This window comes from Leifsonia xyli subsp. cynodontis DSM 46306, from assembly GCF_000470775.1.
Classification (GTDB): Bacteria; Actinomycetota; Actinomycetes; order Actinomycetales; family Microbacteriaceae; genus Leifsonia; species Leifsonia cynodontis.
Genome location: NC_022438.1, coordinates 570,113 through 683,481 on the forward strand (window position 1 = coordinate 570,113; position 113,369 = coordinate 683,481).

Sequence of the window (113,369 nt, forward strand, 5' to 3'; positions counted from 1 at the left end):
GATCGCTCCGAGCGAAGCCTCGTCGAGCAGGTCGGCGTCGTCGATGAGAATCACACTGCGTCCGCCCCCGACCGATGCGCTGAGCGCGTCGATCGCGTTCTGCAGCGGCGACGCGGAGCGGCGGTCGCCAGTGAGCTGAGAGCCGATGCCCGCGGCGTGGACCGCGGCCAGCGGATTGCCGCGCAGCGAACGGATGCCGTTGATCCGCACGACGCTCGCCTGGCTGTCGGCGGCCGCGAGCGCGAGCGCGTCGAGCACGCTGGTGCGGCCGCTTCCGCCGATGTCGATATCGGCGCCCACGGAGAGCAGATCGCGCGCCAATCTGAGCACAGACTCCCTGCCTACCAGGGCGGGAGTGGGACGGGAGACGAATGATTCGAGCATAAGGATATTTTCGGATCAGGATAAGAGATTTCGGGTTGCGCAATCTAGAATCTCAGATTATGATTGAATACGCAAGATAGGAATTTCCTATACGCAATACCCTTTGCGTACCTCGCTAAGCCCGCTTGGCGGCACGTGCTTCCCTGAAGCGCTCGGTACGAGGCCCCGACCCGCGGGAACAATCGGTCCGAGCGGAGGTGAGACCCGAATCCATGACGAAACCCCTGATCGAATCAATGCCCGACATCGCGAACCTCGGCCCGGCCAGCCGATCCGCCGCGCCCCTGGAACTCATCTCCCGGCGCGTTCTGGACGATGCGCTGGCCGCCGCCCGCCCCGGAGCCGTCCTCCTTCTGGAAGGGCCCTCCGGCTCCGGTAAGGCGCTCGGCTGTCCTGGCCTCCGACGGCAAGCGGGACGCGATCGTCGCCACGGCCGACGGTCTCGCCGCCCCCGAACTCGAGGCGATCGCCGCTGCGGCCGGCGTTCCGGCGCTCCTGATCGCGGCGGACGACAGCGCGCGTGTCCGGCTGCTCGCCCGCGGCATCACCCCTGTCGTCATCGGTTCGGACGAACTCCGCTTTGACCTCGCCGAGGTCGCCCGCGCCGCCGGTCTCGCCGCCGTGCGCCTCAGCCGCCGGCAGCTCGCCGCGCTCGCGGCCCGGACACAGGGCCGTCCCGTCCTGGTCGCTCGCCTGCTCGCCACGCTTCCCCGCCACGTCACGCTCTCCGACGGCGCTCTGCACGCCGCGTGGACGACGCTCGCCCGCGTCACCGCCGACGACCTCGCCGAGCGCTTCGGCGCAGCTTGGACCGCGATCGCCTCCCGCATCGCCGATGTGCCCGTTCTGACGGCGCCGCTGCGTTCGCGGCTCGCGTCTCTCGAACCGGCGGCCGAGGAGATCCTCTCCGTCCTGGCGGAGCGCGGTCTCGCCGCCGAGACGCTCACCCTCGGGGAGCCCGCACTCCGCGTCTGCGGTGTGGACGCCGATCCGGCCTCCACCGTCAGCGACGACGCCTGGCTCGCCCTCGCCCTCTCCGAGTACCGTCGAGTCGGCGCCGACCTGGAGCTCGCCACGTTCTACGCCGACCGCGGCGACTGGGCGGAGCTCAGCGGCCTGGTCCGTCGCCGGTGCGCCGAACTGCTGCGCTCGCCGGAGCGCGCGGCGGAGATCGTCTCCCGCATCCCGGCCTCCGTCTTCGCCCAGGACGCCTGGCTCGTCGTCGTCGAGCGGATGCTCGGCGCCGAAGCGGGCATCGCTGTCCCGCCCCGCCGGCTCAAGAAGCCCGCTGGCACCATGCCCGCCGCTGAGCGCGCCTGGCTCCAGGCGGGCAAGCTGCGGATGGAGATCGCGGACGGATCGTTCACCAAGGCGGTCGCCGAGGCCACCTACCTCAACACGTCTCCTCGGCCAGGCCGACCTTCCCGAGGACGAGACGGCCGAGCTCTGGCTGCAGAGCGCCCTTCCCCCGTTCCACACGGGAAACTACGCGGAGGCGGCTCAGCGGCTGGAGGCGGCGCTCGGCCTGGCCGAGCGTGCGGACCGCCGGCACGTCGAGCTGGCTGCCAACGGCCTGCTGGCGCTTTGCCACGCTCTGCGCGGGCGCCTTCCCGCGGCGGAGACGGTCATCGAGCGCATCCTCCCGTCCGAGCTGTCCGGGAGCGAGGTGACGGCGTGGAGCATCCCGGCGTTCATCGCGTCCGCTTTGATCAGCGCGGAGAGCGGCGACGCGGCCGGCGCGAGTCAGGCCCTGGGCCGGGTGCGCTTCGATCGCCTCGGCCCCTTCTGGGCGCTCTTCGCCGCGGTCTCCGGTCGCGCCGCGCTCGCCGACGATCTTCCCGAGCTGACCGTCGACCGCCTGCGCGTGATCGAGCAGTTCGCGGGCGACACCCCGGCGAGCAACCACGATCGTGGGCTGTTCGCTGCGGCCCTGGTCCTCATCCAGCTCGCCGCCGGCCGGCCCGCGGCCGCGATCCAGACCCTGACCGGGTTCGACGACGGCCGTGAGAGCACCCTGCTCGTGTGCGCCCTCGCCGGACACGCCTCTGGCGGTGCGGACGCCGTCGTCCAGCTGATCGAGCGCGTCGAGGCGCGTCGTGTGTCGGCCGTGACCCGTGTGGGTGCGGCGGCCGCCCGGATCGCGCTGGTCGCGCCGGAGCGCCGCCAGGACGCGCGGGCGCGGCTGGACGAGCTGTCCAGGAACTGCGGACTCGAGAACTACGCCGCCCTCATCGCGGAGGTGGCGAGCCGATGAACCGCAAGAACAAGAGCAGACGGGGTCGCAGAAGCGCGAACGTCCGTCGGAGCCGCCGCCTGGTCCTGGTCTGGATGGGCGTTCTTCTCGCCGGCGTCGTCGGCTGCGCGGCCTGGGTCGGCATTCGGATGTTCCTCTCCTATACGGAGCTGAGTCAGGCCCAGACCGAGGCGTCCGCCGTGGTCGCGGCTGTGTCGGCCGATCCCGCTCAGGCAGCCGAGTACGAGTCCGCCCGGCTGGACGCGCTCGCCGCCCGGCTGGATTCGGCGAGCGCCCTCACGGCGACCCGATCTGGCGGGTCGCGGAGGCCATCCCGTTCGCGGGCGACAACCTGCGCGCCTACTGGCTCACAGTCGACGGCCTCTCCACCGCGGTCGGTGACGGTCTGCGCCCCGCTTGTCCCCGCGTTCGCCCGGATGGGAGCCGCGATCTCGCTGACCGACGGCCGCGTCGACCTCGCGCAGGTCGCGGAGAGCGCCCAGGAGCTGGGCCGGGCGTCCAGCGTGCTCGAGGAGAGTCGCAAGACGCTCGCCGGCGCTGACGGGGGAGCCGTCGTGACTCCGCTGGCGGACGGCGTCCGCAAAGCGGGTTCGATGGTGGACGACCTCTCGCACACCGTGTCGGCGCTGTCGACCGCAGCGAAGGTGATCCCGGCCGCGCTCGGCGCTGATGGCGAGAAACGCTATGGGCTCCTCATGAACAACAATGCGGAGCTGCGCACGACCGGCGGCATCGCCGGTGCCATCTCGCCCGTGACGGCGACCGACGGAGCCATCGCGCTCGGTGACCAGCTCGTCCCCGACGACCTCAACCCTGCGACAGCCGCCGCCCCGGCGGTGACCCGCGAAGAGGCGACCCTCTTCGGCCCCACGCTCTCGTCGTACATCCAGAACGTCAATGCCACCCCGGACTTCTCCCGGACGGCCGCTTTCGCCTCCGAGCTGTGGGCCGATGCGCGCGGCGAGAAGCTCGACGGTGTCGTGTCGGTGGACACGGTCACCCTCAGCCGGCTGCTCGCGGTGACGGGCCCGGTCACGGCCGAGGGCCGTGAGCTGACCTCCGAGAACGCGACGAAGGTTCTGCTCAACGACATCTATCTGCAGGTGACCGATCGCGCGGAGCACGACCGTTTCTTCGGTGCGGTGACCCGTGCGGTCTTCGACAAGCTTCTGCACGGTGGCGCCTCGGCGCTCGGCATGGCGAAAGCGCTCGATGCCGCGGCGGAGGAGGGCCGGATCTCGATCTGGTTCGCCGACCCGGCACTGCAGAGCGCGATCGCGGGCACGAACCTCGCCGGACCGACGGCGCGGCTGAGCGACGACGGGGCGCCTGTCGGCGTGTTCCTCATCGACGGCACCGCCGGAAAGATGGACTACTACCTCGACGGCTCGCTCGCCGCCTCCTGCACGAACGGCGGCAAGAGCGGCGTCTCGGTGACGACCACCCTGCGCTCGACCGCACCCGCGGAGATCGCGAACGCGCCCTGGTATGTGACCGGAGCCGGACAGTCCACCACATCGGTCGGCAGCATCCGCACCATGCTCCAGTTCGCCTCCACAGACAGCCTGCGACCCGAGCGGGTGACGGTCGACGGCAAGCCGGTCACGCTCAAGTGGGCGACGATCGACGGCCGCAATGTCGCCGTCGCCGTCGTCGACCTCGCTCCCGGAGCCACGGCGACCGTCGGCGCGGACTTCGCGCTGCTGCCCGCGAAATCCGTCACCCTCGACCGGATCGTCGGCACGCCCACCGCGACCGCCTTCGCCACGAAGGTCGACGCCGGCCGCTGCGGCTGAACGTCCTCTTGCCCGCCTGAAATACGAACCACCCCCCGAAAGGAAACACACATGCGTAACAAACTAATGGGCGGCCTCCTCGCCCTCGCACTCGTCCTCGCGCCCGCGTCCGCCGCGAACGCGATCTACGAGGGCAACGAACTGCATGGCACGCTCAGCAGGGCCACGGTCAAACCGTTGGAGGTCGTCACCTACACCGCTGACCCGGGAACGTACGACGCCAACGAGGAGGTGTCCTTCACGATCGGCGGCATCGCCGCCAGCACCATCACGACCGTGTCGACCGTCTCCGAGCTGAGCGTCAAGTCCCCCGCCGAGGCGGACGGCTCGCTCGTCTTCTCGTTCTACCCCGAGGCCGGCGACAAGGACTACACCTTCACCACCTACCGCGCCGACGGCCGGGTCTGGGATGAGCTCGGCTTCACCGTGCTCGGCAATGCCGCTGTCGTCGACGGTGTGGCAGCAACGGCAATGGCAATGGCGGTGGAAACGGCACGGCCGTCTCCTCGGGCGCCAACGGCGGTCTCGCCAGCACCGGTTCCGACATCGCGATCTTCACGATCAGCGGCGTCGTGGTGCTGCTGCTCGCTGCCGGTGTCGTCCTCCTCGTCGTCCGTCGTCGCCGCTCCGGCGCCGACTCGGCGGCGTGACGGACGGACTTCGTCCCCGCCGACGTGCGAACAGCGGGGGCGGAGCGGGGGACCCGTTCGCGGTCTTCGGCTCTGCCCCCCGCGTCTCGCGCGTGCTCGCCGTCTGCACCGGCAACGTCTGCCGGTCGCCCGTGATGGAGCGCCTCCTGGCGCAGAGGTCACGGGCGGCCGGACTGGACCTCGCGGTCGCCAGCACCGGAACCCGGGCGCTCGTCGGCCAGGACATGGAACCGGGGTCGCGTGAGATCCTCACCCGCCACGACGCCGACGCTGACGGATTCGTCAGCACGAGCATCAGGGCGGTCGATCTCGAATCCTACGACCTGATCCTGACCGCCTCCGAAGCCCACCGCCTGCGCGTCGTGGAGCGTGATCCCGTGCTCCTCGCCCGAACGCGCACCCTGCTCGGGTTCCTCGACCCCGTCGAAGACGAGATTGTCGACCCCTACCGCAAGTCCCCCGAAACCTACCGTGCGATGGAGCGGCAGATCGTCCCCGCGATCGAGGCCGTCGTCGCCTACCTCTTGCGACAAAGGCTATGACTCACCTCACCGAACGACTGCCCATCGACCTCCTGCCGTCGCGACGCACCCGAAGCGCCGCGGCCCGTATCCTGCGGCTCCTCCCGCTCATCGACACGCTGGCCGTCACCGTGTGCCTCGCGATCGCTCATCTGATGCGCTTCGGGTTCAACACCGGCGGCGTCTTCGCCGTCACCGGGCACGCGGTGGACTACACGGTTGTCACCGTGATGACCGCCGTGTTCTGGTCTGCGGCCCTCTACGTGTTCCGCCCGCGCGAGCCGCTGGCGTTCGGCCGCAGCGACGAGGACTACCGTTCGGTCATCCGCGCGACCGGGCTGGTGTTCACCGCCTTCGCCTTCCTCAGCCTGGTCTTTCAGGCAGAGCCGTCGCGGGTGTTCCTTCTCTATGCCTTCCCGGTGGGAACCATCGTGCTGCTCGCGACCCGGTGGGCCCTCCGCCGTCGTGTCCGCGGGCTGCGCACGGAGGCCGAGTACCACAAGAACACCCTCGTCATCGGAACGGGTGTCGAGCTGAGCTGGATCACGGAGAGCCTGGGCGACTCCGACACGAGCGGGATGCGTCTCGTGGGCAGCGTCGTGACCGACGACGGCTCGACGGAGCCCGACGAGGAGTGGCTGGCCGACATCCGCAGCCGCGTCGAGCGCGAGGGGATCGCTGCCGTCATCGTCGGCTCGCTCCCGCCCGGCCGCACGGTCGGTCTCCGTCAGCTCTCGTGGGAGCTCGAGCAGTCCGGCGCGCAGGTGCTGCTGGCTCCGGACCTCGAAAGCGTCACCTCGTCCCGCATTAACGTGCTGAGCTTCGAGGGGACCTCGATGATCCTGGTCCAGCAGCCGCTGTACACCGGCGAGAAGTACGCCTACAAGCGCATCCTGGATGTGCTGGGCTCCGGCATCGGCCTCCTGGTCGCCGCGCCGATCATCGCGATCGCCGCGATCGCGATCTGGCTGGAGGACGGCGCGAACCCGTTCTTCAAGCAGCAGCGAGTCGGAGTCGACGGCAAGCCCTTCACCATGCTCAAGCTCCGCTCGATGAAGGTCGGCGCCGACGCCGCGGTCGCGGCCCTCGCCGCGTCCAACGAGGCCGAAGGGCCGCTGTTCAAGATGCGCGAGGACCCGCGGATCACCCCGATCGGCGGTTTCCTCCGCCGTTACTCCATCGACGAGCTGCCCCGGCTGTGGAACGTCTTCCGCGGCGACATGAGTCTGGTGGGACCGCGGCCGCCGCTCCCGCGCGAGACCGTGCAGTACGAGAGCTGGGCGCACCGCCGCCTGCTCGTCAAGCTCGGGCTGACCGGTCTCTGGCAGGTCAGCGGCCGCTCCGACCTCGGCTGGGAGGAGGGGCTGCTGATCGACCTCTCCTATGTCGAGAACTGGTCGGTGATCGGGGACCTGGAGATCATCGCCAAGACGGTGCGCGCCGTGTTCGCCAAGCACGGTGCGTACTGATGACCACCCAGCCGATCCGCGTGCTGCACGCGCTCGATTCGATGGCCGGTGGCGGCGCTCAGCAGGTCGTGCTCGACCTCGTCGCGTGGTCGGCGTCCGCGGGGATCGCGACGGCCATCGTCGCGGCCGACGGGCCGCGCCGCGGCGACATCCCGGAAGGCGTGGAGTTCCTCCCGGCGGCGGACGGGTCGTTCCTCGCCTACACTCGCACGCTGTTCTCAGCATGCCGCCGGTTCCGCCCGACGGTCCTGCACGCGCACCAGCGCCGGGAAGCGCTCGCCTCGCTGCTGGTCGGACGAGCGCTCGGCATCCCGGTCGTGGAGCACGCGCACACCGTTCTCCCCGACACCCGGCTGAAGGGTCTCTCCTTCCGCACGCGCCGTATCTTCTCGGTCGGCCCGGCGGTGACGCGGATGCTCACCTGTACGTTCCGGGTCTCCGCCGACCGCATCGACACGATCGGCAATCTGGTTCCGGGCGCGGCGCTCGCGCCCGCGGCGGATCGGAAGCCTGCACCCGGCGCGGTCATCGGTATCGGGCGTCTGGAGGAGCAGAAGGACCCGCTTCGCTTCAGCGACATCGTGCGCTCCGGCGTGGGCCGCTTCGAGGGCGTCTGGTACGGTGACGGGCCGCTTCGCCCGGACGTGCTCGCTCACGCGGCGCGCACCGGTTCGCCCGTGCGGTTCGCCGGACGCAGCACCTCGATCATCGCTGAGATGGACCGGGCTGCCGCGCTGCTCCTGACCTCCCGCTGGGAGGGGACCCCCTCGTCGTCCTCGAGGCGTTCGCTCGCGGCCTGCTCGTCGTCGCCATCGACGCGCCCGGGGTGACCGAACTCGTCGAAGGGCGCGGTGTGCTGCTGCCGGCGGAGACCTCGCCCGAGGCCGCCGCGGACGCGGTGGCCGCCGCGCTGGCCGCCGACACCTCCGAACTCCGCACCGCCGCCCGGCGCTATGCGGACGAGCACGCGGACCCCGCCGCCGTGTTCGCCCCCGTCCTCGCCTCGTACCGCAGACTCACATCCGCCTGAGCCCGATCTCCCCGCTCGACCCGACCAACCCGACCCCGCTCGACTCCGAAGGACACCCGTGCTTTCGAAACACTCCCCCCTCCTTTTCCCTCCCGCGCCGCGCGGGCAGCCCCCTCCTCACCCGGTTCCGTCCCGATGTGGAAGGACTGCGTGCTGTCGCCATCTTGCTCGTCGTCGCCAATCACGCCTGGGGCTGGCCGGCCGGCGGGTATGTCGGTGTGGATGTGTTCTTCGTCGTCTCGGGCTACCTGATCACCCGCGGCCTGATCCGCGACCGCATCCAGCACGGCTCCGTGCGGCTGGCGGCGTTCTACGTCAAGCGCGTCGCCCGCCTCGTGCCCGCTGCGGCGCTCGTCATCGCCGTGACATCCGCCCTGATCGCGCTCGTCTATTTCCCGCTGACGTCCGAGGTTCTCGCCACCCAGCCATTCTCCTCGCTGTTCGGCGTGCAGAACTGGAGCATGGTGCGCTCCGGAGCGGACTATCTCAACCCCTCGGGCGCACCGAGCCCGTTCCAGCACTTCTGGTCCCTCTCGCTCGAAGAGCAGTTCTACGCGATCTGGCCGTGGACGCTCGCGGCGGTCTGGTTCCTGGCCGTCCGGGTCCGCCGGGGGAGCGCCGAGCGCTCTGTGCGCACGGCGACGTTCGGCGTCGTCATCGTCATGATCGCGCTTTCCCTCGCCGCATCCGTCCTGATCACCGCTGTCAACCCCGGGGCGGCGTACTTCCTGCCGGTCACGCGGTTCTGGGAGCTCGGCGTGGGGGCGGCGATCGCCGCGGCCGGCCTCGGGCTGCGCGGCGTCGGCGTCCCGGCCGTCGCGATGCGCTGGGCGGGTCTTGCGATGATCGCGCTCAGCGCCGTCCTCTACACGCCGGCGACCCCGTTCCCCGGCATCGCCGCGCTGCTGCCCGTCGCCGGGACCGCCCTGGTCGTCCTCGCCGCCGAGCGCGCTGACGAGCCGTCGCCGCGAGTTCAGCGACGCCGCAGATCTCGTCGGACGCCGAACTGCAGGCCGCTCTGCGCACCACCGTCGAAGCCTCCGGCTGGTCCGCCTTCTCCGATCAGCTGAATGCGGGTTCCGTCGCGGGCGCGCCACAGCTCGACTGCCTGCGCGACCCGGTCACCGGCTCCTCCGACTCCTCGGCCGCCCTGGTACCCTGCACCGATGGTCCCGCCGACGGCCCTCTCGCGATCGTCATCGGGGACTCGATCGCCATGAGCTGGACGCCCGCGGTCGAACGAGCCCTCCCCGACGGCTGGAGAGTCGCGGCGCTCGGCGTCAGCAGCTGCCCGTTCGCGCTCGTCTCGGTGGACGAGAAGCACGGGCGCTCCGCTTTCCCGACCGCGTGCGAGGAAGCCAGGAACCGCGATATCGACGCCGCGCTCGGCGCGCAGCCGGAGCTGGTCGTCGTGGCGAGCGCAGAAGGCTCCTTCACCCGCCTCACCAGCGGTGCGACGGGGCAGAGCGCCGTCGCCGAGTGGCAGGCCGGCCTTGAGAAGGCTCTGGATCGGTTCCGTGAGGCGGAGGTCCCCGTCGTCGTTCTCGGCAATCCGCCGGAGACGACCGCCGCGGCCGACTGCGCTGTCCGGTCCGGGCGACCCGCCGACTGCGTCCGGCCGCCGTCCAGCGCCTACGAGTTCAAGGCGCGAGCCGAGAAAGCCGCGGTGGAGAGCGCGCGGGACACCGGTATGACGGTCGACTACATCGACCCAACCGGCTGGTTCTGCGTCCCCGGTCTCGGCTGCCCGCCCGGCGTCGACGGGGTTCTCGCCAAGCTCGACCACGGGCACCTGACGGAGACCTACTCGGCCATGCTCGGCCCGTTGCTGCGGGCGGAGCTGTCCGTGGCGGTGACCGGCCGTGGGTAGCTCGGCCCTCGCGGCCGCGCTCGCCGCCGCAGCCGTCGGTATCCTCCTGGTCCTGCTGGTCCCGGCGCGTCTGGCCCGTGCCACTGCCCTGTCTCTCGCGCTGGTGGTCGCGGTCGTCGGCGCGACCCTGACCGCGGGCTCGAACGTCTCGATGGCCTCGATGGCCTTCGGGTCCGTCCTCCTCGGCATCTCCATCGTCCGGGTGCGCTCGTCGTCCTCGGGGGAGAGACTGCTCCAGGGGGTCCTGTGTGCCTGGTGGGTCCTCGCGATGCTGAGCACGCTGATCATGCACGGTCGCAGTGTGGCCGGGATGCTGGTCTTCGGGACGTTCGCGCTGCTCGTGAGCCACGTCGCGCTGCATCTGGATCGCGCATCGGTGCGGTTCTTCGTGCGCGTCGCGCTCGCGGTCATGGTCGTCGAGGTCGCGCTGGCCGCCCTCGAGTTCGGCGTCGGGATGCAGCCGCTGTGGGGCTACCTGGGAGACGCACGCGCGAACCCGCTCATCGAGGGCTTCGATCGCGCACAGGGCACCTTCGGCCACCCGATCGTCTTCGGCTGGTTCCTGGCCGTGTGCGCGACCCTCGTCTGGGTCGACGCCGGGCGGCTCAGCCGCCGGTTGTGCTTGACGTTCCTGGTCGTCGTTGCCGCCGGCCTGGTGCTGAGCGGCACCCGGAGCGCGATGGTCTCCTTCGCCGTGGGCGTCATCCTGCACCTGGTGATGCGCCCCGGGCTGGCGACGTGGATGCGCAACCTGCTGATCGCCGGGGGAGCCGTCTTCGTCGTTCTCGCGATCGGCGTCGGTTCCCGCATCAGCGAGCTGACCGCCGACCTCCTCGATTCCGGTTCGTGGACGCAGCGCATCGGCAACATGGCCCGCGTTCCCGACCTGCTCGCGCGACCGCCGATGGAGTCGCTGTTCGGGGTCGGCTGGGGCCGGGACGACCAGCTCTTCGTCGAGGGCGATCTGGTCAGCCCGTTCAACTTCCGCGTCGTCGACAACATGCTGGTCGAGGCGCTCGGCACGGTGGGGATCCTCGGCCTGCTCGTGCTGATCGTCATGGTCGTGATCGCGTTCGTTCGCGGCGATCGGGCCAGCCGTGCCGTCACGGCGACCATCGCGGCGATGATGTTCTCCTTCGACACGATGGTGTGGCCGTTCACCGCCATCGCCCTGATGCTGTTCTTCTCGCTGCCGCGGCTGAACCGGAACGCACCCCCGGAACGGCCGGAGGCGGTCAGCGGAACGGAGCAACCGGTGACACGGCGTGCGCTGAACGGACGACGGACCCGCTGAGCTTCTGGACACCGCCGGGGAACCGCGCCGAGTCCGCTGAGGCTTTCGAGAACGGGCCGCAGCCGCCTGTCAGTGTCGCAACGCCGTGAGGACCCGGGACAGACTGGTCGTAAGAGAGGCCACGACCAGGACGCCGCTCGCTTTCGCGCCGACATCCCCGACCACTCGTTCCGAGCGCTGAGGCCACTCCGGCCCGGGGCTCTCCACCTATCCTGGCGACGGAGAATCGACTCCGCCGTCAGCTGAGAGGGAACGCCGATGTCCATTCGCCGAACCAACAGGACCGTGAACGATCTGCTCGTCGCCGATCTCGATACGCACTCGAGTGCCGTTGTCGCGGAGTCGCGACACGAGGTCACCTGTCTCATAACAGCCGCTTTCGCCGCTATCGCATCGACGGTGGAGATGGCGGCCATCGACATCGCCGTCGACGCGGCGGCCGAAGCGGCGACCGCGCTCGCCCTCTGAGCGCGGAGCGCCTGGAGCTGCGGGAAGCGCAATGCCGGGAAGCGCCGACAGTCGCTAACCGTCGTGCCGCACCGAGGCGCGGAATCCTCCTGACCGGTGGCGGAGCGTTCCGCTGAACCCGGTTCCTATCCGTGCCGGGCGGCCCGGCGGTCGCGGTTCGCGGGCTCGGCGGCAACCGGCTCCGGGATGCTGTCGGCTGTGCTGTGCCGGTCGGCTGCTTCCGGCTCGGCTGTCGTCGGCACGGGGGCAGTGGCCGGCATCGGGGCTGCCTCGGGCCCGGCCGTGAGGGACGCATCGTGGTAATAGCCGTACCCGTACTCGGCACCGTAGTAGCCGTAGTTGACGGCGTCGGCGCGGGACGCGGTTGAGGACGACGCCGGTGAGCTTCCCGGCGGCCTGGTCGAGGGTGCGGAGGGCCTTGCCGAGCTGGTCGATCTTCGTGCGCTTGGCGTTGACGACCAGCAGCACACCATCGACCGATTTGGAGAGCACGGCGGCGTCGGTCACCGGGAGCAGCGGTGGGGCGTCCACGATGACCACGGCGAGTTCGGAGAGGGCGCCGAGGAGTTCGCGCATCGTCCGAGAGCCGAGCAGCTCGCTCGGGTTCGGCGGTGTGCGACCCGCGGTGAGGACACGGATGTTGGGGGAGAAGCCCGGGTCTTGCAGCACTTCGCGCAGAGAGACCCGGCCGGCGAGGACATCCGAGAGCCCGGTGCCGTTGGGGATGCCGAAAAGTCTTTCCCTGCGAGGGGTGGCGCATGTCGGCGTCGACGACGACGACCGGCTGGCCGCCGCGGGCGATCGTCACCGCCAGGTTGGCCGAGAGGGTCGACTTGCCCTCGGAGGGCATGGAGGAGGTGACGAGCAGGATGCGCGGGGGGTTGTCCACATCCACGTACGAGAGGTTTGTGCGGAGTTCGCGCAGAGCCTCCATCGCGCTCACGGAGTCGGAGGTGTTTTTCCCGCTCGTGCCGATGATGTGCGAGTTCTCGGCCAGCTCGTCCGTGATGGGGACGGTGCCGATGACCGAGACGCCGAAAGTGTTCTCGACCATCTCGGCTGACCGGACGCTGCGGTCCAGCTGGTTCCGGATCAGCGCGTAGAGGGCGGAGAGGAAGAGCCCGACGATGAAGGCGATGCTGAGGGTGATCGGGACGTTCGGCGACGAGGGCAGCGAAGGAAGCGGGGCGCTGGCCGTCGGGGTGAACTGGGTCGCTGCGCCGGAGGCGTCGTCGGCGCCCTGCAGCTGGGCGATGCGGGTGACGAGCGCCTTGATCCACGCGTTGGCGATCTGCTGGGCTTCCTGTGGGGTGCGCGCTGTGGCGGTGACGCTGATGATCGCCGTGTCCTGCGGCTGGGTGGCCCGGACCTGGCCCGTGAGGGCGCCGGGGCTGGTCTCGATCCCCAGATCGTCGATGACGAGCTTCGCGACTTCCAGTGAGGTCGCCTGCTGAACGTAGGTCTGAGCCCGTGATTTGGCGAGGCTGTCCCCGGCGTACTGCAGGCCCAGATCGTCGCCCGTCGTCGCCTGCATCATCCCGGACGCGGTGGAGCTGTACACCCGCGTCTGGGCGATTGTCCACACGGCTGCGGCAGAGACGCTGACCAGGATCAGGACGAGCATCCCCGCCCAGTACGTGCGGAGAATACGCAGGTACTCGCGGAGATTCGTCGTACGGACTTGATCGGACTCGCGGTGCTGCATCGGATCGGGACTCCTCAGGGCGGAAGTGTCTGTGTTCGACAGGAGGTTCTTCGTGTATGAAATATCTAACTATAACATATTACAAGAGTGCCCCTCTTCAGAGGGGCCTCCGTCCCGAAGAAACAGCGAATCAGACGGTGGCTCTCTCCGGCCATGGGACCCCGGCCACGCTCCGGTACTGGGTGCCGTGGGCGTCCCAGTGCTCCGCGAGCCGGCCCAGGCGTGCGGCGAAATCCTCGAAGTCGCGCGCGGAGTCCGTGCCGGAGGGCGTGGCCGACCAGCCGATCTCGGCGACGGCCGCCATCCGGGGGAACACCATCTCTTCGGCGTCCTCGATGGTCGGGACGGTCTCGGTCCAGAGCGGACCCTCCACGCCCAGGATGTGCGATTCGTCCAGACCGGGCACGATGCGCGCCGGCTCCCACCCGTAAGCGCTGGCGAGATCGGTCGGCCCGTCGGCCCAGTCCTGGCCGATCGCGTCGCCCTTTTCGTAGACCATGTCGAGGTAGGCCACGTCGGCGGGCGACATGATGACCGAGCCGCCCTGCCGCACGAAAGAGAGGGTCTCCTCGCCGGTCTTGTCGCGGGGAGTGCGGAACGACCAGTATTGCCCGATGGTGCCCTGCGGCAGCCGGTCGCTCCGGCCCATCTCGTGCCAGCCCACCGGGGTCTTGCCGGTCTCGGCCACGAGGCCGGCGGCGCGCTCGATGAAGGCGCGGAAGTCTTCGGCGGGGGTGCTCAGGCACTCGTCGCCGCCGATGTGGAAGTACGGGCCCGGCGTCAGCGCGGCGACCTCGCGCACCACATCCCGCAGGAATCGGTCGGTCGTGGCGTCGCCGGTCATCAGACTGCTGAAGCCGACCTTCCTCCCCGTGTACAGCTCTTTGGCGACGCCGTCCGGGTTCAGCTCCGGATAGGACGCCAGTGCCGCGTTCGTGTGGCCGGGCACATCGATCTCGGGCACGATCGTGATGTGACGCTCGGCTGCGTAGTCGACCAGCGCCCGGTACTCGTCCTGGGTGTAGTACCCGCCGGGGCTGCCGTCGCTGCCCGTGGAGCCGCCGATCCGGGTCAGCTCCGGCCAGGACTCGATCTCGATGCGCCAGCCCTGGTCGTCGGTCAGGTGCAGGTGGAGGTGGTTGATCTTCAGCAGCACGATCGCGTCGATGAAACGGCGGATGTCGGCGGGCGGGAAGAAATGCCGTGCGACATCCAGCATCGCGCCCCGGTAGGCGAAGCGCGGGTAGTCCTGGATGCGGACCGCCTCGATCGTGAGCGGGTCGTCCGCGCCGGCCGTCGGCACCAGCTGGCGGAGCGTCTGCGCGCCCCAGAACGCCCCGGTCGCGGTGGCCGCGCCGATGCGCACGCCCTCTGCCGAAACCTCCAGGGTGTACACTTCCTCGCCCTGCCCCTCCGGACCCTCGTGCTCCGCGATGACGATCGCGATGTCCCCGAACGCGGGCGGCTCGTGTACCACCTCGAGCTCGCGGCGGCCGTCGCTCACCAGCCCGTCGCGCAGGTGCCGGGCCACGGCGTCCGCGCCCGGACCGGCGACGCTGATGCGCGCGCTGTCCCCGAGGACGAACGGGGCCTCACTGCTTTTCTCGGACCGGACGGGGAGGGGGACGACCACAGCTGCTCCTCATACAAGTGTTTTTCGGGGGAGGCCGACGCTGCCCGCCCGCTGGTCGGCCACTGCGAGTATTGCAGGAGCCCTCACTCTGAGCAAGGTTTCGGCCGGCGCTGCCTTTGCTATGCTGGCTTTCGTCGCGACTGGCGCTCAGATGGTCACCATCGGGAAGCGACGACGGTACCTCGAACGAACGGGTGGATTCGGCCGCGCGCCTGGGTCGATAGCAACAGAAATGTCCACGCCTTTTTTGAAGGAGCCGATTGTGACCGACACCCTCCCATCCACCTTCACTGCGCCGCTCGCGGAGGTCGATCCGGAGATCGCCGAGGTGCTCCAGTTGGAGCTCGCCCGCCAGCGCGACTACCTGGAGATGATCGCGTCCGAGAACTTCGTGCCGCGCGCCGTCCTGGAGTCCGTCGGTTCGGTGCTGACGAACAAGTACGCCGAAGGGTATCCGGGGCGTCGCTACTACGGCGGCTGCGAGTACGTGGACATCGCCGAGCAGCTGGCGATTGACCGGGCGAAGAGCCTGTTCGGCGCGGAGTACGCGAACGTCCAGCCGCACTCGGGCGCCTCGGCCAACGCGGCCGTGCTCTCCGCCATCGCGACCCCGGGCGACACCATCCTGGGCCTCGAACTCGCCCACGGCGGGCACCTGACGCACGGGATGAAGCTGAACTTCTCCGGCAAGCTCTACAACGCGGTCGCCTACGGCGTGGACCCGGAGACCTTCCTCGTCGACATGGACGTTGTGCGCGACAGGGCGCTCGAGCACAGACCGCAGGTCATCATCGCCGGCTGGTCGGCCTATCCGCGCCAGCTCGATTTCGCTGCGTTCCGGGCGATCGCAGACGAGGTGGGCGCCAAGCTGTGGGTGGATATGGCCCACTTCGCGGGCCTCGTCGCGGCAGGTCTCCATCCCTCGCCCGTCCCCTACGCGGACGTCGTCTCCTCGACCGTCCACAAGACGATCGGCGGCCCCCGCTCCGGTTTCATCGTCAGCCGGGACACGGAGCTGGCGAAGAAGCTCAACTCGAATGTGTTCCCCGGTCAGCAGGGCGGCCCGCTCATGCATGTGATCGCCGCGAAGGCGACTGCGTTCAAGCTGGCGGCGACCGACGAGTTCAAGGACCGTCAGGCCCGCACCATCCGTGGCGCGCAGCTCCTCGCCGAGCGGCTCACCGCCGCCGACTCCCGCGCATCCGGTGTGGATGTGCTCACCGGCGGCACCGATGTCCACCTGGTGCTCGCCGATCTGCGCACATCGGAGCTCGACGGACAGCAAGCGGAGGATGTGCTGCACGAGGTCGGCATCACGGTCAACCGCAATGCGGTGCCGTTCGACCCGCGCCCGCCGATGGTCACCTCGGGCCTCCGGATCGGCACCCCGGCGCTGGCGACCCGCGGCTTCGGCGACACCGAGTTTGCCGAGGTCGCCGACATCATCGCGCTGGCGCTCCGTCCCGGCGCCGACACCCGTGCGCTCCGCGCGCACGTCGACGCCCTGACCGCGGCCTTTCCGCTCTACCCCGGCCTCACTCCCTCCTCCAACTGACCCCTCGCCGCCATCGTTTCCTCACTTCTTCCGGGGATTCGGGCCGAAAACGCGGAAGAACTGAGGAAGAGACGGTGAGAGGACGGGGATGAACGCGAGGACACTGGACGGGAAGGCGACAGCGGCTGCGATCAAGGCGGAGCTGCGGGAGCGGGTGAGCGCCCTGCGCGAGCGGGGGGTGGTGCCCGGGCTCGGCACCGTTCTCGTCGGCGACGACCCGGGATCGCAGTGGTACGTCGTGGGAAAGCACCGCGATTGCGCGGAGGTGGGAATCGCGTCCCTCCGCCGCGACCTGCCCGCGGACATCTCGCAGGCGGAGCTCGAGGCCGTCGTGCAGGAGCTGAACGCCGACCCCGGCTGCACCGGGTTCATCGTGCAGCTCCCCCTGCCGAGCCATCTCGACACGGACGCCGTTCTGGAACAGGTGGACCCGGCGAAGGACGCCGACGGACTGCACCCCACGAACCTCGGACGGCTCGTGCTGAATGTCAACCGGCCGATCACGACCCCGCTGCCGTGTACCCCGCGCGGCGTGATCGAGCTGATGCTGCGCCACGGTATCGACCTGGCGGGCAAAGATGTCGTGGTCGTCGGCCGCGGTGTCACCGTCGGCCGGTCGATCGGCGCGCTGCTGACCCGCCGGGAGGTCAACGCCACGGTCACCCTGACACACACGGGAACGAAGAATCTGGACGAGCATCTGCGCCGCGCCGATGTGATCGTGGCGGCGACGGGTGTGGCCGGGCTGGTTTCGGCGCACAACGTCAAACCGGGCGCGGTCGTGCTGGATGTCGGCGTGAGCCGCGTCGAGGACCCGGAGACGGGCAAGAGCCGTGTCGCGGGGGACGTTGCGGCGGATGTCGCCGGGGTCGCCTCCTGGATCTCGCCCAACCCCGGCGGCGTCGGGCCGATGACCCGGGCGCTGCTGTTGCAGAACGTGGTGGAGGCCGCCGAGCGGGCGCTGATGTGAGCGAGGCGGACGCGCGTTCCGTTCGCACCCGCCCCGGTCGGACCCGGGGGACCGGCGGGTGACCATCAGACTGGAGAACATCGGCATCGCTGTCCGCGATCTGGAGGCGGCGATCGCCTTCTTCACGGACCTCGGCCTCACGCTCCTCGGCCGTGACACGGTCAGCGGCGAGTGGGCGGACACCGCGGTGGGACTCGACGGCAATCGCGCCCGGATCGCACTGTTGCAGAGTCCGGACGGCCACGGTCGCCTGGAGCTCTTCGAAATACCTCCACCCCGACGCCGTCGAGACGGAGCCCACGCTGCCGAACGAGATCGGCATGCAACGCGTCGCTTTCTCGGTCGACGACATCGACGCGGCGCTCGCGATCGCCGCCCAACACGGGTGCTATCCGCTCCGGGGCGTGGCGACATACGGGGACCTCTACAAGCTGACGTACCTCCGCGGCCCGAGCGGCATCCTCATGATGTTCGCCCAGGAGCTGAAGCCGGCCTAAACCGCGGCAGGGTGCTCGCTGATGTGCGTCAGATACGCAGCGGCGTTCTGCCGGATCGCCGCGCGCTCGTCCTCGGTCAGCTCCCGGCGCACCTTCCCCGGAACGCCCGCGACCAGGGAGCCCGGCGGGATGACAGCCCCCTCCAGCATGACGGTCCCGGCGGCCAGCAGCGAGCCCGCGCCGACGACGGCCCCGTTGAGGACGGTCGCGTGCATCCCGACCAGCACACCGTCCTCGATGGTGCAGCCGTGCAGCACGGCGTTGTGGCCCACGCTCACCTCCGCGCCGATGGTGAGCGGGTAGCCGCGATCGACGTGGCAGAGACATTGTCCTGGATGTTGCTCCGCGGACCGAGCACGATCTCCTCCGCCTCCGCCCGGAGCACTGCATTGTACCAGACGCTGGAGCCGGCCTCGAGTCGCACGCGCCCGCTGAGGACGGCTCCGGCGGCGACGAAGGCGTCGGCGGCGAGGGTCGGTGTGGAGCCGTCGGCGAGGGTCACGATGGTCATGGTTCACACCCTAAACGCTCAGGCGGGGTCTCTTAGAGGTGGTTTCAGTAGTCGGCGTGGCGGTGGTTGTTGTGGCTGGTTAGCGGGGATGCTGGTCGAGTGTCGACGCTTGCTGAGGATCGGTTCATTACGGATATGTTGTGGGAGCGGCTGGAGCCGTTGATTCCGCCTCGGCCGCCTGTGGTCAATGGGCGGGCTGGGCAGCCTCGGGTTCCTGACCGGAAGGTGTTCGCTGGGATCGTGTTCGTGCTGCTGACGGGGATCCCGTGGAGAAGCTCCCGCCCGAGTTGGGGTATGGGTCCGGGGTCACTTGTTGGCGGCGTCTGCGTGAATGGTCCGAAGCGGGCGCGTGGGATGCACTGCGGAAGATCATGCTCGACGAACTCGGCCAGGCTGGCATGATCGACTGGTCAAGAACCTGCCTGGACTCCGTAAGTGTCCGGGCGAAAAGGGGGGGCGATCTCACTGGACCTAACCCCACGGATCGTGGGAAACGGGGCACCAAGTACCATGTCCTGACCGACCGCAACGGACTCCCGCTGCATGTGGAGATCTCCGGCGCCAACCGACACGACTCCATGCTCGTGGAACCTGTGTTAGACAACATCACCGCGATCAAGGGCGTCGGCCGCGGTCGGCCCAGACGCCGCCCGGTTATCTTCCACGCCGATAAGGCTTACGACAACCGCCGCGTCCGCTGTTACCTGCGTTGTCGTGGGATCAAGGCACGCATCGCACGAATCGGAGTCGACTCCAAACAGTGACTGGGTAAACACTGTTGGGTAGTCGAACGCACCATGGCCTGGATCCTCGCCTTCCGGAAACTCGCCACTCGCTACGACCGCACCGCCTCAACGATCACGGCGCTCGTCGCTCTAGCAATCGCGATCACCAGCGCCCGCAAACTCACCAAAAACGACTACTGAAACCATCTCTAAGTGTGGGATGCATGTGTGGTGTCCGGTGGGTGATGGCGGCTTTGGTCGTGATGGCGGCCGGCGCGTTGCTCGTAGGATGCGCCAGTGTCAAGCCGATGCCGCAGGCGGGCACACCGGTCCGCTCGGCGGCGCCCGTCTCGCCGTCCCCCGCGACGGTGGACCCGGAGGCTTCCGCTCGGCTCCTCGCTGCCGTGAGCGCGGGCGACCACGATGCCGTGCGCCATGCGATCGCTGCTGGTGCGGATATCGAGATCCGGGGCGACCACGGCCGCACGCCCCTCTTGGTCGCGACGAGGGCGGGCGACACCGCGATCGCGCGGGAGCTGATTCTCGCCGGAGCCGATGTGAACGCCACAGACGAGCTGCAAGACAGCGCCTTTCTCTACGCGGGCGCCGAGGGGCTGGAAGACATCTTGCGGCTCACGCTCGACCACGGCGCCGATGTGGACGCCAAGAACCGGTATGGCGGCACCGCCCTCATCCCGGCTTCCGAACACGCGCACCTCCGCGTCGTCGCGATGCTCATCGAGGCCGGTGTGGAGTTCGACCATGTCAACCGCCTCGGCTGGACCGCGCTTCAGGAGGCCATCGTGCTGGGCGACGGCGGACGGGGAGCGCAGGATGTCGTCCGGCAGCTCCTCACCGCCGGGGCCGATCCGGACATCAGGCACGCCGACGGCCGCACTCCGCTCTGCAACGCGGAGCGGAAAGGGTTCCGCGCCATCGCCGGCCAGCTGAGGACCGTCGGCGCTGTCGGCTGCTGATGTCCGGGCCGGCGAGCGTGCCGGTCGCGCTCCCGGCGTCTTCGCTCCACCTCCTTCGCGGGGAATGGCCCGGGGCTCAGCTCTCCCGGCGCGCGCCCGCGGAGGCCCGCACCGTGAACAGATCCGGTTGGCCGAAGCCGTGCTCCGCGAACGCGCCGTCGAGAGCGATGAGCACGCGGCTCCCGGCGTCGGCCGGCACCAGGGCGAGGGCCGAGCCGCCGAAGCCGCCCCCGGTCATCCGGGCCCCGAGCGCGCCGTTGGCCTGGGCGGTCTCGACAGCGAGGTCGAGCTCGGGCGCCGAGACCTCGAAGTCGTCGCGCAGGGAGGCGTGGGAGGCGTCCAGCAGGCCGCCGATCGCGGCCGGACCGTGTTCGCGCAGCGCGCGGACGGTGTCGAGCACACGCTGGTCCTCGGTGACGACGTGGCGGACGCGGCGGAAGGTCACCTCGTCGAGCAGCCCGCGGGCGCGGTCGAGATCGGCGGCCGACACCTCCCGCAGGGACTCCACGCCGAGCGCGCGGGCGCCGGTTTCGCAGGACGCGCGGCGTTCGGCGTACCCGCCGGTCGCATGGGCGTGGGCGATGCCGGTGTCCACGATGAGGATCTCAAGGCCCGCCTCGTCCAGTCCCAGGGGGGATGACCTCCGACGCCAGCGAGCGGCAGTCCAGGAAGACCGCGGCATCCTCTTCGCCCAGGAGCGAGGCGGACTGATCCATGATGCCGGTGGGCGCGCCGACGGCGACGTTCTCGGCGCGCTGACCGGTACGGGCGAGCGCGCGGCGGTCGAGGCCGAGCCGCCAGGCGTCGTTCAGGGCGAGCGCGGTCGCCCCCTCGATCGCGGCCGACGAGGAGAGACCGGCCCCGACTGGGACGTTCGAGTCGAGCAGCAGGTCGAAGCCGGGAACGGCTGTCAGGTCGGCGACTCCCCGAGCGCCCACGCGACGCCGAGCGGATAGGCCGAACAGCCGCTGAGCGCGTCCGGGGCCAGCCGGTCGAGGTCGATTTCGACGAGTTCGTCGGCATAGGCGCTGCCGACGCGGACGGTGCGGTCCTCGCGGAGACTGAGCGAGGCGACCGTGCGGCGGTTGATCGCGAATGGCACAGCACGAAGCCGAGGTTGTAGTCGGTGTGCTCGCCGATGAGTTTCACGCGGCCGGGGCTCGACCACACCCCGTCCGGTTCACGGCCGAACACCTCGGCGAAGTCGTCGCGGACACCGGTGCGCAGGTCGGTCATCGGGTCGCCTCTCGGTCGGGGGAGTCGGAAGCGGCCACGGTCACGAGCCCGGAGACGCCGGCGGGCAGCGGACCGACGGGATTCTCCCGGTCGGCGCGGACCATGGCGTCGCGGAGCGCGGCGGCCGCCTGCTCCGGCGGGATGTCGCCCACCCAGGCGCCCATCGCGGCCTCGGAGCCCGCCAGGAACTTCAGCTTATCCGCGCTGCGGCGCGGCGAGGTGATCTGCAGCATGAGACGCACATCCTCGCGTCGCACCGCCACCGGCGCCTGGTGCCAGGCGGCGATGTACGGGGTGGGGGAGTCGTAGAGCGCGTCCACACCGCGCAGCACGCGCAGGTAGAGGGTCGCCAGCTCGTCCCGTTCGACGTCGGCGGTGGCGGCGAGGTCCGGGATGTGCCGGTGCGGCAGGACATGGATCTCGATCGGCCAGCGCGCCGCGAAGGGCACGAAAGCGGTCCAGTGCTCCCCGGCGAGCAAGACCCGCTCGGAGGCTCGCTCGCGTTCCAGGATGTCCGCGAAGAGCGCGGGCCCGTAGGCGTCGAGCGAGCGCAGCAGCGCGCTCATGCGCGGTGTGATGTAGGGGTAGGCGTAGATCTGCCCGTGCGGGTGGTGCAGTGTGACGCCGATCGCTTCGCCGCGGTTCTCGAACGGGAAGACCTGCTGCACGTCCGGGATGGCCGAGAGCGCAGCGGTCCGGTCCGCCCAGGCTTCGATGATCGTGCGGGCGCGCGAGGCGGTCAGCGTGCCGAACGAGCCGGTGGTCGCAGGGCTGAAGCAGACGACTTCGCGGCGGCCGACGGCCGTGCGGCTGCGTTCGATGCCGACGGCGGCGAGGTCAGCGAGGTCGTGCGGGGCATCTGCGTCGGCGGTGAGCGGCCCGAAGGACGGCGACTTGTTCTCGAACACGGCCACGTCGTACACGCTCGGGATCTCCGACGGGTTGCCGGGGCTGGCCGGCGCCAGCGGGTCCCGTTCGGCGGGCGGCAGCATCACCCGGTTCTGTCGGGCGGCGGCGATGGAGACCCACTCGCCGGTGAGCGGGTCCTGGCGCATGGAGGCGGTGGGCGGCCGCGGCGCGGGCTCGCGCAGATCGGGCGCGCGGTCCGGGGCGAGCGTCGTGTCGGCGTCGTAGTAGATGAGGTCGCGCCCGTCCGAGAGCTGGTGCGGACGCTTCGTGATGGCGGCCATGCGAACCTTTCTTTTCCGAAAGTGAATGTAGTGGATAGCTTACGGATTGACAAGAAAACGCAAGCACACGAGCATGGCTCTATGAGCGAACCGCTGCCCGCCGCCCTCCGCCGCGAGCGCATGCTCGAACTGATCGGGCGCGCGGGCTTCGCGCGGGTGGCCGAACTGAGCGAGGCGTTCCAGGTCTCCGATGTGACCGTCCGCACCGACCTGGACGCACTCGACGCGCAGCAGAGCATCCGCCGGGTCCACGGCGGCGCCGTGCTGCGCGGCAGCGGGACGCGCGAGCCGAGCTTCGAGGAGGCGCTGGCGTCCTCCGCCGACGAGAAGCGCCGCATCGGCCTCGCCGCGGCGGCGCTGGTCGAGCCCGGCAGCAGCGTCCTGCTCGACGTCGGCACGACCACCGCTGCGATCGCCCGCGCTCTCGCCGACCGGGAAGACCTGGAGGGCGTCACGGTCCTCACCAACGGCCTCACGATCGCGCTGGAACTCGAGCGCGCCATCCCGCGCTTCCAGGTGATCGTCACCGGGGGGACGCTGCGGCCCCTACAGCACTCGCTGGTCGAGCCGCTCGCCGCGGTGCTGCTGGAGCGTGTGCATGCGGACCTGGCCTTCATCGGCTGCACCGGTGTGCATCCCCTCGGCGGCGTGACCAATGTGAACCTGCCGGAGGCCGATCTCAAGCGGGCGATGGTGGGCTCGGCCACCCGCGCGATCGCCGTCGCCGACGGCGGCAAACTCGGCCGCGTCCATCTCGGCCGGATCGCCGCTGTCGACGAGTTCGCCGGGCTCATCACCGGCGAGACGGCGGGCGAGTCCGCGGTCGCAGCCCTCCGGGCGACCGGACTGGCTGTGACCGTCGTGTGAGCCTCCGCCGGGGCTTGCGGTGAGCAGCGGCGTGGCGTCTCGTCCGCCCCGTCGCAAAGGGAGGAGAACCGGCCCCCTTGCCTCCGTTTTCTCCTCCGTTCCCTGCCTCCACCCCCACTGCCAGCCGTGATCTCCTCCGTTTCCGACGGGCGACGGAAACGGAGGAGAACAGGGGACGGGAGGGGCCGGATGTCGGGAAAGGGAGGAGATTCGCGAGGATACCGGCGAGAACTCTTCCATCTCCCGCGGGTGCGGGTACGGGGTTGTGAGGCTGAGGAGAGGGGGAGCGGGCAGCACAGCTAGCTCTCAGACCGTGCCAGTCGCCGCCGCCAGCTCATCCCCTGGGACGCCTTGACCGTGCAGATGACGAGCAGCATCCATCCCGACTCCACGAGGATGCTGCTCTCGAACACGCTCGTGACGAGCAGCGCGACGAGCACCAGCGGCGCCCAGGCGTAGACGACGCTGCGCCGGGCGGAGGCGAGCAGCCAGGAACGCACGAACGCGAGGGCGACCAGCACGATGAACAGCAGCAGACCGATGACACCGACCTGGAGGTAGACGTCGAGGTAGGCGTTGAGCCCGTTGGGGTGGTACATGCCGGTCGCGGCCTGGATCGCGCTGAAGGGGTACAGATCGGTCGGCCACCCGCCCACCCAGCCCCAGCCCACCGACTGCTGCACCGGGATGAGCTCCCAGATCTGGAGCCACAGCTGGTAGCGCACCTGGAAGTCGGCTCGTGCGTTCAGCAGGTCGATCACCCGGATGCGGGAGAGGTACGCGGCGACCAGCACCGCGACCGTGAACAGCGCGAGCCCCCACTGCGCGTAGCTGCGTGCGCCGGCCGGGACTTTGCGGATGCTGTACAGCGCCAGGGTCGCCAGGCCGACGACGACGGAGACGGCTGCGATCACGGGGGAGTGGGCGAACAGGAGGCACAGCGCCGCCAGAGCGATCGAGAACGCCGCGAGCTGGGGCCGGACCGAACGCGTCCGCAGTTCCACCAGGAAGGTGACGAACGCGATCAGAGCGACGATGCTCAGCTGATTGCGGGTGCCGAAGAGACCTTGGATGGGTCCGCCGGACGCGATGTTGCCCAGGATGCCCAGGAAGCGGATGGGCATGTCGAGCAGGAGCCCGCTCAGGACCTCCAGGGCGAGGGAGACTGTCAGCAGCACCCGCAGCGCGTCGCCGACGACGCGCACGATCTGGATGGCGTCGCGCACCAGGGCGATGTAGACGGCCAGGAACGCGAACAGCAGCTGGTAGAGGACGGCTCCGAGCGTCGCCACCTGGTACTGGCTCCAGAAGAACGACAGGGCGCACCAGCCGGCGAACACGAGCGCCGAGACCGGCAGCAGGCCGTGCCACTCGATGAGCTTCCACTGCGCGGAGAACGACAGCGCGGCGAGGACCACGAGAGCGCTGAGTGCGCCGATGAGCCCCGGCCAGCCGATGACGGCACGGATCGCGTGCGTCGAGAACCCGACGATGACGCCGAGCAGCGCGAGTGTCGAGGTGAACCGGGCCGATCCGAGAAGCTCGACCACCGCGGCCGGGACCGGGGTTCGAGAGGGTGCGGCCATAGCTGAATCCTACGGGGCGGTCTGCTTGGTCTTCACCGCGAGCACGACGAGCAGCGCCCAGCCGCCTTCGATCAGCATCCGGCTCTCCGCGAAGCTCTGGGCGAGCAGAGCGGCGAAGAGAAGCAGGGGGAGCAGGGTCAGCGCGGTGTGTGCTTGGTCGTCGCGGACACTCGTCCGCGGCCGGTCGACGGCACGGAACCACGACCGCCACAGTGTGCTGACGGCGAGCAGGACGACGAGCGCCAGCCCGACGATCCCGAGCTGCATCCAGACGTCCAGCCAGGCGTTGTGCGCCTGCAAGTAGACCACGCCGTTGCGCTTGGCGAGGTCGCTGAAAGGCTCGGTCCACGGCGCCCAATAGCTCACCCAGCCCCAGCCGAAGACCGGCCGCTGCTGCGCGAGACCGATCACCCTGTCCCAGATGTCGAGCCGTCCGGTCAGATCGTCGCTTTTGCCCAGCAGGGCCGGGAGGCGGGAAGCGAACAGCGCGAGGCTCGCCGCGCCGACGGCGACCAGCGCGGCGGCGCTCAGGTAGACCGGGCGGCGGCGCTCCGGCCCCGCTCGGCGGGTCCAGAGCGCGAAGCAGAGCACCACGGCGGTGAACGCGGTCGCGACGATGACCGTCGATGACCGCGTGAGCGCGAGGGTGAGCGTTGCGACGACGATCCAGGCGATCGCGCTGCCGCGGCGGGCGGCGCGATCGGCCAGGCGGACGCCGAACACGATCAGCGCCAGCAGCGCGATCATCGCGAGCAGATTGCTGTTGCCCACGATGCCCTGGATCTGGCCGCCGTGGAGCAGCAGATCGCGGCTCCAGTAGAATGCCGACGGCAGCTTTCCCGCAGGGAGGGGCTGCATCGGCGTCAACGGCAGCACCGGCCGCCGGACGAACACGGCGACGATGAGCTCGAACAGCAGCGACAGGCCGAGGATCCAGCGGAACGCGTTCGAGAGCGCGGTCAGCAGCGCCGGCCAGCCGAGGCACAGGGCGAGGAACAGCGCGCTCGCCGTGGTGGCGAGCTGTGCGAGGACGCCGAGGGCGCTGGCCCCCGGATACGCGGACCACGCGATCGACAGCACGGCGAGAGCCAGGAAGAGCCCGAGGGGCTTGGGGAGTGTACGCCAGCGGACGGCGGTCCGTGCCCGCACCAGCAGGACGACGCTGCCCGCGGTGAGCAGGGCGGCGAGCGCGAGGTAGCCCGGCCAGCCGATGAGGTTCCGCCAGAAGTCGCCGGCGAACAGCGTGAAGAGCAGCAGTGAGGCGAACACGAGGACTGCTGTCCCCGAGCTGTTGCGGGCGGCGTACACGCGCGCGGCGAGCGAGGGGTTCGGGCTGCCCATCCCGGAAGGATAGCTCACGCGTTCGGCGTGGCGACGAACAGGGTGCCCGCTCCGGACGAGACCGACAGCGTGCCCTCGTCGGCGGTCGCCACCGCCGCCTCGCCGCGCGTGAGCCGCAGGCCGCCCGTCGCGCCCTGCACCTCCGCAGCGCCGGCCGTGCAGAGCACGATCGCGGTGCCCGGCAGCGTCACCTCCGTCGCCGGCGTGTCCGCACCGATCTCGATCCGGTACAGCCGGAAGTCCGCCACGTCCGGCACGAACTCCTCGACACCGGGCGCGGGCCGTTTCGCGGTCATCGGGGTGGCGGCGAACGGCGCGAAGTCCAGGATGCGGACGAGTTCGGGCACATCCACCCGCTTCGGTGTCAGACCGCCGCGCAGCACATTGTCCGAGGCGGCCATCAGCTCGATCCCGAGACCGCGCAGGTAAGCGTGAATGTTTCCGGCGGGCAGGTAGAGCGCCTCTCCCGGCCGGAGCGTCACGCGGTTGAGGAGAAGGGCGAGCACGATGCCCGGGTCGCCGGGGAAGGCTCGGGCGAGCATCCGAACCGTGTCCGCGTCCGCCCCCTCGGCCCTCTGCGCCGCGTCCGTCACCGCGCTCACGAGCGCCGCGACCTCGGGTGTCCCGCCCAGCAGCCACTCCGTCGCCCGGCGGAGCGCTTCGGCCGGCTCGCCGTCGAGGGTTCCGGCGAAGGCGGCGACGCCCGGGTCGCTGCCGGCCAGGCGCTCCAGCGCGGCGCGGCTGTCGGCGGGCTCCCGGAAGCCGCACAGCGCGTCGAACGGGTCGGACAGTGCGAAGATCATCTCCGGTTTGTGGAACGGGTCTTTGTAGTTGCGCTCGGGGGAGCCGGGGGCGAGCCCCTCGGCGTTCTCGCGCTCGAATCCGGCGCGCGCCTGCTCGGACGACGGGTGCGCTTGCAGCGACAGGGGACCTGCGGCCGCGAGGACCTTCAAAAGATAGGGGAGCCGCCCGGCCGTCTCCGGCCAGTGCGCCAGGTCGGCCGACCCGCCGGCCTCCGCCGGGTCGAGGATGCGCGCGGGGGAGCCGGGATGCGCGCCCAGCCACAGCTCGGCCTCCGGGCCGCCGCTCGGTTCGGTGCCGAGCAGGCCTGCGATCGCCGTGGTCGACCCCCACGCGTAATCGCGGGGCTGGTTGCCGATGCGCACAAACATCTTTCGTCGTCCCTTCCCGATCGTTAGACCAAACTACCAATCGTTTTGTCACGCCCGGGTGTCGTCTCTAGGCTGGCGCTGTCTCAGTCCGATCGGACGCAAGGAGAACAGATGGCCTCCCGCCCCCTCGCCAGCGACTTCTACGGCTTCGAGAGCCTCCTCGCCGAGCGCGAGAAGGAGTTCCTCGCGAACCTCCGCGCTTCACTCGAGACCCATGTCAAGCCGGTCGTCAACGAGTACTGGGAGCGTGCGGAGTTCCCGCCCGGGATCATCGAGGTCCTGCACCGCGCCGGCGTGATCGGCCTTGGTTTCGCGGAGACGGCCCCGTTCGAGAATTCGGCGGTGTTCCGGGGCTGGGTCGCGCTGGAGCTGGCCCGTGTGGACGCCTCCGTGAGCACGTACGTCGGCGTCCAGAACGGTCTGGCCCTCGGCACGATCGGCGTCTGCGGTTCGCCGGAGCAGCGTGCCGAGTGGCTGCCGAAGCTGGCCAGCGGCGAGGTGCTCGGGGCGTTCGGGCTCACCGAGCCCCTGTCGGGGTCGGACTCGGCGCAGGGCCTGCGGACGGTGGCCGTGCGCGACGGCGACGACTGGGTCCTGAACGGATCGAAGCGCTGGATCGGCAACGCGACCTTCAGCGACATCACCGTGATCTGGGCGAGGAGCGCCGAGGACGGCCAGGTCAAGGGCTTCATCGTTCCCACGTCCACTCCGGGCTACACGGCCACCAAGATCGAGGGCAAGCAGTCGCTCCGGATGGTGCAGAACGCGGACATCGCCCTGGAGAACGTGCGTGTGCCGGAGTCGCTGCGGTTGCAGAATGCGAACAGCTTCAAGGACACCGCCGCCGTGCTGCGGCTCACGCGCGCCGAGGTCGCTTGGGCCGCTGTCGGCGTCGCGGTGGGCGCCTACGAAGCCGCTCTGGCCTACAGCAAGGAACGCGTGCAGTTCGGCAAACCGATCGCGAAGCACCAGCTCGTCCAAGATCTCCTGGTTCGCTCCCTCGGCGACATCACCGCCTCGATCGCGCTGTGTGTACGCGTCTCGCAGATGCTCGACACGGGCGAGCAGCGGGACGAGCACTCGGCGCTGGCGAAGGCGGTGGCGACCGCCCGGATGCGCGAGATCGTCGCCCGCTGTCGCGAGGTGCTGGGCGGCAACGGCATCGTGATCGTCTACGACGTCGCCCGCTTCTTCGCCGACGCGGAGGCGCTCTACTCCTACGAGGGCACCCGCGAGATGAACACCCTCATCGTCGGCCGTGCGATCACCGGAGAAGCGGCGTTCGTCTGATCCTCGCCCCGGGCTCGTCCGGCGCTGCTCGGCGGGGGCGTTCAGCTGGGAAGCCGCTTCGGTGTCAGCCGCCTCGCAGGCTTCCTCTCGCACTGCCTCACGCTCAGCGCGATGCCGCCGTCCGCGCGTCCAGCGCGAGAAAGATAGTGTGGGCTGATCGCAAGACAGCAGTGGCAGGAGGGCATCCGTGGCGTGGTTGGTGACCGGGGGGGCTGGCTACATCGGCGCCCATGTGGTGCGGGCGTTCCTGGCCGAGGGGATCGATGTCGTCGTGGTGGACGACCTTTCCAGCGGACACCGGGAGTTCGTGCCGGCGGGTGTCTCGTTCTACCGCGGAACGATCCTCGACGGGGGCCTGCTGGAAACGGTGTTCTCCGAGAACCGCATCAGCGGCGTTGTGCATGTCGCCGGTTACAAATACGCCGGCGTGTCCGTCCAGCGGCCGCTGCACACCTATGAGCAGAATGTGACGGCCACCGCTGTGCTGCTCGCCGCGATGCAGGAGGCGGGGGTCGGCTCGATCGTCTTCTCGTCGTCGGCGGCGGTCTACGGGACGCCGGAGGTGGAGCTCGTCACCGAGGACACCCCGAAGAACCCGGAATCGCCGTACGGGGAGTCGAAACTGATCGGCGAGTGGCTGCTGCGCGACCAGGGGGTCGCCCGGGGTCTGCGCCACACCTCGCTTCGGTACTTCAACGTGGTCGGCTCAGGCGATCCGGCGCTGCGCGACACGAGTCCGCACAATCTCTTCCCGCTCGTCTTCGACGCCCTGGTGGCGGGCCGTATCCCCCGGATCAATGGCGACGACTACGCGACGCCCGACGGCACCTGCGTCCGCGACTACATCCATGTCGCCGATCTCGCGGTCTCGCACGTCGCGGCGGCGAAGCGGCTGGAGGCGGGGGAGGACATCCGGCCGGTCTACAATCTCGGCAGCGGCGATGGCGTCTCGGTCGGTGAGATCATGGCGACAGTGGCCGATGTGACGGGCATCGACTTCACCCCAGAAGTGGGGCCTCGACGCCCGGGCGACCCGGCGAGGATCGTGGCCTCGGGCGAGCTCGCGGCGCGCGATCTCGGCTGGACGATGAGCCATTCTCTCGTCGAGATGGTGCGCAGCGCCTGGGCAGCGCGCCAGGCGGTCTCCTGATCGCCGGCTCGACGGGTGGCCGGTCCGGGTGTGTCGCTGATTGTTGGCGGACATCGGCGCGTCGTAAACTCTCGACCAGCGATCAAGGCTTTACGATTCGCGACTTGACGGACGCGAATGACAACGGTGTAATTATTGCAGTGCATTAAAAATGCGTGCTTTTACAGTTCAAAGGCGGGGAGACCGATATGACAGTTCCTGAATATCGTTCTGGGGTGCCCGACGACTGGTTCATCGATCCGGTGCGCCTCGGGGTCCCGGGAGTCCGGGCGGGCGCCGACGACGACAACCCCCTCGCCTGGCAGACCGACGCCCTGTGCGCCCAGACGGACCCGGAGGCGTTCTTCCCCGAGAAGGGCGGCTCCACGAGGGATGCCAAGCGCATCTGCTCCTCGTGCGAGGTCCGGGCGCAGTGCCTCGAATACGCTCTCGCGAACGACGAGCGGTTCGGGATCTGGGGCGGCCTCTCCGAGCGGGAGCGCCGCAAGCTCCGCAAGCGCGCCGGCTGAGCCGAATCCGCGCCGCGCCCGAGACGCTACCGGGATCAGCGCACCCCCCATTTAGGCTGACTCCCGATGTATCCGAGAGTCACCGCCATCATCGTCGCCCAGAGCGGCGGGCCCCGCCTGCAGCGCACTCTCGACGCCATCGCGGCACAGTCCCGTCAACCGGATGCCGTGATCGCCGTCGACTGCGCCAGCGTGGACGATGCCGTGCGGCTGCTCACCGAAGCGAATCCGACCCAGCTGCTCAGCGTGCCCGAACGCATCCCGTTCGGCGAGGCCGTCGCGACCGCTGTCCGCGTGCTCCCTCCGGCGACCACGGCGTCCGAGACGCTCTGGCTGATCGCCCAGGACACCGCCCCCGAGCCAGAGGCCCTCCGATCCCTGCTCGCCGCCCTCGAGGTCTCGCCGTCGGTGGCGGTCGTCGGGCCGAAGCTCGTCGACGACGACGACCCGGCCTTCATCCGTGAGTTCGGCGAGACGATGACCCCGTTCGGCGCCTCCGTCCCGCTCGTGGAGAACGAGCTCGACCAGGCCCAGCACGATCGCCTCAGCGATGTGCTCGCGGTCTCCTCGGCCGGGATGCTCGTCCGGCGGATCGTGTGGGAGAGACTGGACGGCTTCGACCCGGCCCTCCCCACGGTGGACGACGGCCTCGATTTCTGCGTCCGTGCCCGCCTGGCCGGCTTCCGGGTGACCCTCGTCGCCCCCGCCCGTGTCGCCCTGCGCGGCGACGGCATCGCCGGACCGAACCTCTCGCCGAAGTGGACGGTCCGCCGCCGCCTCGCGGGGGAGCGTCGGCGCGCGCAGCTCCACCGGCGGATGGCCTATGCGCCCGGCTGGGCTGTCCCGCTGCACTGGCTGACTCTGGTTCCGCTCGCTATCCTGCGCTCTCTCCTCCGGCTGCTCCGCAAGGAGCCGGGCTCCGTCGGCGGCGAGCTCGGCGCGGCCTTCCGCGTGGCGTTCTCGGGCACGGCGGTCGGCGACGCCCGGCGCCGGCTCGCCCGCGCCCGCTCGGTCGGCTGGGCGGCGGTCGCCCCCCTTCGCCTCCCGTTCTCCGACATCCGGCGGATGCGTGCGCTCAAACGCGAGGCCGCGCTCGTCGGTCAGCAGGGCGAGCGTCAGGACCTCGACTTCTTCGGAACCGGCGGCGGCTGGACGGTCTTGGTGGCTCTCATCGTCGGTATCGCCCTCTTCTTCCCGCTGATCGGCTCCGGCGCGGTGAGCGGCGGCGGTCTCCTCCCGCTCGGCAGCTCCGTCGGCCAGCTCTGGGCGAACCTGGGCTACGGCTGGCGTGACCTCAACCTCGGTTTCGTCGGCGCCGCCGACCCGTTCTCCGCCGTTCTCGCCGTCCTCGGCACGATCACTTTCTGGCAGCCCTCGGCGGCCCTGGTCGGCCTCGTCCTCCTCGCCATCCCCCTCGCCGCGCTCGGCGCCTGGTTCGCCGCCGCCCGGATCACCGCTCGCGCGACGCTGCGGGCCTTCGGCGCTTTCGCTTACGCGCTCGCGCCGACGCTGCTCGTCGCGCTGCTGGACGGCCGCCCGGCAGCCGTTCTGGCGCATGTACTCTTGCCGTGGCTGTTCTTCGCGGGGCTGGCGGCGCGGCGATCGTGGGCGTCCAGCGCGACGACGGCGCTGATCGCCGCGGCGACGGTCGCCTGCGCGCCCGTGCTGATCCCGGCGCTGCTGGTCGCGTGGGCCGCCGCGATCGTCTTCGCGGGCAGGGGCGCCGCGCGGATCGCGCTCATCCCCCTGCCTGCGGCCGTGCTGTTCCTGCCGCTTGTGGCGCAGCAGGTCTTGCGCGGAGCGTGGCTCTCGGCGCTGGCGGACCCGGGGCTCCCGGTGGACGCGCGTCAGACGCCGGCCTGGCAGCTCGCCCTCGGTTTCCCCGACGGCACGCTCGGCGGCTGGCACGCGCTGGCCGGACACCTGGGTCTGCCGGTTGCCGGGCCGAACATCCTGGTGCCGATCCTGCTGGCTCCGCTCGGTGTTCTGGCCGTCCTGGCTCTGTTCCTGCGCGGGACCGTGCGGGCGACCGTCGCTCTGCTCGTCGCGCTCGCCGGCTTTCTGACCGCGGTGGCCGCCCTGCGCATCGAGGTCGCCGTGCAGGGCTCGACGGCGATTCCCATCTGGCCGGGAAGCGCGGTGAGCCTGTACTGGCTGGGGCTGATCGCCGCCGCCGTCATCGGCCTGTCGGCGCTCGGCCGGGGCGCGACGGCGCCCGTGTGGGTCGCGATCGCCACGCTCGCGCTGGTGGCCGTTCCGTTCCCGGTGGCGTTGCACTCCGGGAAGGCCGCGGTCGCCGGGAGCGACGGGCGAACGATGCCCGCTGTCGTGACCGCGAAGGCAGCGACGCAGCCGCGCACAGGGACGTTGCTGCTGACACCGCAGCCGGACGGCGGTATCCGAGCGGTCGTCGTGCGCGGTTCGGGGGCGACCCTCGACGCGCAGACGACCCTGGGCTCCACGCGGCTCGCGCTCACCGGCGCACAGCGCGAGCTGGCGACGCTCGCCGGAAACCTCGCCTCCCGCAGCGGCTTCGATCCGGCGCCGCAGCTCAAGAGGCTCGGGATCGACTTCGTCCTGCTGGCACCCTCGGCAACGGCGATCGCCCAGACCACCGCCGACACGGCGGCCGGGCAGGCGACGCAGAGCCGCACCGCGGTCGCGATCGACGCGAACCCCGTGCTCGCGTCGGTCGGCGAGACTGCGTCCGGCCGGCTGTGGGCGTTCGACCGCGGGACCTCGACGGTGCCGGCCGCAGCGCAGATCCCGGAGAACGCGGGCGGGATCTGGCGACTGCTCGTGCTGCTGGCGCAGGGGATTGTGTTCGGCGCGACACTGCTGATGGCCATCCCCACGGTGCGCTCGGCCGACCGGGTCGCCGAGCTCATCGCCCGGCACTCGAGCGGCCCGGGCGATCAACCGGGCGTGGATGAGCCGGATGCGGTGGAGCCGGACGATGAGCCGGAGCCGGTCGCGGAGGCCGATCCCTCGATCGCCGCCGAGACGCTGGAGGAGTGGGAAGCGGAGCCCGAGGATGAGGCCGTCGTGGAGTCCGCCGACGAGGACGAAGCGCGGGCTGCGTCCGAGCAGGAGGCGCGGGAGCCTGAACCTGCGGTCGACCCGCTGCCGGAGCCGAGCCTCCGCCCCGCTCCGCACACCGGCGGGCGGGCGGACTTCGTCTCCGACGCCCGGGCCGCGTGGGCCGCCGCCGGTCCGGTCACGATGCTCGAAGCCGGACTCGAGGAGACCATCGTCCCAACCCGCCCCGCTCGGGGAGGCGACCGTGGCTGATCGGCGCAGGATCGCGACCATCGGAGGGCGCACGGCGAGCGGCCTCATCGGCCTCGGCGTCGCCGTGTTGGCGGTGGCCGGTGCGACGCTCCTCCCGCTGCCCCAGCTCGCCATCGGCGTGCCCGTGCAGACCGTGCGGCCCGTGCCGGCCGACCAGCAGCGCGTCTGCCCCGGCCCGGCTCTCGAGCTGGCCGCCGACGCGGGCGCGGCCACGGAGGCGAGCGCGATCGGCGAGGCCGCTGTCGCCTACGGGACGGACGGCCCCGGCGCCGAGACCCGGCGACTGAACCCCGACGCCGAGACGAAGCTGTCGTCGCAGGCGCCCCTGGCGGTGGCCGTCTCGACACCGGACGGTTCCACGACGCCGCCGCTCTTCGCCGGCGCGCAAGTGCAGACCGTCTCCTCCCCGGACACCGCCGGGCTCGCCGCGGCGTCCTGCAGCGAGCCGACCGCCGATGCCTGGCTGGTGGGCGGCTCGACCGCCCTGGGGCAGACGAGCCTGGTGCTGCTGTCGAATCCGACCTCGGTCGATGCCGACGTCGCCCTCACGATCTACACCGAGACCGGGCGGGTGGACGCGCCGGGAGCCACCGGTGTCGTCGTTCCGGCCGGCGCGCAGAAGGTCGTCGCGCTCTCGGGCTTCGCCCCCTCGGCCGCTGCCCCGGTCGTCCACGTCACGGCCACGGGCGGTCAGGTCGCTGTCAGCCTGCAGCAGAGCTTCGAGCAGGGCATCCAGCCGCGCGGCGTCGAGCTGACCGGTCCCACCGGCGAGCCGTCGCGGACCCAGCGCATGACCGGCGTGACGATCGCGAGCATCGCTGCGGTCACGGCGGCGCAGTCCGCCGAGAGCGTGGGCGTGGAGTTCCCGGTCGTCCGCATCCTGGTCCCGGGAGACAAAGACGCCAAGCTGACCATCGGCGCGGTCGGGGAGGCCGGGACGGCGGCGGGGAGCTCGTACGCCCGGACCGTGAAGGCCGGGAGCGTCGCCGAGATCCCGCTCGACCACCTCAAAGACGGCAGCTACACCGTGACTGTGCAGTCCGACGTGCCGATCGTGGCCGCGACCCGGACCTCGGTCATCGGGTCGAAGACACGCGACTTCGCCTGGTTCGTCTCGTCCGCGCCCCTCAACGGCTCGCAGTTCGCCGCCATTCCGGGCGGGCCCTCTCCGGTGCTGCACCTCGCGAACCCGGGGGAGGAAGACGTGAAGGTCACCATCCAGGGCGAGAGCGGCGCTCCGATCGCGCTGACGGTTCCGGCCGAGGGCGGAGCGAACCATGTGCTTCCGGCAGGCAAGTACACCCTCGGCGGAGTCGGCGGGCTGACGGCGAGCGTGAGCTTCGCCGCCGATGGGGCGTTGAGCACGTTCCCCCTCAACCCGCCGGGAGCTCTGGCCACGCCGATCGCGGTCTACCCGAACTAGGTGTGCTGCTCAGGGACGTTGGTTGAGGTGTGACGCGATAGATGGGTGAGGACCTCCCGGTCGAGAGTGGGGCTGTCTAGTTTCCCTGCACTCGATGACTTAGGAGGTCCTCGTGACCCACGCTAATGCTGCTTTGACTCCTCGCGAATGCCTCCGCCTGGCCCGCCAAGTCGTCGACGACGGCTGGTCCGTTGCTGCGGCGGCGACCTACTTCCGAGTGTCCTGACGCACCGCGGACCGATGGGCTCGTCGTTACGTGGAGATGGGCGAGGCGGGAATGCTGGACCGTTCGTCACGGCCGCATCACAGCCCGAACAAGACCCCGCGAAGACTGGTCCGCAAGGTCGTGCATCTGCGGTGGAAGAAGCGGCTGGGACCAGTCGGTATCGGCGCCCAGCTCGGCATGCCCGCCTCGACCGTTCACACGGTCCTCTCCCGGTGCCGGATCAATCGGCCCAGCCACGTCGACGTCCGCACCGGCGAACCCGCCCGCCGCTACGAGCACGAGCATCCCGGATCGATGATCCACGTCGACATCAAGAAACTCGGCAACATCCCCGACGGTGGCGGCTGGCGCTACGTCGGACGTCTCCAGGGAGAGCGGAACAAGGCCATCACCGCGAAGCGGACCGGGAAACACGGGATCACCGGCGACATGATCACCGGCACAGCGTTCGTTCATACCGTCATCGACGATCACTCCCGTGTCGCTTACGCCGAGATCCACGACGACGAAACCGCCGCCACTGCAATCGCTGTTCTGCGTCGAGCGGTCGGCTGGTTCGCCAGCCGTGGCGTCACCGTCGAACAGGTGCTCTCCGACAACGGCTCCGCATACCGCTCATACGCCTGGCGCGACGCTTGCGCCGAGCTCAGCATCCAACCGAAACGCACCCGGCCCTACCATCCGCAGACGAACGGCAAGATCGAACGCTTCCACCGCACCCTCGCCGACGGCTGGGCATACGCCCGGCACTACAACTCCGAATCAGCCCGCCGCAACGCACTCCCGGCCTGGCTGCACTCCTACAATCACCACAGGCCCCACACCGCCATCGGCAGCCAGCCACCCATCAGCAGATTGACCAACGTCCCTGAGAAACACAGCTAGCACGCGCTGGTTGAACGCGAGCCAGCTCAGCTCGCGGTCGAGGTAGCGGTTCTCGGCCAGCGTCGAGTCCGGTTCGTACAGGAAGGGCGCGAAATCGTCGTCGAAATCGCCGCCCAGGCTTCCGCCGAGCCCCGTTTCGAGAAGGCTGTTTTCCAGAGTGTACTCGCCGTCCATGCCCCCATCATGTCACTGAGCGGAGGCACCCGTCACGGTGCTGTGCGAACGGTGGAGAACCCCCGTTCAGGGCCGGGTTGTGGAGGGAAGCCGGTCGTTGTCGTCGTCGTACACATTGAACCGGTAGCCCACATTGCGCACCGTCCCGATCAGCGATTCCAGATCGCCGAGCTTTGCGCGGAGGCGCCGCACATGCACATCCACCGTGCGGGTGCCGCCGAAGTAGTCGTAGCCCCACACCTCGCTGAGGAGCTGCTCACGGGTGAAGACCCGCGAGGGATGCGTCGCGAAGAAACGGAGAAGCTCGAACTCCTTGAAGGTCAGGTCGAGCTGGCGGCCGTGCGCCTTCGCCGCGTAGCTGGCCTCGTCGATGGTGATCCCGGAGGCCTGGATCTTGGTTTGGGAGCGCTCCTGGGTCTGGCGTCCGATCGCGAGCCGGATGCGCGCGTCCACCTCGGCGGGGCCGGCGCTGTCCAGGACGACATCGCTCGCCCTCCAGTCCGCGCTGACGGCGGTGAGCCCGCCCTCCGTGAGGACGAGCAGCAGCGGGACCGGGACACCGGTCGTGGTGAGGATCTTGCACAGCGATTTGGCGCTCGCCAGGTCGCGGCGCGCGTCCACGAAGATAAGGTCGCAGCTGGGGGCGCTGAGGAGCGAGGCCGGTTCGGCAGGGATCTGCCGGGTGCGGTGGCTGAGGAGCGCGAGCGACGGGAGCACCTCGGCACCGGGTGTTGAGGTGAGAATCAACAGCTGCGCCACCCGTACCTCCTCGCCCTTTGTGTGTGCGGCCATGCTACCCGAAAGGACCGCGCGAGCCATCGGACGCCGAACCGGGCAGAATGGGGGGGATGAGCGACACGCCTCCCGGCCCGCCGGGCCCTCCCGCCGCGGACGGCCCGCCGCCGCTCTCCCGGTTCGCCGTCGTGCTCAGCGTCGGGGCCGTGTGGGCGCTCGCGCTCGGGTTCGGGCTCCTGATCGGCGCGCTCTCCGAGCCCGAAGACGATGCCTCCTGGCTCTCGCTCGCGCTCGGCGTGTGCGTCCTCGCCTCGTTCGGCGCGCAACTCGCGACGCAGCAGAAGGATGGCTTCGTGAACCGGCTGGCGGCCACGCTGACCGGTAGCTTCGTCATCCTGTGCGCCACCGGCGCGATTCTCGGGCTCACCGCGCTCGGTCACTGAGTAGACTGGGCGTATGCTCGTCGCTCTCGAACTGTTCTTCATCGGCCTGCTGGACCTCGCCACCCTCGCTATCCTGGGTGTCTCCGGTGTCGTGGTCTACAACCTCTTCCGCGGACAGCGCTGATCGCGGACCGTCGCCGAGTATGATCGAGATCCCCACCGACCTCCCGGCCGAACTCGTTCCGCTCTCCTGGCTCATCGGCGTATGGGAGGGCACCGGCGTGCTCGACTATGCGATCGGCGACGAGCACACCGAGCGCGAGTTCGGGCAGCGCATCGGCTTCAGCCACGACGGCCAGGACTACCTCTCTTACTCCTCCACCGCGTGGCTGCTGGACTCCGATCGCACCCCGCTGGCCGTGGAGTCCGGCTATTGGCGGCTCAGCCGAACGCTCATCGAGGGCGACGCCGGCCCGGGGATGCTGCCGGGTGTCGGCCCCCACCCGTTCGGGACGGCGCAGTCGGTGGAGGCGTTGCGTTCTTCGCACGGCGGCTTCGACATCGACGTCTCGATCGTCCACCCGGACGGGGTCAGCGAGCTCTACATCGGCCGAGTGAACGGTCCGCGGATCGATATGGCGACCGATGCCGTCGTGCGCACGGCGGGCGCCAAGGAGTACACTGCCGCCACCCGCCTGTACGGGCTCGTCGAGAACCACTTGCTCTGGGCCTGGGACATCGCCGCGCTCGGCCAGGAGCTGCGCACGCACGCCTCGGCACGCCTCGCCAAGGCCGGATGAGCGACGGGAGCGCCACGATGACGGCCTCGCCGTTCCTCGGTCTGCCGGGCGCCGTCGGCGCTGACGGCGCCGGTGTCCCCGCACACTACGGGAGCCCGCTCGCCGAGCAGCGCTCCCTGGTCGGCTCCGACGCGATCGTGGACCTCTCCGACCGTTCGGTGCTGAGCGTCGCCGGTCCCGACCGGCTGAGCTGGCTCCACTCGCTCACAAGCCAGGCGCTGACCGGCCTGCGGCCGGGAGAGTCGTCGGAGACGCTGCTGCTGGACACCGCCGGCCGCCTCGTGTACGCCGTCCGGCTCATCGAAGACGGCGAGACGCTGTGGCTGCTGGTCGACCGGCCGGAGGCGGAGGGGCTGCGCGTGTGGCTCGACTCGATGCGGTTCTTGCTGCGCGTCGAGGTCGCGGATCGGACGGCCGCATTCGCGACGATCGGCACGCTCGGCGAGCCCCCGCTGCCGGTCGCGGCGCCGAACGGGGTGCCGCTGGTGTGGCACGATCCGTGGCACGCCGTGACGCCCGGCGGACACCAGTACGCGCGGGGCGATCATCCCGGCGCGGGCTGGAGCTGGAGCGAGCGGCTCGTGCCGCGGGAGGCGCTGGCGTCGATCGCCTCTCGGGCCGGGTCGGGCGAGCTGACCGTGGCCGGGACGCTCGCCGCCGATGCGCTGCGGATCGCGGCCTGGCGTCCGCGGTTCGCGACCGAGGCGGACGAGCGGACCATCCCGCACGAGCTGGACTGGCTGCGGACGGCGGTCCATCTGAGCAAAGGCTGCTACCGCGGTCAGGAGACGGTCGCCAAGGTCCACAACCTCGGTCACCCGCCGCGACGCCTCGTCATGCTGCACCTGGACGGCTCGGAGGGAGTGCATCCCGCTCGGGGCGCCGAGGTGAGCCTCGACGGCAAACCGGTCGGGACGGTCACCTCGACCGCTCTGCACTACGAGCTCGGGCCGATCGCGCTCGCGGTGGTGAAGCGCGCCACGCCCACGGCGGCGACGCTGACGGTGGACGCGCTCGGCACTCCGGTGCCGGCTGCTCAGGAGGTCGTCGTGCCGCCGGAGGCCGGCGCGGCGGCGCAGGTGCCGCATCTGCCGCGGCTCGGAGCGGTGACGCGCAGATCGCGCGGCTGAGCCGCCACCTCTTCCGGGGGCGAGTCTCTCACCCCGGCCGCACCGCATCCCACGCCACGGTCAGCTCCCCGAGTCGCCAGCGCGTGCGTCCGCCGAGGATCGGCCAGCCGGACTCCCGCATCCCCTGCGCCACGGCGATCCAGCGCTGGGTCGGTCCGTATGCGGCGAGCGGGGAGTGGACGCGCCACAGCCGGTCGAGCTCACCCAGGAAGGCGTACACGCGCTCACCCGGGATGTTGCGGTGGATGAGCGCCTTCGGCAGGCGTTCGGCGGCGACTCCCGGGGAGTCGAGGCCCGCCAGCCGCAGCGAGACGGTCAGGGAGAGCGGGCCGGCCGCCTCGAGCGCGACCCAGCTGGCGACGCGGCCGACCTCATCGCAGGTGCCCTCGACGAGGAGGCCGCCGGGCTGGAGGCGGGCGAGCATCCGGGACCACGCTCCGGCGACCTCCGGCTCGCCGTACTGGCGCAGGACGTTGAACGCGCGGATCACGGCGGCGCTGCGGCCCTCCGGCAGCGGCACCTCGAAACCGCCGAGGGCGAACCGGATGCGGGCGTCGGCGGCGAAGCCGGTGCGGCCCGCGCGCACCTCGGCGAGCTGCGCGTCCGCCGTCCGGACCCGGCCCGGCTCGATCTCGAGGCCGACGACCTCCACGACCTCCACCTCGGAACGGGCCTTGGCGAGGCGCTGGTGCAGTTCCAGCGCGGTGACGCCGCTCGCGCCGTAGCCGAGGTCCACCACGAGCGGATCGTGGGCGCGCAGCAGGGCGGGCTGTGCGGCGATCCACCGATCCACCCGGCGCAGTCGGTTCGTGCTGGTGGTGCCGCGCGTCACTGTGCCGATCGTGCCCGAAGCCATGTGACAAGATTATTCGCATGTCCGCTCCTCACACTTTGATCCTTCTGCGCCACGGCAACAGCGAGTGGAACCAGCAGAATCTGTTCACCGGCTGGGTGGATGTCCGGCTCAGCGAGCAGGGCGTCGCTGAGGCCAAGCGGGCCGGCGAGCTGCTGGCCGAGTCGGCTCTCGCGCCCGACATCCTGTACACCTCCCTCCTGACCCGCGCCATTCAGACGGCGAACCATGCGCTCGATGTCGCCGACCGGCTCTGGATTCCCGTCGTGCGCTCCTGGCGGCTCAACGAGCGCCACTACGGCGCTTTGCAGGGCCTCGACAAGGCCGAGACGCTCGAGAAGTACGGTCCCGAGCAGTTCCAGCTCTGGCGTCGCTCCTTCGATGTGCCGCCGCCCCCGCTGGCCGACGACAGCGAGTGGTCGCAGGCGAGCGACCCGCGCTACGCGGACCTCGGCGCGGACCTGCCCCGCACCGAGTGCCTCAAGGATGTCATCGCCCGGATGCTGCCTTTCTGGGAGTCGGACATCACCAAGAGCCTCAGCGCGGGGAAGACCGTGCTCGTCACCGCCCACGGGAACTCGCTGCGCGCGCTCGTCAAACATCTCGACGGCGTCTCCGACGAGGACATCGCGGAACTCAACATCCCGACCGGCATCCCGCTCGTCTACAAGCTCGATGGGTCCTTCGCTCCGATCGAGCCCGCCGCCTACCTCGACCCGGAGGCCGCCGCCGCTGGTGCTGCCGCGGTCGCCGCCCAAGGCAAGAGCTGACCCCGTCCCCGCCCCATCAATCGCTTCCTCACTTGTTCCGGCTTTCCCCCGAAAAAGCCGGAACAAGTGAGGAAGCGATGCCTGATGGGGCGGGGGGACGGGCCGGGTCAGGCGGCGTCGGGGGTCCAGTCGCCGGTGGCGAGGTACTGCACCTTCTTGGCGATGGAGACGGCGTGGTCCGCGAAGCGCTCGTGGTAGCGGCTGGCGAGGGTGGCGTCCACGGTGTCGACGGTCTGGCCTTTCCAGGTCTCGCCGAGCACCTTCTCGAAGACGCTGGCGTGCAGTTCGTCGATATCGTCGTCGTCGTTGCGGATCTCATCCGCCAGGCGGATCTCCTGGGTGCGCAGCAGCTCCGCGAGCTTCTCCGCGATGGCCACATCGAGGCGGCCCATCTCCGCGAAGGTGCCGCGGAGGGACTTCGGGACCACCTTGTCCGGGAAGCGGTAGCGGGCGAGCTGGGCGATGTGCTCGGCCATGTCGCCCATCCGCTCCAGCGAGGCGGAGATGCGCAGCGCGCTCACGACGATGCGGAGGTCGCGGGCGACCGGCTGCTGGCGAGCGAGGATCTGGATGGAGAGCTCGTCCAGGACCACCGTCAGCTCGTCGATCTTGTTGTCGTTGGCGATGACCTCCTCGGCGAGCGAGACGTCGGACTCGGTGAAAGCCTCCGTGGCGTAGCGGATCGAACTGACGACCAGCTCGGCGATCTCGACCAGCCTGTCCTGGACGTCGGCCAGCTCCTGCTGGAAAACTTCGCGCATGGCGTGTGGTCCTTTCCTGGGCGTGCGCCTGCACGCGGGATGCGTGGCCTGCCGCCTCTGCTTCGCATGCTTGCCGCGCCAGGTTAACGGTTGGTGCCTTACACCTGAACTCTGTCTAACGTACCCGCGAAAACACGCGGAGCGCAGACACTCTGGTGCTTCGGCGCCGATCCGTATCACCTACGCTGACCGTATGGACTCCACCTGGTTGGTGCTGCTCGCGCTGGGCCTGGGGCTTATCGTCGGCGCTGGATTCGTGTGGACACTGCACGTCGCCGAGCGCCGCGGCAGCCACGCGGCTCGGGTGGTCAGCCCGTCGGTGCCCGATGGTGTCGATCAGGTGCTCGACGCCATGGAGTCGGCCGGTGTCGTCCTGGACCCCTCGAACAACCTCATCAAAGTCTCGCCCGGCGCTCTCGCCATCGGCCTGGTCTGGAACGGCGCCCTCGTGCATGCGCACCTCGTCGAGCTGGCCGACCGCGTGCGACGGACCGGGGAGTCGGTCACGGAGGAGTGCGAACTGCCGCGGGGGCCGTTCGGGGAGGCCAACATCCACCTCTCTGTGCGTGTCGCGCGCCTGGGCTCCCGCTACATCCTGCTGCTCGCGGAGGACCGTACGGAGTCGTTCCGGCTGGATTCGGTCCGCCGCGATTTCGTCGCGAACATCAGCCACGAGCTGAAGACGCCGATCGGCGCGGTCGGATTGCTCGCGGAGGCGCTGGACGAGGCCTCGGACGACCCCGGCCAGGTGCGCCGGTTCGCGCTGCGGCTGAGCGAGGAAGCCTCCCAGCTGGCGCGGATCACGCAGGACATCATCGAACTGAGCCGGTTGCAGGCGGCCGATGCGCTCGGGAACGCCGTGGAGCTGTCCGCCCGGAAGGTCGTCAAAGCGGCGATCGATCAGAACAAGGTCGCCGCGGAGTCCCGCCGGATTCAGATCGCGATGCGCGGCGACAAAGACGCGATGGTGCTCGGCAACGAGCCGCTGCTGGTCACCGCCGTGCATAACCTCATCTCGAACGCGATCCAGTACTCGCCCGGCGACTCCCGCATCGGGATCGGTGTGCGCGCTCTCGACGGCGTCGTGGAGATCGCGGTCACCGACCAGGGCGAGGGCATCCCGGAAGAGGACCTCCACCGGGTGTTCGAGCGCTTCTTCCGCGTCGACCAGGCCCGCTCCCGCAACACCGGCGGCACCGGGCTCGGCCTGTCGATCGTCAAACACGCCGTGGAGAACCACGGCGGCGATGTGCGTGTCTGGTCGCAGCCGGGACGCGGCTCCACCTTCACCATCCGGCTGCCCGAGGCGTCCGCCATCCATCCCCCGATTGGAGAGAACCAGTGACAAGCATCCTGCTCGTCGAGGATGAGGCCGCGTTGAGCGAGCCACTCGCATACCTGCTGAAGCGCGAGGGCTATGAGGTCGCCGTCGCCGAGGACGGCCCGACCGCGCTCGCCGAGTTCGACCGCCTCGGCGCCGACCTCGTCCTGCTCGACCTCATGCTGCCGGGCATCCCGGGCACCGAAGTGTGCCGCGAGATCCGGACGCGCTCGAGCGTGCCGATCATCATGCTCACCGCGAAGGACTCCGAGGTGGACATCGTGGTCGGGCTCGAACTCGGCGCGGACGACTATGTGACCAAGCCGTACTCCTCGCGCGAACTGCTCGCGCGCATCCGGGCGGTGCTGCGACGCCGGGTGGACGAAGCGGAGCGGGAGGATGACGGAGTCCTGGAGGCCGGCACCGTCCGCATGGATGTGGACCGTCATACCGTGGCGGTGAACGGCGCCGAGATCTCCATGCCGCTCAAGGAATTCGAGCTTCTCGAACTGCTGCTGCGCAACGCCGGGCGCGTGCTCACGCGCGGGCAGCTGATCGACCGAGTGTGGGGGAGCGATTACTTCGGCGACACCAAGACGCTGGATGTCCACATCAAGCGCATCCGCTCGCGCATCGAGGAGAGCCCGTCGGACCCGCAGATGCTCGTCACCGTGCGCGGACTGGGCTATCGCTTCAACAGCTGAGGCCTCGCCGGTCGCGGGGAGGCCGGTCGCTAGGAGGCGGGAAGGATCGCCGGCGGCACGAGGTCCTTGTACTCGGACAGGCCGCCGTCGAGGACCGGCACCGTCAGCTGGACGCCGGTTTCGTTGCCGTACTGGAAGTAGACAGGGGAGAGGCTGCCTGGCAGGGCCGTGAAGTTCAGGAGGAAGACGTTGCTCGCGCTTGCTTTGTCCGGCGTGGCGCCGACGATTTTGACCTCGCCCGGCTCGACCGTGACGGAGGAGGCGGGTGTGCGCTGATCGCCGGCGGAGATGGCGACGCGGTGGCTCTTCGTGCCGGTGTTCACGAGCGTGACGACGAGGTTGCCCACTTTGCTGGTGCCGTCGGTGACGATGAGGGCGTTGCGGACGTCGATCTGGCCGAGGGCGCCGCTCACGCCATCGCTGGCGTCGTAGTGCTTGGTGGTGGCCTGTGGAGCGACGAAGCCGCAACCGGCCGTTCCGAAAGCGACCGCCAGGGCGAGGACGACGGACGTCGCGACACGAGCTTTCACTGAGACCCTCCCAATCGTTCCGCTCGACGGCGCTGTGCAGCCAGGTGCGAAAGCGGATTCACACCGTCGAGTTTATCCCATCGGGTGCCTGTCCCCGGCCGCTTGCGCGCGCGAGGGCGAACCCTAGCATGTGCATCGTGTGGTATCCTCTTTGTTGCTGAAGGGACAACATATCTATGCTTTTCGAGGTTGGCGAAACCGTCGTTTACCCGCATCACGGGGCCGCAACGATCACCGAGGTCAAGAAAAGAACCATCAAGGGTGAAGAGAAGCTGTACCTCAAGCTCAATGTGACGCAGGGCGATCTGACCATCGAAGTCCCCGCCGACAATGTCGATCTCGTCGGAGTGCGCGACGTGATCGGCAGAGAAGGTCTCGACCGCGTTTTCGAGGTGCTGCGGGCTCCGTTCACCGAGGAGCCGACCAACTGGTCCCGCCGCTACAAGGCGAACCTGGAGAAGCTGGCGTCGGGCGACGTCATCAAGGTCTCCGAGGTGGTCCGCGATCTGTGGCGTCGCGACCAGGACCGCGGCCTCTCCGCCGGCGAGAAGCGCATGCTCGCCAAGGCGCGCCAGATCCTGATCTCGGAATTGGCCCTCGCGGAGAAGACCGACGACGAGAAAGCGTCGAGTCTGCTCGACGAGGTGCTGGCGTCCTGAGCGACGCCCCTCGATCTCAGCGCCCCGCAGCAACGGCTGCGGGGCGCTTTCCTTCATCCGGGCGGGTCCCGGCTGGCGGTACGCTCAGGGGGTGTCTACCGAATCCCGCCCCCGCATCGCCGTCGTCGTCGTCGCCGCAGGCACCGGCACCCGGCTGGGCGCCGGGCTGCCCAAAGCGTTTGTGAGCCTCGGCGGGCGGACACTGCTGGAACGGTCGCTGCATGCCGTGCGCAGCATGCGGGAACCGGCGCAGGTGGTGGTGGTGGCGCCGGAGGAGCGGCTGGCGGAGGCGGCGGCGCTCGGCGAGGCCGGGTTCGGTGCGGCGGTGGATGTCGTCGCCGGCGGCGAGACCCGGCAGGGCTCGGTCGCCGCCGGCCTGGGGGCGCTGCGCGAGGGCGTGGAGGTCGTGCTGGTGCATGACGCCGCGCGGGCGCTGACGCCGGCTGCGCAGTTCGACGCGGTCGTGGCGGCAGTGGATGCCAGCGGAGCCGGCGTGGTTCCCGGGCTGCCGGTGAGCGACACGATCAAGCGGGTCGGGGCGGAGGGCGAGGTGCGGGAGACGGTGGACCGCTCTGCTCTGTCCGCGGTGCAGACGCCGCAAGGTTTCCCGCGCGATCAGCTGGTGGCGGCGTATGCCGCTGCGACGACGGACGAGACCGATGACGCGGGGCTGGCGGCGGCGGCCGGGCATCCCGTGACGGTGATCCCTGGCGACGCGCGCGCGTTCAAGATCACGACGCCGTGGGACTTGCAGCGGGCCGAAGAGCTGCTGGCCGGCCTCGCCGCCCCACGGATCGGATTCGGGACCGACACGCACGTTTTCGACCCCTCCGCCGAGCTGTGGCTGGCTGGACTTCGCTGGGAGGGTGAGCCGGGCCTGGCCGGGCACAGCGACGGCGACGCGGTGGCGCACGCGATCGTGGACGCCCTGCTGTCGGCGGCGTGCCTCGGCGACATTGGCGGCGTCTTCGGGACCGGGGACCCGCGGTTCGCGGGGGCGCACGGCGAGGTGTTCCTCACGGAGACGAGGCGGCTGGTCGAAGCGGAGGGATTCAGGATCGGGAACGTCTCGGTGCAGATCGTCGGCAACCGGCCGAAGTTCGCTCCGCGGCGGGCCGAGGCGGAGACACTACTCTCCGGCGTCCTGGGCGCGCCGGTGTCGGTGGGCGCGACGACGACCGACGGGCTCGGACTGACGGGACGCGGCGAAGGGGTCGCCGTGTTCGCGACGGCCCTCCTCCTCGCCCCGTAGGCTATGGGCGTGACCCTGCGACTGTACGACACGAAAGCCGGAGCCCTGCGCGATTTCGTCCCTCTCCGTTCCGGCGAGGTGGGGATGTACGTGTGCGGTCCCACGGTGCAGTCGTCGCCGCACATCGGGCATCTGCGCTCCGCTCTCGTGTACGACCAGCTGCGCAGGTGGCTGACGTATCGCGGGCTGGATGTCACGCTCGTCCGCAACGTCACGGACATCGACGACAAGGTCCTGGCCAACGCCGCGGCCGCACAGGCCGAGGGCGGGAGCGAGCAGTGGTGGGCGCTGGCCTACCGGTTCGAGCGGGAGTTCACCGCGGCCTCCGTCGCGCTGGGCGTGCAGGCTCCGACTTATGAGCCGCGGGCGACGGCGAGCATCCCGCAAATGCAGGAGATCATCCAGCGGCTGATCGAACGCGGGCACGCCTACGCGGCGGGCGACGGATCGGGCGATGTGTACTTCGCTGTGCGCAGCTGGCCGGGCTATGGCGAGCTCACGCGGCAGAGCATCGACAGCATGGAGGCCGCTGCCGACGCCGATCCGCGCGCCAAGCGCGACGGACGCGACTTCGCCCTGTGGAAGGGGCGGAAGGCGGACGAGCCGGACTCGGCCGCTTTCCCGTCGCCGTGGGGCGAGGGCCGTCCGGGATGGCATATCGAGTGCTCTGCGATGTCGCGGCGGTACCTGGGTCCGCGCTTCGACATCCACGGCGGTGGGCTCGACCTGCGCTTTCCGCACCACGAGAACGAGCTGGCTCAGTCCGCTGCCGTGGGCGATGCCTTTGCGAACTACTGGGTACACAACGGCCTCGTGAACGTGAACGGCCAGAAGATGAGCAAATCGCTCGGCAACGCGGTGTCCGCGGCCGAGCTGCTGGGCGCAGCGCGCCCTCTGGCCGTTCGCTACTCCCTGGGGTCGGCGCACTACCGGTCGACGATCGACTACCACGACGGCTCGCTCAGCGAGGCGGAGGCCGCGCTCGAACGCATCGCCGGCTTCTTCGAGCGGGTCGATCGCCGGCTCGCCGGGACCCGGTTCGACGGCAGCGGCCCCGAGGTCGTGCCGAGCGCGTTCGCGGAGGCGATGGACGACGACCTCGCCGTGCCGCAGGCGCTCGCGGCGCTGCACGAGACCGTGCGCTCAGGAAACGCCGCACTGGATGCGGAAGACTTGGAGGCGGCCGCCGTCGCGCGTGGGCAGGTGTTCGCCATGACAGAGGTCCTCGGCATCAATCCGCTGTCGCCGCAGTGGCGCCAGACCGGGTCATCCGTCGCCGAGCAGGCGCTCGGGACGCTGGTCGAGAGGTTGCTGCGCAACCGGCAGGAAGCCAGGCAAGCGCGCGATTTCGCCGCTGCCGACCGCATCCGCGAGGAGCTCACCGGAGCGGGAATCACCATCGAAGACACCCCCACGGGGTCGCATTGGAGCATCGAAGCATGAAGAACTCGGGTGGCAAGCCCCGCGCCGGGGCCGTGAGGAAGACCAAGAAGGGCGCCCAGACCGGCACCGGCGGACACGGACGCAAGGCGCTGGAGGGCAAAGGCCCGACGCCGAAGGCAGAAGACCGCGAGTATCACGTCGCCCACAAGAACAAGGTGCTGCGCGAGCGTGCGGCCGCCAAACGCGGCAGTGGACGCGACGCCGCCCCGCGTGGGGCCTCCGGCGCCTCCCGCCGGGCCAAGACCGGCGACGAATCGGAGATCGTGACCGGGCGCAATTCGGTGCTGGAAGCCCTGCGGGCGCGCATCCCGGGCACGACGCTCTACATCGCTGCGCGGGTGGAGCTGGACGATCGGATGAAGGAGATCCTCTCTCTTGCGACCGGTCGCGCCATTCCGGTGCTCGAGGTCATGCGGCCGGAGCTCGACCGGCTCGCCGGCCGGGATGCGGTGCATCAGGGCGTCGCGCTCAAGGTCCCGCCGTACGAGTACGCGCACCCCGGCGAACTGCTCGACCTGACGCTGCGGAAGGGCGGGAAACCGCTGTTCGTCGCGCTCGATGGGATCACCGACCCGCGGAACCTCGGCGCGATCATCCGCTCGACCGCGGCGTTCGGCGGGCAGGGTGTCATCGTCCCGCAGCGCCGCTCGGTCGGGATGACGGCCTCGGCCTGGAAGACCTCGGCCGGCGCCGCCGCTCGCACCCCCGTGGCGATGGCCTCCAACCTGACCCAGACGCTCAAAGCGTTCAAGCAGGCGGGGGTGTTCGTCCTCGGGCTCGACGGCGGCGGCGACACGACGCTACCCGGGCTGTCGTTCGCAGACCGGCCCGTCGTGATTTTGGTCGGCAGCGAGGGCAAAGGCATCTCGCGGCTCGTCGCCGAGACGTGCGACGCCGTGGTGTCCATCCCGATCGCCGCCACGACCGAGTCGCTCAACGCGGGCATCGCCGCGAGTGTCACTCTCTACGAGATCGCGAAGCTGCGGGCTGAGGCACAGCCGCAGTGATCCAGCCGCGGGCGCTCCGACCAGAGGACGCTCCGCGGGTCACAGACGGATCAGTCCCTCTTTCATCGCCCGGGAGACCGCGGCGGCGCGTGTGTCGACGCCGAGCTTCGTGAAGATGTGGTTAACGTGCGTCTTGACGGTCGTCTCGCTGACGAAGAGCTGCTCGCCGACCTTGACGGTTGGTGTGCCCGGTGGCGAGGAGGGTCAGCACATCGATCTCGCGCGGGGTGAGCGACTCCTGCGGCGCGCGTATCCTGTCCATCAGGCGGGAGGCGACGGCAGGGCTGAGCGCGCTCCCACCGTCGCGCGCGGTGCGGATGGCGGCGAACAGCTCCGCCGGGGTGCTGTCTTTGAGCAGGTAGCCGCTCGCGCCCGCGTCGAGCGAGCGCACGAAGTCGGCGTCGGAGTCGTAGGTCGTGAAGACCAGCACGGCCGTCGACGGGCTTGTCGCGCGCGTGTGCGCGGTGAGTGCGACACCGTCGGTGTCCCCGTCGAGGGCGAGGTCCATGAGGACGATATCGGGGCGCGCGCGTGTCAGCAGCAGGCGGTACTCCTCGGGGTCGCCGCAGTCACCGACCACCTCGAAGTCCTCCTGCGTGTCGAGCAGCGTACGCATCCCGTGCCGGAGGATGGGGTGGTCGTCCACGAGCGCGATGCGGATCACGAGGCGTCCACCCGCGGGAGGTGCCCGGCGATCACGGTCCCGGCGCCGGGTTTCGGATTCCACGACCAAGCGGCCGCCCAGCTTCTCGACGCGCAGGCGCATCGCACGCAGGCCGTAGCCGCCGTCCGGACCGGGGGCGGGCACCGCCTCGGGGTCGAAGCCGCAGCCGTCGTCGGCGATGTCCACGCTGATGGAGTGCTCGTAATAGGTGAGTGTGACGATGATGCGGTCCGCATCGGCGTGACGCTGTGCGTTCGCGACGGCGCCCTGCACGACGCGCAGCAGCGCGTGCTCCGTCTCCGGTGGGAGCGGGACCGGCTCTCCGATGAGAGTGGCCCGGCCGCCGGCGTCTGCGGCTACTGTCTCGATGGCCTCGAAGAGGGTTCCGGTGAGGGAGTCGCTCGCGAGCCGGTGGACCAGGCGCCGGGTCTCGGCCAGGTTGTTCCGCAGCATCTGCTGCGCCGAGACGACCGAGCTGCGCGACGCCTCCCGATCTGGCCAGGTCTGTTCGGCGGCCTCCAGCAGCAGGAGGGCGCTCGCGGCGCCCTGTACGACGGTGTCGTGGATCTCAGCCGCCAGCCGGTGCCGCTCGGCGAGGGTCCCCGCCTCGCGCTCGGTGTGCGCGAGTCTGTCCTGCGCGGTCATCAGCGCGTCCACGAGCCGCTGGCGTGCGTCAAGGGCGCGGTTCAGCGCGTCCATGGCGAAGCTGAGGAGGAGGCCGGCGATGAGCGGGCCGAACATCAACCCGAGGTCGGAGGCGCCGGCGAGCAGGTAGACGCTCACGCTCACCGTGATCGTGAGCACTGCTGCGGCCACGAGCGCCGCGGCGCGTGAGAAGGCGTTGTGGAGCAGAACGAACAGCGGGATGGCGCACCAGGCGAACGAGGGGGCGACCATGACCAGGGGCATCCACGCCACGGCGGCGAACACGTCGAGCCAGCGCCGCGGGCCGGAGCGCCGAGCCAGGGCGGCGGCGATGGCGAGCGCCGCGACAAGAGCCGTCGCCGCGAGCACGAGGCCGGACTGGCCGGCGTGGACCGGGATCGCGGCGAAGCGCACGGCGCAGATCGTCAGCAGGACCAGCAGCGCGAATCTGCTCACGCGGTCGAGCAGCGTCAGCTCGGGGGAGAGCACAGGAGAGGCAGGAGAAATCGGCATTTGATGTATCAGTATAAATGACGAGCGCCGGCAGCGCATCCCCTGTTCGGTGGATTCACGGCGGACCGGATGCCCGATGCGCCCGAATACCGCGACGGGGGAGGCTGGGGGCGTCCCCATCGAAAGGAACCCCCATGAAGATCCGTCCCGTCGCCCTCGTCACCGCAGCCGCTGCTGGAGCGCTGCTCCTGGCCGGGTGCAGTGCAGGGTCCGCGCCCTCCTCCGCTCCCGCGACCGCGAACAGCGCCGCGGTCGTCGACCGCTTCGGACAGCTGCAGGCGTTCGTCCGCGGCAACGGCGCGGCCGAGCACACGATCGAGGTCTCGAAGCAGAAGGCGTACACCTCGGCTGCGTTCGGCGCCGACACGGCCACGCTCCTGGAGCGCGCCAGCGGCACCGGGCCGGGCCTCCGCGACCTGCCGGGGACGCTCTTCCTCCCCGGCGGTGTGACCGTCAAATCCGGGGAGTCGTCCATCGCCGGCATCGGCGTGGGCGGCGCGCCGTCGGGCGACGCCGACGCTGTGTGCGCCGCGGCCGGAGCCTCCGCCATCGCCGGCTGAGGCCGCCAGGCGTCACACTTTCGCGCGCCAGTCGGCCTCGTCGTCATCGTCGAGGCCGGCTGCGCGCCGGACGTCCGGAATGCTGAGCGTCTCCGTCGCTGGGCCGACCACGGTCGCCTCGTCGCGGCGGTGGCGCAGGATGTCGTTGATGTACGACCCCAGGGCTTCCGCGAGAGGAACATCCCGGCCCTCGGCCTGTGACATGAACCAGCGGTGCTCGAGCAGCTGGTGGAAGACCTCGGCCGGTTCCAGCTTGCCCTTCAGCTCGGCCGGGATGGCGCGCACGATCGGCTCGAAGACGCGCATCAGCCACTCGTGGGCCATCGCCTCCTCGTCCAGCCCCGCTTTCCCGAGGGTCGCGGAGTACGAATCGAGGTCGTTGAGCAGGCGGCGTGCCTGGTTCTCGCCGGTGTCCAGACCGGTGAGGCGGAGCAGCCGGCGGGAGTGGTGGCCGGCGTCCACGACCTTCGGCTGGATGCGCACGGTCGTGCCCTCGTCGGAGGTCTTGATCGCGAGCTCCTCGATGTCGAAGCCGAGCTCGTTGAGCCGTTCGACCCGCTGGCTGATGCGCCAGCGCTCGGAGGAGGAGAACGACTCGCTGCCGGTCAGCTCTTTCCAGAGGGACCGGTAGGCGGCCACGATGCCATTGGAGACTTTGATCGGGTCGAGCTCTTCGTCGACGCGGCCGCCGGCTTCGAGGTCCATCAGCTCGCCCGCGATGTTCACCCGGGCGATCTCCAGATCGTTCTCGCGCTGGCCGTTCGAGAGGCCCCCGTCGTAGAGCTGACCGGTCTCGGCGTCCACGAGGTAGGCGGCGAAAGCGCCCGCATCGCGGCGGAAGAGTGTGTTCGAGAGGGAGACATCGCCCCAGAAGAAACCGACGATGTGGAGGCGCACCAGCAGAACGGCGAGAGCGTCCACCAGGCGCGTCGCCGTGTCGGGACGCAGGGTCTGCGAGAAGAGGGCGCGGTAGGGGAGCGAGAACTTGAGGTGGCGGGTGACCAGAGCGGCGTTCAACGGGTCGTCGTCGTCGTCGGTGCGGTTCGTGATCACCGCCACCGGGTCCACGCAGGGGATGTCGAGACGTTGCAGCGTGCGGAGCATGTCGTACTCGCGCTGGGCCATCTCCGCGGTCGTCTCTTTGATGGCGATGACGTAGCCCGAGAGGTTCGCGAACCGGACGAGGTGCCTGCTGATGCCTTTCGGCAGCAGGGCGATGTGCTCGTTCGACCACTCCGCCAGGGGGATGTTCCACGGCAGGTCGAGGAGCGCGGGGTCGACCGTCGCCGCGGTGATGTTGACAGATCCGGGCATCGGGGTCCTTCTGGTCGTGGAAAGCACTCTGCCGCAGCCCGATCCGGAATGCGGCAGAGTGAGGGTTCGCTCCTCGGAGACTAGTCGACCACCGCGCCGCCGAGACGCTCGCCCGACTCCGCGTGGAACAGGTGGATGTGGCCCGGCTTCGGGGTGATGTACACGGTGTCACCGGCGTTCGGGTGGACGCGGCCGTCGACGCGGCCGACGATGTCGGTGCGCTTGCCGTCGACCTCCGAGTGGCCGTAGAGGTAGCCATCGGCGCCAAGCTCCTCGACCAGGTCGACCGTGACCGTGAGGCCGCTGCCCTCGGTGGACGACACGACGACGTCCTCCGGGCGGACACCGATGGTGACGGTGGAGCCGGCGGCGGCGAGGGTGTCGCGCTCGACCGGGACGACCGCGTTGCCGAATTTGATGCCGCCGTCGGTGACGTCGGCCGTGAACAGGTTCATGGCCGGGCTGCCGATGAAACCGGCGACGAAGACGTTCTTCGGCTGCGCGTACAGGTCGCGCGGGGTGCCGACCTGCTGCAGGACGCCGTCCTTGAGAACGGCGATGCGGTCGCCCATGGTGAGCGCCTCGGTCTGGTCGTGGGTGACGTAGACCGTGGTGACGCCGAGGCGGCGGGTCAGCGAAGCGATCTGGGTGCGGGTCTGGACGCGGAGCTTTGCGTCGAGGTTCGACAGCGGTTCGTCCATGAGGAACACCTGGGGCGAGCGGACGATCGCGCGTCCCATCGCGACGCGCTGACGCTGACCGCCGGAGAGGGCCTTGGGCTTCCGGCCGAGATAGGGCTCCAGGTCGAGCAGCTTGGCCGCCTCGAGGACACGCTGTGCGCGCTCCTCTTTGCCGACGCCCGCGATCTTGAGCGCGAAGCCCATGTTCTCGGCGGCGGTCATGTGCGGGTACAGCGCGTAGTTCTGGAACACCATCGCGATGTCGCGGTCCTTCGGCGGCACGTCGGTGACATTGCGCTCGCCGATGAAGATGTTGCCGTCGTTGACCTCTTCCAGACCAGCGAGCATGCGGAGCGAGGTGGACTTGCCGCAGCCCGAGGGGCCCACGAGGACCAGGAACTCGCCGTCCGCGATCTCCAGGTCGAGGGCATCGACCGCGGGGCGGTTCGAGCCGGGGTAGAGCCGGGTCGCTTTGTCATAGGTGACAGTCGCCATGAGCTTTCTTCTCCTTCACCGGCAGGTACGTGCCGGACGATCCGTTGTGATGGATGATGTGGCGTTTCGTCCAAATCGGGCTCCGTCGCCACGCCCCATAGTAGGCCATTTCCGAAGCGCGCTTCGACCAGACCGGAACCGGGCCGAGAGCCGAGGGTGTCTGGTCTATTCCCAGACTGCCGGATTACGATCGACCGGTTGCGTGCGCGCACGCATCCGAAAGACCTGCGTCCCCCGCGCAGCCCAACGAGCCCCGACCCCGAGAGTGACAACCATGACCGATCCCGACGAGAGCCACAGCGGCGACGTCCGCGCGGCCGCCCGGGACAAAGCCCGCCAGCTGCGCAGCACTCAGCAGCGCAAGGACCGCCGCAACCGGGCACTCCTCTCCGGAGGCATCGTGGTCGGCGTGATCGCGATCGCGGCCATCGTGGCCGTCGTCATCGTCTCCGCCATCCGCCCGACGGTTCCCGGCCCCAAGAACATGGCCAGCGACGGCATCGTTATCGGAGCCGGTCTCACGGCGAAGACGACGCCCGCTCTCGCCGCCGACGCGAAGCCGATCGCGAGCAAACCGGCCCCCGCCGGCAGCACGGTGGACATCCGCATCTACTCCGACTACCTCTGCAAGCTCTGCGGCCAGTTCCAGCGCACGAACCTGGCGCAGCTGGAGCCGCTCGTCAAAGACGGCGCGGTCACGGTGGAGCTGCATCCTGTCGCCATCTACACCAGTCAATCGGCCGGCACCCGCTATTCTCTGCGCGCCGCGAACGCCGCCGCCTGCGTGGCGAACTACGACCCGGACGCGTTCTGGCGGTTCAACGAATCCCTCTTCGCCGACCAGCCCAAGGAGGGGGGCCCCGGTCTCAGCGACGATGCGCTGAAGAAGCGCGCGGAGTCCGCCGGGGCCAAACCGGTCGCGGAGGTGGACTCCTGCGTCCATGAGGGCCGCTTCAAGACCTGGGTCGGCAAGGCGAGCGATCGCGCGCTGAGCGGGCCCATCCCGAACTCCGACGTCAAGAAGATGACGAACGCGCTGCTCGTGCTCGTCAACGGCAAGCCATACACCGGATCGCTCACGAGCGCGTCGGACTTCAAGGCGTTCGTGCTGCAGGCCCAGGGCGACGAGTACACCACAGCGACGCCGACGCCGACGCCGGCTGTGGGCTGAGTGCCGCCGACCGTCCCCTAGGATGGTTTCCGACGGATCGCCGTCGTCGCCGACTTAGCTCAGCTGGTAGAGCACTCGCCTTGTAAGCGAGCGGTCGCGGGTTCGAACCCCGCAGTCGGCTCCGCGTCGCTCGCGCCTCCTCCCGGCCGGAATCACTCCCGGCATCACTCGGGGGGAGCGACCCCGACGCTGCCGGAGTTCGGCCTCCAGCTGCCGGATGCGGTCGGCGGCGATCTCACGCTCCAGCGCTTCGAGCTGCTCTTCTGTGGTGGGAGCGCCGGGCATCGGCGCGGACTCGCGGACGATCACGGTCCGCTGCGGCCGGACGGGGCGCGGGGCGCGCATCCCGGAGCGCTCCCTCCCGAGCCCGAACCACAGGACGCTGCCGATCAGGGGCAGCAGGAGCACGACGACGATCCAGGCGAGCTTCGGCAGGTGCCTGATCTGGTCGCCGGTGCGCAGGATGATGTCGATCAGCGCCACCAGGAACAGCGCGAAGACCAGCAGCGGGATAACGGCCATCGCTCGATTCTAAGGTGTCGACCCGAACGGGATCGCGCCCAGCACGACACTCGCCACCAGCATCGTCAGCGCTACCAGCAACGCCCGCCAGAGCACTTTCCGGTGGTGGTCGCCGAGGTTCACGTTCGCGAGCGACACCAGCAGCAGGATGGCGGGCACGAGCGGACTCTGCAGATGCACCGGCTGGCCGACGATGGAGGCGCGCGCCATCTCGACCGGACTGATGCCGTAGGTGGCCGCGGTCTCCGACAGCACGGGCAGGATGCCGTAGTAGAACGCGTCGTTCGACATGAAGAAGGTCATCGGGATGCTGAGCAGTCCCGTGATCACGGCGAGGAACGGCCCGAGCGACGGCGGCACGATGTCGACCACCCATTTCGCCATCGCAGTGACCATCCCCGTGCCGTTCAGCACCCCGACGAGGACGCCGGCGGCCAGCACCATCGAGACCACGCCGACGATGCTCGGCGCGTGCGCGACGATCTCGTCGGCCTGGCCGCGGAGCTTGGGGAAGTTGATCACGAGAGCCAGGGCCGCGCCGACCATGAAGATGTAGGCGAGCGGCAGGATGTCGATCACCAGCAGCACCATGACCACGATCGTCAACGCGAGGTTCACCCAGACCAGCTGTGGCCGGAGGGTCGCCCGCTGAGGGTCGAGCGCGGTGTCGGCCATCGCGGTGTCGGCAGGGTCGGTCAGGGCGGTGCCCGGGCGCACGGCCACCACGCCGCGTGTGTCCACGGAGCCCCGCGCGCCGGGGGCGGCCTGGGCGCCGCGGGCGAGACGCCCGCCCTGGAACAGCGAGAAGCGTTTGGCATCTTGCGGTCGCTCGGCCAGGAACGGCTCGCTGAGGTCGAGAGAGCCGAGACGGTTCCGCTCGCGCACACCGAGCATCCAGACCAGCGCGAACGCGACGGCGAGGCCGATGGCGAGGGAGGGGAGCATGGGCACGAAGATGTCGGTGGGGGAGACCTTGAGCGCGGACGCCGCGCGGGCGGTCGGCCCGCCCCACGGCACGATGTTGAGCGTGCCGTTCACCAGCCCGGCGACGCAGGTGAGGATCACCGGGCTCATCCCGAGCCGCAGATAGATCGGCAGCATGGCCGAGGTCACGATGATGAACGTCGTGGAGCCGTCGCCGTCGAGCGAGACCGCTCCGGACAGCAGTGCTGTGCCGATCACGACCTTCGCCGGGTCGTCGCCGAGGAAGCGCACGATGAAGCGGATGAGCGGATCGAACAGGCCGACATCGATCATGATGCCGAAGAACATGATCGCGAACATCAGCAGCGCCGCTGTCGGCGCGAGGTTCTTCAGCGCGTCCAGGATCATGTCGCCGAGCCCGAGGCCGGCACCCGCGAACAGGCCGAAGACCGTGGGGACGAGGATGAGCGCGACCATCGGCGTCAGCCGTTTGGTCATGATGAGCGCCATGAAGACCAGGATCATGGCGAATCCGAGGATGACGAGCACGTCGACTCCTTCGTCGAAGCGGATAAGGGTACCCCCCCACACCGTAGGGAGCGCGGCAGGCCCCTCCCGGCTATCCCGCATTCGTTCACGATTCGCGCGATCCGCGTGTTCTGTGCATTGTGCTCATTGGAGGCCGGGCCTCCGGGACCTTACGCTGTCGGGATGCGCTTCGCCAGCCATGTCCTCCTTCTCCAGCTCGCAACGGTCTCCGCTGTCGTCGCGGTGTGTACTGGTGTGTCGGTGTGGCTCGGCGTCCAGCAACTGCGCGCTGAGGCGGAGAGCACGGCGCTCGCCATCGCGCGCACGGTGGCGGAGGACCCCGAGGTGCGCGCAGCCGTCGCACGGTACAGCGACGGCTCCGGCGCCCCGGCGGCGGCTGCGCTCGCGCGGGGACCGTTGCAGCCGCTCGCCGAGAGGGTGCGGGAGCGCACCGGCGCGCTCTTCGTGGTGCTGACTGACGACCATGGCATCCGGTTGGCGCATCCCGACCCCGCCCGGCTCGGGCGCGAGGTGAGCACCGACTACCGCGACGCGGTCGCTGGCAAGGAGGTCGTCTCCTGGGAGACGGGAACTCTCGGCGAGTCGGCGCGCGCCAAGGCGCCGGTCTACGGGCCGGGCGGCGTGTCGCCGGTGGGGGAGGTGAGCGTGGGCTTCGCCTCCGTCAGTGCCTTCGAGCAGCTGCCCCAGCTGCTCATCGCTGTCGGCGCGGCCGCGCTCGCCGCGTTGGCGATCGGCGCGGCCGCCTCCGTCCTGCTGCGGCGGCGGCTCGCGCGCCTCACGCTCGGGGTGCAGCCGGAGGAGCTCACCGCGCTCGTGCAGGACAGGGCCGCCGTGCTCGACGGCGTCGGCGAGGGTGTCCTCGCCGCCGATTCCGCCGGCCGGGTGACGGTCTGCAATGGCCGGGCCGCAGAGCTGCTCGGGGTGGAAGGCGCGCTCGGCGCTCCTGTCGCGTCGCTCGGTCTGCCCGCGGAGCTGGCCGCACGGCTCGCGGACCAGCGGACCGGATCGACGGAGATCGTCCATCAGAGCCGCGTCCTCTACGTCGACGTGCGCCGGGTCGAACGGGCCGACCGGGACCTGGGCGCGGTGGTGGTGGTCCGCGACCGCACCGATCTGGTCTCGCTCACCCGGCGCCTGGACGCGGTCGCCACGATGACCAACGCCCTGCGGGCGCAGCGCCACGAATTCGCCAACCGTCTGCACATCGTCTCCGGACTGCTCGACGCGGACCGCTGCGATGAGGCGCGCGTCTATCTCGGCGAGGTGGTCGCACGCGGGCCGCTCAAGTTCCCGGTTCAGCACGCCGACCGGCTGCAGGAGCCCTATCTCCAGGCGCTGCTCGGAGCCAAGGGCGAAGAAGCCGCCGAGCGCGGCGTGCTCCTTTCGCTCGGCGCGGAGACGTTGGTGCGCGGCACGGTGTGCGAGCCGGAGGATGTCGCGACGGTGCTCGGCAACCTGATCGACAATGCGGTGCGCGCGGCGGTGGAGGGAGAGGAGCCGCGCTGGGTCGAAGTCGATGCGCTCGACGATGGCGATACCCTGTATGTGACTGTCAGCGATTCCGGCGACGGGATGCGCGACCCGCTGGCTGCGTTCGGCCCCGCGGCCTCCGCGACGACCGGGCTCGCGGTGGACAGCGTCCACGGCTCGGGGTTCGGCCTGCCGCTCAGCCGCGCCCTCGCCCGGCGGCGCGGCGGTGAGGTGTGGGTCATCGATCCCGGCGGTTCCGGCTCGGGCGCGGTGCTGTGCGCCCGGCTGCCGGGCACCGTCGAGGAAGGAACGGGATGAGCGTGGCGTTGCGGGTCCTGGTGGTGGACGACGATTTCCGCGTCGCGGGACTGCACCGCGACATCGTCGCCGCGCGGCGCGGCTTCACGGCCCTCGAACCGGTCACGACCGCCCGGGCCGCCCGCACAGCCGTGCGCGAGCACGCGCCCGACCTCGTGCTGCTCGACGTGTTCCTGCCGGACGGGGACGGTCTGGCCGTGCTCGCTGAGCTGGACGTCGACGCCTTCGTGGTCAGTGCCGCCTCCGACGGCGCGAGCGTGCGCCGGGCGCTGCGCTCCGGGGCGCTCGCCTACCTCGTCAAACCGTTCGCGGCGCGTCTGCTCGCTGAGCGCCTGGACGCCTACCAGCGTTATCGCAATGTCCTCCGCGACGGCCGCGCCGCTGATCAGGAGGCGATCGAGCGTGCCCTGCGCATCCTGCACTCCGGCGACGCGGTCGCCCCCGCGTCACGGTCGGCGACCGAACAGTTGGTGCTCGCCGAGCTGCGTGCGGGGGAGGTGGCGGCTGCGGACGTGGCTGCCACGATCGGCGTCTCGCGCGCCACCGCGCAGCGCTACCTGGCCGCGCTCGCCGCGCGCGGCGTCGCCGAAGTGGCGCTTCGCTACGGCGCGACAGGCCGCCCGGAGCACCGCTACCGGCTCACTCCCACGTCGTGAACGGGCGGATCTCCAGCCGTCCGTTACGCGCCATCGGGTGCCGGGAGGCGATCTCCACGGCTTCGTCGATGCTCTCGCACTCCAGGATGTCGAAGCCGCAGATCCAGGCCGTCGAATCGGCGCCGCCTCCCTCGGCGACAGAGCGCTCTCCGTCGCGGATGCGGATGACGCGCGCGGATGTCGGCGGCTCGAGCACCTCGCCGATGATTCGCTTGCCGGAGGCGTCCAGATCGTCCACCCACCGCTCGACGTCGGACTCGTCCGGCACAGTGTCCGGCTCCGGATCGGTCATCACGAACATCATGTACTTCACGGTCGTCACTTTCGTCCGTCTCATATCGCACACCGGCCGAGGGAGGCCGGACTCGGCCTGCCGTCGTGCGGATCGGCCGCATGCCCGGAGATCGTCGTCCGCATGGCGATCGTTCAGCGGGTTAGTCTAGCCTTACCTTACTCTCGACCCCCGTCCGGAAGGATCGCCGCGTGACTGTGCTCGCTTCGCCCGTCACGGACCGTCCGGCCTACCGCCCGTATCGCGCCGTTGTGGCCGCGGTCCGCCGGCTCAGCCCGCACTTCACCCGCTTGAGCCTCGCCTGCGACGACTTCGCCACCTTCGGCACCGAACGCCTCGACCAGCGCGTCAAGCTGCTCTTCCCGCTCGACGACGGCAGCTTCTGCGATCTGGGCTCGGGCGATTGGTACGAACGGTGGCGCGCCCTGCCCGGGCACCGCCGCAACCCGTTCCGCACCTATACCGTCCGCGACATCGACCAGCGTGCCCGCCGCCTCGACATCGACTTCGTCGTGCATGCCGAGCCGGGCGAGGGCGCGAGCGGTCCCGCCTCGCGCTGGCTGGCCGCGGCTGGCCCCGGCTCCGAGCTCGTCGTCATCGGCCCGGACGCCCGTAGCCCCCAGAGCGGTGTCGGCATCGACTGGCGGCCCGGAGGCGCCGGCGACCTCCTGCTCGCGGGGGGACGAGACCGCCGCCCCGGCCATCGCCTCCATCCTGGAGACGCTGCCGGAGGGGCTCCGCGCACACGCGTTCATCGAAGTCCCCGCCGCCGCCGACGCTCTGGCGCTCGATCTGCCCGAGGGCGTCGCCGCGACCTGGCTGAGTCGGCAGACCGGCGAGCACGGGTGCGAGCTGATACCCGCCGTGACCGGGTGGCTGGCTGGGCATCTCGAGGTCGTCGCCGCTGCCGCCGCCCCCAGCGGCCGCCGGCAGCGCCTGGCCGATGTCGATGTGGATCGCGAGCTCCTCTGTGAGCGTCCGGAGACCGCCGACGGCGGTTTCTACGCCTGGATCGCCGGTGAGTCGGCCGTGGTGAAGACCCTGCGCCGGCTGCTCGTGCGCGTGTACGGGATCGACCGCGGCCGTGTGGCCTTCATGGGCTATTGGCGGCACGGTCGCGCCGAGCACACCGAGTAGCGTCCTGCTCCTGGCCTACTTGTCCCGGTGCTCTGCTTTGTCTTGGCGCTCGGTGCCCCGGAACGTCTCCGGGTAGTTCGAGAGCCAGGTCCAATGGCTCACCGGCCAGCTGATCACGAAAGCCCGGCCCACGACATCCGAGAGCGGGACGAAACCCTTGCCTGGATCGTCCATGTGGTAACGCGAGTCCGCCGAGTTGTAGCGGTTGTCGCCCATGACCCAGATCTTGCCCTTGGGCACGGTGATGTCGAACGGCTTCGCGGAGACTGCCAGCTGACCGACCGGCAGGAGCACGTACGGCTCCTTCAGCGGGACGCCGTTGACTGACATCTGCCCGAGCGCGTTGCAGCAGGTGATGTGATCGCCGGGCAGACCGATGAGCCGTTTCACGAGATGCTGGTCGCTGTCGGACGCCCCCAGCCCGACGAAGTCGAGGACGCCCCCCACCCCCTGCTGGAGCAGGTTCTGCTGCGGCTGAGGCGCTGGCGCGGGAAGCCATCCCCCCGGGTCCTTGAACACGACCACATCCCCGCGCTGCAACCCGAACACACTCGGCTGCAACTCGTTGACGATGATCCGGTCGTTGATCTGGAGGGTGTTCTCCATGGAGCCTGAGGGAATGTAGAAAGAACGCGCGACGAACGTCTTGATGAGGAAAGACACGAGGACCGCGACCAGGAAGATGACGACGACATCCCGCAGCAGCGTTTTCCACCCGGATTTCCGGGCGGCGCGGCGGGGGTGCGGGTTCTCTGCCGTCTCGGTCACAATCGTTCACGGTAGCGTGCCACGGCTGGGAGGCGCATCAAGACAGGCCGTGTCCTTCCGGCGGGCCCGTGGCTGTTTCCGGGGCGTGGCCGCTGGAACGCGCGGAGGGGTACGGTGCAGGCATGACCGAACTCACAGAGCTCGTCGGCGTGTGGATGCGCCGCCAGCGCTGGTACTCCACCAAAAGCGTCGAGCCGAGGTTGTGTCTGCTGGCGTCGTTCGAGGTGGAGCCGGACGCGGACGCCGTCGACGATGTCCGCATCCTCACCCACCTCTTCTGCGACGACGCCCCGCCCTCTTCTGCGACGACGCCCCGCGCGTCCCGCGCGTGTATCAGGTCCCGCTCGTCGCCCGCCGCCGCCGCGACGGCGATCCGGCCGCGTTCGTGGGCGAGACCGCGGGCCGTCACCTCTACGACGGCCCTGCCGAGGAGGCCTACGTCGCCGCCCTCGCCGCGCTCATGTCGGGCGCGGGCCGGACCGGTGACGGCGAAGCGTTCGCGCAGGGCCGCAGCACGGGCGGCGACCTGCGGGTCGTCTCCTCCCGCCTGCTGTCCGGAGAGCAGTCCAACACCTCCATCGTCGCCGGGCTCGCGGGCGGCGGACGGGCCCTCGTGAAGGTGTTCCGCGTCCTCCAGGAGGGCGAGAACCCCGACATCTCCACTCTCGCCGCCCTGACCCGCGAAGGCTCCGAACGCACGCCCGTCCTGTTCGGCTGGCTGACGGGTTCGTGGCCCGCGCCGGACGGCGGACGGGCCTCCGGCGAGCTCGCTCTCGTTCAGGACTTCGTTCCCGGTGCGGAGAACGGCTGGGAGCTCGCCCTCCGCGCCGCCGAGCGCGGCGAGGACTTCGCCGGGCAGGCTTTCGCTCTCGGTGCCGGCACGGCCGAGCTGCACCGTCTCCTCGCCGTCGCGCTCCCCACCCGTCCCGCCGATCGCCGGGACGTGGCCGAGGCCCTCGACGGAATGTTCCGCCGTCTCGTCGTCACCACTGCCGATGTCCCCGTCGTCGAGGAGCTGCGGCCCAGGATCGCCGCCGTCTATGAGGAGGCCGCGGCTGCGGCGATCCCCACCCTCCAGCGCATCCACGGTGACCTGCACCTCGGCCAGGTGCTGCACTCGCCCGAGCGCGGCTGGCAGTTCATCGACTTCGAGGGCGAACCCCTGCGGCCCCTCGCCGAGCGCGCCCGACCGGACGCCACCATGCGGGAAATCGCCGGGATGCTCCGCAGCTTCGACTATGTGGCCGGGTCGCTGGCTCGCCGGGAACCGCCGATCGACGCCGCTGCGTGGGCGGCGCGCGCGGGAAGCGTACCTCGACGGCTATGCGTCGGTGGTGGGGGAAGAGCTTTCCGCCCACCGCCGGCTGCTCGGCGCGTTCGAGCTGGACAAGGCGGTCTATGAGATCGCGTATGAGGCGCGGCACCGGCCGACGTGGGCGCCCATCCCGCTGGGGGCGGTGGAGCGGCTGCTGGCGGCGCGTTTCCCCTAGTCCGGAACGCTGAGGAAGCGTTCCGGGTCCACCGTCTTGCGGTGCCCCTCTTTGCTGCCTTCCGGTATGCCGCCGACGTAGAGCCAGCCGAGCAGCCGCTCGTTTCGGGCCAGCCCGTGCATCCGGTGTACCGCTTTCGACCGGGTGTGCCGCCCGGTGCGCCAGATCACGCCCCAGCCGGCGTCATGGAGCAGCAGGCTCAGCAGGTGGGCGACGCCTGAGGCCACGGCGTCCTGCTCCCAGCCGGGGACTTTCTCGCTCTTCGTCCGCACCGAGACGATCGCGAGCAGGAGCGACGAGCGGAGCGCTTTCGCGGCGAGCTTGTCGCCCGCCCGCCCGCTCAGCTTCGCATCTTCGGCGAACGCCCGGCCGAGCCGCACGCGGGCCTCGCCACGCAGCTCGATGACCCGCCACGGGCGCAGCGCCGAGTGGTCCGCGACGCGGCCCGCCGCGGCTACGAGCGGCAGCAGTTCCTCGTGGGTCGGCGCGTCCGGGGTCACCCGGGAGTGGGATCGGCGCGCCGCGACGCGCGAGACGAGGTCGCTCATTCGGCCTCCGGCTGGAAGTCCAGCGAGATCGAGTTCATGCAGTAGCGGTCGCCAGTCGGGGTGCCGAAGCCGTCCGGGAAGACGTGGCCGAGGTGGGAGCCGCAGTTCGCGCAGCGGACCTCGGTGCGCGCCATCCCGAGACGGGTGTCCTCGAGCAGTTCGACCGCTTCCGGGCGGACGGACTCGTAGAAGCTCGGCCAGCCGCAGCCGCTGTCGAACTTCGTTCCCGACCGGAAGAGCTCGGCCCCGCACGCGGCACAGGCGTAGACTCCGGCGCGGCTCTCGTCGAGCAGCTCGCCGGTCCACGGCCGTTCGGTGCCAGCCTGCCGCAGCACGCTGTACTGCTCGGGCGTGAGCTCGCGGCGCCACTCCTCGTCGGACTTGGCGATCTGGTACTCGCCCTTGCCAGCGTCCATCGCAGCATCCTCTCGTCTCTCCTCACCCTAAACGGCACGGCCGCACCCGCCGTTGTCCGTTTCGCGCGGCTCCGCTGTTTCGCCGCGCGCCACCGGGCAACACACAGGAGGCGGCCCCTAGGATGTTCCGCGAGCGCGAGAAGAGGGAACAGACGGGCGACGGCGAGGGGAGGCGGTGCGTGTGGCCGAGGCGGCAGACGACCACTGGAACAGGCCGAAGCCGGAGGGGCTCACCGGCAGAGAGACCGACATCCTCGCGTTCGAGCGTCAATGGTCACGGCACGCCGGCGCCAAAGAGCAGGCCATCCGCGAGGAGTTCGGCCTCTCGGCGGCACGGTACTACCAGCTTCTCGGAGCGCTGATCGACCGGCCCGAGGCGCTCCGTCACGATCCCATGCTCGTCAAGCGCCTGCTTCGGCTGCGGGAGACCCGCTTGGCCGCGCGGCAGGCCCGGACGCTCCCGCACCACGACTGAGACCACGAGGAACCAGCGCTAGATGGCACAGAAATATCCGACAGACCGCTTCGATGAGATCCCGGACGACCTCCAGCGTGTCGGCGCGCACCGCGCACCGCGGCCGAAGGGCCGTCGCTGGATCGCGGTCGGCTGGGCTGCCCTCGCCACCGCCGTTCTCGTCGGCGCCGGTATCCTCTCCCTCTCGGTCGTCAGCGGCTCCATCTCCTTCAACGGTTCGCCCCGCTCCGCCGATGCCTCGCCGAGCCCCAGCGCGACCCCCACACCGACGATCGTCCCGACGGTGGACCCGGCCCTGACCGTCAACATCCTCAACGGCACGACGATCTCGGGGCTGGCCGGCCGGGTGGACGAGAAGCTGGCCGCCGCCGGCTGGACGGTCGGCGCCGTCGCGAACGCCTCCCGCACCGATCTGAAGCAGACGATCGTGTACTACTCCGACCCCGCCAACCAGGCCGCGGCGCTCGGGGCCGCCCAGTCCCTGCCGGGAGCGACCATCCAGGAGGCGCAGGATTTCGCGCAGACCGGGGCGCAGCTCACAGTGGTCGTCGGCAGCGACTACACTGGCTGAGCCACTGCGCCGATTGTTTCCAGCAGGTTTAACTTCGGCGGATTTTGTAACGGATTCACAAAGATTCTCCCCATTGCCAGCATTGCAAGCATTAGTATCGGGGTCAACGTGCGGCGCTGGACCGCACGAGCGACACAGCAATGGGAGTAATGCATGGCGAACGGGACCGTGAAGTGGTTCAACGCTGAGAAGGGCTACGGATTCATCACTCTCGAAGATGTGGAGCAGGACGTTTTCGTTCACTACTCCGCAATTGAGATGAGCGGCTACAAGGTCCTCGAAGAGGGCCAGCAGGTGGAATTCGAGGTCGGCACGGGCAACAAAGGCCCGCAAGCCGAGTCGGTGCGCCCGCTGTAACACGCAGCGATCGGCAAGACCACAGAGCGCCGCCCTCCGGGGCGGCGCTCGCATTCTGCCCCCTGTCCGCCTCGCCCCCGCAACAGCCCCTGCCCCCTCCCTGCCCGCTGCAAAGGGAGGACATCACCCTCCCTCTCACCCAGCGATCCCTCCTTTTCCTGCACTGACCGGGCTCCCGCTCCAAAAATCCTCCCTTTCCGTCGCGACGGGTACACCGGGAAGGGAGGGCTTCGTGGTTTCCACGGCGCTCCGGTTTCGCCGCGGGCCGTTCGGCGGTGGACTCGCCTTGCACTCCACCGCGACGAGTGCCAGAATCGCTTTAGCACTCCGCATTATCGAGTGCTAACAAACCGAATCTTTCGCAGACGTCCGGGAGGGACGAGAAACACATGGCAAAGATCATTGCTTTCGACGAGGATGCCCGTCGCGGCCTCGAGCGCGGCCTCAACATCCTGGCTGACACCGTCAAGGTGACGCTTGGCCCGCGCGGGCGCAACGTCGTCCTCGAGAAGAAGTGGGGAGCGCCGACCATCACCAACGACGGCGTCTCCATCGCGAAGGAGATCGAACTCGACGACCCGTACGAGAAGATCGGCGCGGAGCTCGTCAAAGAGGTCGCGAAGAAGACCGACGATGTCGCCGGCGACGGGACCACCACGGCCACCGTGCTCGCCCAGGCGCTCGTCAAGGAAGGTCTGCGCAACGTCGCGGCCGGCGCCGACCCGATCTCGCTGAAGCGCGGCATCGAGAAGGCCGTCGAGGCCGTCACCGCCGAACTGGTCGGCAGTTCCAAGGAGGTCGAGAGCAAGAAGGAGGTCGCGGCCACCGCCTCCATCTCCGCCGGGGACACCACCATCGGCGACATCATCGCCGAGGCGATCGACAAGGTCGGCAAGGAGGGCGTCGTCACCGTCGAGGAGTCGAACACCTTCGGCACCGAGCTGGAGCTGACCGAGGGCATGCGCTTCGACAAGGGCTTCCTGTCGCAGTACTTCGTCACCGACCAGGACCGCCAGGAGGCGGTGTTCGAGGACGCGTACATCCTCATCGCCAACCAGAAGATCTCCTCGATCAAAGACCTGCTCCCGATCGTGGACAAGGTCATCCAGGCCAACAAGCAGCTCCTCATCATCGCTGAGGACGTCGACGGCGAGGCGCTCGCTACCTTGATCGTCAACAAGATCCGCGGCATCTTCAAGTCCGTCGCCGTCAAGGCTCCGGGCTTCGGCGACCGCCGCAAGGCCATGTTGCAGGACATCGCGATCCTCACCGGCGGCCAGGTCATCTCCGAGGAGGTCGGTCTCAAGCTCGAGAACGTCACCCTCGACCTGCTCGGCCAGGCCCGCAAGGTCGTCATCACCAAGGATGAGACCACCATCGTCGAGGGCGCGGGGGACACCGAGCAGATCGCCGGTCGCGTGGCCCAGATCCGCGGCGAGATCGACAACACCGACTCGGACTACGACCGCGAGAAGCTCCAGGAGCGTCTCGCCAAGCTCGCTGGCGGCGTTGCCGTGATCAAGGCGGGCGCGGCCACCGAGGTCGAGCTCAAGGAGCGCAAGCACCGCATCGAGGACGCCGTCCGCAACGCGAAGGCGGCCGTCGAGGAGGGCATCGTGGCCGGTGGGGGCGTCGCCCTCATCCAGGCCGGCAAGCTCGCGTTCGAGAAGCTGAAGCTCGAGGGCGACGAGGCCACCGGCGCCAACATCGTCAAGGTCGCCATCGAAGCCCCGATGAAGCAGATCGCGATCAACGCAGGCATGGAGCCGGGCGTTGTCGTCGCCCGTGTCCGCGAGCTCCCGCTCGGCCACGGTCTCAACGCGGCCACCGGCGACTACGTCGACATGATCATCGCGGGCATCAACGACCCGGTGAAGGTCACCCGCTCGGCGCTGCAGAACGCCGCTTCCATCGCGGGTCTGTTCCTCACCACCGAGGCCGTCGTGGCCGACAAGCCGGAGAAGGCCGCCCCTGTCGCGGCCGACCCGGGTGCGGGCATGGACTTCTAAGAGGTGGTTTCAGTAGTCGGCGTGGCGGTGGTTGTTGTGGCTGGTTAGCGGGGATGCTGGTCGAGTGTCGACGCTTGCTGAGGATCGGTTCATTACGGATATGTTGTGGGAGCGGCTGGAGCCGTTGATTCCGCCTCGGCCGCCTGTGGTCAATGGGCGGGCTGGGCAGCCTCGGGTTCCTGACCGGAAGGTGTTCGCTGGGATCGTGTTCGTGCTGCTGACGGGGATCCCGTGGAGAAGCTCCCGCCCGAGTTGGGGTATGGGTCCGGGGTCACTTGTTGGCGGCGTCTGCGTGAATGGTCCGAAGCGGGCGCGTGGGATGCACTGCGGAAGATCATGCTCGACGAACTCGGCCAGGCTGGCATGATCGACTGGTCAAGAACCTGCCTGGACTCCGTAAGTGTCCGGGCGAAAAGGGGGGCGATCTCACTGGACCTAACCCCACGGATCGTGGGAAACGGGGCACCAAGTACCATGTCCTGACCGACCGCAACGGACTCCCGCTGCATGTGGAGATCTCCGGCGCCAACCGACACGACTCCATGCTCGTGGAACCTGTGTTAGACAACATCACCGCGATCAAGGGCGTCGGCCGCGGTCGGCCCAGACGCCGCCCGGTTATCTTCCACGCCGATAAGGCTTACGACAACCGCCGCGTCCGCTGTTACCTGCGTTGTCGTGGGATCAAGGCACGCATCGCACGAATCGGAGTCGACTCCAAACAGTGACTGGGTAAACACTGTTGGGTAGTCGAACGCACCATGGCCTGGATCCTCGCCTTCCGGAAACTCGCCACTCGCTACGACCGCACCGCCTCAACGATCACGGCGCTCGTCGCTCTAGCAATCGCGATCACCAGCGCCCGCAAACTCACCAAAAACGACTACTGAAACCATCTCTAAGTCCGACGCAGCCGAAGACGACGGAAAGGGCGTCTCCCCTCAGGGAGGCGCCCTTTCCGCCTTTCCGCGCTCGGATTCTCCTGTCCGGGATTTCTCCTGCTCGGTCTCCCTCTCCCCGGTTCCCTCGCCCCGGATGTCCCGCGACACGACGGGACCCGGGCGCGGCGGAGTCCGACCCGGCCGGGCGTCCGTTCGCGGCGAGAAGGTTTCTCTAGCCGCCGACCGGCTTGGGCGCTGCCGTCGAGTCTGCCAGCGGCAGCGACACCCGGAAGGTCGCGCCTCCGCCGGGCGTCTCCACGACATCCACGCTGCCGTTGTGCGCTGCGACGATCGAGGAGACGATCGCCAGGCCGAGCCCGCTGCCTCCGGTCTCGCGGGTGCGTGAGGTGTCCGCGCGCCAGAAACGCTGGAAGATCTTCTCATGGATCTGGGGCGGGATGCCGTCGCCGTGGTCGCGGACCTCCAGCACCGCCCGCTCGGCGCGGTGGTCGATCTGCACTCCGATCTCGATAGGGCTGTCGCTGGCGGTGTAGCGCAGCGCGTTGCCCATCAGGTTGGTCACCACCTGACGGAGCTTGTTCTCCTCGGCCAGGACGAGCGCGGGATGGGCGGGTGGGGACCCCGGCAGGCTGATCAGCTCCTCGCCGGTCGCGATCGCGATGGGGCCGGTGCCGCCGCTGCGGCGGGTGCGTCCGCGGCGCAGGCGGGCCAGCGTCGCGCCCGCGAAGGCGATGGGGCCGGTCGCGCTCGTCGGGCGGCCGGGCTGATCGGCCACGCGCAGCGGAGCCGTTTCGACGCCGGGCTCTTCCGGCTCCGGGGCGACGGCGGCGACAGGGGGCGGGGCGATCACGGTGACGATGCGGCCCGGGGAGCCCGCCATCGCATCCATCGCGGCGTCACGGGCGATGGCGACGAGGTCGACGGCTTTCAGCTCGAGCGGCTTCGTCTCATCCAGGCGGGCGAGCTCGAGGAGGTCTTCGACGAGGATGCCCATCCGGATCGCCTCCTTCTCGATGCGGTCCATTGCCTGCGCGACATCGTCGGAGGTTTGCAGGGCGCCCATCCGGTAGAGCTCGGCGTAGCCGCGCAGCGAGACGAGCGGCGTGCGCAGTTCGTGGGAGGCGTCGCCCACGAACCGGCGCATCTGGTCGATCGTGCGCGCGCGGTCGCTGAAGGCCCGGTCGATCCGGTTGAGCATGGTGTTGAGCGAGCGGTTCAGCCGGCCGACCTCCGTGTTCGGCGTCGCGCCGCCGAGGCGCTGGCTGAAATCGCCGTCGGCGATGGCCGCCGCGGTCTGCTCGACCTCGCGCAGCGGCGAGAAAGTGGTGGTGACCAGCATGCGGGTCAGACCGGCGCCGACGATGATGACGATGACGCCGAAGCCGAGGAAGATGGCCAGAAAGCTCGCCATCACCGTGTCGATCTGGCTGGTGTTCGTCGCGACGATCGCCGTGCCGAGCGCCCCGGCCGGCGAGGTCAGCGTCACGACCTGCGCCATCGCCCGGTAGGCGATGCGGCCGTCGTTGCTCGTGAGCGGGTATCCGCCCTGCGATTGCAGCTGCTTGCCGTCGGTGACCGAGATGTGGTCGGGGACGGCCGGCCGGCTGGAGAACGGGATGTTCGACCAATTGGTTCGCACCAGGTCGCCGGTCGAATCGTACAGTGCCGCGAAGTAGTCCGACGGGCTCGCATCCGTCGCGATCTTCGCGCTGCCCGACGATGTGCCGAACAGGTAGGTGTTGAGATAGTTCGCACCCGATGCCGCCGAGAGCTGTGCGTCCAGCTGGTCGAGCAGCACCGGTTTCAGCATGGACATCGTGCCGATTCCGGTCACGAGGAGCCCGAGCGTCAGCATGAGCACGGTCACCCCGGTGATCTTGGTTCTGAGGGAGATCGCGTTCCAGCGGTCGAGCAGGCGTGAGTGCATGAGGACGTCAGTCTATGCAGGGAAGCTGGCTCCGCAGGGAAAGCGGGGCGCTCCGTCTCACGCCTTGGCGGCTTTCAGCATGTAGCCGAATCCACGCTTGGTCTGGATGAGCGCTTCGCTGGAGTGCGCATCCACCTTGCGGCGCAGGTAGGAGATGTAGGACTCCACGATGCCGGCGTCGCCGTTGAAGTCGTACTCCCACACATGGTCGAGGATCTGCGCCTTCGACAGCACGCGGTTCGGGTTCAGCATGAGGTAGCGCAGCAGTTTGAACTCGGTCGGGCTCAGCTCGATCGGGGTGTCGCCGACGAAGACCTCGTGCGTGTCCTGGTCCATCGTCAGCTCGCCCGCGCGGATCACGGCGTCTTCGTCGGCCTGCATCGTGCGGCGCAGGATAGCTTTGATGCGCGCCACGATCTCGTCGAGGCTGAACGGCTTGGTGACGTAGTCGTCGCCGCCGACGGTGAGGCCGGTGATCTTGTCCTCGGTGTCGTCTTTGGCCGTGAGGAACAGGATGGGCGCGGTGTAGCCGGCCCCGCGCAGCCGCTTGGTGACGCCGAACCCGTTCATGTCCGGGAGCATGACGTCGAGGATGATGATGTCGGGCTCCTCTTCGAGGACCGCGGAGATCGCCTGCGCGCCGTTCCCGACCGCGCGCACGGCGAAGCCGGCGAAGCGGAGGCTGGTGGTGAGCAGATCGCGGATGTTCGGCTCGTCGTCGACGATGAGAATGCGGGGTCCTGCGTTCATGTGAAACATGATCTGCACATTCACTGAATTATTCCTGTGAGCCGACGGTGCGCTGGGGGTGCGAGGGGCTAGCGCTCGTCGTGCGGACAGCGGATGCTGGTGGAGGCGAAAGGGGGCCAGCCCCGTGTCTCAGCGAATCGTCGCGATCGCCGGTGGCACGGCCGTGGCGCGTGTGCTCGTGGCAGAGCGTGCGAGCGATGACACCGCCCCGTTCTCCTCCGGCCTCTACGATCGGGGCATGGAATCTTCGGGAGACGCCCCGCCGGCGGTCGGCGAGAGGCCGGATCGTGCCGGCGTCTGAGATGTATCTGCCCCCGCTTCGCGTCCCCGTCCGCCGCATCGGCGCCCGCACCTTCGACTTCTCCCGGCGCGTGGCCGTCATGGCCGTGGTCAACCGGACGCCCGACTCGTTCTTCGACCAGGGCCGCACCTTCGCCCTCGAGAAGGCGGTCGCCGCCTGCTTCGACGCGGTCGCGGCCGGCGCCGACTGGGTCGACATCGGCGGGGCGCCGTTCGCGCCGGGCGAGGCGATCCCGGTGGAGGCGGAGGCCGGGCGAGTGGTCCCCGTCGTGCGCGAGCTGCGGGCCGGATCGGAGGTGGCGATCTCGGTCGACACCTTCCACTCCGAGGTCGCCCGGCGGGCCATCGCCGCGGGCGCCACCGTCGTCAACGACACCACGGGGCTGAGCGACCCGGAGCTCGCGCGCGTCGTGGCCGACAGCGAGGCGACGCTCGTCCTCACGCACAGTCTCGCCGCACCGCGGACGGTGTACCCGCGGCCGCACTACGCCGACATCGTCGCGGAGGTGTCGGCGTTCCTGCTCGACCGGGTGGAGCGCGCGGCTGCGGCGGGTGTCCCGGAGGAGCGCATCGTGCTCGATCCCGGCCACGACCTCAACAAGAACACCCTGCACTCGCTGGAGCTGACGCGCCGTCTCGCGGAGATCGCCGACCTCGGTTACCCCACGCTGGCCGCCGTCTCCAACAAAGACTTCATCGGTGAGACCCTGGACGCGCCGCGATCCCGGCGTGGAGAGGGATCGCTCGCCGCCGCGGTCGTCTCCATCGTGAACGGCGCGCGGATCATCCGGATGCACGACGTGCGAGCGTCCGTCGCCGCTGCGCGCATGACGGAGGCTGTTCTGGGCCTGCGGGAGCCGGCCTTCCTCAAACACAACATGGGAGATGCCAATGACTGAACCGGCTCTCGCCCGCCTGCGCCCGGCGCCCGGCGTGAGCGGACTCGACGACACCGAGCTCGCTGCGCTCTACACCGCCGGAACCGGCGCCGGTCCGTTCTGGCTGCGCGTGAACTTCGTCGCCAGCCTCGACGGCGCGGGCACCGAGGAAGGTCTCTCCGGCGGTCTCTCGGACGACGCCGACAGGCGGGTGTTCGACATCCTGCGCCGTCTCTGCGATGTCGTGGTCGTGGGGGCGGGGACGATTCGCGCGGAAGGCTACGGCGCGATGCGCGTGGACGCGGCATCGCAACGGGCCCGCCGCGCGGCGGGGCTGACCGAGCATCCTGTCTTCGCCATCGTCAGCGCCGGCCTCGACCTCGACCCGGCCGGTCCGATCTTCCACGAGGCCCCTGAGTGCCCGCTGGTACTCACCTCGGAGCGCTCGCGCGCTTCCGCCCGCGAGGCGCTCGCCGAGGTGGCGGACGTCGTCGTGTGCGGCGCCCAGCGCGTCGAGCCACGGCTGCTGGTGCGGGAGCTGGCCGCACGGGGGCTGCGCCGCATCCACTGCGAGGGCGGCCCGCACCTGTTCGGCGACCTCCTCGCCGGCGGCGTCGTGGACGAGCTGTGCCTCACCCTGAGCCCGCGGCTGGAGGCGGGCTCGGCCACCCGCATCGCGGTCGGTGCTGCGCCGATCGAGCCGGTCGGGATGCGGCTCGCGCACGTTCTGCAGTCGGAGGACACACTGCTCCTGCGGTATGTCCGCGACGGGGCCGCCGCCTGACCTCCGCTACGCCGCCAGCGCGTGCGCGTCCAGGATCGTGTACGAATAGCCCTGCTCTGCCAGGAACCGCTGCCGGTTCTGCGCGAAGTCCTGATCGACGGTATCGCGCGAGACGAGCGTGTAGAAGTTCGCCGAGAGACCCGACTCCTTCGGCCGGAGCAGCCGGCCGAGGCGCTGCGCCTCCTCCTGCCGCGAGCCGTACGATCCGGAGACCTGGATGGCGACGGTCGCCTCCGGGAGGTCCACCGAGAAGTTCGCGACTTTGCTCACCACCAGCACCGGTGTCGTGCCGTCCCGGAACTCCTGGTACAGCCGCTCGCGTTCGTCCACGGGCGTCGCGCCGGTCAGCTGCGGCGCTCCGAGCGCCTCGGCGAGCGCGTCGATCTGATCCAGGTACTGACCGATCACCAGGATGCGCTCCCCGGCATGCCGCTCGACCAGCCGCTGGGCGATCTCCAGCTTCGCGGGCGCGGTCGCGGCGAGGCGGTAGCGCTCGGCATCGGCAGCGGCCGCGTAGCTCAGCCGCTCGCCGGGCGGCAGGTCGATCCGCACCTCGTAGCAGGCGGCCGGGGAGATGAAACCCTGCGCCTCGATCTCCTTCCACGGCGCATCGAAGCGTTTGGGGCCGATCAGGCTGAACACATCGCCCTCGCGGCCGTCCTCGCGCACCAGCGTCGCGGTGAGCCCGAGCCGTCGGCGGGCTTGCAACTCCGCGGTCAGCTTGAAGACGGGGGCGGGCAGCAGATGAACCTCGTCGTAGACGACCAGGCCCCAGTCCAGCGCGTCGAGCAGCGCGAGGTGCGCGTACTCGCCCTTCCGCTTGGCCGTGAGGATCTGGTAGGTCGCGATCGTGACCGGTTTGATCTCCTTGACCTGGCCCGAGTACTCGCCCACCTCCCCGGCGGTCAGCATCGTGCGCTTCAGCAGTTCGTCGCGCCACTGCCGCGCCGACACCGTGTTGGTGACCAGGATGAGGGTCGTCGTCTTCGCCCTGGCCATCGCCCCCGCTCCCACGAGCGTTTTGCCCGCGCCGCACGGCAGCACCACCACGCCGGAGCCGCCGTCGAAGAAGGCTCCGACGGCCTTCCGCTGGTAGTCGCGCAACGTCCAGCCGTCCTCGCGCAGACCGATCTCGTGCGGAGTGCCGGGTGTGTAGCCGGCGAGGTCCTCTGCCGGCCAGCCGAGCTTCACGAGCTCCTGTTTGAGCTGGCCGCGAGCCCAGGCGTCGACCGCGAAGGTCTCGTCGTCGCGGCGTTCCCGCAGCAGTGGCGCGATGCGCTTGGCCCCGGCCACCTCCGTCAGCACCGCGAGGTCGCTCGAGCGCAGCACCAGCGCGCCCTCGCCGTCGCGCTCGATGACCAGCCGGCCGTACCGGGCGACTGTCTCCGCCATATCCACCGACACGGTCTGCGGGACGGGGAACTTGGAGTAGCGCTTGAGCGTCCCGAGCATGTCCTCCGCCGTGTGCCCGGCGGCGCGTGCGTTCCAGAGCCCGAGCCGGGTGATCCGGTAAGTGTGGATGTGCTCGGGCGCGCGCTCCAGCTCGGCGAACACAGCGAGGTCGTGCCGGGCGTCCTCGGCGTCGGGATGGGCGACCTCGAGCAGGACGGTGCGATCGCTCTGGACGATCAGGGGGCCATCGGACATGACCGATCAGTCTACGCTGCGCAGCCCTTTGACGCTGGAGAGCGGCAGTGTGCGTTCGATGTCCGCCGCGCGGTCCCGGCCGCGCAGCCGGCCGCCGCCCACACCGGTCGGCTCCAGCTGGTAGTCCACGATCCGACCGTCGGGCAGGGCGACCTCCACGATGATCGGCTGGCGGGCGCGCACGGCCTGATCGAGCTGGCGCGCGAGCCACTGCTCGGCGGTGACTGCGCCGGTCGTGTCCGCTCCCGCCCCGCCGTCGGCTTCCCGCAGCCGCGCGACGAACTCCGCGTCCGGGTCCCGGGCGGTGGCGACCGGGGGAGGCGCGACCCGCTGCCGCCGCAGGGCCACCGGCGCTCCCGCGTCGTCTTCGGCCACGACCGGATACCGCGCGTCGCTGAGCGCCCAGTAGACGGCGTCCCGGGGGAGAGGGCTCGTCAGGGTGGCGTCGTCACGCACGAGGCGCAGCGCCCGGAGCGAGTGGTCGACCGCGATCGCCTGCACGAGCGTCGCGTCGGCCGTGTACACGAGCGAGCCGCCGTCCTCGCTCGAGCGCACCCGCACCCGGCCGTGCCGTTCGACCGCGTCCGCGATCAGGTAGTCGAGCGGCTGTGGCACACCTGTCAGCGACACCGCCGCGAGGAAGTCGAGGATGCTCGCCGCCGTCTCGCCTGCCGTGACGGCACGGTCGATGCTGGCCGTGGAGAACCGGAATGTGGAGGCCAGCGCCCGGCTCTCCACCTCCGCCATCGTCCGCAGCCGCGTCTCCACGTTCGGGGCGAGCGGGCCGGGGGAGACGACGGTGAGGTCGTGCTGGAGGTAGACGCGGTCCACCTGCGCAGGGAACAGCCCGGCCAGGAGCCCGGCCGCGGTCTCCGGGCCGCTCGTCACGAGGGCGGTCCCCGCGCTGCTCGGCGCCTGCTGCGCCGTCACACCCAGCCACTCGGCCTCCCGGGTGTGTGCCTCCATCCGGCGCTGGGCCTCCGCGGCCGCGGCCGGGTACAGCCAGGCGATGTGCTCGCGCAGGCTCTCTCCCCATGTGGCGCGGTTGCGACGGGCCAGAAGCGAGCGCAGGCCGGCGGGCAGCGCTTCCCACCAGCCGGCGGCGAGGACGCGCCAGCGGTCGGCGGCGGCCGAATGCAGCCAGCCGGAGGCGGCTTCGGTCGGCAGCCAGCTTCCATCGCCCACGGCGGCGAGCCCGGCGCGCCCTGCGATGGAGAGGACCACGGGCACTACGGACGCCTCCACGCTCAGCGCCTCAGCCAGGCGCTTCGTCGCGGGCAGCGCCAGGCCGCCCTTCTGCAGTTCGCGGGCTCCTCCCCGCCCCAGCTCGGCCAGCAGTTCGGAGACCGCGGCGACGGCCTCGAACGCTCGTTCGGCCGCGAGCCGGTCGGTGAAGCGCTGATCGGCGTCCGGCACCAGTGCGAGCGCCGTCGGCGGCGCGGTGGCGAGCAGTTCCTCTGCGCGGGGCTCGATCGTCGCTGTCACGGCCGGGTAGGCCGCGTACTGGCTGTCTCCGGGATGGACGAGGAAGGCTTCGGCCAGGTCGGCCAGCGCTCCGGCCGCTTCCCGCTCGGCGGCCCCCGCCGTCGCGGGGTGCGCGGCGAATCCGCGTGCGAGGGCCGCAGCGTCGAGGGCGCCGCCCGCACGGCCGAGCAGCGCCAGCGCTGCGAGCCGGGTGCGGTCGAGACCGGTGAGCGCGCGCTGCACGGCCTCGGGATCCAGCAGCGCCTCGGCGAGGTCGAAGAAGTCGGAGACGCCCGTGCGGCGAATCGGCCGGGTGCGCAGCGCGGCGACGAGCCCGGCATCCGGCAGCGCACGCAGCCGCGCGGCCAGGGCGAGCGTCGTGGTCATCGCAGGGACCCGGCGCTGACCGTCAGCGCCTGCTCTTCGGCCCGGCCGCTTCCGTCGCCTCCCGGCGGCGCTGGCGCGCTCCGGCGACGATGATCGCGATGATCAGGAGGAACGCGATGGGGAACGCGACGAGCGGGAAAAGGAACACGGTCGGCCACAGCCCCTCACCGGAGCCCTGCTGGGGCATCCCGCCCAGGGCGGAGCCGATCAGGATGGCCGCGATGCACAGGAGCGAGACCGCGACGAGGGCCGCGGCGATGTAAGAGAGTATCCGCTGGAGACAGGAAACCGGCGGCGGGGTCTGCTGGGTCACGGAATCAAGGATAATTGAGGTTGATCATTCGATCCGCCATGTGAAGTGAGGTTCCCATGCCAACCGGCAAGGTCAAGTTCTACGACGACGAGAAAGGCTTCGGCTTCATCAGCTCCGACGACGGTCAGGAAGTCTTCCTGCACGCCTCGGCGCTGCCCGCGGGCGCCGTGGTCAAGGCGGGGAGCCGTCTCGAGTTCGGCATCGCCGACGGCAAGCGCGGCGCCCAGGCGCTCTCCGTGCGGGTGCTCGAGGCCCCGCCGAGCCTGGTCAAACTGAAGCGCAAATCCGCCGACGACATGGCCATCATCGTGGAGGACCTCGTGAAGCTGCTCGACGGCATCGGCGCGAACCTGCGCCGCGGCAAATACCCGGACAGGGCGCACGGCGCCAAGATCGCCGCCGTGCTGCGGCGCGTCGCGGATGACCTGGATGCCTGAGAACCCCGCGGAGCCCGGCGACCTCCGGGAGCTCGTCGCGGCCATCCCCCTCGCCCGGGCGGCTCTGGCCGAGATCACTCCCGAGTCCACGGTCGGCCAGCCGATCGATCACGTCGTCGAGGCCGGCGACGTCGTCTCCCTGCTGTTCGCCTGCATGCTACCCGGCTACCCCGGCTGGCGCTGGACGGTCTCGGTCGGCCGCGCGGAGGACGGCGTCCAGCCGACCGTGCTCGAAGCCGAGCTGATGCCCGGCGAGGAGTCGCTGCTCGCACCCGATTGGGTGCCGTGGTCGGAACGTTTCGCCGAGTACCAGGCGGCGCAGGAGGCCCTCACGGTCGAGGCGGACGACGACGATGAGGACGAGGACGAGACCGGCGACGACCGGCCCGACGAGGATGAGGATGGCGACGACCTCGACGACGAAGACGACCACGACATCCACGATCTGCACGAGGGGGACGATGTGGACGGCGTCGACATCGACAGCGTCGGGGGCGAGACGGACCCCCCGCTGCCGGGCGTCGACGACGAGGCCACGGACGCCGAGGTCAACGCCGAGCCTGTTCTCCCCGCCGGGGAGGGCGCTGCTTCGTGACGCCGGTCGCCGCCGGGCGGCTCAGCGCCGGCGGGCCCGCCCGGCGCTGAGGGAGGCGAGCCCGAGCGCGCCGAGGGCGAGACCGACGACGATCGTCCAGCGCCACCAGCTCTCGTCCACGGCGCTGAGCGGGCCGGCGAAGGCGAATGTCACAGCGAGGGCGGCGGACCACAGGACGAGACCGGTGAGCACGGCCCGCCGGTCGTCCGTCGGGAGGGGCACCGGATCGGGCCGGCGCTCGCTCTCGCGCAGCCAGAGCCGCACGGCTCAGCCCAGCCGCTCGACCACGTACTCGACGCAGTCGATCAGCGCCCGCACGTCCGCGGGCTCGATGGCGGTGAACGTCGCGATGCGCAGCTGGTTGCGCCCGAGCTTGCGGTAGGGCTCGGTGTCCACGATCCCGTTGGCGCGCAGGGTCTTCGCGATCGCTGCGGCGTCGATCGTGTCGGAGAAGTCGATCGTGACGACCACCTGGGAGCGGTGCTCCGAGTCTTGCACGAACGGAGCCGCGTACTCGACCGAATCGGCCCAGGCGTAGAGCGCGTCCGAGGACTCCTTCGTCCGGGCGCTCGCCCAGGCGAGGCCGCCCTTGGCGTTCATCCACGCGATCTGGTTCTCCATCAGCGCCAGGGTCGCCACGGCGGGGGTGTTGAGCGTCTGGTTCAGGCGCGAGTTGTCGACCGCGTTCTTCAGGCTCAGGAACTCCGGGATGTAGCGGTCGCCGGCGGCGATCCGCTCCACCCGCTCGATCGCGGCGGGGGAGAACAGGCCGAACCACAGCCCGCCGTCCGAGGCGAAGTTCTTTTGCGGGGCGAAGTAGTAGACATCGGTCTCGGCCGCATCGAGGTCGGCGCCGCCGGCCGCGCTCGTCGCGTCGACGACGGTCAGCGCGCCCACGTCGCCGTGGATGCGGCGCACCGGGGCCATCACACCGGTCGAGGTCTCATTGTGCGGCCAGGCATACACATCCACCCCGGGCATCGGCTCCGCGTCGGCCCGCGAGCCCGCGGGCGCTTCGACGATGTGCGGCGCCTGCAACCACGGGGCCGCCGCCGCTTTGGCGAATTTGCCGCCGAACTCGCCGAAGACGAGGTTCTGGCTCCGCTTCTCGATGAGCGAGAACGCCGCTGCGTCCCAGAACGCCGTCGAGCCGCCGTTGCCCACCACGACCTCATAGCCCTCCGGCAGCCGGAACAGCTCGCTGAGGCCCTCGCGCACGCGGCCGACCAGGTTCTTCACCGGGGCCTGGCGGTGGGAGGTTCCGAGCAGCTCGGCGCCGTCTCCGGCGAGGGACGCGATCTGTTCGGGGCGGACCTTGGAGGGACCGCATCCGAATCGACCGTCGGCGGGCAGCAGCTCAGTGGGAATCGTCACATCCGGCATGACAGAAGTTTAGGGGCTGCCGCATCCTGCTGACGGCCACTCGGAATGCCGTCACCGGGCTGCCAGCGGCACCAAGTAGGCTCTAGTGCGACATTCGCGCCCGCTAGTGGAGGGGTCCATGACCGATCTGATCGACACGACCGAAATGTACCTTCGCACCATCCTGGAGCTGGAGGAGGACAACATCGTCCCCCTGCGCGCGCGCATCTCCGAGCGTCTCGGGCACTCCGGCCCGACCGTCTCGCAGACCGTCGGCCGTATGGAGCGCGACGGCCTCGTCGTCGTGTCGGGCGACCGCCATCTCGAGCTGACCGACGACGGACGCCGCAAGGCGGTGCATGTCATGCGCAAGCACCGTCTGGCCGAGCGCCTCCTCAGCGACGTCATCGAGCTCGAGTGGGAGTACGTCCACGAGGAGGCCTGCCGCTGGGAGCACGTCATGAGCGAGCAGGTCGAGCGGAAGCTGCTCACCATGCTCGGCAACCCGACGGAGTCGCCCTACGGCAACCCCATCCCGGGCCTTGGCGAACTCGGCGCCGCCGACACCGCCTCCACCGGGAACCTGGTGAACCTCGTGGAGGCCGTGCGCGCCGCCGATTCCGAGGTGACTGCCAGAATCCGCCGCCTCGGGGAGCCGGCGCAGGTTGATCCCGAGCTGCTGCTCCAGCTCAAGCAAGCGGGGGTGATTCCCGGTTCGACCGGCACTTTCTCGGCGAACGGCTCCTCTGTCGCCGTCCAGATCGACGGGGCCGAGACGGGGCTGGAACTGCCCAACGAACTCGCTGCTCACATCTTCGTCGACGCCTGAAATCTGTTACCCGTTCGTTAAGAAGTCCTCGAAAAGATGTGACAAACCAGGAGTCGTCCCGTATTCTCTTACGAGTCCGAACGGGCCAGAAGCCGGCCCACCAGGACCCCGACCAGGACGCTCCACCCCCCGCATCCCGTCTCCCGGCCGGTGAACCGACGCCAATCGCACACAGACGGGGCGGCCCCAATGCCGCAGGAGCGCCAGGAGGTTGCACGTTGGCACACTCTGACACGCCCGGTCTCACCCAGGACGGGGCCTCTCAGGACCCTCGCTCCACCCCCCAGGATTCCGCTCCCCGCTCTGTCTCGCGCCGGTCCCTCCGCGCCGAGTCAGAGACCGGGACGGTCGCCCGCTCGACACCGGGGCCACCTGGGTCCGCGGCCGCCACCTCGGCCGCTGCCGGTCTGGCCGCCACCAAACCGGCCGGCAAGCGCAAGGGCGGTTGGGTTCTCAATGTCGCGGCGATCGGTGTCGCGACCGGCATCGTCGCCACCATGTCCATCCCCGCCTTCGCCTTCAACCCGGACGACGCCGGGAGCTCGGCTTTCGGCCCCACCGCCGCCGACAGCATGAAGAGGGCGCAATCGCAGAGCGTCGAGGTCAGCGATGTCGTCTCCTCGACCGCCGGCCGCGAGGCGGTCAGCGCGACCACCGAGCAGCAGCTCGCCGCCCAGAAGGCCGCCGCCGCCGCCGAGGCCGCCCGTCAGCGCGCCGCGGTCACGCTGACCCGCTACGCGACCAGCTACTCCGGCCCCTCCGTCCAGCAGTTCCTGGCCAACCCGCCGTACCCGGACTTCAGCCTCGACCGGGTGTTCTCGGTCGCCCAGCAGTATATCGGCACGCCTTATGTCTACGGCGGCGACAGCCCTTCCGGCTTCGACTGCTCCGGCTATATCATGTACGTCTATTCGCAGTTCGGCATCTCCATGCAGCACTCTGTGTCCAAACAGGCCGCCAGCGGCAAGGTTATCGCCATTGCGGACGCGCGCCCCGGCGACCTTGTCATCATGCCCGGCCACGACGGTTTCTACGCCGGCAATGGCAACATCCTGGATGCTCCCACCCAGGGCAAGTCGGTCTCCATCCGGCCGATCTGGACCGACAACTACTACATCGTCCGCCTGGGGATCTGAACACCCGGTGAACTCTGCGGACACCCGCTGAGGAACGGCGTGCCTCGAATAGGAGGTGCGCCGTTCATGCGTTACTCTGATCCCCTGAACGCTGTGCTGAGCAGCCGCGCAGATCGGAGAGCCCCGATGGCCGCAAGATCCTCGGTCGGGTCGCTGCAGGCGACCGCCGAGGTCGAGCGCGGCCTCCTGCCGGGCGTCGTATGCACGCTGCCATCGCGCCACCGGGACTTTCTGGCCTGTCGCCACCATGTCGAGGCCTGCCGCCGCCGTCCGCTGGCGTGCCACCACGCCGCCGCCGTCGTGAAGGGCGCTGTCCGCAAGGACAGTGCCCTTTTCTTTTGCCCGGCGTCACGCAGCGCCCACCCCGTCCACTCGAAAGGTCGCAGGTGAAGACTCTGGTCCTCAACGCCGGCTACGAACCCCTCGCGGTCGTCTCCTTCAAACGCGCCATCGTCCTCGTGATGAACCATAAGGCGACCGTCCTCGAAAGCGACCGCGACCACCCTGTCTGGAGCATCGCCGGCAGCTGGGACCGCCCCTCCGTCATCCTCCTCACCCGCTATGTCCGCATCCCTCACGGCCGAGCCGTCCCGGTGAGCCGCCGGGGCGTCCTCCGGCGCGATCTGCACCGCTGCGCCTACTGCGGCAAGTCCGCCACGACCATCGACCACGTCCTGCCCCGCTCCCGCGGAGGCCGCGACTCCTGGGAGAACCTCGTCGCCTGCTGTCTGCGCTGCAACAACGTCAAGAGCGACAAAACCCCCGCGGAGATGGGCTGGATGCTCTCTTTCACCCCCCATGCCCCCCATGACGCCTCCTGGGTCGTGCGCGGAACCGAGGGCGCCCTCGCAGAATGGCAGGGCTACCTCGCTCCCGCCGCGTGAGGACGGGGCTGCGATCGGCGGTTCCGGCTGTGCCCGGTAGACTCGTCCCGTCCGCCTCTGTAGCTCAGTGGAAGAGCGAGTGCGTCCTAAGCACCAGGTCGGGGGTTCGAATCCCTCCAGGGGCACCTCATGTTCGACGTTCGAACCTGCGGCCGTAGGAATGAGTCATTGGTTTCGCCGAGCGACCTCACGGTGGCTTGCTTCGCGGCGGTCTCGTCGAGGTCGAGGCTGAAGGGTTTCGCTGCGGTGGAGTCGGTGTCGCCGTTTTCGCCGATAGGGATTTCGGTGAAGACGGCTTGGTTGGCGAGTCTTCCGGTGTGGTCGTCGGCGCGGGTGTCGATGCCGGCCATGTCGGTGGCGAGGGTGAGACGCGCGTCGATGCGGGTGCGGGCTTCGGCGTAGTCGTTGTGGTGCTCGGCGAGGCGGGGGTCGATGGTGTCGACTTCGTTGCGGAAGCGGTCGTGGAACTTGGCGAACTCGTCGAGGATGAGCCCGTTGGCGAGGCGGGCTTCGATGAGACGGTCCTGCTCGGTTGCAGTCTGGGGGCGCCTACTGGTGAGGGCGTCGGCGGAGGCGCAGACGCAGACGCAGGCGGTGAGTTGGTCGAGCTCGTGGATGAGCATGTTCCGGAGCCCGTCGCGGGCGGCGGGGGTGCTTCGCTCCGGGTTCTGTTTTTCCGTCGGCCACTCGTTTTTGCCCTCCAGCTCGGGGCTGCCACTCATTTTCGGGCGGCCGGAGCACTCAGGGGTGGCACCCGGTTCGATATTTGCTTGTGAACGTCGGCGATTCGCCCTGTTCTGTTTCCAACGCCCCTGATCAAAAGAGAAAAGTATAGTGCAGACGCTCTTTACCCCCCCGACGACGGTGGGTGTGGGTAAGAATCTTCATCCGGCTGGCCGCTAGCCTCTGCGCCCTCGCCGCTCTCGCTCTCGCCGCATCAACCCATGGCGGTCTCCTGGGCCACCTGGAGCGCCACCAGCACCAACACCGGCGACAGCTGGAACGTCAGCACCTTCTGCACCGCCCCCACCCCCCTCCCCGCCACCGGCAGCACCCGCATCGCACTCAACCTCCGCGGGACCGCCGCCATCGCCGGCGGCCAGAATTTCAGCCTGGCGTTGGCGTCGGATGGCACCGCCTGGGCGTGGGGGTACAACGGCTACGGTCAGTTGCGCAACGGCACCACCACCGACTCCATCACCCCGGTGCGGGTGCAGAGGCTTGGCGGGAGGACGATCACCGCGATCGCCGCCGGCGCGTATTACAGTCTCGCTTTCGCGTCGGATGGGACTGTCTGGGCGTGGGGGGGACAACAGCACCGGCCAGCTCGGCAATGGCACCACCACCAATTCCAGCGTCCCGGTGCAGGTGCAGGGGTTGCTCCTCGCTGTGAATATCAAAGCGACGGGGGTGGTGGTGGGTGGTCGTGCGGCTACGGACATTGTGATGGCTGCGTGTTCTATTCCGACGGTGTTGTTTACGATGCCTGCTGGTTCGGTGGGTGTTGTGGATGTTGTGGTCACCACGCAGACGGGTTCTGGTGGGGCTGGTCCGACGTTGACATATAGGGGGGCGTTTACCTATGACTGAGTGACCGATGTGTAGTTCTCTCTACTGCCCATCACGTATAACCCTTATCCCTTTTTTGATATGAAAGAAGTTCGTATTATGACTGTTTTTGCAACGCGTTCTCAGGCTGGTCTTTTCCGGAAGAAGGTTCGTTTGTCGCGGCGTGCGCGTGTTCTTCGTGCTGGTGCGGTTGTGGCGGTGCTTGCGGTGAGTGGGATCGCGGTGTCGCACTCGGCGTTCAGTGCTTCTGTTTCGAACACGGGGAACTCGTGGTCGACGGGGAGCTTGTCGTTGACGTCTAACACGACGACCGCGGTGTTCTCCCCGACGGGTATTGTTCCGGGTCAGTCGGACAGCAAGGTGATCACGATCACGAACAAGGCTGGTCTGGCGGGTGTGGTCAAGGTTTACGCGGCGAACGCGTCGGATGCTTCCTCGATCGCGCAGTACTTCACTGTCACTGTTACGGAGGGGACGTTGTCGGGTGCCACGTTCACTGCTGATAAGAATGGGACGGTTTATAACGGTAGCCTTTCGGATTTCCTGACGAAGGACGTCTCGTATTCGACCGGTGTTGGTAACTGGACGCTGGACGGGACGGTGGATGTGTCGAAGAGTTACCAGATCTCCTGGGCGATGAGCTCGGCCGCGCCGAACAGTTCTCAGGGCAAGAAGGTCTCCACGGACTTCACTTGGGAGATCCAGAACAACAAGGCGAGCTGAGATGACCGCTGCCAGGCATCACACGAGCGCCCGCGGTGTTCGCCGCATGGTTGTTGTCTCCGGTGACAGGCGCGTCTTTCGGGGCGTGGTGGTTGTCTGGGTGGTCACGGCGAATGTGTGCAGAGCGATCGTGTGGTGCCTGGTGGGTTTGCTGGTGTGGGGGATCGCCCCGTTCGCGATCGGTTGGCATGCGACCACGGTGATGTCGGGCTCGATAACACCGGCGATCCGTGCGGGGGACCTCGTCGTCATCCGCCCGGTATCGGCCGGTCAGCTCCGGGCGGGTCAGGTGGTCCAGTTCGATGACCCCGACAATCCCGGCCGGTTGCGGTTGCACCGGTTGGTGAAGATCCAGGGCGACACCCTGACCACCAAAGGCGACGCGAACGCCCACTCCGATTCCTCACCGGTCACCGCGGGCATGGTCCATGGTGTCGGGGTGCTCCGTGTGCCCGGGGTCGGTATTCCGGTGAAAGCGTTCGCCGAACATAACTACCTCCTCCTCGCCGTCCTTGTCCTCGCCGTTCTCGCCCTCCTTGTGGGAACCCGCCTCGATCACGCATACGACTGGCTCCCCACCGATGACGGACCCGAGGAAGAACCGACCCGGGAAACCCCGACACCGGCAACCAACCACAACCACGACCACGACCACGACCACGACGGTCTCGAGGACCTCCTCGAGCTGGTCGATCTGGCCGCCTCCCGCAACACCACCCACGATGCCTCCCCCTAAGCCCGGAGGTGTCTGGTTATCCGGGCGAAGACAGCGACCGCAGCGAAAAAGGGGGGAGATCACGCGAAGTGAGGACGACAATGCTTGGAATTCAGGACTGGATCGCCGTCATCGACGCGGTGTGTCAAGCGACCGAGAGCGGCCACCTGATCTGGACCGCCAGCGATGACGATCCCGGCAACAGCACCCCGTGCTATATCGCGCGGGTGGGAACCCGCATCGAGTACCGGATCACCGCGGGAAAAGACCACCACCAAACCGAACTCGGCGTCGTCATCCTCTCCCGCAAACACGTCGCGGACACCCCCGTCATCCTCGATCGGGTCACGGTCCAACCATTCACACCAGGGAAGCTGACGCTTTACGACCACCTCGCCCAGCTCTACCACGCGGCGATCCGCAGCGCTGCCGGAGCACCACAAACGCTCGGGGCAACTCTCGTCGAGGAGATCAGCAAAATCACCGCAACACCACCCCTCCCACACCGGACAAGGGTGCAGAGGGCTCTGTGGGAGCGGTGGGTGCAGGTCCGGCCCGTTCCGGCAGGAGACGGTCGTAGCTGACGCGACGCCGATTCGCTCTCAGCCCCGCCCTCACCCTGCACCACCGCCGTCACCGTCGATCGACCTAGGTGTGCTGCTCAGGGACGTTGGTTGAGGTGTGACGCGATAGATGGGTGAGGACCTCCCGGTCGAGAGTGGGGCTGTCTAGTTTCCCTGCACTCGATGACTTAGGAGGTCCTCGTGACCCACGCTAATGCTGCTTTGACTCCTCGCGAATGCCTCCGCCTGGCCCGCCAAGTCGTCGACGACGGCTGGTCCGTTGCTGCGGCGGCGACCTACTTCCGAGTGTCCTGACGCACCGCGGACCGATGGGCTCGTCGTTACGTGGAGATGGGCGAGGCGGGAATGCTGGACCGTTCGTCACGGCCGCATCACAGCCCGAACAAGACCCCGCGAAGACTGGTCCGCAAGGTCGTGCATCTGCGGTGGAAGAAGCGGCTGGGACCAGTCGGTATCGGCGCCCAGCTCGGCATGCCCGCCTCGACCGTTCACACGGTCCTCTCCCGGTGCCGGATCAATCGGCCCAGCCACGTCGACGTCCGCACCGGCGAACCCGCCCGCCGCTACGAGCACGAGCATCCCGGATCGATGATCCACGTCGACATCAAGAAACTCGGCAACATCCCCGACGGTGGCGGCTGGCGCTACGTCGGACGTCTCCAGGGAGAGCGGAACAAGGCCATCACCGCGAAGCGGACCGGGAAACACGGGATCACCGGCGACATGATCACCGGCACAGCGTTCGTTCATACCGTCATCGACGATCACTCCCGTGTCGCTTACGCCGAGATCCACGACGACGAAACCGCCGCCACTGCAATCGCTGTTCTGCGTCGAGCGGTCGGCTGGTTCGCCAGCCGTGGCGTCACCGTCGAACAGGTGCTCTCCGACAACGGCTCCGCATACCGCTCATACGCCTGGCGCGACGCTTGCGCCGAGCTCAGCATCCAACCGAAACGCACCCGGCCCTACCATCCGCAGACGAACGGCAAGATCGAACGCTTCCACCGCACCCTCGCCGACGGCTGGGCATACGCCCGGCACTACAACTCCGAATCAGCCCGCCGCAACGCACTCCCGGCCTGGCTGCACTCCTACAATCACCACAGGCCCCACACCGCCATCGGCAGCCAGCCACCCATCAGCAGATTGACCAACGTCCCTGGGCAACACACCTAGGAGGCGCGCCCCGACACCGGTGTAGACGGCCGCGAGCAGGATCTCGAAGTTCGCGAAGATCGCGAAGACGAGGGGGTCCGGGTTGGGGCCGGGCTCCAACCAGCGGACGACTCGGTCGGCGCGGGCGAGAGCGCCGTCGAGCACGGTGGTGTTGCTCTGGGTCGCGCGCATCCCGAGCGTGTCCCAGTCCTCGCGGATCTCGAAACCGCCGCCCGTGCGTTCGATGAAGCCGTAGACGATCTTCGGACCGTCGGCGCTCGTCGTGTCGAGGCCCATCGTGCCGAGCCAGGTCCAGGCGGGGGAGAGGGAGGTGAAGATCTTGGCGCCGAAGAAGCGGTAGCCGCCGTCCGGCTCCGGGCGGGCCTGCGTCCTCGAGCCGAACAGCACGAGGTCGTTGCCCGCTTCGCTCAGGCCGAAGGCGAACACCTCGCCGGCCGCGGCCTCCCGGAGCACGAACTTCAGCGAGTCGTCGCCGCGGTCGCGCAGCGTCTTGGCGATGCCGGTCCAGACGAGGTGCATGTTCACCGCGAGCGCGGTGGCGGGTGCGGCCCCGGCGAGCCGGACCTGGAGCCGCGCGGTCTGCTCCAGGCTCAGCCCCCGGCCGCCCAGCTCGGTCGGGACGAGCGCTGTCAGGTAACCCGCCTCTGTCAGCTCGGCGAGGTCCTCCGCGAAGAAGCGGTTCTCGGCGTCGTACTCGGCGGCGCGGCCGCGGAATCGTTCGAGACGCTCCGGGGTCAGGATGTCCTGCTCGGTTACGCTCCTTAGCTTAAGGGAGGCTCTCCAGCGGAGGGAGTGAGTTTCTTTGGATCGCCTCAGGGCCAGAGTCGAGTGCGCGCGGCATATCGCTGTCCACTGTCGTCATATGGCGATGTCCAGCGCGGCCGTCGCGGCCACCACGCTTTCATCGATGGCCCCCAGTTCCACCAGCGCCGCCATGGCGGCGGCCCCGATCAGCACGCACGTTGTTTCCTGATGCGATCCTGAGAAGCTGGAGGCGGAGTCCGTCTCGAGTTTGGCGGCGATCCGCTTGTTCACGATCTGAGTGGTTCGTTGCAGAGACACTATCGTTTCCTTATTCCTGTCGTTCGGAGGTTCCGCCCGTCACGCGAGGAGAACGCCAGCGGCGAGCTCGGCGTGTCACGTCAGCGCTGTCTGTCGCACGCCGCTGCGCGGAAGACGTCACGCGCTGCCGCCGACGGTGAGGAGAGCGGTCGCGATGGTGCCGTTCGGGGTGTGTCCGAGCATGGTCCCCACGTCGGGAGCGGGACAGACTCCTTATCGTCATCGTTCGGAACACAGCACACGACCCCCCCCGAATTCGAGTTCTGTCCCACCGTCACACGCGGGGGATGCGCTCGACCAGAACCTATCCGTGCCGCGGGCGATCGGGTGCGCAGCTGAGGGTCATCTCCCGGTCGATCTGAGCGGCAGCATCCGGTTAATGAGAAGCCTTCTCGTTGTTTGGCGCTCCCGATGCGCGGGGGCGCGCTCGGCGGCCATCGGCTTCTGCGCAGACACGTGCCGGTGATGCGGGAGAGTCCGCCTCACCGCTGGCGGCCATGGCCGAAGCGACTCAGCCGGCTAGGACGGCTGCACCGGCACCGGCTCGGTGTCCGGGAGGGGCGAGGCGTCGCGTCCCCGCAGGTCCGGGTGGATGCGGTGCGCGAGCGCTGGCACGAGGAAGCCGACGAACGCGAACCCGCCCGCGATCCAGAACGCGCCGACGGGGCCGCTGCTGTCGATGAGGAAGCCCGCGAGCGCCGAGCCGAGAGCGGCTCCGATGAGCTGCCCGGTGCCGACCCAGCCGTAGGCCTCCGCGGTGTCGGAGAACTTCACGCTCGCCGACACGATCGCGAACAGCACCGCCAGGGTGGGCGCGATGCCGAGACCGGCGACGATGAGCGCGAGCGAGAGGCCCCACCACGACCACAGCATGAAAGTGGAGAGCAGCACGCCGACGAACACGATCAGCATCCGGCGGGCCGTCGCCCACGGTCCGATCGGGATGTGCCCGAACGCGAGGCCGCCCACCAGTGAACCGAGCGACCAGATCGCCAGCACGATCCCCGCGAACGGCGACCCCTCGCCGAAGGTCGCCACCACACCGGCTTCGACCGCCGCACAGGAACCGATGAGGAGGAACCCGACGACCGTCGCCAGCAGCACTGGCGGGCGCGAGAGCACCACGCCGAAGCGCCGCTTGCTGCGCGGGATGCGCACCCGCCCGACCTCGGGGGAGGAGATGAACCAGAACCCGCCGAGCAGCATGATCGCCACGGACATCAGGATGCCCTCGACCGTGCCGATCTGAGTCGAGACGAAGGTGATCGCGACGGGACCGGCGATCCAGATGATCTCCTGCGCGGACGCGTCGAGCGAGAACAGCGGGGTCAGCTGCCGCGAGTTGACCATCTTCGGATAGATCGTGCGGACCGCGGGCTGGATGGGCGGCATACTGAGCCCGGCGAAGAACGCGACGGCCATCGTGAGCGGGATCGGCATCAGCAGGAGGCCGATCGCGGCGACGGCCGCCGCGCACAGGAGCAGCGTCGTCCAGAGCACCGCCCGCATGCCCAGCACGCCCATCAGCCGGCTGGTCATCGGTCCGGCGATCGCCTGCCCGACGCTCATCGCGCCGAGCACGAGACCGGCCGCGCCGTAGCTGTGGTGGATGTGTTCGATGTGCAGGAGGAACGCCAGCGAGAGCATGCCGAAAGGGAACCTGGCGGTCAGCTGCGCGGCGATGATGCGCCCGACCCCGGGTGTTCTCAACAGGCTCGAATAGGTGCTCACGATCTCTCCACTGTATCGGTCGCCCGCCTCGATCCGGAGGGTGGAATCGGCGGCACGCCGGGTGTGGAAATGTGCATAACTTGTTCACATCTGTGGACGACACGCCCACTAGATGTGGGGGCATAGAAATGTCGGCCCCCCGCTATATAGTGGTCGAGCGATGAGGCGCCCGGACCTGATCCCCGGAGGGGCCGAGGCTGTTTCGCAGGACTTCGCCGCTCGTCCGAGCGGCACGCACAGAGGAGAGAATGTGGCCATCACTGTCGTGAAGCGCAACGGCGAGCGGGAGCCGTACAACGCCAACAAGATCAACCTCGCGATCGAGCACGCTGCGGCGGGGCTGGACGAGAACATCACCTGGGTCACGCAGATCGCGAGCGAGCTCGAGCTGACCCTGTTCGACGGCATCACCACCCAGCAGCTCGATGAGGCGGTCATCCAGGTCGCGCTCCAGAATGTGAAGGACGACCCCGCCTTCGACATCGTCGCCGCCCGCCTCCTCCTCAAGACCATCTACAAGCGCGTCCTCGGCGACTACGCCGACGCCGCCGAGCTGGTCGAGCTGCACGCCCGTCACTTCCGCGGCTACATCGAGCGCGGGGTCTCCGAGACCCTCCTCGACTCGCGTTTCACCGCCCTCTTCGACCTCGACCGCCTCGCCGGCCACCTCGACCCCTCGCGCGACGAGCTGCTCAAGTACATCGGCGTCGTCACCCTCAACAACCGCTACGGCATCAAGGCGCGCAACGGCGACTCGCTCGAGGTTCCGCAGTACTTCTGGATGCGCATCGCCATGGGCCTCTCCCTCAACGAGACCGACCCGACGAGCCACGCCATCGCCTTCTACCACAAGATGTCGAATCTCGAATATCTCGCCGCCGGCTCCACCCTGGTCAACGCCGGCACCGCCTACCCGCAGCTCTCCAACTGCTTCGTCATGGAGATGCAGGACGACATCGAGCACATCGCGAAGTCGGTGCGCGACGTCATGTGGCTGACCAAGGGCACCGGAGGCATCGGCCTCTCCGTCACGAAGCTCCGCTCCCAGGGCTCCCCCATCCGCTCGAACAACACCACCTCGACCGGACCGATCCCGTTCATGCACACGATCGACTCGGTGTTGCGCGCCGTCAGCCGCGGCGGCAAGAAGTTCGGCGCGCTCTGCTTCTACATGGAGAACTGGCACCTGGACTTCCCGGAGTTCCTGGACTTGCGCCAGAACTCCGGCGACCCGTACCGCCGCACCCGCACCGCCAACACCGCGGTCTGGATCAGCGACGAGTTCATGAAGCGCGTCCAGAACGACGAGGACTGGTACCTCTTCGACCCGTTGGAGGTCGCCGACCTCAACGAGCTGTACGGCAAGGCCTTCTCCGCCCGGTACGCCGAGTACGTCGCGCTGGCCGAGGCCGGCGAGCTGCGCATGTTCAAGAAGATCGGCGCGCGCGCGCAGTTCAAGGACATCCTGATGAGCCTCCAGACCACCAGCCACCCGTGGCTGACCTGGAAGGACACCATCAACAACCGTGCCCTCAACAACAACACGGGCACCATCCACCTCTCGAACCTCTGCACCGAGATCACGCTGCCGCAGGATCGCGACAACGTCTCCGTCTGCAACCTGGCTTCGATCAACCTCTCGCGCCACCTGATCGACGGGAAGAGGGCCAATGGGCTCGAGATGGACTGGGCCCGCCTCGAGGAGAGCGCGCGTCAGGCGGTCCGCCAGCTGGACAACCTGATCGACATCACGGTGTCGAGTGTGTCGGAGGCGGACTTCTCGAACCAGCAGAACCGCGCGATCGGCCTCGGCGTCATGGGCTTCACCGATGTGGTGGAGCGTCTGGGCTACAGCTACGAGAGCGAAGAAGCCTACGCCCTCATCGACGAGATCATGGAGCATGTCTCCTACGCCGCTATCGACGAGAGCGCCGACCTCGCCCAGGAGCGCGGCGCGTACCCGAACTTCGAGGGCTCGCGCTGGTCGAAGGGCCTCGTGCCCTACGACTCGATCGCGCTGACCGAGGCCGACCGGGGCACCCCGATCACCGTGGACCGCACCATCCGCCTCGACTGGGACCGCCTGCGCGAGAAGGTCAAGGGCGGGATGCGCAACGCCACGCTCATGGCGATCGCCCCCACCGCCTCCATCGGCCTGGTCGCGGGCACCACGCCCGGGTTCGATCCGCAGTTTTCGCAGATCTTCAGCCGGTCGACCTCCTCGGGCAAGTTCCTCGAGGTCAACCGCAACCTGGTCGAGGCCCTGCAGCAGCGCGGCCTCTGGGCGGAGACCCGGGAGGCGATCCTGCGTTCGCAGGGCGACATCCAGAGCATCCCGGCCATCCCGGACGAGGTCAAGGCGGCGTTCAAGACGAGTTTCCAGCTCTCGCCGCACGCCTTCATCGAGGTCGCCGCGCGTGCCCAGAAATGGATCGACCAGGCCATCAGCCGCAACATGTACCTGGAGACCCGGGACATCGGCGACATGATGGACATCTACTCCGCGGCGTGGGAGAAGGGCGTCAAGACGACGTACTACCTCCACATGAAGCCGCGTCACCAGGCCGAGCAGTCGACCGTCAAAGTTAACAAGGCAGAAGAGATCTCGGGCGGCCGCAAGGGCTTCGCCAGCGTGGGCGCGGGTGCTCCCGCGCCCACCGAGGCCTCACCTGCGCCGGCCCCCGTCGCCCCGGCCCGTCGTGGCTTCGGCTTCGGCGGTCTGGCCTCCGGCAGCGCCGCGGGCGGTGAGAGCGCATGAGCGCCACACCGTCCCAGGAGCCGGGCGTCTTCGAAGGATACTCCGTGCCGGTCGACCCGATGGATGCTCTGCAGTGCGAGTCCTGCCAATAGTCCGCGATATGAACGTCAGCAGCAGTAACAGAGGAGAGTAACGACATGGGCATCCTGGGCACCGGCATCGAAGAGGGTCTCTTGCTCAAGCCGGTCACGTACCAGTGGGCGATGGACCTCTACGACCAGGCCGTCGCGAACACCTGGTTCCCGAACGAGATCCAGCTCGGCGAGGACATCGCGGACTTCAAGAAGATGACCGATGAGGAGCGTCACGCGGTCACCTTCTTGATGAGCTACTTCAACCCGAACGAGCTCTTGGTGAACAAAGCTCTCGCGTTCGGCGTCTACCCCTACATCAACGCGGCCGAGGCGCACCTCTACCTCGCCAAGCAGATGTGGGAGGAGGCCAACCACTGCATGTCGTTCGAGTATGTCCTCGAGACCTTCCCGATCGACCGCGAACAGGCTTACAACTCCCATGTGGACGTGCCCTCGATGGCGCGCAAGGAGGAGTTCGAGGTCCGTTTCATCAAGCGGATGACCGAGCAGGCGCTCGATATCACGACGACCGAAGGCAAGCAGGACTTCATCCGCAACCTCATCGCGTACAACGTGATCCTGGAGGGCATCTGGTTCTACTCGGGCTTCATGGTCGCGCTCTCGTTCCGCCAGCGGAACCTGCTGCGCAACTTCGGCTCGCTCATCGACTGGGTGGTGCGCGACGAGTCGCTGCATCTGAAGTTCGGCATCAACCTCATCCTCGCCGTGCTGGAAGAGAACCCGGATCTGCAGACGCCGGAGTTCGCCACCGAGATCCGCCAGATGATCCTGGACGCGGTGGAAATGGAGGAGCAGTACAACCGCGACCTCCTGCCCGGCGGCATCCTGGGTCTCAACGCCAACTACATCAACCAGTACGTCCGGTACCTGGCCGACCGCCGTCTGGAGGAGCTCGGCTTCGAGGCCGAGTACAAGGTCTCCAACCCGGCCAAATGGATGGCGACCGCCAACGACACCCTGGAACTGGTCAACTTCTTCGAGTCGACCAACACCTCGTACGAGTCGAACGCGAAAGCGTCGACCGGCCGCTGAGCCGGCTCGCTCCCCGTCGACGGCGCCCCGGACCGGCAGGATCCCGGGGCGCCGTCGCGCGTCCTCAGCCGTGGTCGTCCTCGGCTCCGGACGCCGTCTCTTGCGTCACGGCGCCCTCTCTAGGATGAGGGGGTGACCTCTCCACTCGTCTCCGCCTCCGACCTCGCCGTCGCTCTGGCCGGACCCCGCCCGCCCGTCGTCCTCGACGTGCGCTGGAAGCTCGGCGGACCGCCCGGAGCCGGCGAATACGCGAAGGGACACCTCCCCTCCGCGGTCTACGTCGACCTCGACACCGAGCTGGCCGGCCACGGCGCGCCGACCGACGGGCGGCATCCCCTGCCGCCGATCGCGGTGTTCGAGGCGGCGGCGCGCCGCTGGGGAGTGCGCCACGGGGAGGCGGTCGTCGTCTACGACGATGTCTCCGGCCTCTCGGCGGCCCGCGCGTGGTGGCTGCTCCGGCACGCGGGGGTCGAGGACGTCCGCGTGCTCGACGGTGGCCTGCGAGCGTGGGAGGGGGCGCTCTCGACGGAGGACGCGCACCCGGAGCGGGGCGATGTCTCGCTGAGCTACGGCGCGCTCCCGACGCTCGACGCGGACGGCGCGGCCGCGGTCGCCCGCGACGGGGTGCTCCTCGACGCCCGCGCGGGGGAGCGTTACCGGGGAGAGGCCGAACCCGTGGACCCGAGGGCCGGGCACATTCCGGGGGCCGTCAGCGCTCCGACGGCCGGCAATGTCGGGCCGGACGGGCGCATGCTCGCCCCGGCTGCGCTCGCCGAGCGGTTCGCCGCCCTGGGGGTGAGGCCGGAGGCGTCGGTGGGCGTGTACTGCGGGTCGGGCGTCACTGCCGCGCACGAGGCTTTGGCGCTGGAGGCCGCGGGGCTGCCGATGCCGGCGCTGTACCCGGGCTCGTTCTCGGCGTGGTCGAACGACCCGGCGCGGGAGGTCGCGGCTGGAGCCGAGCCGTGAGCCAGCCAAAATAACAGACTTAACAGGTGCCGCTCCGCTTTGGCCCTCACCGGCGCGGTGACCGCGGTCTTCGCCGCGGGCGGAGCCGCCGCGGATGCCGCGACGACCGCGATCCTGGGCGGCGGTATCGGGCTGCTCGCCGTCGCCGGAGCCCTGCTCGGGACAGCCGTCGCGTTCGGGCTGGTTCGCGAGCGGCAGCTGTTCCGGTACTTCGTGGACCGCTGAGCGCTCTCCCGTCTCATACGCGGCAACCTTCGTGCGCCGTCGCCGTCCGAGTGCCTATCGTTCCCCTATGACCGCACTTGCCACTTCGCGCCTTTCGCCGGGCGAGGTCTGCGATTCGGTGGCGGCGCTGATCGGGAACACGCCGCTCGTGGAACTGCGCTCGCTCACCGCCGGTCTGAAGGCGCGCATTCTGGTGAAGCTGGAGGGGCGCAATCCGGGCGGTTTCTCCAAAGACCGAACCGCGCTGAGTATGATCCGCACCGCGGAGGCTTCCGGCGCCCTCGCTCCCGGCGCGACGATCGTGGAGGCGACGAGCGGGAACACCGGGATCGGACTGGCGCTGATCGGGCGGCTGACGGGGTATCCCGTGATCATCGTCCACAGCGCGGACATCTCGAACGAGAAACGGAAGGTGCTCGCCGCGTACGGCGCGCGGCTGGTCGAGGCCGTGTGGGACGCCGCTCCGGACGATCCGGCGAACCCCCGGGCCGTCGCGGATCGGATCGCCCAGGAGATCCCCGGCGCGTGGCGGCCGGCGCAGTTCGCGAACACAGCCAACCCGGCGGCCTAACTTCGACAACCCGGTCCCCGCCAGCCTTGACATAGTCAATCGCCCGGGCCGATGAGTGGGTGGAGGTGGTGCGCAAGCTCTGGCGCAGCTGGGAGAGCGACGCCATCGTCGAGGATGCCGCCACCGGCGTCTACGCCGACTTCCGCAAGGTTCACCCGATCGACCACGAGGGCCGGTTCTTCACGGTGCGCGCTCCGCTCAACACAGCCCCGGCCGCCGAGGAGCCGGTGATGGTGCAGGCGGGGGCGTCCGGCCGTGGGCGCGACTTCGCGGGGAAGAACTCGGATGTGGTGCTCGCGCTCGCCTCGACGCCGGAGCGGATGCGCGAGCACCGCGACAGCATCCGCCGGGTTGCGACCGAGAACGGCCGCGATGCCGACGCGATCACGGTGCTGTTCGTGGTGCAGCCCATCCTGACCGCCAACGCCGAGGAGACCGCGAGCGTGCGCGCCGCCCGCTCCGAGCTGACGCAGGCGGCGATCGATGAGCAGCTGCAGTCCATCTCCTATTTGACCGGCGTCGACTTCAAGAGGTTCGACCTGGACGCCCCGCTGCCCGAGATCACGACCAACAGCAATCGCGGAACGCTCGACGCCTTCCTCTCCTCGGCCCCGGCCGGCTCGACACTGCGCGAGATCCTGCGGAAACGCGCGAACGATGACGGCCTCGCCCTCATTGGCACCGCCGACGAGGTGGCCGACCGCCTGGGCGAGCTGGGGGAAGCGGTCGGCGGTGACGGCTTCCTGTTCACCGGGCAGGTACACCCGGCGAACGTCCACCGTACGCTCGACCCGCTCGTCCCGGTGCTGCGCCGCCGCGGACTTCCTCCGCGCCGAGCTCGGCAATGGCGGCCTGCGCCAGAACCTCGCGGACTTCTGAGGTCTCCCCGATGGTCCGTCTCGGTTCGGCAGCGCCCACGGCCGCGGACATCGTCGCGATCGCCGCGGGGGCTCCTGTCGAGCTGGACGGGGACGCTCGCCGCCTCCCGGGCCGTCGTCGAGCGTGCGATCGACGCGGGAGAAGCGGTCTACGGTCTGAATCGGCGTCTCGGCGCCGGCCGGGACGAAGCGATCGACCCCGCCGAGTTCGCGACCTTCCAGCGCCGGACCGTCGCGAACCACCGCGGCGGCATCGGCGCGGCACTGCCCGCCCTCGAAGCGCGTGCGGTCGTGGCCGCCCGGCTCGCCGGGTTCACGCGGCGGCGCGGGGGTCCGGGTGGAGCTGGCGCGGGCGTACGCGGCGCTGCTGAACGCGCGGGTCACCCCGCGCATCCCTTCACGAGGCTCCGTCGGCGCGGCCGATCTCACCGCGCTCGCGGAGGTCGCTGCGGTGGTGACAGAGGAGGGGCGGGTGCTGCCGGACGCTTTCGCCTCCGACGCCCTCGCCGCCGCGGGCCTGACCCCCGTGGAGCTGGCCCCCCACGAAGCGCTTGCCGCGATCAGCGGCAACACGTATAGCATCGGCGTCGGCGCGCTGCTCGGAGAGGCCGCGGAGGCGGTGGCCGTCGCCGCCGACCGCGCGGTGGCGCTCTCCCTGGAAGCCGTCTCGGGCAACCTCAGTCCCTACTCCGAGATCATCGCCGATGCCCGCGGCGGGTCCGGCCAGCGCGCCTCCGCCGCCGCGATCCGATCCGCGCTCGAAGGCAGCGCCCTCCATCGCCCCGGCCGTGCGGCCAGCGTTCAGGACCCGCTCAGCTTTCGCACCGCTCCGCAATTGCACGGCGCTTTCCGCGAGGCTGTGATCCGCCTCCGGGCCGAGGTGGACGCCGAACTGGCCGCGCGCACGGAGAACCCGGTCGTCGACATTCCGAGCGGCCGCATGGTGTCCGGTGGCAACGTTCAGCCGCTGCCGCTCGCGCTCGCGCTCGCGCTGGAGAGTCTGCGGCTCGCGCTGGCCCATGTCGCGAGCGCATCGGAGCGGCGCACGGCCGCCCTCTCCCTCGCCCTCGCTCCGGCCCGCACGGCCGGTCGCACCCGCATCCCGGGTCTGCTCCTCTACGCGGCGGCCGACACGGCGGCCGAGGCGAAGCAGCTGGCTGCGCCCGCCACCCTCGCCTCGACCACGCTCTCCGGCGTCGAAGACCACGCTTCGTTCGCTCCGCTCGCCCTCCGCCTCGCCCAGCGCTCGCTCGCGCTCGCCGCGGACGCGCTCGCGATCGAGGCTCTGCACGCCTCCGACCTCCTCGGTGTCTCCGCCCTCGCGCCGACCGGCGCTGGGACGGCCCCGCTCGCCCGCGCGCTGGACGCCCTGCTCGCCTCGGCCGCGTCGGCGGACGAGCTTGTGGCGAGGGCGGACGCGGCGTTGAGAAGGGAGGACATCTCATCCGACACGCCGGGCGATGACAGGAAACGGAGGAGCTTCGGCCGCTGAGGGCGAGATTCCCCTCCCCTTTGCGGGCTACAGCTCTCTGCGGAATCGCAAGGAGGACACAGCCTCCCAGTCCCCGTCGAGGTCGAACAGCGGGGCGTAGCCGAGGGAGAGGTACAGCCCCACAGCCTCGGGCTGCCGCGCGCCGGTCGTCAGGACCATCGCCCGCGCGCCGCGCCGCGCCGCCTCCGCTTCCAGCTCCCGCATCATCCGCCGGGCGAGACCCCGGCGGCGGTGCCCCGAGTGCGTCCACACCCGTTTGACCTCGACCGTCTCGTCGTCCTCGCGCAGGAAGGCGCCGCCGGCGACCGTGCGGCCCTCCGCATCCAGCAGCAGGAGGAAAGTCCCGCTCTGCTCGGCGGTGAAGCGTTCGGCCGGATACCGCGACAGCTCGGCCGAGGAAGGGATGCCGTCGTTCAGCCCGTAGCGTTCGTCGTATTCGCGGGACAGCTCCGCCACGAGCGGCGCGGCGAGCGGGTCGTCGGGGCGGGTGACGATCACACGGGTGGGGTGGGCGGTTTGCGCTGTCGGGACGGTTTGCGCTGTCGGGCCGAACGGCGGGCGAGCGGGGGTCACCACCCGACTCTAGCGCGCTGAGACAGGGTCTGCGTTTTCGCAATCATAAGCCGACACGGACAACGGATTTCGCGCAATAAATCGCGAAACAATCTCGAAATGTGCAGGAAACCCGGTGTTTTACTCGCGAATGAGTATCAGCAAAACATCCGGGCTGGGAGTAATCTCATCTCACCATCCTGCAAACAGCACCAGTCACCTCCTGCAAACACCACCAGGAAAAAAGGACAACCACCATCATGCGAACCCGAAACCTCGCACCCGCTGCCGCCCTCGTGGCCGTGGCCGCACTCGCACTCAGCGGATGCGTCGACAACTCGACTCCGTCGGGTGGCTCAGCGTCGAACGCCGCCTCCGACGTGAAGAAGGACGACACGCTCGCGAACCAGCTGCCCGACACGATCAAATCGTCCGGCAGGATCACCGTCGGCATGGACGACACCTACCCGCCGAACGAGTTCAAAGACGACAACGGTCAGCCTGTCGGCTGGGAGGTCGACCTGGCCAACGCGATCGCCGCCAAGCTCGGTGTGAAGGTGAACTTCGCGATCGCCACAAATTCGACAACATCATCCCGAGCATCACCGGAGGCAAGGACGACTTCGGCATGTCGTCGTTCACCGATACGATCGAGCGCGAGCAGCAGGTCGACTTCGTGAACTACTACACCGCGGGCATCTCCTGGGCCTCCGCGAAGGGCAAGGCTGTCGACCCGGAGAACGCCTGCGGTCTCACGGTCGCCGTGCAGTCCACCACCGTCGAGGTTCCCGCGAAGTCGAAGGCATGCACCGATGCGGGCAAGGAGGCTCTCCAGATCCTGCGCTACGACACCCAGGACGATGCGACCAACGCCGTCATCCTTGGCAAGGCCGCCGCGCTCAGCGCCGACTCGCCGGTAACCTCATACGCGATCGCCAAGTCCGACGGCAAGCTCCAGTCCGCGGGCAAAGCGTTCGATGTCGCTTCCTATGGCCTCCCGGTGGCCAAGGGCTCCCCGCTGACCCCGGTGCTGCAGAAGACCGTCCAGGCGCTCATCGACGATGGCGCCTACAAGAAGATCCTCGACAAGTGGGGCGTCGGAGACGGCGCCGTGACCACCGCGGAGATCAACCTGGCCTCGAAAGGCTGAGCCGCATGTCCCATGCCCACTCCCGCGGGTCAGGGCACTCCTGCCGCTCTGGCGACGGGGCCGGTCCCGTCGACGGCCGGCGCCCCGCCGCCGGAACTGATCAAAGCCGTCAAACTCAAGCACCCGTGGCGGATTCTCTTCGCCGTGCTGCTCATCCTGCTGCTGGTCTGGTTCATCGTGGACGCTTCCCAGCGCTCGGCCTACGGCTGGCAGTACGTCGGCAAATACGTCTTCGACAAGCGCATCAGCGCCGCTGCGCTCGTCACTCTCCAGCTGACGGTCTCCTCGATGGTCATCGGCGTCGTCCTGGGCCTTGTGCTCGCCGTGATGCGCCTCTCCCCGAACCCGGTGGTCGCAGCGGTCGCCTGGCTGTACCTGTGGATCTTCCGCGGGACCCCCGTCTACGTGCAGCTGGTCTTCTGGGGCCTGTTCGCGCTGATCTACCCGACGATCGTCCTCGGCGTGCCGTGGACGGACATCGGGTTCGACGTGAGCCTGGGCTTCATGGCCAACGCGTTCGTCATCGCGATCATCGGTCTGGCGCTCAACGAAGCCGCCTATATGGCCGAGATCGTCCGCGCCGGACTCCTCTCTGTCGACGCGGGGCAGGAGGCGGCCAGGGCGCTCGGGATGTCGTGGTGGCAGACCATGACCCGGATCGTCATTCCGCAGGCCATGCGCGTCATCATCCCGCCGACCGGCAATGAGGTCATCTCGATGCTGAAGACCACCTCGCTGGTGGCGGCCATCCCCTTGACGACCGATCTGTACGGTGTCGCGCGGGACATCTCCGCGGTGACGTACACGCCCATCCCGCTGCTGATCGTGGCGTCGCTGTGGTATCTGCTGTTCACCTCGCTGCTGATAGTCGGGCAGCGCTTCCTCGAGAAGCGGTTCTCGCGCGGCGTCAGCGTCCGCCGCCCCGACCGCTCCGAGACCGTCGCCACCGGTGCTGTCCCGGCGGCCGACGCTCCGGCCGGCGACGATCTGGGAGGCAGAGGATGAGCGACCCCGCACCCCTGGTGAAAGCGGAGGGCGTCTCCAAGAGCTTCGGCTCGAACCAGGTGCTCACCTCGATCTCGCTGTCCGTGAATCCGGGCGAGGTGCTCTGCATCATCGGTCCCTCCGGCTCGGGCAAGTCGACCTTCTTGCGCTGCATCAACCATCTGGAGCGTGTGGACGCCGGCCGGCTGTCCGTCGACGGCGAGGTCGTCGGCTACCGCCAGCACGGCGACAAGCTCTACGAGCTGAAGCCGAAGGAAGCGAACCGGCAGCGTCGTGAGATCGGGATGGTGTTCCAGCGCTTCAACCTGTTCCCGCACATGACCGCGCTCGAGAACATCGTCGAGGCGCCGATCCGTGTGAAGGGTCTCCCGAAGGCCCGAGCCGTCGAGCGCGCGAACGAGTTGTTCGCTCGCGTCGGCCTGGCCGAGAAGGGCGGCCACTACCCGTCGCAGCTCTCCGGCGGCCAGCAGCAGCGCGTCGCTATCGCCCGCGCGCTCGCGATGGACCCGAAGCTCATGCTTTTCGACGAGCCCACCTCGGCGCTCGACCCGGAACTCGTGGGCGAAGTGCTGGAGATCATGAAGGGTCTCGCGGCCTCCGGCATGACGATGATCGTCGTCACTCACGAGATGGGCTTCGCCCGCGAGGTCGCGGACGCGCTCGTCTTCATGGACGGCGGTGTCGTCGTCGAGTCCGGCGCCCCGCGCGAGGTGCTGGCGAACCCCCAGCACCAGCGCACCCGCAGCTTCCTCTCCAAAGTCCTCTAACCCCCGGGCTCTCCGCCCCTCTCGACCATCGCTTCCTCACTTATTCAGGCGACACGCCGTGTGCAGGGGTGAATAAGTGAGGAAGCGATGGTCGAGGGGGCGGGAGGGTCAGCTGAGGGCGACGCGGTAGGGGAGGGTCAGCTCGTCGGCGGGGAGGCCGCGGATGAGCCAGTTCTCGCGCGGGGTCTCGGTCAGGGTCACCTCCAGATCGGCCGGTGCGATGCCGAGGGCGCTCACCCGCTCGGAGAGGAGGCGCAGGAAGCGCTTCTTCACATCGGCGCTGCGACCGGCGAATAGGCTGACCTCGACGATCGTGTAGTCGTCGCTGCGGTCCGGCGGCGCGAGGAACAGCTCGCGCTCGAGCGGCACGAAACGGTGGAAACGCTTGTCCCCGGGCAGTCCGAGAGCCTCGATCGCCGCGGAGTGGATCGCGTCCGACAGGGCGCCCACTCGCTTCCGAAGGACGGCATCCACCCCGTACACCACGATCTGAGCCATGGCGTCAGCATACCGGGCGGCCGGCGATGCTCAGCCGGTGAGCGCCTTGCGGATGCGCTGGAGCGACACGGTCTCGGCGGTGCCGAGGGACTGGGCGAACAGTGACACGCGGAACTCCTCGAGCATCCAGCGGGCGTGGACGAGGTTCGCGGGCGCACCGGGTGCGGGCGGGATGCGCCCGCCGGCGTCGGCGTACAGCGCGACGGCGGTCTCCACCTGGGTCTGCCACGCGCGGTCGCGGCCGGGGTTGGTGGGCAGGGCTTGCAGCCGCTGGGTGATCCCGGCGAGGTAGCGGGGGAGGTTCGGCAGCCGCTCCAGACCCGTCGCGGAGACGAATCCCGGACAGACGAGCCCGGCGAGCTGCCCGCGCATGTCGTTCAGCGCCGGCAGGTAGGCGAGCGCGGTCGTCCCGGCGATCGCTTTCTCGGCGGCGCGGGCGGCGGTCAGGATGCGCGTGACGAGGGCGACTGTCTCGAACAGGGAGTCCATCACGACGCCGGAGACGCGGTCGCGGACCGCCTCGAACTCGGCGCGCATGAACAGCTGCCCGTCCGGTCTCATGCGGTACAGCACGGAATCGATCACCGCGAGCAGGCTGTCGTCGAACAGCGCCTTGGTGCTCGGGTAAGGGCTCGCTGCCAGGGTCAGCTTCTCGTTCGCGGTCAGGTGCTGCTGCACGTAGGCCACGGGCGACGGGATGCTCGCGAGCAGCAGCCGGCGCACCCCGCCGGGGAGGGTCCTCGCCTGGTCGGCGGGAGTGGACATGAGCCGGACGCTGACGCTCGCCCCGTCGTCCACGAGCGAGGGGTAGGCGCGGATCGTGTTCGTCGCCCCGCCCGGTCCCCGCTGGGCCGTGTCGAGGAAGCGGGGAAGCTCGTCCAGGTCCCAGCTCGTCAGCCCCGACCGCTCGATGGCGTTCGGGGTCCGCGCCTCTGCGACGCGCGTCACCGAGTCGCGCGCGCGAGCGCAGTCGCTCCTGCAACTCGGGAAGCGATTTCCCGCTCGCCAGCGGCCGGCCGCGCTCGCCGACGACCACGAAGGTGGGCCGGAGGTGGGCGGGCAGGCGCTCGCGGTCGAAGTCGCTGCCGCTGACCCGTGAACCGGTCAGCCGCGAGATCGCCGCGGCCACGGTGTCGGGGAGGGAGGCGGCGGGCCGCTCGCCCTCGTGCGCGCGCATCCCGGCTGTGCCGCCCAGCTCGCCGAGCAGGCGCTTGGCCCAGTCGGCGGCCGGGACGACCTGGCGGCGGATCGTCTTCGGCAGCGACTTGATGAGCGCTGTGACGAGTTCGTGGCGGAGCCCCGGAACCTGCCAGTCGAAGCCGTCGGGGAGGAGGCCCGCGAGCAGCGGCAGGGGTACTTGCACGGTGACGCCGTCGTCTTCCGCGCCCGGCTCGAAGCGGTAGCGGAGGGTGAGCCGCTGGTCGCCCTGCCGCCACACGGGCGGGAAGGCGTCGTCGTCCACAGCGGCGGCGTCCTCGTCGAGCAGCGCTTCCTGCGTCATCGTGAGCAGCTCTGGCGTCTCGTGCCGCGCTTTCTTCCACCAGCCTTCGAACGACCGCGTGGAGACGACTTCGGCGGGGAGACGGCGGTCGTAGAACTCGAACACCGCCTCGTCGTTCAGGAGGCCGCGGCGGCGGGTCCGCTCCTCCCGTTCGCGCAGCTCGGCTCGCAGCTTCCGGTTGGCGCGCTCGAACGCCTGGTGCGAGTCCCACTCGTCGTCGACCAGGGCGTGCCGGATGAACAGCTCGCGCGCGAGCCCGGCGTCGATGCGGGAGTACGGGATACGGCGGCGCGGGACGATCGGAACCCCGTACAGCGTCACCTTCTCGTACGCGACCGCCGCGCCTTGGCTCTTCTCCCAGTGCGGCTCGCTGTACTGCCGTTTGCACAGCTCGCCGGCGATCGGCTCGGCCCAGGCAGGGTCTACGCCTGCGTTCATGCGAGCGAACAGCCGGGAGGTCTCGACCAGCTCCGCCGACATGATCGCGTTCGGCTGCTTCTTCGCGAGCGTCGAGCCGGGGAAGATCACGAAGCGGGCCTGGCGGGCGCCGAGGTATTCGGACTGGCGCGTGCGCGCGCCGCCCTTGTTGCCGCTCTCGCGCAGGTCCTTCAACCCGATGTGCGAGAGCAGCCCGGCGAGCAGCGAGCGGTGGATGCCGTCCGGGTTCACCGACGCCTCGCCGATCGTCAGCCCGAGCGGCTTGGCGAGTTGGCGGAGCTGACGGTAGACGTCCTGCCATTCGCGCACGCGGAGGAAGTTGAGGTACTCGGCCTTGCACAGTCGGCGGAACGCGCTCGAGGAGAGCTCCTTCTGCTCCTCCTCCAGGTAGTTCCAGAGATTGAGCAGGGTGAGGAAGTCGCTGGTCGGGTCGGCGAAGCGCGCGTGCTTCTCGTCGGCACTGCCGCGCTTCTCGACCGGGCGCTCGCGCGGGTCCTGGATGGTGAGGCCGGCGACGATCGCCATCACCTCGCCGGAGGTGCCGTGCCGTTTCGACTCGACGACCATGCGGGCGAAGCGCGGGTCGATCGGCAGCAGCGAGAGCGAGCGGCCCACCTTCGTGAGCGCCGGGTCGCCGCCGCGCGCGGCGGTGACCGCGCCCAGCTCCGTCAGCAGATCCAGGCCGTCCTTGATGCCGCGCGAGTCCGGCGGGGTGAGGAAGGGGAAGGCGGCGACGTCGCCGAGGCCGAGGGAGATCATCTGCAGGATGACCGCGGCGAGGTTCGTTCGCAGGATCTCCGGCTCGGTGAACTTGGGACGCTTCTCGAAGTCCTCCTGCGAGTAGAGGCGGATGGCGATGCCGTCACTGGTGCGGCCCGACCGGCCCGAGCGCTGGTTGGCGCTGGCCTGCGAGACCGCCTCGATCGGGAGGCGCTGCACCTTGGCGCGCGTGCTGTAGCGGCTGATGCGGGCGGTTCCCGCATCCACCACGTACTTGATGCCCGGGACCGTGAGGCTGGTCTCGGCGACATTGGTGGCGAGCACGACGCGGCGCCGGACGCCGGGCGTCGAGGACGGCTGGAACACCCGGTGCTGCTCGGTGGCGGAGAGGCGTCCGTACAGGGGCAGCACCTCGGTGCCGGGGAGGTTGCGGCCGCGGATGGCGTCGGCGGCATCCCGAATCTCGTTCTCGCCCGAGAGGAACACGAGCACGTCGCCGGGGGACTCGCGGGCGAGCTCGTCGAGGGCGTCGTTGATGCCCTGGAGGTAGTCGCGGTCGGCGGAGGGGACCGGGTCGGGATCGTCTTCGTCGTCGAGCGCCTCGGCCACGAGGGGGCGGAAGCGGACCTCGACCGGGAACGTGCGCCCGGAGACCTCGACGATCGGCGCGGGCGACCCGTCCGGGGCGGCGAAGTGCGCGGCGAAGCTCTCCGGGTCGATCGTCGCCGAGGTGATGACGACCTTGAGATCGGGACGCTTCGGCAGCAGCTCGCGCAGGTACCCGAGCAGGAAGTCGATGTTGAGGCTGCGCTCGTGCGCCTCATCGATGATGATCGTATCGTACTTCCGCAGCAGCCGGTCGCGGTGGATCTCGTTCAACAGGATGCCGTCCGTCATCAGCTTGATGCGCGTCGCCGCCGAGACCCGGTCGGTGAAGCGCACCTGATAGCCGACCAGCTCGCCGACCGTCTGCCCCAGCTCCTCCGCGACGCGCTCCGCGATCGTGCGCGCGGCGATCCGCCGTGGCTGCGTGTGGCCGATGGACTCTCGCCCGAGTTCCAGGCAGATCTTCGGCAGCTGCGTCGTCTTGCCCGAACCGGTCTCGCCCGCGACGATCACGACCTGGTTCTCCCGGATCGCGCGCGCGATGTCCTCCCGCTTCTGGCTGACGGGCAGCTCCGGCGGGAAGACGATGCGGGGGAGAGCGGCGGGGGAAGGCATTAGCCTTCCAGTCTACTGGCGGGGATGGCCGTCGCCGCGGGGCGGACTGTTACGCGCGCTCGACCTTGTCGAGCATCCCCCAGACCGCTTCGCTCAGTTCCGGGTGCTCCAGTGCGATCCGTCGCAGCAGACTGTATTCGAAGGCGTTCGAAGCTCGCCTGGCCGGCCGCGGGATGGTGCGCCCGCGCCCGCGCCTTGCCGAGGTCGATGTCTTCGAGCGCCCCGGCGCGCAGGGCGATGACGACCTGCTCATCCACGCTCGGCATGTCCGGGATGAACTGCCACGGGTCTTCGCCGGCCCGGCAGCGCTGCTCGATGAGCGAGGCGAGTTCGTCCCGCGCCTGCTGGCGCAGCACCTCGACACTGCGTGGAACCTGGTCGGTCACGGTGCGGCCTCCCCCCCGCTCGCGGATGGAGCCGGCGTCGGCGCCGGACTGAGTGGGTACAGCCTAGGTGTGTTTCTCAGGGACGTTGGTCAATCTGCTGATGGGTGGCTGGCTGCCGATGGCGGTGTGGGGCCTGTGGTGATTGTAGGAGTGCAGCCAGGCCGGGAGTGCGTTGCGGCGGGCTGATTCGGAGTTGTAGTGCCGGGCGTATGCCCAGCCGTCGGCGAGGGTGCGGTGGAAGCGTTCGATCTTGCCGTTCGTCTGCGGATGGTAGGGCCGGGTGCGTTTCGGTTGGATGCTGAGCTCGGCGCAAGCGTCGCGCCAGGCGTATGAGCGGTATGCGGAGCCGTTGTCGGAGAGCACCTGTTCGACGGTGACGCCACGGCTGGCGAACCAGCCGACCGCTCGACGCAGAACAGCGATTGCAGTGGCGGCGGTTTCGTCGTCGTGGATCTCGGCGTAAGCGACACGGGAGTGATCGTCGATGACGGTATGAACGAACGCTGTGCCGGTGATCATGTCGCCGGTGATCCCGTGTTTCCCGGTCCGCTTCGCGGTGATGGCCTTGTTCCGCTCTCCCTGGAGACGTCCGACGTAGCGCCAGCCGCCACCGTCGGGGATGTTGCCGAGTTTCTTGATGTCGACGTGGATCATCGATCCGGGATGCTCGTGCTCGTAGCGGCGGGCGGGTTCGCCGGTGCGGACGTCGACGTGGCTGGGCCGATTGATCCGGCACCGGGAGAGGACCGTGTGAACGGTCGAGGCGGGCATGCCGAGCTGGGCGCCGATACCGACTGGTCCCAGCCGCTTCTTCCACCGCAGATGCACGACCTTGCGGACCAGTCTTCGCGGGGTCTTGTTCGGGCTGTGATGCGGCCGTGACGAACGGTCCAGCATTCCCGCCTCGCCCATCTCCACGTAACGACGAGCCCATCGGTCCGCGGTGCGTCAGGACACTCGGAAGTAGGTCGCCGCCGCAGCAACGGACCAGCCGTCGTCGACGACTTGGCGGGCCAGGCGGAGGCATTCGCGAGGAGTCAAAGCAGCATTAGCGTGGGTCACGAGGACCTCCTAAGAGGTGGTTTCAGTAGTCGGCGTGGCGGTGGTTGTTGTGGCTGGTTAGCGGGGATGCTGGTCGAGTGTCGACGCTTGCTGAGGATCGGTTCATTACGGATATGTTGTGGGAGCGGCTGGAGCCGTTGATTCCGCCTCGGCCGCCTGTGGTCAATGGGCGGGCTGGGCAGCCTCGGGTTCCTGACCGGAAGGTGTTCGCTGGGATCGTGTTCGTGCTGCTGACGGGGATCCCGTGGAGAAGCTCCCGCCCGAGTTGGGGTATGGGTCCGGGGTCACTTGTTGGCGGCGTCTGCGTGAATGGTCCGAAGCGGGCGCGTGGGATGCACTGCGGAAGATCATGCTCGACGAACTCGGCCAGGCTGGCATGATCGACTGGTCAAGAACCTGCCTGGACTCCGTAAGTGTCCGGGCGAAAAGGGGGGCGATCTCACTGGACCTAACCCCACGGATCGTGGGAAACGGGGCACCAAGTACCATGTCCTGACCGACCGCAACGGACTCCCGCTGCATGTGGAGATCTCCGGCGCCAACCGACACGACTCCATGCTCGTGGAACCTGTGTTAGACAACATCACCGCGATCAAGGGCGTCGGCCGCGGTCGGCCCAGACGCCGCCCGGTTATCTTCCACGCCGATAAGGCTTACGACAACCGCCGCGTCCGCTGTTACCTGCGTTGTCGTGGGATCAAGGCACGCATCGCACGAACGCACCGCCTCAACGATCACGGCGCTCGTCGCTCTAGCAATCGCGATCACCAGCGCCCGCAAACTCACCAAAAACGACTACTGAAACCATCTCTTAGAGGTCACGCTGCCGATGGTCCACGAACCCTGGATGGCCATGGCCGCCTCGCCCTGGGCGAAGTGGTCGAGCACATCCGTCTCCTTCCAGGTGGCCGCGCCCGCGGTAGAGAAGCCGTGCGCCAGCGCCAGGTCGGTGTAGAACCGCAACCCCTCGCGGGACTCGGCAGAGTCGAGCCGGCTCGTCCAGGTTCCGTCCGCCGCCTGCGTCGCGATCTCGCCGCCCGCGCCCCACACCCACGGGTAAGCGGAGAACTCCGCGTCCCCAGGCACCGGGAACGCGATCAGCCCGGGATGCGCCGCCGTGACGGCCGCGGCTATGGTCACCAGCTCATCCCAGCTGGTCGGCGCCGAGAGGCCGAGCCCCTGCAGGATGTCGGTGCGGTACATCAAAGCGCGGATCGCCGTGTAGAACGGCATCCCGTACAGCTCGCCGTCGAGCTCGCCAGACTCACGGAGGCCGGCGACCATGTCTTTCTCCATCCCGGCCTTCCGCACCCGGTCGGTGAGCGGCACCAGCACGCCGGCGTCGGCGTACTCGGGTGTCCAGGTGTTGCCGATCTCGGCGACATCCGGCGTGGTCCCACCGGCGATGGCCGTCTGGAAGCGGTTCTTGGCATCCGCCCAGGCGACCTCCTGGATCGTCACGGTCGCGCCGCCGGTCTTGCGCTCGAACGCACGCGCCAGATCGGCATAGAAGCCCTCCATCGGCGGCTGGGTGCTCTTCATCAGCCAGACAGTGATCGAGCCGCGGCTCTCGCCGGAGGTCGGACCGGTCGCACACCCCGCGAGGAGAACGACCGCTGCGACCGCCGAAAGGACGGAAAGACGACGACGGATTCTCATGACATCGACGCTAGCCTCCGGAACAGACCATCTCAACGTAGGCATTTCTCATTGCACGCATTGCGGTCTCACCGGAAAGCCGGAAAGGGAGGAGATTCCCTCATCGAACCCGACCAAAGGCGGCAAACGGAGGAATTTCCAGCGCTTTCCGCCCAGAAGTCCTCCGTTTCCGACAAGGGACGGGCCAGAGCAGGGGGCCAGCAGGGACGAGACGGCGGCCAGCACGGGGCCAGCAGGGACAGGGCGGGGTAGGGGGCCAGCAGCGGAGGCGGCTACGCGGCGCCGTCGAACATCGAGGTCACCGAGCCGTCGGTGAAGACCTGCTCGATCGCATCGGCGAGGAGGGGGGCGATCGGGAGGACCGTCAGCTTGTCCCAGCGCTTGTGCCCGGGAAGGGGCAGTGTGTCGGTGACCACGACCGAGTCGATGAACTCCGACTGGAGGAGTTCGACGGCCGGATCGCTGAAGACAGCGTGCGTCGCGGCGACGACGACGCCGGTGGCGCCGCTGGCCTTGAGCGCCTCGGCCGCCTTGACGATCGTGCGGCCGGTGTCGATGAGGTCGTCCACGAGCAGGCAGACGCGGCCGTGTACATCGCCGACGATCTCATGCACGGAGACCTGGTTCGGGACCAGCGGATCGCGGCGCTTGTGGATGATCGCGAGCGGGGCGCCCAGCTTGTCGCTCCAGATGTCGGCCACGCGCACACGGCCCATGTCGGGCGAGACGACGGTCAGCGTGGACGGGTCGAGCTCGCGGCGCATGTGCTCGAGCAGCACCGGCATGGCGAAGAGGTGGTCGACGGGGCCGTCGAAGAAGCCCTGGATCTGGGCGGCGTGGAGGTCGACCGACATGATGCGGTCGGCGCCCGCCGCCTTGAACAGGTCGGCGACCAGGCGGGCCGAGATCGGCTCGCGACCGCGGCCCTTCTTGTCCTGGCGGGCGTAGGGATAGAACGGGGCGACCACGGTGATCCGCTTGGCCGAGGCGCGCTTGAGCGCGTCCACCATGATCAGCTGCTCCATGAGCCACTCGTTGATCGGGGAGGTGTGCGACTGGATGACGAAGGCGTCGGAGCCGCGGACGCTCTCGTCGAACCGCGCGTAGATCTCGCCGTTGGCGAAGGTGCGGGCGTCCGTCGGGACCAGCTCGCTGCCAAGGCAGGCGGCGATCTGCTGCGCGAGTTCGGGATGGGCGCGCCCCGAGATCAGAACGAGTCGTTTCTGGCCGGTGGCAGTGATCCCTGACACTTACTCTACGCTCTCTTCCGCAGCATTGCTGGCCTCAGCGGCCCCGGTCCGGTGGGCGGCCCTGGCGGCGTCCGTGCCCGGCCGCTTCTGAGCGACCCAGCCTTCGATGTTCCGTTGCGGCGCGACAGTGATGGCGAGAGAACCCGCCGGCACATCCTTGCGGACCACCGTCCCGGCCCCGGTGTACGCTCCGTCGCCCATCCTAACGGGCGCGACGAAAACCGTGTTCGTGGCGGCCCGGACGTGCGACCCGATCTCGGTGCGGTGCTTGTTCACGCCATCGTAGTTCGCCGTGATGACGCCCGCGCCGAGGTTGGACTTCTCCCCGACCTCGGCGTCGCCGACGTAGTTGAAATGAGCGAGCTTGGTGCCCGCGCCGATGACGGCGTTCTTGGTCTCCACGAACGTCCCGATCTTCCCGTTCGCGCCGAGCACGGTCCCCGGGCGCAGGTACGCGAACGGTCCGACCGTCGCGGCAGCGCCGATCACGGCGAGGGTGGCGTCGGTGCGCTTCACGGTCGCGCCCGCGCCTACCTCGGTGTCGAGCAGAGTGGTGTCGGGGCCGATCGTCGCCCCCGTCTCGACGGCGGTCGCCCCGCGCAGCTGCGTGCCGGGCAGGAGGGTCACGTCCGGGGCCAGCTTCACCCTCACGTCGATCCACGTGGTCGCCGGGTCCTGCACGGTCACCCCGGCGAGCTGCCAGGCGCGCACAGTCAGGGCGTTGAGCTTCGCCGCCGCCTCGCTGAGCTGCGCGCGGTCGTTGATGCCATCGACCAGCCACGAGTCGGAGACGGGCAGCGCATCCACATCGAAGCCGGACTCGCGCAGCAGCCCGATCACATCGGTGATGTACTTCTCGCCCTGCGCGTTGTCGGTGGTGATCGCCGCGAGCTTGTCACGCAGCGCCGCGGCGCCGAACACGTAGATGCCCGCGTTGATCTCGCCGATCGCGCGCTCGGCCTCGGTCGCGTCCTTGTGCTCCACGATCCGGTCGAGGCGCCCGGTGGAGGTGCGCACGATGCGGCCGTAGCCGGCGGCGACCGCCGGGAACGCGGACAGGATGGTCGCGGCCGAGCCGCCCGCCCGGTGCGCCGCGATCAGCTTGCGCAGCGTTCCTGCGTCCAGCAACGGGACATCGCCGTTCACCACCAGCACATCGCCGGAGAAGTCCGCCGGCAGCGCCGCGACGGCCTGCTCGACCGCGCGCCCGGTGCCGGGGGTCTCATCCTGGTCGACGATGATCGCCTCGGGCAGCTCCACGCCGATCACCTCGGCCAGACGGTCGCGCTCGTGCCGCACGACCGCCACGACCTGGGCGGCCTCCAGCGCCCGGGCGGTCTCCAGCACATGGGCGATGACGGGGATGCCTCCCAGCAGGTGCAGCAGCTTGGGCGTGGCGGACTTCATCCGCGTCCCCTGCCCCGCCGCGAGCACGACGATGGCGAGATTCTGGTCGGTCATGGTTCTCCGTGGCATTCGGTCGGACAGACGGGTCGGACGGTGGGCTCCGCCTCCAGGACTCGAACCTGGACCTTACAGCTCCAAAGGCTGTCGTGCTGCCATTACACCAAGGCGGAACGCGCGACGCGCACACACAGTCTGCCAGACCGGCATCCCCGGCGACGCCGAATAGCATAGAGGGATGGCGGAGACACGAGACGGAATCCCGCGCGATGACGTCGATCGCATTGTCGACGCCTGGCTGCGCGAGCGCAGCGACCTCGATTTCTCCCCGCTGCAAGTCCTCAGCCGCGTCGCCCGCCTCTCCCGGCATCTCGACCGGGCCCGCCGGAGCGCGTTCGAGCGCTCGGACCTCGACTCCTGGGAGTTCGACGTGCTCTCCGCCCTCCGCCGCGCCGGCTCGCCCTACCAGTTGAGCCCGAAGGCGCTGCTGCGGGAGACGCTGGTCTCCAGCGGCACCATGACCAACCGCATCGACCGGCTGGCCGAGCGCGGGCTGGTCGAGCGCCGCACCGACCCGAACGACGGGCGCGGCATCCTGGCGCAGATGACGGCGCAAGGACTGGCGCGGGTGGACGCGGCGATCGCCCGGCTGGTGGGTGCGGAGGCCGAGCTGCTGAAAGGGCTGTCGGGGGGGGAGCAAGAGCGGTTGGCGGGGCTGCTGCGGAAGCTGAGCCTGGGATTCAACACGGAGGCGTGAACCGCACCCCTGTCCCCTCGGCCTCGCTTCCTCCGGCTCCCAGGAGACTGTTATCCCACGCTCATAGACTCGGCTCCCGATGAAATTCTCCCGCCTGAAACGCCTGCCCTCCCGGCTCAGGCGCGCCGCACGCTTTGAGATCCACGCGCACTGGCGGCGGCAGCCCATCGCCCTCGGCTCCGTGCTCTACGAATCCTTCTCCGGCAACGGGATGCTGGACAACCCGGAGGCGCTGTTCCGCGAGCTGCTGGCCGCGCCGGACCTGAGGCACCTGACGCACATCTGGGCCCTCTCCGATCCGAAGCAGTACAGCGCCACCGTCGCGGAGTTCGCCGGCGACCCGCGGGTCAGCTTCGTGCGCTCCGGGTCGGCGGCGTACTACCGCGCGCTCGCGACGAGCCAGTACCTCATCAACAACGCGACGTTCCCGCCGGACTTCTCCAAGCGTCCCGGCCAGGTCTACCTGAACACCTGGCACGGGACGCCGCTGAAACGAATGGGCTACGACATCGAGAATGGCGCCCTCGCCACGGCCAACATCGTCCGGAACTTCGTCCAGGCCGACTACCTCCTCGCCGCGAACGCGTTCATGGCCGAGCAGATGTACGAGAGGGCCTATAAGCTGACCGGGATCTACCGGGGGACGCTGGTCGAGGAGGGCTACCCCCGCATCGACCGGCAGTTCCTGGACGGGGCCGCCCGCGAGGAGGTGCACCGGCGTCTGACGGCGAGCGGCATCCCGCTCGGGGATCGCAAGATCGTGCTGTACGCGCCGACGTGGAAGGGCACGAGCTTCGGACGCCCGGAGGACGACCTGGACGAGCTGATGGCGCATATCGCCCAGGTCGAGGAGCGCATCGACACCAGCCGCTACGCGGTGCTGCTGAAGACCCACCAGACCGTCCACAGGCTGGCCGCTGGCCGTCCCGAGCTGCAGCGGATGCTGGTGCCGAACGAGATCCCGACCAATCTGGTCCTCGGCGCGTCCGACATCCTGATCTCCGACTACTCGTCGATCTTCTTCGACTTCCTGCAGACGGGCAGGCCCATCCTGTTCTTCACGCCCGATCTCGCCGACTACGCGGGCACGCGCGGACTCTACTTCGAGCCGGAGGAGTGGCCGGGCCCAGTGTTCGAGTCCGCTCGCGAACTGGGCGACGCGATCGCGGCGATCGCGACCGACGGGGATGCCGTCCCGGCCGAGGCGCGCGAGCGGTACCTCGCCATGCAGCGGCGGTTCACCCCCCACGAGGACGGCTCGGCCTCGAAGCGGGTGGTCGACC

The 113,369-nt window shown here is 69.4% G+C and carries 99 protein-coding genes, 3 tRNA genes, 17 pseudogenes and 1 riboswitch (1 of these 120 cut by a window edge); of the genes and pseudogenes, 76 read left to right on the forward strand and 43 right to left on the reverse strand.

Annotation, left to right across the window (positions count from 1 at the left end):
- Positions 1–675 precede the first annotated feature (675 nt).
- Together O159_RS13090 and O159_RS14890 are read right to left on the reverse strand one after the other, a co-directional pair.
- Positions 676–1,863, reverse strand: a complete 1,188-nt coding sequence (locus O159_RS13090) for a hypothetical protein (RefSeq protein ID WP_021754227.1) — start codon at positions 1,861–1,863, stop codon at positions 676–678.
- Complete coding sequence (locus tag O159_RS14890) at positions 1,778–1,975, reverse strand: hypothetical protein (protein ID WP_169725649.1); 198 nt, start codon at positions 1,973–1,975, stop codon at positions 1,778–1,780. Before O159_RS14890 ends, O159_RS13090 begins: the two co-directional genes overlap by 86 nt.
- Positions 1,976–2,050: 75 nt before the next feature.
- Between O159_RS14890 and O159_RS13095 the strand changes: the two genes are divergently transcribed.
- The 11 genes from O159_RS13095 to O159_RS14895 all read left to right on the forward strand — a co-directional run bounded on the left by O159_RS13095 (position 2,051) and on the right by O159_RS14895 (position 11,736).
- Entirely contained in the window at positions 2,051–2,638 is a 588-nt protein-coding gene (locus O159_RS13095; protein ID WP_021754228.1) for a hypothetical protein, read from the forward strand.
- A gap of 74 nt (positions 2,639–2,712) precedes the next feature.
- Complete coding sequence (locus O159_RS02700; RefSeq protein WP_169725650.1) at positions 2,713–4,434, forward strand: DUF4012 domain-containing protein; 1,722 nt, start codon at positions 2,713–2,715, stop codon at positions 4,432–4,434.
- Positions 4,435–4,485: 51 nt separating this feature from the next.
- Positions 4,486–5,328, forward strand: a complete 843-nt coding sequence (locus O159_RS16970) for a hypothetical protein (RefSeq protein WP_236609527.1) — start codon at positions 4,486–4,488, stop codon at positions 5,326–5,328.
- Positions 5,219–5,626: an arsenate reductase/protein-tyrosine-phosphatase family protein gene (locus tag O159_RS02705; RefSeq protein WP_043993950.1), complete on the forward strand. Its 408-nt coding sequence runs from the start codon at positions 5,219–5,221 to the stop codon at positions 5,624–5,626. Before O159_RS16970 ends, O159_RS02705 begins: the two co-directional genes overlap by 110 nt.
- The gene (locus O159_RS02710) at positions 5,623–7,074 is read left to right on the forward strand and encodes a sugar transferase (RefSeq protein ID WP_021754232.1); all 1,452 of its coding nucleotides are present in this window, start codon (positions 5,623–5,625) and stop codon (positions 7,072–7,074) included. Before O159_RS02705 ends, O159_RS02710 begins: the two co-directional genes overlap by 4 nt.
- Positions 7,074–7,904 carry a glycosyltransferase gene (locus O159_RS02715; protein WP_021754233.1) on the forward strand — a complete coding sequence of 277 codons (831 nt, stop codon included), beginning with the start codon at positions 7,074–7,076 and terminating at the stop codon, positions 7,902–7,904. Before O159_RS02710 ends, O159_RS02715 begins: the two co-directional genes overlap by 1 nt.
- The gene (locus O159_RS02720; protein WP_407929760.1) at positions 7,886–8,104 is read left to right on the forward strand and encodes a hypothetical protein; all 219 of its coding nucleotides are present in this window, start codon (positions 7,886–7,888) and stop codon (positions 8,102–8,104) included. Before O159_RS02715 ends, O159_RS02720 begins: the two co-directional genes overlap by 19 nt.
- A 137-nt stretch (positions 8,105–8,241) precedes the next feature.
- Positions 8,242–9,174: an acyltransferase family protein gene (locus tag O159_RS02725; RefSeq protein ID WP_021754235.1), complete on the forward strand. Its 933-nt coding sequence runs from the start codon at positions 8,242–8,244 to the stop codon at positions 9,172–9,174.
- A gap of 80 nt (positions 9,175–9,254) precedes the next feature.
- Complete coding sequence (locus tag O159_RS02730) at positions 9,255–9,974, forward strand: SGNH hydrolase domain-containing protein (RefSeq protein ID WP_269078384.1); 720 nt, start codon at positions 9,255–9,257, stop codon at positions 9,972–9,974.
- On the forward strand, positions 9,967–11,268 hold the full coding sequence (locus tag O159_RS02735) for an O-antigen ligase family protein (protein ID WP_021754237.1): 1,302 nt from the start codon (positions 9,967–9,969) through the stop codon (positions 11,266–11,268). The genes O159_RS02730 and O159_RS02735 overlap by 8 nt, the downstream gene beginning before the upstream one ends.
- A gap of 285 nt (positions 11,269–11,553) precedes the next feature.
- Positions 11,554–11,736: a hypothetical protein gene (locus tag O159_RS14895; RefSeq protein ID WP_169725633.1), complete on the forward strand. Its 183-nt coding sequence runs from the start codon at positions 11,554–11,556 to the stop codon at positions 11,734–11,736.
- A 54-nt stretch (positions 11,737–11,790) separates the two neighbouring features.
- Here O159_RS14895 and O159_RS15510 read toward each other — a convergent pair whose 3' ends face one another.
- Positions 11,791–12,405 (reverse strand): CpsD/CapB family tyrosine-protein kinase, encoded by a 615-nt coding sequence (locus O159_RS15510; protein WP_021754239.1) that lies wholly within the window; start codon positions 12,403–12,405, stop codon positions 11,791–11,793.
- Between the two features lie 89 nt (positions 12,406–12,494).
- Between O159_RS15510 and O159_RS15515 the strand changes: the two genes are divergently transcribed.
- Complete coding sequence (locus O159_RS15515; RefSeq protein ID WP_021754240.1) at positions 12,495–12,839, forward strand: hypothetical protein; 345 nt, start codon at positions 12,495–12,497, stop codon at positions 12,837–12,839.
- 24 nt (positions 12,840–12,863) lie between these two features.
- Complete coding sequence (locus tag O159_RS15520; protein WP_021754241.1) at positions 12,864–13,190, forward strand: hypothetical protein; 327 nt, start codon at positions 12,864–12,866, stop codon at positions 13,188–13,190.
- A gap of 381 nt (positions 13,191–13,571) precedes the next feature.
- Here O159_RS15520 and O159_RS02755 read toward each other — a convergent pair whose 3' ends face one another.
- Positions 13,572–15,074: a family 20 glycosylhydrolase gene (locus O159_RS02755; RefSeq protein ID WP_021754243.1), complete on the reverse strand. Its 1,503-nt coding sequence runs from the start codon at positions 15,072–15,074 to the stop codon at positions 13,572–13,574.
- A 126-nt stretch (positions 15,075–15,200) separates the two neighbouring features.
- Positions 15,201–15,299: riboswitch (ZMP/ZTP riboswitch) on the forward strand.
- 7 nt (positions 15,300–15,306) lie between these two features.
- On the opposite strand from O159_RS02755, the gene glyA reads away from it, so the two are divergent.
- The 3 genes and pseudogenes from glyA to O159_RS02770 all read left to right on the forward strand — a co-directional run bounded on the left by glyA (position 15,307) and on the right by O159_RS02770 (position 18,096).
- Positions 15,307–16,629 (forward strand): serine hydroxymethyltransferase, encoded by a 1,323-nt coding sequence (glyA, locus tag O159_RS02760; RefSeq protein WP_043993464.1) that lies wholly within the window; start codon positions 15,307–15,309, stop codon positions 16,627–16,629.
- Positions 16,630–16,717: 88 nt separating this feature from the next.
- Entirely contained in the window at positions 16,718–17,599 is an 882-nt protein-coding gene (locus tag O159_RS02765; protein ID WP_021754245.1) for a bifunctional methylenetetrahydrofolate dehydrogenase/methenyltetrahydrofolate cyclohydrolase, read from the forward strand.
- Positions 17,600–17,657: 58 nt separating this feature from the next.
- Positions 17,658–18,096 (forward strand): annotated as a pseudogene (locus O159_RS02770) (VOC family protein).
- On the opposite strand, the pseudogene O159_RS02775 reads toward O159_RS02770, so the two are convergent.
- Positions 18,093–18,607 (reverse strand): annotated as a pseudogene (locus O159_RS02775) (gamma carbonic anhydrase family protein). The pseudogenes O159_RS02770 and O159_RS02775 overlap by 4 nt on opposite strands.
- A 66-nt stretch (positions 18,608–18,673) precedes the next feature.
- Here O159_RS02775 and O159_RS13705 point away from each other — a divergent pair.
- Together O159_RS13705 and O159_RS02785 are read left to right on the forward strand one after the other, a co-directional pair.
- Positions 18,674–19,533 (forward strand): annotated as a pseudogene (locus tag O159_RS13705) (IS5 family transposase).
- A gap of 44 nt (positions 19,534–19,577) precedes the next feature.
- The gene (locus O159_RS02785) at positions 19,578–20,309 is read left to right on the forward strand and encodes an ankyrin repeat domain-containing protein (RefSeq protein ID WP_236609529.1); all 732 of its coding nucleotides are present in this window, start codon (positions 19,578–19,580) and stop codon (positions 20,307–20,309) included.
- Between the two features lie 76 nt (positions 20,310–20,385).
- On the opposite strand, the pseudogene galK reads toward O159_RS02785, so the two are convergent.
- Positions 20,386–21,545, reverse strand: a pseudogene (galK, locus tag O159_RS02790) (galactokinase).
- Positions 21,542–22,735, reverse strand: coding sequence for a galactose-1-phosphate uridylyltransferase (gene galT, locus O159_RS02795; RefSeq protein WP_021754248.1), 1,194 nt, complete (start codon positions 22,733–22,735; stop codon positions 21,542–21,544). Before galT ends, galK begins: the two are co-directional and overlap by 4 nt.
- An 81-nt stretch (positions 22,736–22,816) precedes the next feature.
- On the opposite strand from galT, the gene O159_RS02800 reads away from it, so the two are divergent.
- Positions 22,817–23,602, forward strand: coding sequence for a DeoR/GlpR family DNA-binding transcription regulator (locus O159_RS02800; protein ID WP_021754249.1), 786 nt, complete (start codon positions 22,817–22,819; stop codon positions 23,600–23,602).
- Between the two features lie 299 nt (positions 23,603–23,901).
- Here the strand turns inward: O159_RS02800 and O159_RS02805 are convergent, their stop codons facing one another.
- Genes O159_RS02805 through manA form a run of 3 tightly spaced genes read right to left on the reverse strand, consistent with a single transcriptional unit; the run spans position 23,902 to position 27,701 of the window.
- Positions 23,902–25,188 carry an exopolysaccharide production protein gene (locus tag O159_RS02805; RefSeq protein ID WP_021754250.1) on the reverse strand — a complete coding sequence of 429 codons (1,287 nt, stop codon included), beginning with the start codon at positions 25,186–25,188 and terminating at the stop codon, positions 23,902–23,904.
- 9 nt (positions 25,189–25,197) lie between these two features.
- Positions 25,198–26,529: an O-antigen ligase family protein gene (locus O159_RS02810; RefSeq protein ID WP_021754251.1), complete on the reverse strand. Its 1,332-nt coding sequence runs from the start codon at positions 26,527–26,529 to the stop codon at positions 25,198–25,200.
- A 14-nt stretch (positions 26,530–26,543) separates the two neighbouring features.
- Positions 26,544–27,701, reverse strand: a complete 1,158-nt coding sequence (gene manA / locus O159_RS02815) for a mannose-6-phosphate isomerase, class I (protein WP_021754252.1) — start codon at positions 27,699–27,701, stop codon at positions 26,544–26,546.
- 111 nt (positions 27,702–27,812) lie between these two features.
- Here manA and O159_RS02820 point away from each other — a divergent pair, with 111 nt between their 5' ends.
- From O159_RS02820 to O159_RS02845, 6 genes and pseudogenes are all read left to right on the forward strand, one after another.
- Positions 27,813–28,991 carry an acyl-CoA dehydrogenase family protein gene (locus tag O159_RS02820; protein ID WP_021754253.1) on the forward strand — a complete coding sequence of 393 codons (1,179 nt, stop codon included), beginning with the start codon at positions 27,813–27,815 and terminating at the stop codon, positions 28,989–28,991.
- A 187-nt stretch (positions 28,992–29,178) separates the two neighbouring features.
- Positions 29,179–30,141 (forward strand): UDP-glucose 4-epimerase GalE, encoded by a 963-nt coding sequence (gene galE, locus O159_RS02825; protein WP_021754254.1) that lies wholly within the window; start codon positions 29,179–29,181, stop codon positions 30,139–30,141.
- 188 nt (positions 30,142–30,329) lie between these two features.
- The gene (locus O159_RS02830; protein ID WP_081689799.1) at positions 30,330–30,650 is read left to right on the forward strand and encodes a WhiB family transcriptional regulator; all 321 of its coding nucleotides are present in this window, start codon (positions 30,330–30,332) and stop codon (positions 30,648–30,650) included.
- Positions 30,651–30,716: 66 nt separating this feature from the next.
- Positions 30,717–33,941: a glycosyltransferase gene (locus tag O159_RS02835; protein WP_021754256.1), complete on the forward strand. Its 3,225-nt coding sequence runs from the start codon at positions 30,717–30,719 to the stop codon at positions 33,939–33,941.
- Positions 33,934–35,364, forward strand: a complete 1,431-nt coding sequence (locus O159_RS02840; RefSeq protein WP_021754257.1) for a DUF5719 family protein — start codon at positions 33,934–33,936, stop codon at positions 35,362–35,364. Before O159_RS02835 ends, O159_RS02840 begins: the two co-directional genes overlap by 8 nt.
- A gap of 112 nt (positions 35,365–35,476) precedes the next feature.
- A pseudogene (locus O159_RS02845) lies at positions 35,477–36,475 on the forward strand (IS481 family transposase).
- Between the two features lie 240 nt (positions 36,476–36,715).
- On the opposite strand, the gene O159_RS02850 reads toward O159_RS02845, so the two are convergent.
- Positions 36,716–37,408 carry a response regulator transcription factor gene (locus tag O159_RS02850; RefSeq protein WP_021754259.1) on the reverse strand — a complete coding sequence of 231 codons (693 nt, stop codon included), beginning with the start codon at positions 37,406–37,408 and terminating at the stop codon, positions 36,716–36,718.
- Positions 37,409–37,497: 89 nt separating this feature from the next.
- On the opposite strand from O159_RS02850, the gene O159_RS02855 reads away from it, so the two are divergent.
- From O159_RS02855 to ygfZ, 3 genes are all read left to right on the forward strand, one after another.
- The gene (locus O159_RS02855) at positions 37,498–37,827 is read left to right on the forward strand and encodes a hypothetical protein (RefSeq protein ID WP_021754260.1); all 330 of its coding nucleotides are present in this window, start codon (positions 37,498–37,500) and stop codon (positions 37,825–37,827) included.
- Between the two features lie 143 nt (positions 37,828–37,970).
- Complete coding sequence (locus tag O159_RS02865; protein WP_021754261.1) at positions 37,971–38,567, forward strand: nitrobindin family protein; 597 nt, start codon at positions 37,971–37,973, stop codon at positions 38,565–38,567.
- Positions 38,564–39,697: a CAF17-like 4Fe-4S cluster assembly/insertion protein YgfZ gene (gene ygfZ / locus O159_RS02870; protein WP_021754262.1), complete on the forward strand. Its 1,134-nt coding sequence runs from the start codon at positions 38,564–38,566 to the stop codon at positions 39,695–39,697. Before O159_RS02865 ends, ygfZ begins: the two co-directional genes overlap by 4 nt.
- 28 nt (positions 39,698–39,725) lie before the next feature.
- Here the strand turns inward: ygfZ and O159_RS02875 are convergent, their stop codons facing one another.
- Positions 39,726–40,553: a hypothetical protein gene (locus O159_RS02875; RefSeq protein ID WP_021754263.1), complete on the reverse strand. Its 828-nt coding sequence runs from the start codon at positions 40,551–40,553 to the stop codon at positions 39,726–39,728.
- Between the two features lie 17 nt (positions 40,554–40,570).
- Here O159_RS02875 and O159_RS02880 point away from each other — a divergent pair, with 17 nt between their 5' ends.
- The gene (locus O159_RS02880) at positions 40,571–41,320 is read left to right on the forward strand and encodes a phosphoglyceromutase (protein WP_021754264.1); all 750 of its coding nucleotides are present in this window, start codon (positions 40,571–40,573) and stop codon (positions 41,318–41,320) included.
- Positions 41,321–41,427: 107 nt separating this feature from the next.
- Here the strand turns inward: O159_RS02880 and phoU are convergent, their stop codons facing one another.
- Entirely contained in the window at positions 41,428–42,081 is a 654-nt protein-coding gene (phoU, locus tag O159_RS02885) for a phosphate signaling complex protein PhoU (RefSeq protein ID WP_021754265.1), read from the reverse strand.
- A gap of 193 nt (positions 42,082–42,274) precedes the next feature.
- On the opposite strand from phoU, the gene O159_RS02890 reads away from it, so the two are divergent.
- Both O159_RS02890 and O159_RS02895 read left to right on the forward strand, forming a co-directional pair.
- Positions 42,275–43,426, forward strand: coding sequence for a sensor histidine kinase (locus O159_RS02890; RefSeq protein WP_021754266.1), 1,152 nt, complete (start codon positions 42,275–42,277; stop codon positions 43,424–43,426).
- Positions 43,423–44,106: a response regulator transcription factor gene (locus O159_RS02895; protein WP_021754267.1), complete on the forward strand. Its 684-nt coding sequence runs from the start codon at positions 43,423–43,425 to the stop codon at positions 44,104–44,106. Before O159_RS02890 ends, O159_RS02895 begins: the two co-directional genes overlap by 4 nt.
- 29 nt (positions 44,107–44,135) lie before the next feature.
- Here O159_RS02895 and O159_RS02900 read toward each other — a convergent pair whose 3' ends face one another.
- The gene (locus O159_RS02900; protein WP_021754268.1) at positions 44,136–44,636 is read right to left on the reverse strand and encodes a hypothetical protein; all 501 of its coding nucleotides are present in this window, start codon (positions 44,634–44,636) and stop codon (positions 44,136–44,138) included.
- Between the two features lie 176 nt (positions 44,637–44,812).
- Between O159_RS02900 and O159_RS02905 the strand changes: the two genes are divergently transcribed.
- From O159_RS02905 to rlmB, 4 genes are all read left to right on the forward strand, one after another.
- A complete protein-coding gene (locus O159_RS02905; protein WP_011186555.1) occupies positions 44,813–45,295 on the forward strand; it encodes a CarD family transcriptional regulator in 483 nt (160 codons plus the stop codon).
- 91 nt (positions 45,296–45,386) lie between these two features.
- On the forward strand, positions 45,387–46,547 hold the full coding sequence (ispD, locus tag O159_RS02910) for a 2-C-methyl-D-erythritol 4-phosphate cytidylyltransferase (protein ID WP_021754269.1): 1,161 nt from the start codon (positions 45,387–45,389) through the stop codon (positions 46,545–46,547).
- A 9-nt stretch (positions 46,548–46,556) separates the two neighbouring features.
- A complete protein-coding gene (gene cysS / locus O159_RS02915; RefSeq protein WP_043993955.1) occupies positions 46,557–47,990 on the forward strand; it encodes a cysteine--tRNA ligase in 1,434 nt (477 codons plus the stop codon).
- Complete coding sequence (gene rlmB / locus O159_RS02920; protein ID WP_021754271.1) at positions 47,987–48,997, forward strand: 23S rRNA (guanosine(2251)-2'-O)-methyltransferase RlmB; 1,011 nt, start codon at positions 47,987–47,989, stop codon at positions 48,995–48,997. The genes cysS and rlmB overlap by 4 nt, the downstream gene beginning before the upstream one ends.
- Before the next feature lie 39 nt (positions 48,998–49,036).
- Here rlmB and O159_RS16430 read toward each other — a convergent pair.
- Both O159_RS16430 and O159_RS16435 read right to left on the reverse strand, forming a co-directional pair.
- A pseudogene (locus O159_RS16430) lies at positions 49,037–49,129 on the reverse strand (DNA-binding response regulator); the annotation flags it as partial.
- Entirely contained in the window at positions 49,119–50,939 is a 1,821-nt protein-coding gene (locus O159_RS16435) for a response regulator (RefSeq protein WP_330216835.1), read from the reverse strand. The pseudogene O159_RS16430 and the gene O159_RS16435, both read right to left, overlap by 11 nt.
- A gap of 14 nt (positions 50,940–50,953) precedes the next feature.
- On the opposite strand from O159_RS16435, the gene O159_RS02935 reads away from it, so the two are divergent.
- Positions 50,954–51,379: a GlcG/HbpS family heme-binding protein gene (locus O159_RS02935; RefSeq protein WP_021754273.1), complete on the forward strand. Its 426-nt coding sequence runs from the start codon at positions 50,954–50,956 to the stop codon at positions 51,377–51,379.
- Positions 51,380–51,391: 12 nt separating this feature from the next.
- Here O159_RS02935 and O159_RS02940 read toward each other — a convergent pair whose 3' ends face one another.
- Together O159_RS02940 and O159_RS02945 are read right to left on the reverse strand one after the other, a co-directional pair.
- The gene (locus tag O159_RS02940; protein ID WP_021754274.1) at positions 51,392–52,693 is read right to left on the reverse strand and encodes a DUF4032 domain-containing protein; all 1,302 of its coding nucleotides are present in this window, start codon (positions 52,691–52,693) and stop codon (positions 51,392–51,394) included.
- An 80-nt stretch (positions 52,694–52,773) separates the two neighbouring features.
- Positions 52,774–53,868, reverse strand: a complete 1,095-nt coding sequence (locus tag O159_RS02945; protein WP_021754275.1) for an ABC transporter ATP-binding protein — start codon at positions 53,866–53,868, stop codon at positions 52,774–52,776.
- A 274-nt stretch (positions 53,869–54,142) separates the two neighbouring features.
- Between O159_RS02945 and O159_RS02950 the strand changes: the two genes are divergently transcribed.
- Both O159_RS02950 and O159_RS02955 read left to right on the forward strand, forming a co-directional pair.
- Positions 54,143–55,039, forward strand: a complete 897-nt coding sequence (locus O159_RS02950; RefSeq protein WP_021754276.1) for a DsbA family protein — start codon at positions 54,143–54,145, stop codon at positions 55,037–55,039.
- Between the two features lie 48 nt (positions 55,040–55,087).
- Positions 55,088–55,160: transfer RNA gene (locus tag O159_RS02955), tRNA-Thr, on the forward strand.
- Between the two features lie 248 nt (positions 55,161–55,408).
- Here O159_RS02955 and O159_RS15530 read toward each other — a convergent pair.
- Positions 55,409–55,561: pseudogene (locus O159_RS15530) on the reverse strand (PLDc N-terminal domain-containing protein); the annotation flags it as partial.
- Between the two features lie 9 nt (positions 55,562–55,570).
- Positions 55,571–57,115, reverse strand: a complete 1,545-nt coding sequence (locus tag O159_RS02965) for a CitMHS family transporter (RefSeq protein WP_407929753.1) — start codon at positions 57,113–57,115, stop codon at positions 55,571–55,573.
- 81 nt (positions 57,116–57,196) lie between these two features.
- Between O159_RS02965 and O159_RS02970 the strand changes: the two genes are divergently transcribed.
- Positions 57,197–58,822 carry a sensor histidine kinase gene (locus O159_RS02970; RefSeq protein WP_021754279.1) on the forward strand — a complete coding sequence of 542 codons (1,626 nt, stop codon included), beginning with the start codon at positions 57,197–57,199 and terminating at the stop codon, positions 58,820–58,822.
- On the forward strand, positions 58,819–59,478 hold the full coding sequence (locus O159_RS02975) for a response regulator (RefSeq protein ID WP_021754280.1): 660 nt from the start codon (positions 58,819–58,821) through the stop codon (positions 59,476–59,478). Before O159_RS02970 ends, O159_RS02975 begins: the two co-directional genes overlap by 4 nt.
- Here O159_RS02975 and O159_RS02980 read toward each other — a convergent pair.
- The gene (locus O159_RS02980) at positions 59,462–59,815 is read right to left on the reverse strand and encodes a YciI family protein (RefSeq protein WP_236609530.1); all 354 of its coding nucleotides are present in this window, start codon (positions 59,813–59,815) and stop codon (positions 59,462–59,464) included. The two genes, O159_RS02975 and O159_RS02980, sit on opposite strands and share 17 nt — an antisense overlap.
- A 206-nt stretch (positions 59,816–60,021) precedes the next feature.
- On the opposite strand from O159_RS02980, the pseudogene O159_RS16440 reads away from it, so the two are divergent.
- Positions 60,022–60,324: pseudogene (locus O159_RS16440) on the forward strand (siderophore-interacting protein); the annotation flags it as partial.
- Between the two features lie 73 nt (positions 60,325–60,397).
- A complete protein-coding gene (locus O159_RS16445) occupies positions 60,398–60,907 on the forward strand; it encodes a siderophore-interacting protein (RefSeq protein ID WP_021754283.1) in 510 nt (169 codons plus the stop codon).
- A gap of 15 nt (positions 60,908–60,922) precedes the next feature.
- Here O159_RS16445 and lepB read toward each other — a convergent pair whose 3' ends face one another.
- Entirely contained in the window at positions 60,923–61,675 is a 753-nt protein-coding gene (gene lepB / locus O159_RS02990) for a signal peptidase I (RefSeq protein WP_021754284.1), read from the reverse strand.
- 328 nt (positions 61,676–62,003) lie between these two features.
- Between lepB and O159_RS02995 the strand changes: the two genes are divergently transcribed.
- Positions 62,004–63,077, forward strand: coding sequence for a phosphotransferase (locus tag O159_RS02995; protein WP_021754285.1), 1,074 nt, complete (start codon positions 62,004–62,006; stop codon positions 63,075–63,077).
- An 84-nt stretch (positions 63,078–63,161) separates the two neighbouring features.
- On the opposite strand, the gene O159_RS03000 is transcribed toward O159_RS02995, so the two are convergent.
- Positions 63,162–63,713 carry a nitroreductase family protein gene (locus tag O159_RS03000; RefSeq protein WP_021754286.1) on the reverse strand — a complete coding sequence of 184 codons (552 nt, stop codon included), beginning with the start codon at positions 63,711–63,713 and terminating at the stop codon, positions 63,162–63,164.
- Positions 63,710–64,129 carry a peptide-methionine (R)-S-oxide reductase MsrB gene (gene msrB / locus O159_RS03005; RefSeq protein WP_021754287.1) on the reverse strand — a complete coding sequence of 140 codons (420 nt, stop codon included), beginning with the start codon at positions 64,127–64,129 and terminating at the stop codon, positions 63,710–63,712. Before msrB ends, O159_RS03000 begins: the two co-directional genes overlap by 4 nt.
- Positions 64,130–64,304: 175 nt before the next feature.
- Between msrB and O159_RS03010 the strand changes: the two genes are divergently transcribed.
- The 5 genes and pseudogenes from O159_RS03010 (at position 64,305) to O159_RS13725 (ending at position 68,431) form a co-directional block, all read left to right on the forward strand.
- Positions 64,305–64,604, forward strand: coding sequence for a DUF3263 domain-containing protein (locus O159_RS03010; RefSeq protein WP_021754288.1), 300 nt, complete (start codon positions 64,305–64,307; stop codon positions 64,602–64,604).
- A gap of 22 nt (positions 64,605–64,626) precedes the next feature.
- On the forward strand, positions 64,627–65,175 hold the full coding sequence (locus O159_RS03015) for a LytR C-terminal domain-containing protein (RefSeq protein ID WP_021754289.1): 549 nt from the start codon (positions 64,627–64,629) through the stop codon (positions 65,173–65,175).
- A gap of 153 nt (positions 65,176–65,328) precedes the next feature.
- Positions 65,329–65,532, forward strand: a complete 204-nt coding sequence (locus O159_RS03020; RefSeq protein WP_021754290.1) for a cold-shock protein — start codon at positions 65,329–65,331, stop codon at positions 65,530–65,532.
- Between the two features lie 389 nt (positions 65,533–65,921).
- Entirely contained in the window at positions 65,922–67,541 is a 1,620-nt protein-coding gene (groL, locus tag O159_RS03025) for a chaperonin GroEL (protein WP_021754291.1), read from the forward strand.
- A gap of 31 nt (positions 67,542–67,572) precedes the next feature.
- Positions 67,573–68,431: pseudogene (locus tag O159_RS13725) on the forward strand (IS5 family transposase).
- 223 nt (positions 68,432–68,654) lie between these two features.
- Here O159_RS13725 and O159_RS03035 read toward each other — a convergent pair.
- Both O159_RS03035 and O159_RS03040 read right to left on the reverse strand, forming a co-directional pair.
- The gene (locus tag O159_RS03035; RefSeq protein ID WP_021754292.1) at positions 68,655–70,370 is read right to left on the reverse strand and encodes a sensor histidine kinase; all 1,716 of its coding nucleotides are present in this window, start codon (positions 70,368–70,370) and stop codon (positions 68,655–68,657) included.
- Positions 70,371–70,427: 57 nt separating this feature from the next.
- Entirely contained in the window at positions 70,428–71,120 is a 693-nt protein-coding gene (locus O159_RS03040) for a response regulator transcription factor (RefSeq protein WP_043993959.1), read from the reverse strand.
- Between the two features lie 124 nt (positions 71,121–71,244).
- Between O159_RS03040 and O159_RS14900 the strand changes: the two genes are divergently transcribed.
- From O159_RS14900 to O159_RS03050, 3 genes are read left to right on the forward strand one after another with little or no spacing between them, the layout of a single operon-like run.
- Positions 71,245–71,421 (forward strand): hypothetical protein, encoded by a 177-nt coding sequence (locus tag O159_RS14900; RefSeq protein ID WP_169725651.1) that lies wholly within the window; start codon positions 71,245–71,247, stop codon positions 71,419–71,421.
- A 1-nt stretch (position 71,422) separates the two neighbouring features.
- Positions 71,423–72,319, forward strand: a complete 897-nt coding sequence (gene folP / locus O159_RS03045) for a dihydropteroate synthase (protein ID WP_043993469.1) — start codon at positions 71,423–71,425, stop codon at positions 72,317–72,319.
- Positions 72,312–73,082, forward strand: coding sequence for a pyrimidine reductase family protein (locus O159_RS03050; protein ID WP_021754295.1), 771 nt, complete (start codon positions 72,312–72,314; stop codon positions 73,080–73,082). Before folP ends, O159_RS03050 begins: the two co-directional genes overlap by 8 nt.
- A 6-nt stretch (positions 73,083–73,088) precedes the next feature.
- Here the strand turns inward: O159_RS03050 and O159_RS03055 are convergent, their stop codons facing one another.
- Genes O159_RS03055 through O159_RS03065 form a run of 3 tightly spaced genes read right to left on the reverse strand, consistent with a single transcriptional unit; the run spans position 73,089 to position 76,893 of the window.
- Positions 73,089–74,729, reverse strand: coding sequence for a DNA repair helicase XPB (locus O159_RS03055; protein ID WP_021754296.1), 1,641 nt, complete (start codon positions 74,727–74,729; stop codon positions 73,089–73,091).
- 6 nt (positions 74,730–74,735) lie between these two features.
- Positions 74,736–76,580 (reverse strand): helicase-associated domain-containing protein, encoded by a 1,845-nt coding sequence (locus O159_RS03060; RefSeq protein ID WP_021754297.1) that lies wholly within the window; start codon positions 76,578–76,580, stop codon positions 74,736–74,738.
- Positions 76,581–76,602: 22 nt separating this feature from the next.
- A complete protein-coding gene (locus O159_RS03065; protein ID WP_021754298.1) occupies positions 76,603–76,893 on the reverse strand; it encodes a hypothetical protein in 291 nt (96 codons plus the stop codon).
- Positions 76,894–76,949: 56 nt separating this feature from the next.
- Here O159_RS03065 and O159_RS03070 point away from each other — a divergent pair, with 56 nt between their 5' ends.
- Complete coding sequence (locus tag O159_RS03070) at positions 76,950–77,330, forward strand: cold-shock protein (RefSeq protein ID WP_021754299.1); 381 nt, start codon at positions 76,950–76,952, stop codon at positions 77,328–77,330.
- Positions 77,323–77,925, forward strand: a complete 603-nt coding sequence (locus O159_RS03075; RefSeq protein ID WP_021754300.1) for a DUF3027 domain-containing protein — start codon at positions 77,323–77,325, stop codon at positions 77,923–77,925. The genes O159_RS03070 and O159_RS03075 overlap by 8 nt, the downstream gene beginning before the upstream one ends.
- Positions 77,926–77,946: 21 nt before the next feature.
- Here the strand turns inward: O159_RS03075 and O159_RS03080 are convergent, their stop codons facing one another.
- Both O159_RS03080 and serC read right to left on the reverse strand, forming a co-directional pair.
- A complete protein-coding gene (locus O159_RS03080; RefSeq protein WP_021754301.1) occupies positions 77,947–78,189 on the reverse strand; it encodes a DUF2530 domain-containing protein in 243 nt (80 codons plus the stop codon).
- A gap of 3 nt (positions 78,190–78,192) precedes the next feature.
- Positions 78,193–79,308, reverse strand: a complete 1,116-nt coding sequence (gene serC, locus O159_RS03085; protein WP_021754302.1) for a phosphoserine transaminase — start codon at positions 79,306–79,308, stop codon at positions 78,193–78,195.
- Between the two features lie 118 nt (positions 79,309–79,426).
- On the opposite strand from serC, the gene O159_RS03090 reads away from it, so the two are divergent.
- From O159_RS03090 to O159_RS03130, 11 genes and pseudogenes are all read left to right on the forward strand, one after another.
- On the forward strand, positions 79,427–80,116 hold the full coding sequence (locus O159_RS03090) for a metal-dependent transcriptional regulator (RefSeq protein ID WP_021754303.1): 690 nt from the start codon (positions 79,427–79,429) through the stop codon (positions 80,114–80,116).
- Between the two features lie 218 nt (positions 80,117–80,334).
- Positions 80,335–81,252, forward strand: coding sequence for a C40 family peptidase (locus tag O159_RS03095; RefSeq protein WP_021754304.1), 918 nt, complete (start codon positions 80,335–80,337; stop codon positions 81,250–81,252).
- Positions 81,253–81,638: 386 nt separating this feature from the next.
- Positions 81,639–82,136 (forward strand): HNH endonuclease, encoded by a 498-nt coding sequence (locus tag O159_RS03100; protein ID WP_021754305.1) that lies wholly within the window; start codon positions 81,639–81,641, stop codon positions 82,134–82,136.
- 53 nt (positions 82,137–82,189) lie between these two features.
- A tRNA-Arg gene (locus O159_RS03105) sits at positions 82,190–82,261 on the forward strand.
- A gap of 72 nt (positions 82,262–82,333) precedes the next feature.
- Positions 82,334–82,912 (forward strand): hypothetical protein, encoded by a 579-nt coding sequence (locus O159_RS13730; RefSeq protein WP_081689800.1) that lies wholly within the window; start codon positions 82,334–82,336, stop codon positions 82,910–82,912.
- A 168-nt stretch (positions 82,913–83,080) separates the two neighbouring features.
- Positions 83,081–83,413, forward strand: a pseudogene (locus O159_RS16705) (hypothetical protein); the annotation flags it as partial.
- A gap of 7 nt (positions 83,414–83,420) precedes the next feature.
- Entirely contained in the window at positions 83,421–83,726 is a 306-nt protein-coding gene (locus O159_RS16710; protein ID WP_407929761.1) for a hypothetical protein, read from the forward strand.
- Positions 83,727–83,996: 270 nt separating this feature from the next.
- Complete coding sequence (locus O159_RS03115; protein ID WP_144267500.1) at positions 83,997–84,428, forward strand: hypothetical protein; 432 nt, start codon at positions 83,997–83,999, stop codon at positions 84,426–84,428.
- Position 84,429: 1 nt separating this feature from the next.
- A complete protein-coding gene (locus O159_RS03120; RefSeq protein WP_043993421.1) occupies positions 84,430–85,164 on the forward strand; it encodes a signal peptidase I in 735 nt (244 codons plus the stop codon).
- Between the two features lie 80 nt (positions 85,165–85,244).
- On the forward strand, positions 85,245–85,727 hold the full coding sequence (locus O159_RS03125) for a hypothetical protein (protein ID WP_021753961.1): 483 nt from the start codon (positions 85,245–85,247) through the stop codon (positions 85,725–85,727).
- A gap of 180 nt (positions 85,728–85,907) precedes the next feature.
- Positions 85,908–86,906: pseudogene (locus tag O159_RS03130) on the forward strand (IS481 family transposase).
- Here O159_RS03130 and O159_RS03135 read toward each other — a convergent pair.
- From O159_RS03135 to O159_RS03145, 3 genes and pseudogenes are all read right to left on the reverse strand, one after another.
- Positions 86,904–87,647 (reverse strand): annotated as a pseudogene (locus tag O159_RS03135) (acyl-CoA dehydrogenase family protein); the annotation flags it as partial. The pseudogenes O159_RS03130 and O159_RS03135 sit on opposite strands and share 3 nt — an antisense overlap.
- Positions 87,648–87,764: 117 nt before the next feature.
- Positions 87,765–87,941 (reverse strand): hypothetical protein, encoded by a 177-nt coding sequence (locus O159_RS14905; protein WP_169725652.1) that lies wholly within the window; start codon positions 87,939–87,941, stop codon positions 87,765–87,767.
- A 546-nt stretch (positions 87,942–88,487) separates the two neighbouring features.
- Positions 88,488–89,699: an MFS transporter gene (locus O159_RS03145; protein WP_021754310.1), complete on the reverse strand. Its 1,212-nt coding sequence runs from the start codon at positions 89,697–89,699 to the stop codon at positions 88,488–88,490.
- 250 nt (positions 89,700–89,949) lie between these two features.
- Here O159_RS03145 and O159_RS03150 point away from each other — a divergent pair, with 250 nt between their 5' ends.
- From O159_RS03150 to O159_RS15535, 6 genes and pseudogenes are all read left to right on the forward strand, one after another.
- Entirely contained in the window at positions 89,950–92,457 is a 2,508-nt protein-coding gene (locus O159_RS03150; protein ID WP_021754311.1) for a ribonucleoside-diphosphate reductase subunit alpha, read from the forward strand.
- A gap of 137 nt (positions 92,458–92,594) precedes the next feature.
- Positions 92,595–93,584 (forward strand): ribonucleotide-diphosphate reductase subunit beta, encoded by a 990-nt coding sequence (locus O159_RS03155; RefSeq protein WP_021754312.1) that lies wholly within the window; start codon positions 92,595–92,597, stop codon positions 93,582–93,584.
- Between the two features lie 132 nt (positions 93,585–93,716).
- Entirely contained in the window at positions 93,717–94,550 is an 834-nt protein-coding gene (locus tag O159_RS03160; protein WP_021754313.1) for a sulfurtransferase, read from the forward strand.
- Positions 94,551–94,589: 39 nt separating this feature from the next.
- On the forward strand, positions 94,590–94,775 hold the full coding sequence (locus O159_RS03165; protein WP_021754314.1) for a hypothetical protein: 186 nt from the start codon (positions 94,590–94,592) through the stop codon (positions 94,773–94,775).
- 67 nt (positions 94,776–94,842) lie between these two features.
- Positions 94,843–95,346, forward strand: a complete 504-nt coding sequence (locus O159_RS03170; protein ID WP_021754315.1) for a PLP-dependent cysteine synthase family protein — start codon at positions 94,843–94,845, stop codon at positions 95,344–95,346.
- 68 nt (positions 95,347–95,414) lie between these two features.
- Positions 95,415–97,716, forward strand: a pseudogene (locus O159_RS15535) (aromatic amino acid lyase).
- Between the two features lie 27 nt (positions 97,717–97,743).
- On the opposite strand, the gene O159_RS03185 reads toward O159_RS15535, so the two are convergent.
- On the reverse strand, positions 97,744–98,289 hold the full coding sequence (locus O159_RS03185) for a GNAT family N-acetyltransferase (protein WP_052323571.1): 546 nt from the start codon (positions 98,287–98,289) through the stop codon (positions 97,744–97,746).
- Between the two features lie 431 nt (positions 98,290–98,720).
- Here O159_RS03185 and O159_RS03190 point away from each other — a divergent pair.
- From O159_RS03190 to O159_RS03200, 3 genes and pseudogenes are all read left to right on the forward strand, one after another.
- Positions 98,721–99,418: pseudogene (locus O159_RS03190) on the forward strand (ABC transporter substrate-binding protein).
- A 12-nt stretch (positions 99,419–99,430) separates the two neighbouring features.
- Positions 99,431–100,423 carry an amino acid ABC transporter permease gene (locus tag O159_RS03195; RefSeq protein WP_021754319.1) on the forward strand — a complete coding sequence of 331 codons (993 nt, stop codon included), beginning with the start codon at positions 99,431–99,433 and terminating at the stop codon, positions 100,421–100,423.
- The gene (locus O159_RS03200; protein ID WP_021754320.1) at positions 100,420–101,190 is read left to right on the forward strand and encodes an amino acid ABC transporter ATP-binding protein; all 771 of its coding nucleotides are present in this window, start codon (positions 100,420–100,422) and stop codon (positions 101,188–101,190) included. Before O159_RS03195 ends, O159_RS03200 begins: the two co-directional genes overlap by 4 nt.
- A gap of 108 nt (positions 101,191–101,298) precedes the next feature.
- Here the strand turns inward: O159_RS03200 and O159_RS03205 are convergent, their stop codons facing one another.
- The 4 genes and pseudogenes from O159_RS03205 to O159_RS03220 all read right to left on the reverse strand — a co-directional run bounded on the left by O159_RS03205 (position 101,299) and on the right by O159_RS03220 (position 107,016).
- Positions 101,299–101,688 carry a tautomerase family protein gene (locus O159_RS03205; protein WP_021754321.1) on the reverse strand — a complete coding sequence of 130 codons (390 nt, stop codon included), beginning with the start codon at positions 101,686–101,688 and terminating at the stop codon, positions 101,299–101,301.
- Between the two features lie 30 nt (positions 101,689–101,718).
- A pseudogene (gene hrpA, locus O159_RS03210) lies at positions 101,719–105,568 on the reverse strand (ATP-dependent RNA helicase HrpA).
- Entirely contained in the window at positions 105,568–105,954 is a 387-nt protein-coding gene (locus tag O159_RS03215) for a hypothetical protein (RefSeq protein WP_021754323.1), read from the reverse strand. Before O159_RS03215 ends, hrpA begins: the two are co-directional and overlap by 1 nt.
- 63 nt (positions 105,955–106,017) lie before the next feature.
- A pseudogene (locus O159_RS03220) lies at positions 106,018–107,016 on the reverse strand (IS481 family transposase).
- Between the two features lie 44 nt (positions 107,017–107,060).
- Here O159_RS03220 and O159_RS16450 point away from each other — a divergent pair.
- Positions 107,061–107,778, forward strand: a pseudogene (locus O159_RS16450) (IS5 family transposase); the annotation flags it as partial.
- 33 nt (positions 107,779–107,811) lie between these two features.
- On the opposite strand, the gene O159_RS03225 reads toward O159_RS16450, so the two are convergent.
- The 4 genes from O159_RS03225 to O159_RS03240 all read right to left on the reverse strand — a co-directional run bounded on the left by O159_RS03225 (position 107,812) and on the right by O159_RS03240 (position 111,502).
- Positions 107,812–108,675 (reverse strand): extracellular solute-binding protein, encoded by an 864-nt coding sequence (locus O159_RS03225; protein WP_021754324.1) that lies wholly within the window; start codon positions 108,673–108,675, stop codon positions 107,812–107,814.
- Positions 108,676–108,947: 272 nt separating this feature from the next.
- Positions 108,948–109,925 carry a ribose-phosphate diphosphokinase gene (locus O159_RS03230; protein ID WP_021754325.1) on the reverse strand — a complete coding sequence of 326 codons (978 nt, stop codon included), beginning with the start codon at positions 109,923–109,925 and terminating at the stop codon, positions 108,948–108,950.
- The gene (gene glmU / locus O159_RS03235; protein ID WP_021754326.1) at positions 109,926–111,386 is read right to left on the reverse strand and encodes a bifunctional UDP-N-acetylglucosamine diphosphorylase/glucosamine-1-phosphate N-acetyltransferase GlmU; all 1,461 of its coding nucleotides are present in this window, start codon (positions 111,384–111,386) and stop codon (positions 109,926–109,928) included.
- Between the two features lie 44 nt (positions 111,387–111,430).
- Positions 111,431–111,502 (reverse strand) — tRNA-Gln (locus O159_RS03240).
- 65 nt (positions 111,503–111,567) lie between these two features.
- Between O159_RS03240 and O159_RS03245 the strand changes: the two genes are divergently transcribed.
- Positions 111,568–112,086, forward strand: coding sequence for a MarR family winged helix-turn-helix transcriptional regulator (locus O159_RS03245; protein ID WP_021754327.1), 519 nt, complete (start codon positions 111,568–111,570; stop codon positions 112,084–112,086).
- Positions 112,087–112,165: 79 nt separating this feature from the next.
- A protein-coding gene (locus tag O159_RS03250) for a glycosyltransferase (protein WP_021754328.1) crosses the window boundary here: on the forward strand, positions 112,166–113,369 show its beginning. 1,286 nt of this gene lie beyond the right edge of the window; only the first 1,204 of its 2,490 coding nucleotides appear in the window; its start codon is at positions 112,166–112,168; the stop codon falls past the right edge of the window.

Excerpts from the sequence above, each read along its gene's own strand:
- O159_RS03070 (WP_021754299.1), top strand. The coding sequence starts at position 76,950 with ATGCCAACCGGCAAGGTCAAGTTCTACGACGACGAGAAAGGCTTCGGC.
- O159_RS03120 (WP_043993421.1), top strand. The coding sequence starts at position 84,430 with ATGACCGCTGCCAGGCATCACACGAGCGCCCGCGGTGTTCGCCGCATG.
- O159_RS03245 (WP_021754327.1), top strand. The coding sequence starts at position 111,568 with ATGGCGGAGACACGAGACGGAATCCCGCGCGATGACGTCGATCGCATT.
- O159_RS02810 (WP_021754251.1), bottom strand. The coding sequence starts at position 26,529 with ATGGGCAGCCCGAACCCCTCGCTCGCCGCGCGCGTGTACGCCGCCCGC.
- O159_RS03225 (WP_021754324.1), bottom strand. The coding sequence starts at position 108,675 with ATGAGAATCCGTCGTCGTCTTTCCGTCCTTTCGGCGGTCGCAGCGGTC.
- O159_RS03170 (WP_021754315.1), top strand. The coding sequence starts at position 94,843 with ATGACCGCACTTGCCACTTCGCGCCTTTCGCCGGGCGAGGTCTGCGAT.
- O159_RS03000 (WP_021754286.1), bottom strand. The coding sequence starts at position 63,713 with ATGAGCGACCTCGTCTCGCGCGTCGCGGCGCGCCGATCCCACTCCCGG.
- O159_RS02880 (WP_021754264.1), top strand. The coding sequence starts at position 40,571 with ATGTCCGCTCCTCACACTTTGATCCTTCTGCGCCACGGCAACAGCGAG.
- ygfZ (WP_021754262.1), top strand. The coding sequence starts at position 38,564 with ATGAGCGACGGGAGCGCCACGATGACGGCCTCGCCGTTCCTCGGTCTG.
- O159_RS03055 (WP_021754296.1), bottom strand. The coding sequence starts at position 74,729 with ATGTCCGATGGCCCCCTGATCGTCCAGAGCGATCGCACCGTCCTGCTC.
- O159_RS03200 (WP_021754320.1), top strand. The coding sequence starts at position 100,420 with ATGAGCGACCCCGCACCCCTGGTGAAAGCGGAGGGCGTCTCCAAGAGC.
- O159_RS02700 (WP_169725650.1), top strand. The coding sequence starts at position 2,713 with ATGGGCGTTCTTCTCGCCGGCGTCGTCGGCTGCGCGGCCTGGGTCGGC.
- O159_RS02935 (WP_021754273.1), top strand. The coding sequence starts at position 50,954 with ATGAAGATCCGTCCCGTCGCCCTCGTCACCGCAGCCGCTGCTGGAGCG.
- O159_RS03020 (WP_021754290.1), top strand. The coding sequence starts at position 65,329 with ATGGCGAACGGGACCGTGAAGTGGTTCAACGCTGAGAAGGGCTACGGA.
- O159_RS03155 (WP_021754312.1), top strand. The coding sequence starts at position 92,595 with ATGGGCATCCTGGGCACCGGCATCGAAGAGGGTCTCTTGCTCAAGCCG.
- O159_RS03075 (WP_021754300.1), top strand. The coding sequence starts at position 77,323 with ATGCCTGAGAACCCCGCGGAGCCCGGCGACCTCCGGGAGCTCGTCGCG.
- O159_RS15515 (WP_021754240.1), top strand. The coding sequence starts at position 12,495 with ATGTCGGCGTCGACGACGACGACCGGCTGGCCGCCGCGGGCGATCGTC.
- O159_RS02805 (WP_021754250.1), bottom strand. The coding sequence starts at position 25,188 with ATGGCCGCACCCTCTCGAACCCCGGTCCCGGCCGCGGTGGTCGAGCTT.
- O159_RS02855 (WP_021754260.1), top strand. The coding sequence starts at position 37,498 with ATGAGCGACACGCCTCCCGGCCCGCCGGGCCCTCCCGCCGCGGACGGC.
- glyA (WP_043993464.1), top strand. The coding sequence starts at position 15,307 with ATGTCCACGCCTTTTTTGAAGGAGCCGATTGTGACCGACACCCTCCCA.
- O159_RS03060 (WP_021754297.1), bottom strand. The coding sequence starts at position 76,580 with ATGACCACGACGCTCGCCCTGGCCGCGCGGCTGCGTGCGCTGCCGGAT.
- phoU (WP_021754265.1), bottom strand. The coding sequence starts at position 42,081 with ATGCGCGAAGTTTTCCAGCAGGAGCTGGCCGACGTCCAGGACAGGCTG.
- O159_RS02890 (WP_021754266.1), top strand. The coding sequence starts at position 42,275 with ATGGACTCCACCTGGTTGGTGCTGCTCGCGCTGGGCCTGGGGCTTATC.
- O159_RS02705 (WP_043993950.1), top strand. The coding sequence starts at position 5,219 with ATGGAGCGCCTCCTGGCGCAGAGGTCACGGGCGGCCGGACTGGACCTC.
- O159_RS02950 (WP_021754276.1), top strand. The coding sequence starts at position 54,143 with ATGACCGATCCCGACGAGAGCCACAGCGGCGACGTCCGCGCGGCCGCC.
- O159_RS02875 (WP_021754263.1), bottom strand. The coding sequence starts at position 40,553 with ATGGCTTCGGGCACGATCGGCACAGTGACGCGCGGCACCACCAGCACG.
- O159_RS02980 (WP_236609530.1), bottom strand. The coding sequence starts at position 59,815 with ATGAGACGGACGAAAGTGACGACCGTGAAGTACATGATGTTCGTGATG.
- msrB (WP_021754287.1), bottom strand. The coding sequence starts at position 64,129 with ATGGACGCTGGCAAGGGCGAGTACCAGATCGCCAAGTCCGACGAGGAG.
- galT (WP_021754248.1), bottom strand. The coding sequence starts at position 22,735 with ATGGCCGCCATCACGAAGCGTCCGCACCAGCTCTCGGACGGGCGCGAC.
- O159_RS03040 (WP_043993959.1), bottom strand. The coding sequence starts at position 71,120 with ATGAACGCAGGACCCCGCATTCTCATCGTCGACGACGAGCCGAACATC.
- O159_RS02975 (WP_021754280.1), top strand. The coding sequence starts at position 58,819 with ATGAGCGTGGCGTTGCGGGTCCTGGTGGTGGACGACGATTTCCGCGTC.
- serC (WP_021754302.1), bottom strand. The coding sequence starts at position 79,308 with ATGCCGGATGTGACGATTCCCACTGAGCTGCTGCCCGCCGACGGTCGA.
- O159_RS16710 (WP_407929761.1), top strand. The coding sequence starts at position 83,421 with ATGGGACTGTCTGGGCGTGGGGGGGACAACAGCACCGGCCAGCTCGGC.
- manA (WP_021754252.1), bottom strand. The coding sequence starts at position 27,701 with ATGTTTGTGCGCATCGGCAACCAGCCCCGCGATTACGCGTGGGGGTCG.
- O159_RS02715 (WP_021754233.1), top strand. The coding sequence starts at position 7,074 with ATGACCACCCAGCCGATCCGCGTGCTGCACGCGCTCGATTCGATGGCC.
- O159_RS02800 (WP_021754249.1), top strand. The coding sequence starts at position 22,817 with ATGAGCGAACCGCTGCCCGCCGCCCTCCGCCGCGAGCGCATGCTCGAA.
- O159_RS03050 (WP_021754295.1), top strand. The coding sequence starts at position 72,312 with ATGACTGAACCGGCTCTCGCCCGCCTGCGCCCGGCGCCCGGCGTGAGC.
- O159_RS02940 (WP_021754274.1), bottom strand. The coding sequence starts at position 52,693 with ATGCCCGGATCTGTCAACATCACCGCGGCGACGGTCGACCCCGCGCTC.
- O159_RS02820 (WP_021754253.1), top strand. The coding sequence starts at position 27,813 with ATGGCCTCCCGCCCCCTCGCCAGCGACTTCTACGGCTTCGAGAGCCTC.
- rlmB (WP_021754271.1), top strand. The coding sequence starts at position 47,987 with ATGAAGAACTCGGGTGGCAAGCCCCGCGCCGGGGCCGTGAGGAAGACC.
- O159_RS15520 (WP_021754241.1), top strand. The coding sequence starts at position 12,864 with ATGAAGGCGATGCTGAGGGTGATCGGGACGTTCGGCGACGAGGGCAGC.
- O159_RS02865 (WP_021754261.1), top strand. The coding sequence starts at position 37,971 with ATGATCGAGATCCCCACCGACCTCCCGGCCGAACTCGTTCCGCTCTCC.
- O159_RS03195 (WP_021754319.1), top strand. The coding sequence starts at position 99,431 with ATGCCCACTCCCGCGGGTCAGGGCACTCCTGCCGCTCTGGCGACGGGG.
- O159_RS16970 (WP_236609527.1), top strand. The coding sequence starts at position 4,486 with ATGCGTAACAAACTAATGGGCGGCCTCCTCGCCCTCGCACTCGTCCTC.
- O159_RS03090 (WP_021754303.1), top strand. The coding sequence starts at position 79,427 with ATGACCGATCTGATCGACACGACCGAAATGTACCTTCGCACCATCCTG.
- O159_RS03205 (WP_021754321.1), bottom strand. The coding sequence starts at position 101,688 with ATGGCTCAGATCGTGGTGTACGGGGTGGATGCCGTCCTTCGGAAGCGA.
- O159_RS03035 (WP_021754292.1), bottom strand. The coding sequence starts at position 70,370 with ATGCACTCACGCCTGCTCGACCGCTGGAACGCGATCTCCCTCAGAACC.
- O159_RS02905 (WP_011186555.1), top strand. The coding sequence starts at position 44,813 with ATGCTTTTCGAGGTTGGCGAAACCGTCGTTTACCCGCATCACGGGGCC.
- O159_RS03015 (WP_021754289.1), top strand. The coding sequence starts at position 64,627 with ATGGCACAGAAATATCCGACAGACCGCTTCGATGAGATCCCGGACGAC.
- O159_RS02945 (WP_021754275.1), bottom strand. The coding sequence starts at position 53,868 with ATGGCGACTGTCACCTATGACAAAGCGACCCGGCTCTACCCCGGCTCG.
- O159_RS02785 (WP_236609529.1), top strand. The coding sequence starts at position 19,578 with ATGGCGGCTTTGGTCGTGATGGCGGCCGGCGCGTTGCTCGTAGGATGC.
- glmU (WP_021754326.1), bottom strand. The coding sequence starts at position 111,386 with ATGACCGACCAGAATCTCGCCATCGTCGTGCTCGCGGCGGGGCAGGGG.
- folP (WP_043993469.1), top strand. The coding sequence starts at position 71,423 with ATGTATCTGCCCCCGCTTCGCGTCCCCGTCCGCCGCATCGGCGCCCGC.
- O159_RS02710 (WP_021754232.1), top strand. The coding sequence starts at position 5,623 with ATGACTCACCTCACCGAACGACTGCCCATCGACCTCCTGCCGTCGCGA.
- O159_RS03125 (WP_021753961.1), top strand. The coding sequence starts at position 85,245 with ATGCTTGGAATTCAGGACTGGATCGCCGTCATCGACGCGGTGTGTCAA.
- O159_RS02835 (WP_021754256.1), top strand. The coding sequence starts at position 30,717 with ATGTATCCGAGAGTCACCGCCATCATCGTCGCCCAGAGCGGCGGGCCC.
- O159_RS16435 (WP_330216835.1), bottom strand. The coding sequence starts at position 50,939 with ATGGGGACGCCCCCAGCCTCCCCCGTCGCGGTATTCGGGCGCATCGGG.
- O159_RS02765 (WP_021754245.1), top strand. The coding sequence starts at position 16,718 with ATGAACGCGAGGACACTGGACGGGAAGGCGACAGCGGCTGCGATCAAG.
- O159_RS02970 (WP_021754279.1), top strand. The coding sequence starts at position 57,197 with ATGCGCTTCGCCAGCCATGTCCTCCTTCTCCAGCTCGCAACGGTCTCC.
- O159_RS02965 (WP_407929753.1), bottom strand. The coding sequence starts at position 57,115 with ATGCGGGATAGCCGGGAGGGGCCTGCCGCGCTCCCTACGGTGTGGGGG.
- groL (WP_021754291.1), top strand. The coding sequence starts at position 65,922 with ATGGCAAAGATCATTGCTTTCGACGAGGATGCCCGTCGCGGCCTCGAG.
- O159_RS02830 (WP_081689799.1), top strand. The coding sequence starts at position 30,330 with ATGACAGTTCCTGAATATCGTTCTGGGGTGCCCGACGACTGGTTCATC.